The sequence below is a fragment of the Actinomadura nitritigenes genome (genome assembly GCF_017573545.1).
Taxonomy (GTDB): Bacteria; Actinomycetota; Actinomycetes; order Streptosporangiales; family Streptosporangiaceae; genus Spirillospora; species Spirillospora nitritigenes.
Genome location: NZ_JAGEOK010000028.1, coordinates 1 through 112,445, shown reverse-complemented (window position 1 = coordinate 112,445; position 112,445 = coordinate 1). Strand labels below are relative to the sequence as shown.

107 protein-coding genes and 2 tRNA genes (1 of these 109 running past the window's edge) are annotated in these 112,445 nt (G+C 73.7%); 64 read left to right on the top strand and 45 right to left on the bottom strand.

Annotation, left to right across the window (positions count from 1 at the left end; translation table 11 throughout):
• The 6 genes from J4557_RS35635 to J4557_RS35610 form a co-directional block, all read left to right on the top strand.
• Positions 1-1,196, top strand: the 3' end of a protein-coding gene (locus tag J4557_RS35635; RefSeq protein WP_208271185.1) for an FtsX-like permease family protein. Its footprint begins 1,456 nt before the window's first position; 1,196 of the gene's 2,652 nt are visible here — the last part of the coding sequence; the start codon falls outside the window, past its left edge; the stop codon is at positions 1,194-1,196.
• Positions 1,197-1,265: 69 nt separating this feature from the next.
• Complete coding sequence (locus J4557_RS35630) at positions 1,266-2,201, top strand: ABC transporter ATP-binding protein (protein WP_307800400.1); 936 nt, start codon at positions 1,266-1,268, stop codon at positions 2,199-2,201.
• Complete coding sequence (locus J4557_RS35625) at positions 2,198-2,896, top strand: ABC transporter ATP-binding protein (RefSeq protein WP_243776865.1); 699 nt, start codon at positions 2,198-2,200, stop codon at positions 2,894-2,896. Before J4557_RS35630 ends, J4557_RS35625 begins: the two co-directional genes overlap by 4 nt.
• A 117-nt stretch (positions 2,897-3,013) precedes the next feature.
• Entirely contained in the window at positions 3,014-4,303 is a 1,290-nt protein-coding gene (locus tag J4557_RS35620; RefSeq protein WP_208271184.1) for a Tm-1-like ATP-binding domain-containing protein, read from the top strand.
• Positions 4,300-5,121 carry a phosphoenolpyruvate hydrolase family protein gene (locus J4557_RS35615; RefSeq protein WP_208271183.1) on the top strand — a complete coding sequence of 274 codons (822 nt, stop codon included), beginning with the start codon at positions 4,300-4,302 and terminating at the stop codon, positions 5,119-5,121. The genes J4557_RS35620 and J4557_RS35615 overlap by 4 nt, the downstream gene beginning before the upstream one ends.
• Complete coding sequence (locus J4557_RS35610; RefSeq protein WP_208271182.1) at positions 5,122-5,529, top strand: cupin domain-containing protein; 408 nt, start codon at positions 5,122-5,124, stop codon at positions 5,527-5,529.
• A gap of 28 nt (positions 5,530-5,557) precedes the next feature.
• Here J4557_RS35610 and J4557_RS35605 read toward each other — a convergent pair whose 3' ends face one another.
• Complete coding sequence (locus J4557_RS35605) at positions 5,558-6,208, bottom strand: hypothetical protein (protein ID WP_208271181.1); 651 nt, start codon at positions 6,206-6,208, stop codon at positions 5,558-5,560.
• A 131-nt stretch (positions 6,209-6,339) separates the two neighbouring features.
• A complete protein-coding gene (locus J4557_RS35600; RefSeq protein WP_208271180.1) occupies positions 6,340-6,720 on the bottom strand; it encodes a YchJ family protein in 381 nt (126 codons plus the stop codon).
• An 80-nt stretch (positions 6,721-6,800) separates the two neighbouring features.
• Between J4557_RS35600 and J4557_RS35595 the strand changes: the two genes are divergently transcribed.
• Positions 6,801-7,016, top strand: coding sequence for a hypothetical protein (locus tag J4557_RS35595; protein WP_208271179.1), 216 nt, complete (start codon positions 6,801-6,803; stop codon positions 7,014-7,016).
• 95 nt (positions 7,017-7,111) lie between these two features.
• Here the strand turns inward: J4557_RS35595 and J4557_RS35590 are convergent, their stop codons facing one another.
• Complete coding sequence (locus tag J4557_RS35590; protein ID WP_208271178.1) at positions 7,112-8,632, bottom strand: alpha/beta hydrolase domain-containing protein; 1,521 nt, start codon at positions 8,630-8,632, stop codon at positions 7,112-7,114.
• A 191-nt stretch (positions 8,633-8,823) separates the two neighbouring features.
• Between J4557_RS35590 and J4557_RS35585 the strand changes: the two genes are divergently transcribed.
• Entirely contained in the window at positions 8,824-9,483 is a 660-nt protein-coding gene (locus J4557_RS35585; RefSeq protein WP_208271177.1) for a cutinase family protein, read from the top strand.
• A gap of 75 nt (positions 9,484-9,558) precedes the next feature.
• Here J4557_RS35585 and J4557_RS35580 read toward each other — a convergent pair whose 3' ends face one another.
• A complete protein-coding gene (locus J4557_RS35580) occupies positions 9,559-10,101 on the bottom strand; it encodes a GNAT family N-acetyltransferase (RefSeq protein ID WP_208271176.1) in 543 nt (180 codons plus the stop codon).
• Positions 10,102-10,169: 68 nt separating this feature from the next.
• Positions 10,170-10,772, bottom strand: coding sequence for a CGNR zinc finger domain-containing protein (locus J4557_RS50090; RefSeq protein ID WP_243776864.1), 603 nt, complete (start codon positions 10,770-10,772; stop codon positions 10,170-10,172).
• Positions 10,773-10,870: 98 nt separating this feature from the next.
• On the opposite strand from J4557_RS50090, the gene J4557_RS51860 reads away from it, so the two are divergent.
• Both J4557_RS51860 and J4557_RS35560 read left to right on the top strand, forming a co-directional pair.
• On the top strand, positions 10,871-11,848 hold the full coding sequence (locus J4557_RS51860) for a YbhB/YbcL family Raf kinase inhibitor-like protein (protein WP_307800399.1): 978 nt from the start codon (positions 10,871-10,873) through the stop codon (positions 11,846-11,848).
• Between the two features lie 36 nt (positions 11,849-11,884).
• Entirely contained in the window at positions 11,885-12,802 is a 918-nt protein-coding gene (locus J4557_RS35560; protein ID WP_208271175.1) for a ketopantoate reductase family protein, read from the top strand.
• A gap of 679 nt (positions 12,803-13,481) precedes the next feature.
• Here the strand turns inward: J4557_RS35560 and J4557_RS35555 are convergent.
• Positions 13,482-13,554 (bottom strand) — tRNA-Arg (locus tag J4557_RS35555).
• 177 nt (positions 13,555-13,731) lie between these two features.
• Between J4557_RS35555 and J4557_RS35550 the strand changes: the two genes are divergently transcribed.
• Together J4557_RS35550 and J4557_RS35545 are read left to right on the top strand one after the other, a co-directional pair.
• Positions 13,732-14,163, top strand: a complete 432-nt coding sequence (locus tag J4557_RS35550; RefSeq protein ID WP_208271174.1) for a hypothetical protein — start codon at positions 13,732-13,734, stop codon at positions 14,161-14,163.
• Positions 14,164-14,244: 81 nt separating this feature from the next.
• Entirely contained in the window at positions 14,245-15,276 is a 1,032-nt protein-coding gene (locus J4557_RS35545; RefSeq protein ID WP_208271173.1) for a D-alanyl-D-alanine carboxypeptidase family protein, read from the top strand.
• A gap of 3 nt (positions 15,277-15,279) precedes the next feature.
• Here the strand turns inward: J4557_RS35545 and mscL are convergent, their stop codons facing one another.
• The 8 genes from mscL to J4557_RS35505 form a co-directional block, all read right to left on the bottom strand.
• Positions 15,280-15,690 carry a large conductance mechanosensitive channel protein MscL gene (gene mscL, locus J4557_RS35540; protein ID WP_208271172.1) on the bottom strand — a complete coding sequence of 137 codons (411 nt, stop codon included), beginning with the start codon at positions 15,688-15,690 and terminating at the stop codon, positions 15,280-15,282.
• Positions 15,691-15,977: 287 nt separating this feature from the next.
• A complete protein-coding gene (locus tag J4557_RS35535) occupies positions 15,978-16,598 on the bottom strand; it encodes an SAF domain-containing protein (protein WP_208271171.1) in 621 nt (206 codons plus the stop codon).
• Positions 16,595-17,413 carry an S-methyl-5'-thioadenosine phosphorylase gene (locus tag J4557_RS35530; protein WP_208271170.1) on the bottom strand — a complete coding sequence of 273 codons (819 nt, stop codon included), beginning with the start codon at positions 17,411-17,413 and terminating at the stop codon, positions 16,595-16,597. Before J4557_RS35530 ends, J4557_RS35535 begins: the two co-directional genes overlap by 4 nt.
• A 157-nt stretch (positions 17,414-17,570) precedes the next feature.
• Positions 17,571-19,700, bottom strand: a complete 2,130-nt coding sequence (locus J4557_RS35525) for an MMPL family transporter (protein ID WP_208271169.1) — start codon at positions 19,698-19,700, stop codon at positions 17,571-17,573.
• A 251-nt stretch (positions 19,701-19,951) separates the two neighbouring features.
• A complete protein-coding gene (locus J4557_RS35520) occupies positions 19,952-20,305 on the bottom strand; it encodes an FmdB family zinc ribbon protein (protein ID WP_208271168.1) in 354 nt (117 codons plus the stop codon).
• A gap of 162 nt (positions 20,306-20,467) precedes the next feature.
• Positions 20,468-21,955, bottom strand: a complete 1,488-nt coding sequence (locus tag J4557_RS35515; RefSeq protein ID WP_208271167.1) for a potassium/proton antiporter — start codon at positions 21,953-21,955, stop codon at positions 20,468-20,470.
• 103 nt (positions 21,956-22,058) lie between these two features.
• On the bottom strand, positions 22,059-23,048 hold the full coding sequence (locus tag J4557_RS35510; RefSeq protein ID WP_208271166.1) for an NAD(P)-dependent oxidoreductase: 990 nt from the start codon (positions 23,046-23,048) through the stop codon (positions 22,059-22,061).
• 263 nt (positions 23,049-23,311) lie between these two features.
• Positions 23,312-23,893: a 5-formyltetrahydrofolate cyclo-ligase gene (locus J4557_RS35505; protein WP_208271165.1), complete on the bottom strand. Its 582-nt coding sequence runs from the start codon at positions 23,891-23,893 to the stop codon at positions 23,312-23,314.
• Positions 23,894-23,926: 33 nt separating this feature from the next.
• On the opposite strand from J4557_RS35505, the gene galU reads away from it, so the two are divergent.
• Genes galU through J4557_RS35485 form a run of 4 tightly spaced genes read left to right on the top strand, consistent with a single transcriptional unit; the run spans position 23,927 to position 27,055 of the window.
• A complete protein-coding gene (gene galU / locus J4557_RS35500; protein WP_208271164.1) occupies positions 23,927-24,862 on the top strand; it encodes a UTP--glucose-1-phosphate uridylyltransferase GalU in 936 nt (311 codons plus the stop codon).
• 26 nt (positions 24,863-24,888) lie between these two features.
• A complete protein-coding gene (gene glp / locus J4557_RS35495) occupies positions 24,889-26,094 on the top strand; it encodes a molybdotransferase-like divisome protein Glp (protein ID WP_208271163.1) in 1,206 nt (401 codons plus the stop codon).
• Positions 26,091-26,570 (top strand): cyclic pyranopterin monophosphate synthase MoaC, encoded by a 480-nt coding sequence (moaC, locus tag J4557_RS35490; RefSeq protein ID WP_208271162.1) that lies wholly within the window; start codon positions 26,091-26,093, stop codon positions 26,568-26,570. The genes glp and moaC overlap by 4 nt, the downstream gene beginning before the upstream one ends.
• Positions 26,567-27,055 carry a MogA/MoaB family molybdenum cofactor biosynthesis protein gene (locus J4557_RS35485; protein WP_208271215.1) on the top strand — a complete coding sequence of 163 codons (489 nt, stop codon included), beginning with the start codon at positions 26,567-26,569 and terminating at the stop codon, positions 27,053-27,055. The genes moaC and J4557_RS35485 overlap by 4 nt, the downstream gene beginning before the upstream one ends.
• Positions 27,056-27,092: 37 nt before the next feature.
• Here J4557_RS35485 and J4557_RS35480 read toward each other — a convergent pair whose 3' ends face one another.
• Positions 27,093-27,497: a DeoR/GlpR family DNA-binding transcription regulator gene (locus tag J4557_RS35480; protein ID WP_307800398.1), complete on the bottom strand. Its 405-nt coding sequence runs from the start codon at positions 27,495-27,497 to the stop codon at positions 27,093-27,095.
• Between the two features lie 164 nt (positions 27,498-27,661).
• On the opposite strand from J4557_RS35480, the gene J4557_RS35475 reads away from it, so the two are divergent.
• The 5 genes from J4557_RS35475 (at position 27,662) to J4557_RS35455 (ending at position 31,293) form a co-directional block, all read left to right on the top strand.
• Positions 27,662-28,561, top strand: a complete 900-nt coding sequence (locus J4557_RS35475; protein WP_208271161.1) for an SIS domain-containing protein — start codon at positions 27,662-27,664, stop codon at positions 28,559-28,561.
• Positions 28,558-29,670 (top strand): N-acetylglucosamine-6-phosphate deacetylase, encoded by a 1,113-nt coding sequence (gene nagA, locus J4557_RS35470; RefSeq protein ID WP_208271160.1) that lies wholly within the window; start codon positions 28,558-28,560, stop codon positions 29,668-29,670. The genes J4557_RS35475 and nagA overlap by 4 nt, the downstream gene beginning before the upstream one ends.
• A 74-nt stretch (positions 29,671-29,744) precedes the next feature.
• Complete coding sequence (locus J4557_RS35465) at positions 29,745-30,374, top strand: GNAT family N-acetyltransferase (RefSeq protein ID WP_173096515.1); 630 nt, start codon at positions 29,745-29,747, stop codon at positions 30,372-30,374.
• A gap of 224 nt (positions 30,375-30,598) precedes the next feature.
• Positions 30,599-31,168 (top strand): divisome protein SepX/GlpR, encoded by a 570-nt coding sequence (gene sepX, locus J4557_RS35460; RefSeq protein WP_208271159.1) that lies wholly within the window; start codon positions 30,599-30,601, stop codon positions 31,166-31,168.
• A 51-nt stretch (positions 31,169-31,219) separates the two neighbouring features.
• Positions 31,220-31,293 (top strand) — tRNA-Ala (locus J4557_RS35455).
• A 239-nt stretch (positions 31,294-31,532) separates the two neighbouring features.
• Here the strand turns inward: J4557_RS35455 and J4557_RS35450 are convergent.
• A complete protein-coding gene (locus J4557_RS35450) occupies positions 31,533-32,483 on the bottom strand; it encodes a helix-turn-helix transcriptional regulator (protein ID WP_208271158.1) in 951 nt (316 codons plus the stop codon).
• Between the two features lie 171 nt (positions 32,484-32,654).
• Here J4557_RS35450 and J4557_RS35445 point away from each other — a divergent pair, with 171 nt between their 5' ends.
• Complete coding sequence (locus J4557_RS35445) at positions 32,655-33,104, top strand: carboxymuconolactone decarboxylase family protein (RefSeq protein ID WP_208271157.1); 450 nt, start codon at positions 32,655-32,657, stop codon at positions 33,102-33,104.
• A 91-nt stretch (positions 33,105-33,195) separates the two neighbouring features.
• Positions 33,196-33,795 (top strand): YdeI/OmpD-associated family protein, encoded by a 600-nt coding sequence (locus J4557_RS35440; RefSeq protein WP_208271156.1) that lies wholly within the window; start codon positions 33,196-33,198, stop codon positions 33,793-33,795.
• A 475-nt stretch (positions 33,796-34,270) separates the two neighbouring features.
• Here J4557_RS35440 and J4557_RS35435 read toward each other — a convergent pair whose 3' ends face one another.
• The 3 genes from J4557_RS35435 to J4557_RS35425 are packed head-to-tail and all read right to left on the bottom strand — an operon-like array spanning position 34,271 to position 37,484.
• Positions 34,271-35,029: an ABC transporter permease subunit gene (locus J4557_RS35435; protein WP_208271155.1), complete on the bottom strand. Its 759-nt coding sequence runs from the start codon at positions 35,027-35,029 to the stop codon at positions 34,271-34,273.
• Entirely contained in the window at positions 35,026-36,555 is a 1,530-nt protein-coding gene (locus J4557_RS35430; RefSeq protein WP_307800397.1) for an ABC transporter permease subunit, read from the bottom strand. The genes J4557_RS35435 and J4557_RS35430 overlap by 4 nt, the downstream gene beginning before the upstream one ends.
• Complete coding sequence (locus J4557_RS35425) at positions 36,552-37,484, bottom strand: ATP-binding cassette domain-containing protein (RefSeq protein WP_208271154.1); 933 nt, start codon at positions 37,482-37,484, stop codon at positions 36,552-36,554. Before J4557_RS35425 ends, J4557_RS35430 begins: the two co-directional genes overlap by 4 nt.
• 174 nt (positions 37,485-37,658) lie before the next feature.
• On the opposite strand from J4557_RS35425, the gene J4557_RS35420 reads away from it, so the two are divergent.
• The gene (locus J4557_RS35420; protein WP_208271153.1) at positions 37,659-38,321 is read left to right on the top strand and encodes a response regulator transcription factor; all 663 of its coding nucleotides are present in this window, start codon (positions 37,659-37,661) and stop codon (positions 38,319-38,321) included.
• The gene (locus J4557_RS35415; protein WP_208271152.1) at positions 38,318-39,421 is read left to right on the top strand and encodes a sensor histidine kinase; all 1,104 of its coding nucleotides are present in this window, start codon (positions 38,318-38,320) and stop codon (positions 39,419-39,421) included. The genes J4557_RS35420 and J4557_RS35415 overlap by 4 nt, the downstream gene beginning before the upstream one ends.
• Positions 39,422-39,514: 93 nt before the next feature.
• Here J4557_RS35415 and J4557_RS35410 read toward each other — a convergent pair whose 3' ends face one another.
• Positions 39,515-43,327 carry an NACHT domain-containing protein gene (locus J4557_RS35410; RefSeq protein WP_208271151.1) on the bottom strand — a complete coding sequence of 1,271 codons (3,813 nt, stop codon included), beginning with the start codon at positions 43,325-43,327 and terminating at the stop codon, positions 39,515-39,517.
• 360 nt (positions 43,328-43,687) lie between these two features.
• Complete coding sequence (locus J4557_RS35405; RefSeq protein WP_208271150.1) at positions 43,688-44,752, bottom strand: FUSC family protein; 1,065 nt, start codon at positions 44,750-44,752, stop codon at positions 43,688-43,690.
• 185 nt (positions 44,753-44,937) lie between these two features.
• Here J4557_RS35405 and J4557_RS51855 point away from each other — a divergent pair, with 185 nt between their 5' ends.
• The 4 genes from J4557_RS51855 (at position 44,938) to J4557_RS35385 (ending at position 48,512) form a co-directional block, all read left to right on the top strand.
• Positions 44,938-45,783, top strand: a complete 846-nt coding sequence (locus tag J4557_RS51855; protein WP_208271149.1) for a helix-turn-helix domain-containing protein — start codon at positions 44,938-44,940, stop codon at positions 45,781-45,783.
• Between the two features lie 73 nt (positions 45,784-45,856).
• The gene (locus J4557_RS35395) at positions 45,857-46,450 is read left to right on the top strand and encodes a dihydrofolate reductase family protein (protein ID WP_208271148.1); all 594 of its coding nucleotides are present in this window, start codon (positions 45,857-45,859) and stop codon (positions 46,448-46,450) included.
• Positions 46,451-46,481: 31 nt separating this feature from the next.
• Positions 46,482-47,432: an NAD-dependent epimerase/dehydratase family protein gene (locus J4557_RS35390; RefSeq protein WP_208271147.1), complete on the top strand. Its 951-nt coding sequence runs from the start codon at positions 46,482-46,484 to the stop codon at positions 47,430-47,432.
• 60 nt (positions 47,433-47,492) lie between these two features.
• Positions 47,493-48,512, top strand: a complete 1,020-nt coding sequence (locus J4557_RS35385) for an aminotransferase class V-fold PLP-dependent enzyme (protein WP_307800396.1) — start codon at positions 47,493-47,495, stop codon at positions 48,510-48,512.
• 30 nt (positions 48,513-48,542) lie between these two features.
• Here the strand turns inward: J4557_RS35385 and J4557_RS35380 are convergent, their stop codons facing one another.
• Together J4557_RS35380 and J4557_RS35375 are read right to left on the bottom strand one after the other, a co-directional pair.
• Positions 48,543-49,238 (bottom strand): pentapeptide repeat-containing protein, encoded by a 696-nt coding sequence (locus tag J4557_RS35380; RefSeq protein ID WP_208271146.1) that lies wholly within the window; start codon positions 49,236-49,238, stop codon positions 48,543-48,545.
• Between the two features lie 45 nt (positions 49,239-49,283).
• Positions 49,284-50,141 carry a LysR family transcriptional regulator gene (locus J4557_RS35375; RefSeq protein ID WP_208271145.1) on the bottom strand — a complete coding sequence of 286 codons (858 nt, stop codon included), beginning with the start codon at positions 50,139-50,141 and terminating at the stop codon, positions 49,284-49,286.
• Between the two features lie 70 nt (positions 50,142-50,211).
• Between J4557_RS35375 and J4557_RS35370 the strand changes: the two genes are divergently transcribed.
• Together J4557_RS35370 and J4557_RS35365 are read left to right on the top strand one after the other, a co-directional pair.
• Positions 50,212-50,529 (top strand): hypothetical protein, encoded by a 318-nt coding sequence (locus J4557_RS35370; RefSeq protein ID WP_208271144.1) that lies wholly within the window; start codon positions 50,212-50,214, stop codon positions 50,527-50,529.
• Between the two features lie 32 nt (positions 50,530-50,561).
• On the top strand, positions 50,562-51,467 hold the full coding sequence (locus J4557_RS35365) for an arginase family protein (RefSeq protein WP_243776862.1): 906 nt from the start codon (positions 50,562-50,564) through the stop codon (positions 51,465-51,467).
• 82 nt (positions 51,468-51,549) lie between these two features.
• Here the strand turns inward: J4557_RS35365 and J4557_RS35360 are convergent, their stop codons facing one another.
• Positions 51,550-53,100, bottom strand: a complete 1,551-nt coding sequence (locus tag J4557_RS35360; protein WP_208271143.1) for a N,N-dimethylformamidase beta subunit family domain-containing protein — start codon at positions 53,098-53,100, stop codon at positions 51,550-51,552.
• A gap of 169 nt (positions 53,101-53,269) precedes the next feature.
• Here J4557_RS35360 and J4557_RS35355 point away from each other — a divergent pair, with 169 nt between their 5' ends.
• From J4557_RS35355 to J4557_RS35340, 4 genes are all read left to right on the top strand, one after another.
• On the top strand, positions 53,270-53,974 hold the full coding sequence (locus J4557_RS35355) for a GNAT family N-acetyltransferase (RefSeq protein ID WP_208271142.1): 705 nt from the start codon (positions 53,270-53,272) through the stop codon (positions 53,972-53,974).
• Positions 53,975-54,063: 89 nt separating this feature from the next.
• Complete coding sequence (locus J4557_RS35350) at positions 54,064-56,007, top strand: potassium transporter Kup (RefSeq protein WP_208271141.1); 1,944 nt, start codon at positions 54,064-54,066, stop codon at positions 56,005-56,007.
• Positions 56,008-56,121: 114 nt separating this feature from the next.
• Positions 56,122-57,774: a protein kinase domain-containing protein gene (locus tag J4557_RS35345; RefSeq protein WP_208271140.1), complete on the top strand. Its 1,653-nt coding sequence runs from the start codon at positions 56,122-56,124 to the stop codon at positions 57,772-57,774.
• Between the two features lie 113 nt (positions 57,775-57,887).
• Positions 57,888-59,057 (top strand): hypothetical protein, encoded by a 1,170-nt coding sequence (locus tag J4557_RS35340; RefSeq protein ID WP_208271139.1) that lies wholly within the window; start codon positions 57,888-57,890, stop codon positions 59,055-59,057.
• Positions 59,058-59,073: 16 nt separating this feature from the next.
• Here J4557_RS35340 and J4557_RS35335 read toward each other — a convergent pair whose 3' ends face one another.
• The gene (locus tag J4557_RS35335; RefSeq protein ID WP_208271138.1) at positions 59,074-60,057 is read right to left on the bottom strand and encodes a helix-turn-helix transcriptional regulator; all 984 of its coding nucleotides are present in this window, start codon (positions 60,055-60,057) and stop codon (positions 59,074-59,076) included.
• 95 nt (positions 60,058-60,152) lie between these two features.
• Here J4557_RS35335 and J4557_RS35330 point away from each other — a divergent pair, with 95 nt between their 5' ends.
• The gene (locus J4557_RS35330) at positions 60,153-60,710 is read left to right on the top strand and encodes a DinB family protein (RefSeq protein WP_208271137.1); all 558 of its coding nucleotides are present in this window, start codon (positions 60,153-60,155) and stop codon (positions 60,708-60,710) included.
• An 18-nt stretch (positions 60,711-60,728) separates the two neighbouring features.
• On the opposite strand, the gene J4557_RS51850 is transcribed toward J4557_RS35330, so the two are convergent.
• The 3 genes from J4557_RS51850 to J4557_RS35315 all read right to left on the bottom strand — a co-directional run bounded on the left by J4557_RS51850 (position 60,729) and on the right by J4557_RS35315 (position 67,049).
• Entirely contained in the window at positions 60,729-65,342 is a 4,614-nt protein-coding gene (locus tag J4557_RS51850) for a cation-translocating P-type ATPase (RefSeq protein ID WP_208271136.1), read from the bottom strand.
• 98 nt (positions 65,343-65,440) lie between these two features.
• Positions 65,441-65,755, bottom strand: coding sequence for an isoprenylcysteine carboxylmethyltransferase family protein (locus J4557_RS50075; RefSeq protein WP_243776861.1), 315 nt, complete (start codon positions 65,753-65,755; stop codon positions 65,441-65,443).
• 226 nt (positions 65,756-65,981) lie between these two features.
• Positions 65,982-67,049, bottom strand: a complete 1,068-nt coding sequence (locus J4557_RS35315) for a type III polyketide synthase (protein WP_208271135.1) — start codon at positions 67,047-67,049, stop codon at positions 65,982-65,984.
• Between the two features lie 129 nt (positions 67,050-67,178).
• On the opposite strand from J4557_RS35315, the gene J4557_RS35310 reads away from it, so the two are divergent.
• The 5 genes from J4557_RS35310 to J4557_RS35290 all read left to right on the top strand — a co-directional run bounded on the left by J4557_RS35310 (position 67,179) and on the right by J4557_RS35290 (position 70,459).
• Entirely contained in the window at positions 67,179-67,820 is a 642-nt protein-coding gene (locus J4557_RS35310; protein WP_208271134.1) for a LuxR C-terminal-related transcriptional regulator, read from the top strand.
• Positions 67,795-69,063: a sensor histidine kinase gene (locus J4557_RS51845; protein WP_208271133.1), complete on the top strand. Its 1,269-nt coding sequence runs from the start codon at positions 67,795-67,797 to the stop codon at positions 69,061-69,063. The genes J4557_RS35310 and J4557_RS51845 overlap by 26 nt, the downstream gene beginning before the upstream one ends.
• 72 nt (positions 69,064-69,135) lie before the next feature.
• The gene (locus tag J4557_RS35300; protein ID WP_208271132.1) at positions 69,136-69,801 is read left to right on the top strand and encodes a hypothetical protein; all 666 of its coding nucleotides are present in this window, start codon (positions 69,136-69,138) and stop codon (positions 69,799-69,801) included.
• Positions 69,802-69,889: 88 nt separating this feature from the next.
• Positions 69,890-70,243: a PRC-barrel domain-containing protein gene (locus J4557_RS35295; RefSeq protein WP_208271131.1), complete on the top strand. Its 354-nt coding sequence runs from the start codon at positions 69,890-69,892 to the stop codon at positions 70,241-70,243.
• 45 nt (positions 70,244-70,288) lie between these two features.
• On the top strand, positions 70,289-70,459 hold the full coding sequence (locus tag J4557_RS35290) for a hypothetical protein (RefSeq protein WP_208271130.1): 171 nt from the start codon (positions 70,289-70,291) through the stop codon (positions 70,457-70,459).
• A gap of 24 nt (positions 70,460-70,483) precedes the next feature.
• Here J4557_RS35290 and J4557_RS35285 read toward each other — a convergent pair whose 3' ends face one another.
• The 3 genes from J4557_RS35285 to J4557_RS35275 form a co-directional block, all read right to left on the bottom strand.
• Complete coding sequence (locus tag J4557_RS35285) at positions 70,484-71,149, bottom strand: DedA family protein (RefSeq protein WP_208271129.1); 666 nt, start codon at positions 71,147-71,149, stop codon at positions 70,484-70,486.
• Between the two features lie 80 nt (positions 71,150-71,229).
• The gene (locus J4557_RS35280; protein ID WP_208271128.1) at positions 71,230-71,871 is read right to left on the bottom strand and encodes a response regulator transcription factor; all 642 of its coding nucleotides are present in this window, start codon (positions 71,869-71,871) and stop codon (positions 71,230-71,232) included.
• Positions 71,868-73,049 carry a sensor histidine kinase gene (locus J4557_RS35275; RefSeq protein WP_208271127.1) on the bottom strand — a complete coding sequence of 394 codons (1,182 nt, stop codon included), beginning with the start codon at positions 73,047-73,049 and terminating at the stop codon, positions 71,868-71,870. Before J4557_RS35275 ends, J4557_RS35280 begins: the two co-directional genes overlap by 4 nt.
• Positions 73,050-73,182: 133 nt before the next feature.
• On the opposite strand from J4557_RS35275, the gene J4557_RS35270 reads away from it, so the two are divergent.
• From J4557_RS35270 to J4557_RS35260, 3 genes are all read left to right on the top strand, one after another.
• The gene (locus tag J4557_RS35270) at positions 73,183-74,499 is read left to right on the top strand and encodes an ABC1 kinase family protein (protein ID WP_243776860.1); all 1,317 of its coding nucleotides are present in this window, start codon (positions 73,183-73,185) and stop codon (positions 74,497-74,499) included.
• 124 nt (positions 74,500-74,623) lie between these two features.
• Positions 74,624-75,421 carry a hypothetical protein gene (locus J4557_RS35265; protein ID WP_208271126.1) on the top strand — a complete coding sequence of 266 codons (798 nt, stop codon included), beginning with the start codon at positions 74,624-74,626 and terminating at the stop codon, positions 75,419-75,421.
• Positions 75,418-76,062 carry a class F sortase gene (locus J4557_RS35260; protein ID WP_208271125.1) on the top strand — a complete coding sequence of 215 codons (645 nt, stop codon included), beginning with the start codon at positions 75,418-75,420 and terminating at the stop codon, positions 76,060-76,062. Before J4557_RS35265 ends, J4557_RS35260 begins: the two co-directional genes overlap by 4 nt.
• Before the next feature lie 71 nt (positions 76,063-76,133).
• On the opposite strand, the gene J4557_RS35255 is transcribed toward J4557_RS35260, so the two are convergent.
• Positions 76,134-77,936 (bottom strand): thiamine pyrophosphate-requiring protein, encoded by a 1,803-nt coding sequence (locus J4557_RS35255; protein WP_208271124.1) that lies wholly within the window; start codon positions 77,934-77,936, stop codon positions 76,134-76,136.
• A 154-nt stretch (positions 77,937-78,090) separates the two neighbouring features.
• Between J4557_RS35255 and J4557_RS35250 the strand changes: the two genes are divergently transcribed.
• A complete protein-coding gene (locus tag J4557_RS35250) occupies positions 78,091-79,215 on the top strand; it encodes an enolase C-terminal domain-like protein (RefSeq protein ID WP_208271123.1) in 1,125 nt (374 codons plus the stop codon).
• A 44-nt stretch (positions 79,216-79,259) separates the two neighbouring features.
• Here the strand turns inward: J4557_RS35250 and J4557_RS35245 are convergent, their stop codons facing one another.
• Both J4557_RS35245 and J4557_RS35240 read right to left on the bottom strand, forming a co-directional pair.
• Positions 79,260-79,898 (bottom strand): response regulator, encoded by a 639-nt coding sequence (locus J4557_RS35245; RefSeq protein ID WP_208271122.1) that lies wholly within the window; start codon positions 79,896-79,898, stop codon positions 79,260-79,262.
• Positions 79,895-81,130, bottom strand: a complete 1,236-nt coding sequence (locus tag J4557_RS35240) for a sensor histidine kinase (protein ID WP_208271121.1) — start codon at positions 81,128-81,130, stop codon at positions 79,895-79,897. Before J4557_RS35240 ends, J4557_RS35245 begins: the two co-directional genes overlap by 4 nt.
• A gap of 165 nt (positions 81,131-81,295) precedes the next feature.
• Between J4557_RS35240 and J4557_RS35235 the strand changes: the two genes are divergently transcribed.
• Both J4557_RS35235 and J4557_RS35230 read left to right on the top strand, forming a co-directional pair.
• Entirely contained in the window at positions 81,296-82,375 is a 1,080-nt protein-coding gene (locus J4557_RS35235) for an FtsX-like permease family protein (RefSeq protein ID WP_208271120.1), read from the top strand.
• Positions 82,372-83,145 carry an ABC transporter ATP-binding protein gene (locus J4557_RS35230; RefSeq protein ID WP_208271119.1) on the top strand — a complete coding sequence of 258 codons (774 nt, stop codon included), beginning with the start codon at positions 82,372-82,374 and terminating at the stop codon, positions 83,143-83,145. The genes J4557_RS35235 and J4557_RS35230 overlap by 4 nt, the downstream gene beginning before the upstream one ends.
• A 193-nt stretch (positions 83,146-83,338) precedes the next feature.
• On the opposite strand, the gene J4557_RS35225 is transcribed toward J4557_RS35230, so the two are convergent.
• Entirely contained in the window at positions 83,339-84,829 is a 1,491-nt protein-coding gene (locus tag J4557_RS35225) for an MFS transporter (protein ID WP_307800395.1), read from the bottom strand.
• A gap of 114 nt (positions 84,830-84,943) precedes the next feature.
• Between J4557_RS35225 and J4557_RS35220 the strand changes: the two genes are divergently transcribed.
• Complete coding sequence (locus tag J4557_RS35220) at positions 84,944-85,555, top strand: TetR/AcrR family transcriptional regulator (RefSeq protein WP_208271118.1); 612 nt, start codon at positions 84,944-84,946, stop codon at positions 85,553-85,555.
• 101 nt (positions 85,556-85,656) lie between these two features.
• Here the strand turns inward: J4557_RS35220 and J4557_RS35215 are convergent, their stop codons facing one another.
• Entirely contained in the window at positions 85,657-86,946 is a 1,290-nt protein-coding gene (locus J4557_RS35215; RefSeq protein ID WP_208271117.1) for an HD-GYP domain-containing protein, read from the bottom strand.
• 261 nt (positions 86,947-87,207) lie between these two features.
• Here J4557_RS35215 and J4557_RS35210 point away from each other — a divergent pair, with 261 nt between their 5' ends.
• Positions 87,208-88,581 carry a glycosyltransferase family 4 protein gene (locus tag J4557_RS35210; protein ID WP_307800394.1) on the top strand — a complete coding sequence of 458 codons (1,374 nt, stop codon included), beginning with the start codon at positions 87,208-87,210 and terminating at the stop codon, positions 88,579-88,581.
• Between the two features lie 46 nt (positions 88,582-88,627).
• Here J4557_RS35210 and J4557_RS35205 read toward each other — a convergent pair whose 3' ends face one another.
• From J4557_RS35205 to J4557_RS50065, 3 genes are all read right to left on the bottom strand, one after another.
• Positions 88,628-89,011 (bottom strand): BlaI/MecI/CopY family transcriptional regulator, encoded by a 384-nt coding sequence (locus tag J4557_RS35205; protein ID WP_208271116.1) that lies wholly within the window; start codon positions 89,009-89,011, stop codon positions 88,628-88,630.
• Positions 89,012-89,091: 80 nt separating this feature from the next.
• On the bottom strand, positions 89,092-89,880 hold the full coding sequence (locus J4557_RS35200; RefSeq protein WP_208271115.1) for an FAD:protein FMN transferase: 789 nt from the start codon (positions 89,878-89,880) through the stop codon (positions 89,092-89,094).
• The gene (locus tag J4557_RS50065) at positions 89,873-90,103 is read right to left on the bottom strand and encodes an FMN-binding protein (protein ID WP_307800393.1); all 231 of its coding nucleotides are present in this window, start codon (positions 90,101-90,103) and stop codon (positions 89,873-89,875) included. Before J4557_RS50065 ends, J4557_RS35200 begins: the two co-directional genes overlap by 8 nt.
• 19 nt (positions 90,104-90,122) lie before the next feature.
• Here J4557_RS50065 and J4557_RS50060 point away from each other — a divergent pair, with 19 nt between their 5' ends.
• Positions 90,123-90,308, top strand: a complete 186-nt coding sequence (locus J4557_RS50060) for a hypothetical protein (protein ID WP_243776859.1) — start codon at positions 90,123-90,125, stop codon at positions 90,306-90,308.
• An 84-nt stretch (positions 90,309-90,392) separates the two neighbouring features.
• Here J4557_RS50060 and J4557_RS35190 read toward each other — a convergent pair whose 3' ends face one another.
• A complete protein-coding gene (locus J4557_RS35190; RefSeq protein WP_307800392.1) occupies positions 90,393-91,667 on the bottom strand; it encodes a ferredoxin reductase family protein in 1,275 nt (424 codons plus the stop codon).
• 207 nt (positions 91,668-91,874) lie between these two features.
• Here J4557_RS35190 and J4557_RS35185 point away from each other — a divergent pair, with 207 nt between their 5' ends.
• On the top strand, positions 91,875-92,618 hold the full coding sequence (locus J4557_RS35185) for a response regulator transcription factor (RefSeq protein ID WP_208271112.1): 744 nt from the start codon (positions 91,875-91,877) through the stop codon (positions 92,616-92,618).
• A complete protein-coding gene (locus J4557_RS35180) occupies positions 92,615-94,039 on the top strand; it encodes a HAMP domain-containing sensor histidine kinase (protein ID WP_208271111.1) in 1,425 nt (474 codons plus the stop codon). Before J4557_RS35185 ends, J4557_RS35180 begins: the two co-directional genes overlap by 4 nt.
• On the opposite strand, the gene J4557_RS35175 is transcribed toward J4557_RS35180, so the two are convergent.
• Positions 94,040-95,467: an LCP family protein gene (locus J4557_RS35175; RefSeq protein WP_208271110.1), complete on the bottom strand. Its 1,428-nt coding sequence runs from the start codon at positions 95,465-95,467 to the stop codon at positions 94,040-94,042. It lies immediately after the preceding gene.
• Positions 95,468-95,716: 249 nt separating this feature from the next.
• Positions 95,717-96,334: a helix-turn-helix transcriptional regulator gene (locus tag J4557_RS35170; RefSeq protein WP_208271109.1), complete on the bottom strand. Its 618-nt coding sequence runs from the start codon at positions 96,332-96,334 to the stop codon at positions 95,717-95,719.
• Positions 96,335-96,614: 280 nt separating this feature from the next.
• Here J4557_RS35170 and J4557_RS35165 point away from each other — a divergent pair, with 280 nt between their 5' ends.
• Positions 96,615-97,388, top strand: a complete 774-nt coding sequence (locus tag J4557_RS35165; protein ID WP_208271108.1) for an AfsR/SARP family transcriptional regulator — start codon at positions 96,615-96,617, stop codon at positions 97,386-97,388.
• Positions 97,389-97,412: 24 nt separating this feature from the next.
• Here J4557_RS35165 and J4557_RS35160 read toward each other — a convergent pair whose 3' ends face one another.
• On the bottom strand, positions 97,413-98,411 hold the full coding sequence (locus J4557_RS35160; RefSeq protein WP_208271107.1) for an LLM class flavin-dependent oxidoreductase: 999 nt from the start codon (positions 98,409-98,411) through the stop codon (positions 97,413-97,415).
• A 183-nt stretch (positions 98,412-98,594) separates the two neighbouring features.
• Here J4557_RS35160 and J4557_RS35155 point away from each other — a divergent pair, with 183 nt between their 5' ends.
• From J4557_RS35155 to J4557_RS35110, 10 genes are all read left to right on the top strand, one after another.
• Complete coding sequence (locus J4557_RS35155; protein WP_208271106.1) at positions 98,595-98,720, top strand: lasso RiPP family leader peptide-containing protein; 126 nt, start codon at positions 98,595-98,597, stop codon at positions 98,718-98,720.
• Positions 98,721-98,806: 86 nt separating this feature from the next.
• Positions 98,807-100,630: an asparagine synthase-related protein gene (locus J4557_RS35150; RefSeq protein WP_208271105.1), complete on the top strand. Its 1,824-nt coding sequence runs from the start codon at positions 98,807-98,809 to the stop codon at positions 100,628-100,630.
• Positions 100,631-100,644: 14 nt separating this feature from the next.
• Positions 100,645-100,914 (top strand): lasso peptide biosynthesis PqqD family chaperone, encoded by a 270-nt coding sequence (locus tag J4557_RS35145; RefSeq protein ID WP_190854771.1) that lies wholly within the window; start codon positions 100,645-100,647, stop codon positions 100,912-100,914.
• A gap of 2 nt (positions 100,915-100,916) precedes the next feature.
• Positions 100,917-101,345: a lasso peptide biosynthesis B2 protein gene (locus J4557_RS35140; RefSeq protein ID WP_208271206.1), complete on the top strand. Its 429-nt coding sequence runs from the start codon at positions 100,917-100,919 to the stop codon at positions 101,343-101,345.
• Positions 101,342-101,893 (top strand): MauE/DoxX family redox-associated membrane protein, encoded by a 552-nt coding sequence (locus J4557_RS35135; protein WP_208271104.1) that lies wholly within the window; start codon positions 101,342-101,344, stop codon positions 101,891-101,893. Before J4557_RS35140 ends, J4557_RS35135 begins: the two co-directional genes overlap by 4 nt.
• Positions 101,890-102,915, top strand: coding sequence for an ATP-binding cassette domain-containing protein (locus J4557_RS35130; RefSeq protein ID WP_307800391.1), 1,026 nt, complete (start codon positions 101,890-101,892; stop codon positions 102,913-102,915). Before J4557_RS35135 ends, J4557_RS35130 begins: the two co-directional genes overlap by 4 nt.
• A complete protein-coding gene (locus tag J4557_RS35125; protein WP_208271103.1) occupies positions 102,912-103,736 on the top strand; it encodes an ABC transporter permease in 825 nt (274 codons plus the stop codon). Before J4557_RS35130 ends, J4557_RS35125 begins: the two co-directional genes overlap by 4 nt.
• A 66-nt stretch (positions 103,737-103,802) precedes the next feature.
• Complete coding sequence (locus J4557_RS35120) at positions 103,803-105,038, top strand: AI-2E family transporter (protein WP_208271102.1); 1,236 nt, start codon at positions 103,803-103,805, stop codon at positions 105,036-105,038.
• 61 nt (positions 105,039-105,099) lie between these two features.
• Positions 105,100-105,786 (top strand): YoaK family protein, encoded by a 687-nt coding sequence (locus J4557_RS35115; RefSeq protein ID WP_208271101.1) that lies wholly within the window; start codon positions 105,100-105,102, stop codon positions 105,784-105,786.
• A 571-nt stretch (positions 105,787-106,357) separates the two neighbouring features.
• Positions 106,358-108,508, top strand: coding sequence for an acyl-CoA dehydrogenase family protein (locus J4557_RS35110; RefSeq protein WP_208271100.1), 2,151 nt, complete (start codon positions 106,358-106,360; stop codon positions 108,506-108,508).
• Between the two features lie 82 nt (positions 108,509-108,590).
• On the opposite strand, the gene J4557_RS35105 is transcribed toward J4557_RS35110, so the two are convergent.
• Positions 108,591-109,307: a TetR/AcrR family transcriptional regulator gene (locus J4557_RS35105; RefSeq protein ID WP_208271099.1), complete on the bottom strand. Its 717-nt coding sequence runs from the start codon at positions 109,305-109,307 to the stop codon at positions 108,591-108,593.
• An 87-nt stretch (positions 109,308-109,394) separates the two neighbouring features.
• Between J4557_RS35105 and J4557_RS35100 the strand changes: the two genes are divergently transcribed.
• Complete coding sequence (locus J4557_RS35100; protein WP_208271098.1) at positions 109,395-110,252, top strand: NmrA family NAD(P)-binding protein; 858 nt, start codon at positions 109,395-109,397, stop codon at positions 110,250-110,252.
• Positions 110,253-110,330: 78 nt separating this feature from the next.
• Here the strand turns inward: J4557_RS35100 and J4557_RS35095 are convergent, their stop codons facing one another.
• Positions 110,331-111,941, bottom strand: coding sequence for a CehA/McbA family metallohydrolase (locus tag J4557_RS35095; RefSeq protein WP_208271097.1), 1,611 nt, complete (start codon positions 111,939-111,941; stop codon positions 110,331-110,333).
• Positions 111,942-112,445: the final 504 nt, after the last annotated feature.

Genomic DNA, 112,445 nt, shown 5'->3' with positions numbered 1-112,445 from the left:
TCGGCATGCTCGTCCTGCGCGCCTACCCGTACCTGCTGCGCGCCGCCGCGCCGCTGCTGCGCCGGGGCCGCGGCGCCGTCTGGTTCGTCGGCCTCGCGCGCGCCTCCCGGCAGAGCGTGATCGGCGCGCTGCCACTGGTCATCCTGCTGCTCGCCGCCGCCGTCGCCGGATTCAGCGCGACCGTGGACGCGGCGCTGCGGCACGGGCAGGTCCGCGCCTCCTACAGCGTCGTCGGCGGCGACGTCCGCGCCGGCTCCACCGGTCTCGACCCTGGCGTCGTCGCCAAGGCCCGCGCGGTCAAGGGCGTCACCGCCGTCGTCCCGGCCCGGGTCGTCCAGCAGGTCACCGGGCCCGGCGAGCCGGCCCCCATCACCGTCGTCGGCATCGACCTCGACGCCTACCGCGCGGCCTTCCCCGGCGTCCCCGGCATCCCCGACGCGCCGCACGGGCAGCTCGTCTCGCCCGGCGCCGCAGGGATCCTCGATTCCGGGTCCAAGGCGGTCACCCTCAGCAGCCACTACATCGACCCGTTCCGGTTCAAACCGGACGCGACGATCGAGCGGTTCCCCTCCATGGACACCGGATCCGCCTTCGTGGTCGTCCCGTACAAGACGTTCGGCTCCGGCAACTACCCCACGGAGCTCTTCGTCCGCGGGGACCACGTCGACGTCGCTGCGCTGCGCAAGGTCCTCGACGCCGCCGCCCCTAAGGGCGCCCCCAGGGACGTGCAGCTGCGCCGCGACGTCCTGCACGGCATGACCGCCGTCCCGATGGTCGACCTTGTGCACCGCACGTTCCGGAACGCGGCCCTGATCGGCGGCGGGTACGGGCTGCTCGCCGTCCTGCTCGTCCTGGTGGTCGGCGCGCGCGCCCGCGGACGGACCGTCGCGCACCTGCGCGTCCTCGGCCTGAACCGGCGGCAGAGCCGCGCTCTCGCTCTCGTTGAGATCGCCCCGGTGCTGCTGTGCGCGGTCGCCGCCGGCTGGATCCTCGGGCTGCTGCTGCCGGAGATCACCGGTCCGGTCGTCGACCTGCGCTCCTACACGTCCGGGTTCACCGCGACCGGCCACACGCCCGGCACCGCCGCGCTGCTGGGGCTGCTGGCCGCGCTGCTGCTCGCCGCCGCGGCGGCCCTCGCCGTCGACCGCGCCTTCGACCGCCCGGCCCTGGGCGACGTCCTGAGAACGGGGGACTGAGATGAGCGAAGCGAACCGGGGAGCGCGGGGGCCGTGCCCCCGCAGGTATCCCCGCAGGGAGGCGGAGCCGTGGTAGACGCACCGGATCTGGCCGAACTCGAACGCCGCGCCGTCGAACGCGGCCCCGCCTACGGCGAGGGCGCGCACATCGTCTGCGACAACCTCGTGCGCATCTACAAGAGCGAGGGCATCGAGGTCGTCGCGCTGCAGGGCCTGGACCTCCTCGTCGACCCGGGCGAGCTGATCGCCCTCGTCGGCGCGTCCGGGTCCGGCAAGTCCACGCTGCTGAACATCCTGTCCGGGCTGGACGTGCCGACCGCCGGCGTCGCCCGCGTCGCCGGGTCCGACCTGCTCACCATGTCGGCGAAGGAGCGGCTCGCCTTCCGCCGCGAGCAGGTCGGGTTCATCTGGCAGCAGACCGCCCGCAACCTCCTGCCGTACCTGACCGCCGTGCAGAACGTCGAGCTGCCGATGCGGTTCGCCGGCCGGTCCCGGCGCGAGCGGGCCACCCGGGCCGCCGACCTGCTCGGCATGCTCGGCGTCGGCGACTGCGCGGGCCGCCGCCCCGCGGAGCTGTCCGGCGGCCAGCAGCAGCGGATCGCGATCGCCGTCGCGGTCGCCAACGAGCCGCACGTCGTGCTCGCCGACGAGCCGACCGGCGAACTCGACACCGGCACCGCCGCCGAGGTGTTCGCCGCGTTCCGCCGGGTCAACCAGGAGTTCGGCACCACCACGGTGATCGTCACGCACGACGCCGGCGTCTCCGAGCGCGTGGACCGCACCGTCGGCATCCGCGACGGCCGCACCAGCAGCGAGGTCCGCCGCCGCGACGCGTCCGACGGCACCCGCACCGCGGAGGAGTACGCCGTCCTCGACCGGGCCGGGCGCGTCCAGCTCCCGCGCGGCTTCACCGAGGCCCTGGACATGCGCGAGCGCGTGCGGCTGGCGCTGGAGGACGACCACGTCGGCGTCTGGCCCGACCTGCCCCGAGAGGAGGGCGAATGACCGAGCCGATGGTCGCCGTCGACGGCCTGGTCCGCACCTACCGCGCCGGGAAGGTCGAGGTCCCCGCGCTGCGCGGCGCCTCGTTCCGGGTCGAGCCCGGCGAGCTCGTCGCGATCCGGGGCCGGTCCGGGTCCGGCAAGACCACGCTGCTGAACCTGATCGGCGGCCTCGACACCGCCGACGGCGGCACCGTCCGCGTGGACGGCCGGGAGATCGGCGCCCTGTCCGAGGACGACCTGCTCGCGCTGCGCCGCGACGACATCGGCTTCGTGTTCCAGTCGCACGGCCTGATCCCCGTGCTGTCCGCCGCCGAGAACGTCGAGGTCCCGCTGCGGCTGACCCGGACCGCGCCGGCCGAGCGCGACGAGCGCGTCCGGGTGCTGCTCGCGCTCGTCGGTCTCGCCGACCACGCCGCGCAGCGCCCTTACGAGCTGTCGGGCGGGCAGCAGCAGCGCGTCGCGATCGCCCGCGCCCTCGCCAACAGGCCGCGCCTGCTGCTCGCCGACGAGCCGACCGGCCAGCTCGACTCCGAGACCGCCGCCGCGCTCATGCCGCTGCTGCGCGCGATCGTCGCGGGCGAGGGCGTCACCGTGCTGGTCGCCACGCACGACCAGGCGCTGCTGTCGGAGGCCGACCGCGTCCTGAACCTGGAGGACGGCAAGATCACCGAAGCGCCGGTGCCCGCGGCGGGCTGACCCCTCTCTGGGCCGGCGCGTCCGGAGCGGGGCGTGCGTCCGGGCGGCGCGTGCGGCCGGTTGCCGGGCCCGGCGCGAGGGCATGATCTCCAGGGAAGTCAGGGACGGAGGTGCGGTGTGGCGACCGTGGTGCTGGTGGGGACGCTCGATACCAAGGGCGCGGAGTACGCCTGGCTGCGGGACCGGCTCCGCGAGCTGGGCTGCGAGGTCGTCCTCGTGGACGCCGGGGTCGGCGAGCCCGCGGCGGGCGTCGTGGCCGACGTGCTCGCGGAACGGGTCGCGGAGGCGGGCGGCACGACGATCGCGGCGCTGCGCGGCGCGGGCGACCGGGGCGCGGCCGTCACGGCGATGGGCGAGGGCGCGGCCGTCGTCCTCGCCCGGCTGGTCGCGGAGGGACGGGCCGACGCGGTCCTCGCGGTGGGCGGGAGCGGCGGGTCCTCGATCGCGGCGCGCGCCGTCCGGGACCTGCCGATCGGGCTGCCGAAGCTGATCGTGTCGACGATGGCGTCCGGGGACGTGGCGCCGTACGTCGGCGCGAAGGACGTGACGATGACCTACAGCGTCGTCGACATCGCGGGCGTGAACCGGGTGTCGCGGCTGATCCTCGGGAACGCGGCGGCAGCGGCGGCGGGCATGGCGAAGGCCCGCGCGGACGCGCCCCCGGAGCCCGCGGACGAGCGGCCCCTCGTCGCGGCGTCGATGTTCGGCGTGACGACCCCGGCGGTCGACGCGGCGCGCGAGCGGCTCGGCGACCTCGGCTACGAGGTGCTGGTCTTCCACGCGACCGGTGCCGGAGGGCGCGCGCTGGAGGGCCTCGTCGACAGCGGCCTCATCGCGGGCGTCCTCGACCTGACGACGACGGAGCTCGCGGACGACCTGGTCGGCGGCGTCCTGTCGGCCGGCCCGGACCGGCTCACCGCGGCGGGACGGCACGGGATCCCGCAGGTCGTGGCGCCGGGCGCGCTGGACATGGTGAACTTCGGCCCGCGCGACACCGTCCCGGAGAGGTTCGCCGGCCGCAACCTGTACGTCCACAACCCGACCGTGACGCTGATGCGGACGACGCGGGACGAGATGGCGGAACTCGGGCGGCGGGTCGCGGCCAAGCTCGCCGCCGCCACCGGGCCGACCGTGCTGTTCGTCCCGCTCGGCGGCGTGTCGGCGCTCGACGTGCCCGGCATGCCGTTCCACGACCCGGACGCCGACGCCGCCTGCTTCGCCGCGCTGGACGGCGCCGTCGCGACCGAGAGGCTGGACGTCGACATCAACGACCCGTCGTTCGGCCGCGCGATGGCCGACCGGCTGCACGAGCTGATCACGGAGCACGCGCGGAGCGCGGAGCACGGGCCGGAGGCGGGGCACGAGACGAACGCGGGGCAGGAGCCGAGCGCGGGAGGAGCGCAGTGAACCGTCAGACCGTCCTGGAACGCCTGCGGGCGGCGGTCGCGCAGGGCAAGCCGGTGATCGGCGCCGGAGCGGGCACGGGCCTGTCCGCGAAGTGCGCGGAGGCCGGCGGCGTCGACCTGATCATCATCTACAACTCGGGCCGCTACCGGATGGCGGGCCGCGGTTCCCTCGCGGGCCTGCTCCCGTACGGGGACGCGAACCAGATCGTCGTCGAGATGGCGTCCGAGGTGCTGCCGGTCGTCCGGGACACCCCCGTCCTCGCGGGCGTGTGCGGCACCGACCCGTTCCGGGTGATGCCCGTCTTCCTCGACCAGCTGAAGGCGATGGGGTTCTCCGGGGTGCAGAACTTCCCGACCGTCGGCCTCTACGACGGGGTGTTCCGGCAGAACCTCGAGGAGACCGGTATGGGCTACGACCTCGAAGTGGAGATGGTGCGGCTCGCCCGCGAACGCGACCTCGTCACCGCCCCCTACGTCTTCGACGAGGACTCGGCGCGGGCGATGGCGGAGGCCGGCGCGGACGTCCTCGTCCCGCACGTCGGGCTCACCACCAAGGGCAGCATCGGCGCCGGCACCGCCCTGACGCTGGACGAGGCGGTCGCGAAGGTGCAGGCCATGCGGGACGCGGCGGCCGAGGTCCGCGACGACGTGCTCGTCCTGTGCCACGGCGGCCCCATCGCCGAACCGGACGACGCCGCCTACGTCCTGTCCCGCACCGAGGGCGTCGTGGGCTTCTTCGGGGCCTCCTCGGTCGAACGGCTGCCGACCGAGCGGGCCATCACCGAGCAGGTGGCCGCCTTCAAGAATCTGGAGATCTGAATGCACGTGACGCCCGGCGACGTGTCCACGATGACGTTCGACTGGGGTTCGATCAAGTGGTTCGTCACCCCGTCCACCGTCGAGGGCGCGGGCAGCACCCTCGGCGAGGTGATCGTCAACCCGGGCAAGGGGCACGCGCGGCACAACCACCCGAACGCCGAGGAGGTCATCTACGTCGTCTCCGGCGAGGCGGAGCAGATGGTGGACGACGGCGCGCCGTTCACGATCCGCGAGGGCGACGCCGTCCACATCCCGAAGGGCGCGTGGCACTCCACCTACAACGCCACGTGGCGCCCGCTCCGCCTGATCGTCACGTACACGCCGGGCGGTGAGGAGAAGGCCCTCGAAGGCGCGCCCGACTTCTGCCTCCACGAGGCCGGGGCCGTCCCGGAATGGCGCCGGGCCTGAGCCGCCGTTCCGGGACGCCGCGGGAGCGCTACTCGTCGGTGAAGGAGCAGTCCGGCGGGTTGTCCGGCGGCTGGATCGTGCCGGTGGGGATCTCCAGTGGCGCCGCCTTGACCGTGTAGCCCTTCAACCACCGGCCGTCCGGACCCGCGCCGGCCGGGCTGAACGGCACGGGTCCGCTCCCCATCTGCTGGCACTGCGGGTACACCAGGCCCCAGGAGAAGCCCATCCGGTCGAACCGGTGGCCGCGCGGTGACTGGTAGAAGGTCAGGTTGGCGCGCTTCTCGTTCGGCGGGATGCCGTGCTCGTCGTCCTGCCGGATGCCCGACACGACCGCCACCGGCCCGGACGCCATCACGTAGTCGACCTTGATCGTCCCCCAGTGGTGCGTGGACGGCCCGCCCGGTACGTCCGGCGCGAAGTGGTCGAACCGGACCGTCCCGCGGGCGGCGCCCATGACCATCTTGCCGTCGACGAACTTCCACGGCCCGCCGTGCGCGTCCACGACGAACCGCCGGTACGGGTACTGCGGATCGCCCGGGTACTTCAGCCAGGCGTCGCCGGTGACGTGCGACTCGCGCGGGGCCGGCGCGCCGGTCTCCTGCGCCATGGCCGTCCCGCCGCCGACCGCGCCGGCCGCCGCGAGAGCGGCCGCCGCGACCGCGATCCTCCGGTGCGACATGTGGGTCTCCCTTCGCCGCGGGCGACCGCCGCCCGCGTCCCCAACGTCGCAGCCGCCGCGGGCGCCGGACCTCCCCCGCGCGGCCGAAGCCGCTGCCCCTCAGGGGCCGGCCTGCCTCCCCCGCGCGGGGGTCACGCGACCTTGCCCCGGACGTAGACCCACGCGCCGTCGTGCCGGACGAACCGGCTGATCTCGTGCATGACCCCGTCCTGCCCGCCGGCCGTGTAGTGCGCCCGGAACTCCACGATGCCCCTGTCGTCGCCGGGACCGCCGTCCTCGGTCCGGACGATCTCCAGCCGCGTCCACCGCGTCCCGGGATCGGTGTCGACGTGCTCGGGCCGAGTCGCCGGATGCCAGCTCTTCAGCAGGTACGCCTCGTCCCGGACGGCGAACGCGCTGAACCGCGACCGCATCAGCTCCTCGGCCGTCCGCGCCGCGGCCTCCCCCCGGTGCAGCCGTCCGCAGCACTCCCCGTACGAGGTCCCGGTCCCGCAAGGGCACTTCTTCGCCATGCGGCGATTCTTCCGCAGCCGCGCGGCGGCCCCGGCCTGACGTCCGGCTATTCCGCTTCCTGGGGGGTAAAGGGACGAACATGCACAAAGAGCATGAGGACGACCTGGTCGAGTCGCAGGGGGTGAACGCGGGCGGACCCGTGGACGCCCCGCCGTCCGGCGCGAAGCCGGAGGGCCCCGCCTCCGAGCCGCCGGACGAGCCGCTCACCGCCGGAACGCTCGACGACGAGATGGTCGGGCTCCCCGCCCAGAAACCCGGCTACCCGGGTCAGCAACGCTCGGTCGACACGAGCTGAGCGGAGCGCCGCGCCGGACCTGATCGCGGGCGAGCGCCGGCCGGCGGGGCGCCCGGTCGCCGGGCGCCCGCGCCGGCCGGCGCCGTCCCTCGGGGTCAGCCGCCGACGCCGGAGTCCTGCGCGGCCTTCACGATGGCCGCCGCGTCCTCCGGCAGCAGGTACCCGCCGTCGACGGACTGCTGCGCCGCCGCCTGCACCTTGGCCACGTACCCGGCGTGCGTCGGGTACAGCCGGCTCAGCACCGGCTCGGCGACCGGCGGGAACGAGGGGTTGGACGGGTCGCCGGAGTCGTGCCGGTCCCACCCGTCCGCGTCGCCGTTCCACGGGTCCCGGGCGCCGTAGAGGCCGCAGAAGACCCCGTCGCCGAGGCCGAGGTTCCGCAGCCCGGTGAGCGTGCGCGTCGGCACCGTGACGTCCGGCAGCCGGACGCCGCCCGTCGCGAGCCCGGTGCGCGGGTCGCGCAGCACCGTGTCCAGCGGCGCGCCGCTCGGCGGCCGCGCCCCGCCCCGCGCCCATGACGCCAGGTGGCGCAGCGCCGCGTTCATCGAGTAGTGGCCGGGACCGTCGTTGAACGGCGCCGTTCCCGCGCGGCAGTCCGGCTGCGGCGCCGCCGACCCGACCGACTTCTTCAACGTCGGATCACCCAGGTCGTACGCCCACTGGTCGCCGTGCGACGTGCCGGCCAGCTCCCAGTGCACGACGCTGCCGGTGTCCGGCTGCCGCGCCACCGACGCCAGCGGCACGTCCGTCTCGGTGAGCACCACGAACGCCGGCACCGGCAGGTCCGTCCGGATCCGGGACGGGTTCGGCATCGTCAGCGTGTCCGCCAGCTGGCCGCTGATCGGCGCGCCCACCGCGCTGTTGCTGTGGATCATGAGGCCGTCGTAGACCTTCGCGACCGGCTGGACCGCGTCGGCGTACGTCGTCATGAATCCGGCCGACTGCGACTCGCCGTCCGCCAGCAGCGTCCTCACCTTCAGCCCGCCGAGCGGGTCCGGGCCGTCCGGCGCCCGCAGCGCCCGCCCGGCCTGCGAGAAGATGTCGTAGGAGTACGCGTCGCCCGGGTGGACGAGCGTCCCGTACCGTTCGGGATCCCAGCCCTTCAGGCCGTGGACCTCGCCGAGCCCGCCGTTGACGCCGACCGCCTGCGCCGAGACGCCGACCCACGCGTAGCCCTCGCGGAGCAGCTCGTCCCGCTCGAACCAGTAGTCCGGCGACAGCTCGAGCTGGCCGCTGACGTTCAGCCACTCGACGACGACCGTCCCGTTGAACTTCGCCGGGTCCGTGGGCCGCCGGACGAGCAGCCGGGTCTTGTACGCGGCGCTGCCGGACTCGCGCACGCTCCACCGCCCGTCCGAGCCCCACGGTCCCGCCTTCGCGTACGAGTGGGCGGTGCCCGAGATGAAGTACTCGTTCTCGGTGTAGCCGTACGAGCCGAGGTTCTCGGCGGCGGCGAGGAACGGGAAGCCGTGGCTCCCCGCGGGCGGGACGCTGACGGCCGGGTCGTCCGCCTCCGCGCGGGCGGACGGCGCCGCGCCGATGAAGGCGCCGAAGAGCACCGCCCCCAGAGCCGCGGCGGTGGCCCGCCGTCTCGGGGAGCGCAGGGGTAGTCGCACGGTTGCCTCCTTGAAGCGCTGGCAGGGGGAAGCACAGTGTCGGCCGCCGCCCCGCTCCCGGCATCGGGGAAATCGCCGGTCCGGCGGACCGGCCGGTGATTCTGCCGATGCCGGGGCGGCACCCGGGCCCCTACGTTCCTGCGCTGACCGGTCCCGGATCAGCCGGGGCCGGCGAGCAGAAAGAGGCCCGCATGTCCCTCTCCCCGTCCCTCCGGCGGCTCGCCGCCGTCGCGTTCGCCGGCGCCGTGAGCGCCGCCGGACTGGCCACCCTGTCCGCCGCCCCCGCGTCCGCCGCGAGCTGCTCGGACGTCGACGTCGTCTTCGCCCGCGGCAGCGGCGAGCTGCCCGGCCTCGGCATCGTGGGCACGCCGTTCGTCAGCGCGCTGAAGGGCGACCTGCCGGGCAGGACGGTGAGCTCCTACGCGGTGAACTACGCGGCCGACCTCGCGCAGACCAGCGCCGGTCCCGGCGCCACCGACATGAGCAACCACGTCAAGTCCGTCGCCGCGTCCTGCCCGGGCACCTCGTTCGTCCTCGGCGGCTACTCGCAGGGCGCCAGCGTCACCGACATCGCGATCGGCATCCCGACCCTCCTCGGCACCGGCGGGACCATCCCGACGAGCCTCGCCCCCCGCGTGAAGGCCGTCGTCGTCTACGGCAACCCGCTGCGCCTGTACGGCCAGACCATCAACACCGCCAGCTCCCTCTACGGCCCGAAGGCGAAGGAGTTCTGCAACACCGGCGACCCCGTCTGCGCGAACGGCGTCGACATCGCCGCCCACCTCACCTACGCCACGAACGGCACCGTCCCGCAGGGCGCCCAGTTCGCCGCCGCCAAGATCAACGGCTGACCCCGCCCCGAACACGAGCCCCCGGCCCGCCACCAGAGCGGCCCGGGGGCTCGACCAGCGTCTCGAACGCGAGAATCATCCGGGGCGATCCAGCCCCCAGGTCTGCAGGGCGTAGGGCCGCCCTTTCTCCTCGCCGGTGATGAGCGGCACGTCGAGCAGCCGGAAACCCGACCGCACGGCCACGGCGACGCTGGCCGCGTTCTCGGCCTCCAACTCAAGGATCACCCGTTCGGCCCCCAGATGCTCGAAGGCGTACGAGGCCATGACCCGGACCGCACGCGCCGCCAGGCCCCGGCCGCGGAAGGCCGGGCCGATGGCGTAGCCGAGCTCGATCCCCTCCGGAGCGCGCCGCAGCATCACCTCGCCCATCGGCGCGCCTCCGTCGGCGGTGATGGCCAGGAGGGCGCCGCCCTCCCTGCGCAACCGCCTGGCCCGGTCCAGCCGGGCACGCGCGGCCGCCGCGTCGAAAGGGGAGACGATGGGCGTCCAGTACGCAATGTCAGGGTGATCGAACAGGAACGGCATCGCGGGCAGATCCGCCTCAGTCCAGTCGCGCAGGACTAGATCCTCCCCCGAGAGCTCGATGTGCTCGGGCAAGGGGGACGGGCTGTTGGCCATGGCAGGAGGCTCCTCGAGGTTGACCGGCTTCGTCGAGACCGGGGTCCGCCATGCGGGGGGACCACAGGTCAGGAATCGTGCTCGGCTTTTCGCCGGCGGTACGCAGCGGATCGGTCCTTGCTTCCGCAGGCGGCGCTGGAGCACCAGCGGCGGCGTCCCGGGCGGCTGGTGTCGACGAACAGCAGGGCGCACTCAGGGCTCGCGCATTCGCGGATGCGGCCGGCGGCGGTGCCGGTGAACAGGTCGATGGCGTCGCGTGCGACGGTGCTCAGCGCCGCCTCTTCGCCGCCGCCGACCGGCAGTGCCAGCCGGCCGGTCCCCTCATGGAGGACAGGGATCAGAGGCGGGGCGGCGGCCGCGACGGTGATGGTGGACTCGTCTTGGACGGCGGCCGGCCGGCCGGCCATGACCGCGTGGGCGACGCGGTGGATCGCCTCGCGGAGCGCACGGGCTGTGTCCAGTCCGGTCGGCGTGACCGCGACCGGTTCGTCGAGCAGCCCGTACTCGCGGTACCACCGCTTCAGGTCGGCCGGTTCCCGCAGGCGCTCGTAGTTGCCGCGCCACCGTTCGCCGACCGTGGCGACGAAGGCCAGGCACAGGCGGTCGGAACGGAAGTTGAACCGCAGTTCCTCGGTGGGGACGTCTCTGCTCCTGGTTGCACCGGCTTCCATGTCACGAGTATAACGTGTGACGTGATCAGTTGGCGGGGGCGCGCATCGATGGACTCGGCTCCCAGATGGCCGTGCGGCCACGTTCGGAGAAGGAACCCATGCGCATCGTCCGCGCCGACCACCTCGTACTGACCGTTCGCGACATCCCGGCCGCCGTCGAGTGGTACAGCACCGTGCTGGGGATGACACCCGTGACCTTCGGCCAGGGCAGGCGGGCTCTCACCTTCGGCGGACAGAAGCTCAACCTCCACCAGGCCGGACGGGAACTGGAGCCCAAGGCCGCGCACCCGGCCCCCGGCTCGGCCGACCTGTGCCTGATCAGCGCCATCGCCCTCGCCGACGTCCAGGAACACCTGCGCGACCTGGCCGTGCCGATCGAGCTGGGGCCGGTCGCCCGTACGGGAGCCACCGGACCCATCACCAGCATCTATCTCCGGGACCCGGACGGGAACCTCGTCGAGATCAGCACATACGACTCGGGCCGCCCCCAGGCACCCGACCCGTACGACCTCCTCCCGCCGGTCACCGCCCTGGCTGTGCACAGCCCTGACATCGCGGACGGGCAGCCCCTCGCCAAACCGCACGTTCACGACAGCGTCGGCGGCGGGAACAAGAGCCCGGAGTTGAGCTGGACCGGCGCACCGGAAGGCGTGCACGGCTACGCGGTCACCTGCTACGACCCGGACGCCCCCACCGGCAGCGGCTTCTGGCACTGGATCCTGCTCGGGCTCCCCGCCACGTGCACCCGGCTGCCCGGCAACGCCGGACGGGGTGACGGCGGGCACCTTCCTGCCGGCGCACGGCATCTGCGCAACGACTTCGGCGCCCACGCCTACGGAGGCGCCGCCCCGCCGAGCGCGGACCCCGCCCACCGGTACGTGTTCGCGGTTCATGCCCTGGACACCGGCGACCTTGGGCTGACGGCCGACGCCAGCGCCGGATATGCCGGTTTCGTCCTGGGCGCCCATACCGTCGCCCGTGGCGTCCTCCGACCCACGTACCGACGCGACCGGCCAGGCACGGGATCGAGCGTGACCGACGGCTCACAGATGGACCCGCGACGAAATCGCGTCTGAACACCCGGATTCTCTCCGATCGCAGCAAGGAGCACGATGACCGACTCAGCACCCTTCACCGTGGCAGTACTCGGCCCCGGTGGCGTGGGCGGCCTGCTCGCCGCCCTGCTCGCCCGCGCCGGACACCGAGTGATCTGCCTGGCCGGCGAGCCGACCGCTGCCACGCTGCTCCGCACGGGGATCAGTGTGCGCAGTGCCCAGTTCGGTGACTTCACCGCGAAGGTCGAGGCCGATACCGAGCTCACCGAACCCGTCGACCTGTGCCTGATCACCTGCAAGCAGACCGCGCTGGAGGCCGCCTTGCGGCGCGTCCCGCCGGCAGCCGTCGACGACGGTCTCATCGTTCCGCTCCTCAACGGTGTCGAGCATCCGGACCTGCTGTGCCGGCGGTTCCGCCCGGAACTGGTGGCGCCGGCCGTCATCCGCGTCGAATCCACCCGGGTCGCTCCCGGACTCATCGAACACGGCAGCCCGTTCACCGACATCGACCTGGCCGGTGATGCCGTGCCTCCCGAGCGCCTCGACGCCGTGGCCGCGATGCTCAACGCAGCCGGGGTGCGCACCAAAGTGCAGCCCGACCAGACCGCCACGCTATGGCGCAAGATGAGCTTCCTCGCCCCGATGGCACTGCTGACCACACGACACGGACTGTCCATAGGCGAGCTGCGCTCCGCGCGGAGACAAGAACTGCTCGAGCTCGTCGAAGAGACCACAACGGTCGGTCGCGCCTTCGCGCCCGAGATCAACGCCGATGCGGTGATGCGGGCGTACGACGACTTCCTGCCGGAGACCAAGTCCTCCATGCAGCGCGACGCCGAAGCTGCTCGGCCGCTGGAGCTGGACGCCATCGGCGGGGCATTGCTTCGCGCCGCGGACCGGCAGTCCGTCCAGGCGCCGATCACTCGCAGGCTGGTCACGGAGCTGACAGCGCTCGCGCGTTCGACAGCGCCCTGACCAACCGCCGAATAGCGAAGGCGGCGGTGTCCGGGAGAGCAGGCCGCCGGGTGCCCGAGCCTCAGCGCTCCTCTCGCGGTCCTGCTCCGCGGCTCCGGTGTCCTACGGCGCGCCGCCACATCCGGCATTCCAGTGGACATGTGGATGGCCGCGGTGCTCTCGCCTCGGAGCGTCGGCAGGCAGACCGCGCCCGTCGGCCTCCCTCGCTCCCTGGCGCATCCGACGTCTTTCACGGGACGGCCCCACGCGTCCTGGACGATCGCCGGCTCGGCACGTTGATCGCGATTCGGCGCCCCGGCCAGGACAGGCACGCCGCCGGCCACCCGCGCGGCGCCGCGCTCCGGAGGGGCGCGCCGCCACGGTGCGCCGCCACGGTGCGCATCGCTTCAGGCGATCGACGACATCGAGGTGCGAAGGGCTCGCCTGGTCCGCGAACTCGGACTCCTGGAAAACGGCGACGGCGACCTGATGCGCGACATCCGTCACCACTCGGCGGCGCTCTCGCCTGAGCGGAACGCGAACCTCGACGAGATGGCGGCGCACGAGAGGCACTTCCGGTCCGCGCCCGCCCGAACTGCTGGACCTGATCCTTGTAGGCGAGGTGGACCTGACCAGCGCCCACGGGCCGGTGTTCCGAGGCGGGGGGCGGCGGGGCCGCCCCTGTTTCCCGCCTGTTCGGCGCCCCCGGCAGGATTCGAACCTGCGACACCCGCTTTAGGAGAGCGGTGCTCTATCCCCTGAGCTACGGAGGCATGTCGTCGCTTGCCGGAAGAGCGTAGCGGACGGCACCTACAGGGTAGGGGAAGGGGCGGGCTGGGCGCTCCCCGTTATGGGGGTGGCGGAGGCTCAAGAGAGCGCCAAAGCGTGGCGGGAGACGGCTTACGCGCGCTCTAGGCCGGATGGGGTCGGTGTGGGTACGCTTCGGTGCCGTGACGGGTCGGCATCGCGGGCAGCCGAAGGACCGGGAGCCCGGGGAGGCGGCGGAGACGCGTGCGCCTCGGCGGAGGCGGGTCGCGATGGTCGCGGGGGCGTTCCTGGTGCCCGTCGCGCTGGCGACCGTGGTGGCGCTCTCGCTGCGCGAGGAGCCCTCGGGACGGGCGGACGGCGCGCCCACGCCGACGCCGCGGGCCGCGCAGGCGGCGCCCTCGGCGGAGCCGACGATCGGGAAGTACGTCCCGCCGGAGAGCGAGCCGCAGGCGGAGACCAAGGCACCGCGGCGCGTCGCGACGACGCAGGCGGAGCCGACGAAGAAGGGGACGCCGAAGCCCTCGCAGCCGCCGGACGTGCGGCCGTCGTGCCCGTGGGCGGGCGTGCCGTACCTCGACCAGTGGTGCCATCGCCATCGTCACCCGGGCCGCTGATGCGGTTGCGCCCTGTTCAACTGTGAACCTGTAGTAGCGTTCTGCCGCTGTTCGTATTCGGGCATCAGGAGGAAAACCACCGTGCCGAACCCCCGGTCGGCTGCGTTGGCCGCGGCCGTCCTGGTGATGGCGACGCTCGTGCCGCAGGGTGCCGGCAGGGCGGCCGATGGCGGGGACGACGTCAAGTCGCTGCGCGAGGCCGCCGCGAAGGCTCGCGACGAACTCGAGTCGGCCACCAAGGACATGGAGGGCCGCAGGAAGGACCTGGCGGCCTCGCAGAGCAAGCTGAAGGCGACGCTGCAGGACCTCGCGGACGCCGAGGCGCAGCTGAACGAGATCCGGCAGCCGCTGGCCCGGCTCGCGAACTCCTCCTACCAGCAGCCCGGCGCGGCCGGGTCGATGGCGGTGTTCGGCGGCGGCGATCCGGAGGAGGCGCTGCGCGCCACCGCGGACGTGACCCTGCTCGCCCGGTCGCAGCAGGCGCTTGTGGACCGTGCCGACGCGCTGCAGAAGCGCAAGCAGCAGCTGGCGTCCACCGCGCAGGACCTGCAGTCCCGCAGCGCGATCGCGCAGACGCGCGTGCAGCAGGACATCGACGGGCTGAAGCAGCGGTCCGCGCAGCTCACCGACCAGCTGAACGCGATGCTCAAGAAGCTGCCCGCGAGCAAGCGGCTGGAACTCGGCTGTGACAAGAGCCTCGCCGCCGACGCCAAGAAGTTCCCCAACGGGCTGATCCCGCAGAAGTACCTGTGCCCGCTGCCGCAGAAGGGGCGCGAGCTGCGCGCCGACGCGGCGCTCGCCTTCTACAAGCTGAACGCGGCGTACAAGGCGCACTTCGGCCGCGACATGTGCCTGACGGACTCCTACCGGAGCCTGGCCGAGCAGCAGTCCGTCTACGTGCGGCGGCCCGGCTTCGCGGCCGTGCCCGGCACCAGCAACCACGGCAAGGGCCAGGCCATCGACGTCTGCGGCGGGGTGCAGAACCAGGGCTCGGTGCAGTTCAACTGGCTGAAGGCCAACTCCAGGAAGTACGGGTGGTTCCACCCGGCGTGGGCCTACAGCAACCCGTTCGAGCCCTGGCACTGGGAGTACGGCACCGAGAGCCAGTACTGAACGTCAGGGGGTCTTCGCCAGCGGGACGATCTCGGAGGTGCAGAACCGGCAGCGCCGCGCCCTGATGGGGATCTCGGCGAGGCACTCGGGGCACTCCCGCTCGGTGGCCTCCTTCCCGCGGTCCATGCGCTCGATCAGCTTCGTGGTCGGCAGCACGACCAGGAAGTAGACGATCACCGAGGTGATGAAGAAGGCGATCGCCGAGGTGACGAAGATGCCGTAGGGGAACTTCGTGCCCTCGATCGTCAGGGAGAGCCGGGTGTAGTCGGGCTTGCCGCCGATCAGCGCGATCAGCGGGGTGATGAAGGAGTTCGCGAAGTCCTTGACCAGCGAGGCGAACGCGGCTCCGACGACGAACGCGACGGCGAGGTCGACGAGGTTTCCGCGGAAGAGGAATTTCTTGAATCCGCCCATGTGCGTGCTCCTGGGGGTCGGTGGGGCGCGTCCCGTCGGACGCCCTCCCGGCGGGGATCGGCTGTGGGTGCGGGCGAGGGGCATGGCCGATCAGTGTCTGGTCTGCCCTGACCGGAGGGGGTTCTCGCTCCCGCGTGCGTCATATCACTGATGTTCGGTCCGGCCCGAGCCGGGCGGAACGGCTACGGATGGTAATGAAGGTTCACCCCTTGCGCCAAGTTGACGGCTGGCCGCGGCGGCGGTGAGCTGCCCGCCGACGCTTGATCCCCCGCCCGTCCACGAGGCGGTCAGGGGCCGGTGATGGTGATCGAGAGGGCGGGGCCCGCGCCGGCGAGGGCCTGGGCCTGCGCCCGGTCGGTCGCGAGGACCACCAGGGCCCCCTCCCGGCCGCCCTCGTCGCCGCGCCGCGGCACGGTCACCACCGGCACGCCGGACACGATCACGCGGGCCGCGCCCCACCGGCCGTCTCCGCCGGGGAGGCCGTCGGGACCGGAGGAGGGCGGGCCGGCCAGCACGTCGACCCGGTCGCCGGAGTGCAGCAGCCGGACGGTGTCGGCGTCGGCGATGCGGACGGGCGCGGCGACCGTCCCGGGGCCGTAGCCGCGCAGGAGCCCCTCGCCGACCAGGCGGGCGTCGGTGAGCGGCTCGCCGCGCCGCACGGGGCCCGCGAGGACCCGCCCGGCCGCGCCGGAGCGGAGCGCGCCCGCCGGGACGGCCGGGGGCGGCAGGTCGAGGGCGCGGAGGTCGGACGTGCCGAGCGTGGCGCCGGCGGGCAGGTCGCGGGCCGCGGCCAGGACGCGGGCCGAGGGCGGCGGCCCCGGCCGCAGCGCGGTGAGGGCCAAGCCCGCGGCGGCCGCGGCGGACAGCGCCGCCAGCGGCCGCCGGAGCCGGGCCGCGCGTGCCCTCACGGCAGCTCCAGCGGGAGGGCCATGCCGTCCAGGACCGAGGGGCAGGCGCAGCCGCGTTCGGCGGGCAGCGCCTTCACCACGTCCGCGACGAGGCCGCGCAGCCGCCCGATGTTCTCGCCGAACACCCGCAGCACCTCGTCCATGGTGACACCGTCACCCTCCTCGATGCCGGCGTCGAGGTCGGTGACCAGGCACAGCGGGGTGTAGCAGAGCGCCAGCTCGCGGGCGAGGACGGCCTCGGGGTGGCCGGTCATCCCGACGAGCGTCCAGCCCTGGCCGGCGAACCAGCGGGACTCGGCCCGGGTGGAGAACCGGGGGCCCTCGATGACGACGAGGGTGCCGCCGTCGACGGGCGCCCATCCGGCGGCGTCGGCGGCGTCGACGGCGGCGCGCCGGCCGACCGGGCAGTACGGGTCGGAGAAGGAGACGTGGATCGCGGCGCCGTCGTCGTAGTAGGTCTGCCGGCGGCCGGACGTCCGGTCGACGAACTGGTCGGGGACGGCCAGCGTGCCGGGCCCGAGGTCGGGGGTCAGCGAGCCGACCGCGCTCGGCGCGAGGACCTGCCGGACGCCCAGCGCCCTCAGGGCCCACAGGTTGGCCCGGTAGGGGATCTTGTGGGGCGGGAAGCGGTGGTCGCGGCCGTGCCGGGGGATGAACGCGACGCGCCGCCCGGCGAGCTCGCCGACGTGGACGCTGTCGCTCGGCGGGCCGTAGGGGGTGTCGACGCGCACCTCCTCGACGTCGTCGAGGAAGGAGTAGAAGCCGGAACCGCCGATGACCGCGATCTCGGCCGTGGGCTGCGAGTTGGTGGACATGCCGCCGACACTAACCAGCCCGCCGGACCCGTGCGGATCCGCCGTGAAATGTGGATAACTTCATGATCGGCGGACGCGGCGGACGCGGCGGACGCGGCGGAGGGGCCCGGCGCCCCGCCGGACCCCTCCGCGTCCCCAGGACCGGGCGGATATCGCGTCAGCCGACCCGGTCGAGGACCCGGGACCTGCCGGTGCCCGCCTCGCGCGCGGCGAGCCGCCCCGGCGCCCAGATCCGCCGTCCGAGGTCGTGCGACAGGGCGGGCAGGAGCAGCGACCGGACGACCAGCGTGTCGAACAGGACGCCGAACGCGACGACGAAGCCCATCTCCACCATGGACACCAGCGGCAGCGTCGCCATCGCGCCGAACGTCGCCGCCAGCACCACCCCGGCCGAGGTGATGACCCCGCCGGTGACGGTGAGGCCGCGCCGGATGCCGCGCCGCGTGCCGAGCGCCTGGGACTCCTCGCGTACGCGGTGCATGAGGAAGATGTTGTAGTCGACCCCGAGCGCCACCAGGAAGGTGAACGCCTGCAGGGGGAACCCCGTGTCCGTGCCCTCGAAGCCGAAGCCGTGCCTGAAGATGAGCGCGCACGCGCCCAGCGAGGCGAGGAACGACAGGACGACGGTGCCCATCATCAGCAGCGGCGCGACGAGCGCGCGCAGCAGCAGGACGAGGATGACGAAGACCACGCCGAGCACGATCGGCATGATGACCTTGTTGTCGCGCACGGAGGCCCGCTTGGTGTCCAGGGACGTGGCGGTGGTGCCGCCCACCTTCGCGTCGGCGGACGGGACGGCGTGCACCGCGTCCCGGAGCCGGTCGATGGTCCGCTCGGCCGCCTTGCTGTCGGCGGGGTCGCGCAGGGTCGCCTCGTACATGACCAGCCCGCCGGCGGTGGCGGGTGGACCGACCTGGGCGACGCCCTCCGTGCGCCCGGCCGCGGCGGCGATCTGCGCCGACGCCGGCGCCTTGCCGATGACGACGGCGGGGGAGCCGGATCCGGCGGGGTAGTGCCGCGCCACGGCCTCCTGCCCGGCGATCGAGTCGGGGCGTCCGGTGAACTGCCCCGCGTTGGAGAGCCCGTCGGCCTTGAGCGAGCCGAGGCCGAAGGTGAGGCCGACCAGGACGATGCCGGTGGTGAGCCAGAGCACACGCGAGCGCCTGCCCACGAGGCCCGCCACGCGGGACCAGATGCCGTGCTCGGCCTCGTACGCCTCGGGTTCGAGGTACTTGGCGTCGTAGCGGGGGACGAGCGGCCAGAACACCCAGCGGCCGAAGATGACGAGCAGGGCGGGCAGCAGCGTGACCATCGCGGCCAGCGCGGTGAGGACGCCCGCCGCGGCGACCGGGCCGAGCCCGGCGGTGGAGTTCAGGTCGGCGAGCAGCAGGCACAGCAGGCCGACGGCGACGGTGGCGGCGGACGCGATCACGGCGGGCGCGGCGCGGCGCAGGGCGAACGCCATGGCCTCGTGCCGGTCCTCGTGCCGGTGGAGCTCCTCTCGGTAGCGGGCGACGAGCAGGAGGGCGTAGTCGGTGGCGACGCCGAACACCAGCACGGTCATGATGCCGGAGCTCATCCCGTTGACGGTCAGGTCGGCGTACTTGGCCAGCAGGTAGACGACCGACTGGGCGAGCCCGAGGGCGAAGACGGCGCTGAGCACCGGGATGAACCACAGCATGGGGCTGCGGTAGATGATCAGCAGCAGGACGATCACCACGATGCCGGCCGCCATGAGCAGGAAGCCGTCGAGGCTCTGGAACACGCCGAACTGGTCGGAGCCGGCGCCCGCGGGCCCGGTGACGTGCGCGGACAGGCCGGGCGGTCCCCGCTTGACGAGGTCGCGGGCCTGGTCGACGGCGTCGGTCACGTCGTCGCTCTTGATCGGGACGAGGGTCTCCAGGGCCCTGCCGTCCTTGGACGGGAACGGCCCCTGCGCCTTCTCGGCACCCGGGAGGCGCTCGAAGGCGGGCCTGTCGGCGGCGGCCTTGGCGCGGTCGGCCGCGGTGATGCCGGAAGGGCGCTCGTAGACGATGACGGCGAGCATCGTCTCGTCCTTCTGGAAGGCGTCCTGCTGCTTGACGACCTGCGTGGACTCGGCGCTCGCCGGCAGCCATGACGCCGCGTCGTTGTCCTCGGCGTCGGCCAGCCGCCCGGCGAGCGGGCCGAGAGCGGCCAGCAGGACGATCCAGACGGCGAGGACCGCCCACTTGCCGCGGCGTCCGGCGATCAGCCCGGCGAGCCTGCGGGCCGGTGTTCTGGGGGGAGCCTGGCTCTGTGCGCGCATGGTCGATCTCCTGAGAAGTCCGTGAATCTCGCGATATGACGCGAAACTTGCTCAGAGCCAGAGTCTCTCGGAAGGCGAGAGAAAGCAAGTTATATCGCGAAATCTCGGGGTGGCCTCAGGGGCGGGGTAGGGGTGCCCTCAGGGATGTCCCCCAGAGCACGACGAAGGCCGGAGGAACCCGGGCGGGTTCCTCCGGCCTTCGAGAAGAACGGTGGTGAGGCGTAGTCCCAGATGCGGGCGCGACCCCTGGGTCAGGCCACCTTCTCGGACGAAGACGACTTCGGCGAAGAGGTGGAAGACGAGGACGACGACGAGTCGCTCGACGAGCTCGACGAGGACGCCGAGTCGGACTTGCCGGAGTCACCGCTCGACGACGAGCCGTTCGAGCCGTTGGACGAGCTCCCCACGGTGGAGGACGACTTGCCGGAGCCGCGGCTGTCGGTGCGGTAGAAGCCCGACCCCTTGAAGATGATCCCCGCGGCGGAGAAGACCTTGCGGAGCTTTCCGCTGCATGCCGGGCATTCGGTCAGCGCGTCGTCGCTGAACTTCTGCACGACCTCCAGAGGCTCGCCGCACTCGGTGCAAACGTACTGATACGTCGGCACGGTTCCTCCTCGCTGACTCAGTCCGGCGCCGTCCCGGACTGGCACTCACTCTAGATGACTGCTAATGGTACCCACCCGTGGAACACGATTCGCCGCGGGTCTGTTCCCAGCCGCCCCGAGGCCCGAGCCGGGTCGGGCCCCGGTGCCCCTGCAGCGGAACGCTCATGCGCCGGTCTCGCCGAACCAGCCGGCCAGCTTCCCGCGGCGGCTGATGGCGCGCAGCCTGCGTTCCGTGCTCTCGCGTACGGCCTCGGTGGTCACGACCAGCAGCGTGTCGCCGCTTTCCAAGGGCGTGGTGGGTTCCGGTACGAAGCTCTCCCCGTCCCGTACGACGAGGGTAATGGACGCTCCGGCGGGCAACCGCAGCTCGAAGATCTCCACCCCGCTCAAGAGGGAGTCCGGCGGGATGCGGACTTCGAGCAGGTCCGCATGGAGCTCCTCCAGGGGTGCGGCCTCCACGTCCAGTTCGCGCGTCTGCTCGTCGCTCTCGAGGCGGCACCAGCGTGCGACCAGGGGCAGCGTGGGCCCCTGCAAGAGCGTGAACACCACGACGATGTTGAAGACGATGGAGAAGAGCCGGTCGGCGTCCGGCACGTCCTTCACCATCGGGATGGTGGCCAGCACGATCGGGACGGCGCCGCGGAGCCCCGCCCATGAGGCGAACACCTTCTCGCCCCACGACAGCTTGAACCCGATCGAGGAGAGGACGACCGACACCGGGCGCGCGACGAGCAGCAGGACGAACCCGATGACGAGCGCCGGGACGATCTGGCCGGGGAGCGCGCCCGGCGAGGCCAGCAGGCCCAGCATCACGAACAGGCCGATCTGGGAGAGCCAGCCGATGCCTTCGGCGAAGCCCCTCGTGGCCGGACGGTGCGGCAGGCGCGCGTTGCCGAGCACCAGCGCGCTGACGTAGACGGCCAGGAAGCCGCTCGCGTGCAGCAGCGTGGCGGCGCCGTAGGAGCCGATGGACAGTGACAGTACGGCGATGGGGTACAGACCGGATGCGGGCAGGGCGACGCGGCGCAGCGCCTGCGCGCCGAGCCAGCCGATCGCGAACCCGAGCACGCCGCCGGCGACCAGCTCGTACACCATCACACCGGCGAGCTCGGCGAGGTTGGGGACGCCGCCGTGCTTGACGCTGAGCGTCGCCACGATGATCACGACGGGTGCGTCGTTGAAGCCGGACTCGGCTTCGAGCAGGCCGGTCAGCCGGGAGGGCAGGGGCAGCCGGCGCAGCACCGAGAACACGGCCGCGGCGTCGGTGGGGGCGAGCACGGCGGCCAGCAGGAACGCCGGGCGCCAGTCCATCCCGATCAGCCACATGGCGGCGAGCGCCACCACGACGATGCTGATCAGGGTGCCGATGGTGGACACGCTGAGCGCGACGGGCACGGACGGCCGCACGTGCCGCCAGCTGGTGGTGAGACCGCCCTCGGCGAGGATCAGGACGAGCGCGCCGAGGCCGAGCGTCTCGGCCAGCTCGGCGTTGTCGAAGTTGATGTGGAGGGGACCGGACTCGCCGATGAGAAGGCCGAGGCCCATGTACGCCAGGAGGGTCGGCAGGCCGGCCTGGTGCGACAGCCGGACCGCGACGATGGCGGTGAGTACGAGCACGGCCCCGAGGAGTAGCCAGATGTCGAGATGCACATCCCACCCTTCGGGGTCGTCAAAGTTGAACTTTTAGCAATACTACAGAATCGTGTGTCAAATGCATACTTGCGGTTGATGAACGGAATGCCTAGAACGTCCGTTATCTCCTTCTGACCTGGGGATCCACCCCGTTCACAACGTTCTGCACCGCGTGTCCCTGGACGGCCCTGGTGACGTTGTCGAGCAGCATCGTCACGATGTTCCGTTGCGACTCCGTCGTCCCTCCCGCCGCATGCGGGGACAGCAGGACGTTCTCGTGCGTGCGCAGGGGATGGTCGACCGGAGGCGGCTCCTCGTCGAAGACGTCCAGAGCGGCCCCTGCGAGCCGTCCTGACTCCAGTGCGGCGAGGACGGCATCGTCGGGCGCTATGCCCCCGCGCGCCACGTTCACCAGCAGCGCCTTGTCGGGGAGCAGCGCGAGACGTTCCGGCCCTATGAGTCCGCGCGTCTCGTCGGTGAGCGGAAGGGCGAGCACCACGATGTCGGACGTGGCGAGCAGATCGTCGAGCTCCCTGTAGGTGACCGGTGCCGAAGCACGCGGACGCCTCGTCCAGTAGGAGACCTCACAGCCGAGGGCCTGGAACAGCCGCGCCGCTTCCGCGCCGATGGCCCCGTAGCCGACGACTCCCACGCGCTGCGCATGGACCTCCCGGGTGCCCCGGGCGAGAAGCTCCGCCTGCGGCCATTCGCCCGCGCGCACATGCCGGTCGCCCCAGACGAAGTGGCGGCACAGGGCGAAGGCGGCGCCGACCGCCCACTCGGCCACCCCGCGCGCGTTGGCGCCCGCGGTGTTGGCCAGAGGCACGCCGGCCTCCGCCAGCGCGGCGCCGTCGATGCTGTCGGTCCCCACCGCGGGCATCTGCACGAACGCCAGGTGCGGCGCGGCGGCGACCGCCTCGGCGTCGAGTCTCAGTTGGGCGCTGAAGTCGCCGATGACCAGTTCGGCGTCCGGGAGCGCCGCGAGGAGCCCGGCGCGGTCCCTGGTCTGCGGGAACGCCACCTCCACGGTGTCGCCGAACGATCCGAACAGGCCCCGCACGATGTCCTCCCCGAGCGGGGGGAGGGAAAGGATCCGCCACGGCGCCGTCATCTGGAACCTCCCGGTGAGCCTCGCGTCCGACCGCGGTCCCCGATCCGCGATCTTGCAGTTCTCACCCTATGCGCCCGTCCGGTACTGGCCACAGGGCCAGGTACTGCTAACTGCCAGGCCACACCTATGCCACCCGGCGGCCGCCCACGGGACGCCGGTCGGCCGCCCGCACGACGCCGGTCGTCCGCTTGCTGGGCGCCGCCGGACGCGCCCTTCCGGACGCCGCCCGCGCCTTCGCCGCCGTCCGGACGACGGCCGGTGCCTCAGCCGAACCGCACCAGGCCCCCGGACGGCGTCGCCGCGGCCCGCACCCGCTGGTCGTGCGGCTCCGCGGGAAGCTCGTCCACCAGTTCGGAGTCGTACACCAGCCCGACGGTCAGGATCGCGGGCCCCACCCGGGCGAGCGCCCGGTCGTACGACCCGCCCCCGCGGCCCAGCCGCATGCCCGTCCGGTCGATCGCGACCGCCGGTGCCAGGACCACGTCCGCGCTGGCCACGGCTCCCGTGCCGCGCGGCGGCTCGGTCGGCTCCGGGCATCCGCGCGGGCCCGGCGTGAGCGAGTCGGGGCCCTCGTAGGACGCCCAGTCGAGGTCGCCGTCCGGCAGCAGGCGGGGGAGGAGCACGTACGCGCCGCGCTTCCACAGCGCGAACAGCAGGCTTCCGGTGTCCGGTTCGGTGCCGATGGAGACGTAGGCGGCGATCGTCCCCGCCATCTCGATCTCGGGCACGGACAGCAGCGCGTCGCGCAGCGACCGGCCCGCCGTGGCGCGCTCCTCAGGAGTCATGATCGCACGCCTTTCCAGCATTCCGGTGCGGAGGTCGGTCTTCGAAACGATGTCGTGCACGCTGTTGTCCTCGCGGATGGCTAGGGTCTTTTCATGGTCGACATTGCACCCGTGCTCAAGGCCGTCGTCCCGGCGGCGGGCCTCGGTACCCGATTCTTGCCCGCCACCAAGGCGACGCCCAAGGAAATGCTTCCCGTCGTCGACAAACCGGCGATCCAGTACGTCGTCGAAGAGGCCGTCGACGCCGGCCTCAGCGACGTGCTCATGATCACCGGGCGCAGCAAGCGGTCCATCGAGGACCACTTCGACCGCGCCTACGAGCTGGAGGAGGCGCTCAACGCCAAGGGCGACAGCGAGCGCCTCGCGGCCATCCGCGAGTCCGCCGACCTCGCGATCATGCACTACGTCCGGCAGGGCGAGCCGCGCGGGCTCGGCCACGCGGTGCACTGCGCCCGCCAGCACGTCGGCCACGAGCCCTTCGCGGTGCTGCTCGGCGACGACATGATCGACGCGCGCGACAAGCTCCTGCAGCGGATGATCGAGGTCCGCGGCCAGTACGGCGGCAGCGTCGTGGCGCTGATGGAGGTCGAGCCCGACCAGGTGTCCGCCTACGGCTGCGCGGCCATCGAGGCGACCGGCGAGGACGACGTCGTGCGCATCTCCGACCTGGTCGAGAAGCCCGCGCCCGAGGAGGCGCCGAGCAACTGGATCATCATCGGCCGGTACGTCTGCGACCCCGCGGTGTTCGACGTGCTGGAGAAGACCCCGCCCGGCCGCGGCGGCGAGATCCAGCTGACCGACGCGCTGCGCACCCTCGCCGACATGCCGGCCGAGAACGGCGGCGGCGTGTACGGCGTGAAGTTCCGCGGCCGCCGCTACGACACCGGCAACAAGCTGGAGTACCTGCGCACGGTGGTGCAGTTCGCCGCGGAACGCCCCGATCTGGCGCCCGAGTTCATCCCGTGGCTGCGCGAGTTCGTCCAGGCCCATGACGCCGCGGACGGCGTGGGCGGCTCCGGCGACGCGTGACGACCCGTCACACTGGGACCGTGGGCATGAGAACGGTCGATGAGCACCTGACGGAGATCCTCGGCAGCGTCGCGGCGCTGCCGCCGCTCGACCTCGCGCTGCTGGAGGCGCAGGGGACGGTGCTCGCCGAGCCCGTCACCGCGCCGGTCCCGCTGCCGCCGTTCGACAACTCCGCGATGGACGGCTACGCCGTCGTCGCGGCGGACATCGCGGGGGCCACCGAGGCGGAACCGGTCGTGCTGCCCGTGGTCGGCGACATCGTGGCCGGCGATCAGGGCGTCTCCGCGATCCGGACGGGGCTGACCGCCCGCATCATGACGGGCGCCCCGCTGCCCGCCGGAGCCGACGCGGTCATCCCGGTCGAGTGGACGGACGGCGGCGCCGCGACCGTCCGCATCAGCCGTCCCGCACCGGCGGGGAACTACATCCGGCGGTCCGGCGAGGACGTCCTCGCGGGCCAGACCGTCGTCGAGGCCGGGACGCGGCTCGGCGCGACGCAGATCGGCATGGTCGCGGCGGTAGGGCGCTCCCACGTCGTCGTAAGACCGAAACCGCGCGTCGTCGTCGTCTCCACAGGGGACGAGCTCCAGGAACCCGGCACGCCGCTCGCTCCCGGGCAGATCTGGGAGTCCAACAGCTACATGCTCACCGCCGCCGTCGTGGAGGCGGGCGGGATGGGCTTCCGCCAGGCGACCGTCCATGACGAGCCCGCCAAGGTCATGGAGATGCTGGAGGACCAGCTCGTCCGTGCCGACGCCATCATCACGTCGGGCGGCGTGTCCATGGGCACCAGAGACGTGGTGAAGGAGGTGCTGTCCGGCACCGACACCGTGCGGTTCCACAAGGTGCGCATGCGCCCGGGCAAGCCGCAGGGGTTCGGCCTGCTGGAAGGCACGCCCGTCTTCACGCTGCCGGGGAATCCCGTTAGCGCGTACGTCTCGTTCCAGGTTTTCGTACGTCCCGCCTTGCGCGCCATGCAGGGACTGCCGCCCGAACCGATGCCCACCGTGAGCGCCGTCCTGGCCGAGGACATCAAGTCGCCCGCCGGGCTGCGGCACTTCGTGCGCGGCCGGCTGTCGTCCAACCGCGGCCACTACACCGTCACCCCGGCGGAGACGCAGGGCTCCCACCAGCTCGGCTCGCTCGCCATGGCGAACGCGCTGATCGCGCTGCCGGAGGACACCGAGGCCCTGCCCGCCGGTTCGCACGTCGACGTCATGAGGTTGCCATGAGTGCCACAGGCACCGAGTTCTCGCATCTGGACGACAAGGGCGCGGCCCGCATGGTCGACGTGTCCGCCAAGGACGTGTCGGCCCGGACCGCCACCGCGACCGGGTTCGTCCGGCTTTCCGCCGAATGCGTCGGGCTGCTGCGCGCCGGGGACATGCCGAAGGGCGACGCGCTGTCGGTCGCCCGCATCGCCGGGATCATGGGGGCCAAGCGCGTTCCCGACCTGGTCCCGCTCTGCCACCCGATCGCCCTGCACGGCGTCACCGTCGAGCTGGAGATCCGCGACGAGGGCGTGGCGATCCGGGCCGTGACGCGCACCGCCGACCGCACCGGCGTGGAGATGGAGGCGCTCACCTCCGTCTCCGTCGCCGCGCTCGCCCTGGTCGACATGGTCAAGGCGGTCGACCCGGCCGCCGTGATCACCGACGTGCGGGTCGAGGAGAAGACCGGCGGCAAGACCGGCGTGTGGCGCCGATGATCCGGGCGATGGCGGTCACCGTGTCCAACCGCGCCGCCGCCGGGGTCTACGCGGACAAGTCCGGCCCGGTGCTGGTCGAACTGCTGGAGGACCTCGGCTGCCAGGTGGACGGCCCCGTCGTCGTGCCGGACGGCGAGCCGGTCGCCGGGGTGCTGCGGGACGCCGTCGCGCAGGGCTACGACGTCGTCGTGACGTCCGGCGGCACCGGCCTCACCCCGACCGACCGGACGCCCGAGATGACCCGGCTCGTCATCGAGCGGGAGGTCCCCGGGATCGCCGAGGCGATCCGGCTGGAGGGCCGCGACAAGGTGCCCGCCGCGATCCTGTCCCGCGGCCTCGCCGGGCTCGCCGGGCGGACGCTGATCGTCAACCTGCCCGGCTCGACCGGCGGCGTGCGCGACGGCATGGCCGTCCTCGGCCGCGTCCTGGCGCACGCCGTCGACCAGATCGGCGGCGGCGACCACCCCCGCCCCGCCGGCGGATAGCCCGCGGGCGGGACGGTCCGGACGCGGACTGCTCGGACTAGACCTGGACGACCCGGACGCCGGCCTCGGTGAAGGCGGCGACGTCGGCGTCCCCGACGGCGCCGTCGGTGACCAGCACGTCGATCCGGCTCGTGTCGCAGATCCGGGCGAACGCGCGGCGCCCCACCTTCGAGCCGTCCGCGACCACGACCACCTGGTCGGCGCGCTCGGCCATCAGCCGGTCGACGTCCGCCTCGCCCTCGTTGTGGCAGGTCGCGCCGTGCTCGACGGCGACCCCGTTGACGCCGAGGACCGCCACGTCCAGCGTCACGTGATCGAAGATCCCGGTGGCCAGCGGGCCGGTCAGCTCGTAGGACTGCGGACGGGGCACGCCGCCGGTCAGCACGATCTTCACGTGCGGGCGGACGGCGAGCTCGGTGCCGATGTTCAGCGCGTTCGTCACGATCGTGATCGCCGGGGAGCCGCCCTCGGCCCCTTTCCGGTACGCGGGCGGCCCTGCGGGACGGCTCCGGACCGGATTCTAGCGATGCACCACTATGGTCTTTTCTGCTCAGACTTGGTATTGAACAAGCAAGAACACGCAGACGGCTGCAGAGGGAGAGGTCCATGGCGGAGCGCGGCGGCGGGCACACCGAGGCCGAGATCGCGTCCCAGCCCGACCGCTGGCGGCGGGCCGCCGCGACGGCCGCGGACCTCGCGCCGGTGCTGCCCCGCCGCGGCGAGCGGGTCGCGGTGATCGGCTGCGGGACGTCCTGGTTCGTCGCGCAGGCGTACGCGGCGCTCCGCGAGTCGGCCGGACACGGCGAGACCGACGCGTTCGCCGCGTCCGAGTTCCCGGACGGCCGCCGCTACGACCGGCTGCTGGCGCTGACCAGGTCCGGCACGACCACCGAGGTCCTGGACGCGCTGGCACGCGTGCGCGGCACGACCCCGACCGTCGCGATCACCGCCGACGCCGCGACGCCGGTGATGAACGCGGCCGACGAGATCATCGTCCTCGACTACGCCGACGAGCGCTCGGTGGTGCAGACCCGCTACGCCACCACGCAGCTCGTCCTGCTCCGCGCCCACCTCGGCGAGGACGTCTCCGGAGTGATCACCGACGCCGAGCGGGCCGCCGCCGAGCCGCTGCCCGCCGCGGCCGTCGCCGCGGACCAGTTCACCTTCCTCGGCCGCGGCTGGACGATCGGCCTCGCGCACGAGGCGGCCCTCAAGATGCGCGAGGCGGCGGGCGCGTGGGCCGAGTCGTACCCCGCGATGGAGTACCGGCACGGCCCGATCGCGATCGCCGGGCCCGGCCGCGTCGCCTGGATGTTCGGCGAACCGCCGGAGGGCCTCGCCGACCAGGTCGCGGGCGCCGGCGGCACGATGGTCACGACCTCGCTGGACCCGCTCGCCGACCTCGTCCGGGCGCAGCGGCTGGCCGTCGAGATCGCCCGCGCGCGCGGGGACGATCCCGACCGTCCACGGAACCTCACCCGCTCGGTCATCCTGGACGTCCGATGACGAACCTCACGAACGCCCGGATCGTCCTGCCCGGAGGCGTCGCGACCGGGACGCTGCACGTCGACGGCGACCGCCTCGCCGCGCCGCCGGCCGGCCCCGGCGAGACCGTCGACCTCGGCGGCCGGTACGTCGTCCCCGGCTTCGTGGACATGCACGTCCACGGCGGCGCGGGCGCGTCCTACCAGACCGGACGTCCCGAAGAGGCCGAAAGGGCCGCCCGTTTCCACCTCGCCCACGGGACGACCACGACGGTCGCGAGCCTCGTCACCGGCACGCCCGACGAGCTCGCCGACGCGGTGACGGGCCTCGCCGACCTCGCCGCCGACGGCATCATCGCCGGCGTCCACCTCGAAGGCCCCTACCTCGCCCGGGACCGCTGCGGCGCCCACGACCCCGATCTCCTGCGCCACCCCGACCGCGCCGAGTTCGCCCGCCTCGTCCGCCTCGGCCGCGGCCGCCTCCGGATGATCACCCTGGCGCCCGAGCTCCCCGGCGCGCTCGACCTCGTCCGGGACGCCGTGGACGTCGGCGTGCTCGCGGCCGTCGGGCACACCGACGCGCCCGGCGCGACCGCCCGCGCCGCCTTCGACGCCGGCGCCACCGTCGCGACCCACCTGTTCAACGCCATGCGCCCGCTGCACCACCGCGAGGGCGGCCCGGTCGCCGCCGCCCTCAACGACCCCCGCGTCACCGCGGAACTGATCAACGACGGCGTGCACGTCGAGGGCGCCGTCGGCCGGCTGGCGTTCCGCGCCGCCCCCGGCCGGGTCGCGCTCATCACCGACGCGATGGCCGCCGCCGGCATGGGCGACGGCGACTACCGGCTCGGCGTCATGGACGTCCGCGTCCGCGACGGCCGCGCCACCCTCGCCGGAGGGACGTCCATCGCCGGAAGCACGATCACGATGGCGGACGCGTTCCGCCGCGCCGTCGCCGTCCTCGGCCTGCCCATCGAAGAGGCCGCCGTAGCGGCGTCCCTCATCCCGGCGCGCGCGCTGGGCATCGACTCGCGTGTCGGCTCCCTGGAACCCGGAAAGGACGCCGACCTTGTGGTCCTGAACGACGACATGTCCGTCCACCGCGTCATGAAGGCCGGCCGCTGGGTGTGACCCGCGCGCCCCCGGACGATTTTCAGGGCCACAATGGATGGCGTTCGCAGGTCCTACCAGGGAATCATGGAACCGTGGAACGATTGCGGGGATGGCCGGTCACCCTCACCGAGGGACCCGTCGGGCTGCGACCGCTGCGGCACCGCGACGCCGCCACCTGGCGCGAGCTGCGGGTCCGCAACGCCGACTGGCTGCGCCCCTGGGAGCCCACCAACCCCGAGACGCCGCTGTTCCGCAGCGGCCTCGGCCCCTATGTCAGCATGGTGCACACCATGCGCCGCGAAGCCCGCCAGGGCCTCGCCCTGCCCTGGGTCGTCACCTACGAGGACCGCTTCGCCGGCCAGCTCACCATCGGCGCGATCGTCTGGGGCTCGGCCCGCTCCGCGCAGATCGGCTACTGGGTCGACAAGCAGGTCGCCGGACGCGGCGTCATTCCGACCGCGGTCGCCCTCGCCGTCGACCACTGTTTCTTCACCGTCGGCCTGCACCGGCTCGAAGCGAATATCCGCCCCGAGAACGCCGCCAGCCGGCGCGTGGTCGAAAAGCTCGGATTCCGGGAAGAAGGAATTCGCCGCCGCCATCTGCACATCGACGGCGCCTGGCGCGACCACATCTGCTACGCCCTGACCGTCGAGGACGTCCCCGGTGGCCTGCGGGCCCGCTGGCTGGCCGAACGCAAACAGGCATTTCCCCGGCGCACTTGAGTCCGGAGTGACTTTCGCCGCGTAAGAATCCTGCGATCGAGAAGACTCGGCAAACGGAGAGTAACGGCGGCATCGATCTCGCGACACACCGCCCCTTATGCTCGTCAACCTCTGACACCGGCTCGTACCGTGCGGGGCGTGACCCTGCTCCCATTGCACGCCCGCGCGCCGAAAGTCGGCCCGCCGATTCCGCGTGCCCTGGGACGGCCCGAGGCGGTGACCGCGTGAGCAGCGCCGTCCTCTACCTCGCCATAGTCGCGGTCTGGGCCATCGTCCTGGTACCCATGTGGCTGCGCCGCGACACCGAGAACGCCGGCATCACCCGGCTCCTCCACAAGCGCGCCGACGAACTCGACGGCGACGAGGAGGCCGCCGAGGCGCCCCGGACCGCCGAGGAGGAGCCGCAGGAGGCCGACGAGCCCGAGGAGGCCCCGCGGCCCCGCCGCCCGGTGACCCGCGCCGCCGTCATCGCGCGGCGCCGCCGCCGCACGTCGGGCCTCGCGGCCCTCGCCGTCACCGCGGTGGCTCTCGTCGCGTCCGGCCTGCTGCCGTGGTGGGCCACGCTGCCGCCGACCCTGCTGCTGGCCGGCCACCTCACCCTGCTGCGCGTCGCCGTCGGCATGGACGCAGCCCGCCGCCGCGCCGCCGCCGAGGCCCGCGCCGCCGCCCGCGCCCGCGCGATCGAGGCCCGCCGCGCCGAGCAGGAGACCGAACCCGCCGAGGTCATCGAACTGGTGACGCCGGAGGAGGTCTTCGACCAGTACGCCGACGACCGCCGCGCCGTGGGCGAATGACGCGGCCGTGCGCGAGCACCCCTCGAAGTGCGCTAACCTTACAGAGTCCTCGGGGCTGTAGCGCAGTCCGGTAGCGCACCTCGTTCGCATCGAGGGGGTCAGGGGTTCAAATCCCCTCAGCTCCACCCAGGATTCGCAGGTCAAGGGCCTGATCGGAGCATACTCCGGTCGGGCCCTTAATCGTTGTCATCACGACCTCCCGGCACCAGATGGCGCGGCCCGGCGACCAGCACCTGACCACGCGCCACCTGCCGTGCTCGCATGGCCCGCACGCGCCCGGGCAGGCTCGCATCAAGCTTCGATGGTGGTGCGGTCGGTATTTGGTGTGGCCGATCAGTTCTCCCGCTTTCGGCGAGCGGTTTCGTTACTGGTTGTCCTTGAGGAGCTGTTGTGTGCGGGTGAGGAATGCCTGGCGGACCTCTTCTGGGTGCAGTATCCGGAGTGGTCGGCCGAGGCTGAGCAGGTAGCGGGCCAGGCCGTCGGCGTCCGGCCCGCCGATGTCGATGATCGTGGCGTCGTCGCCGTCCGGGTGGTGGACGCCGACCGTCGGCGGCACCAGCCTGCGGGCCTCATCGGCCGGTACGGCCAGGCGGATGGTCACCCGCACCGGGTAGGGCATCAGCGCGATGCCCGTGCTGACCATCTGTGCCGGATCCGGCGGGTCGGGCAGGGCGGCGGCCTGCCCGGTGGCTGCGGCGTCGATGATGCGATCGGTACGGAAGGTGCGCCAGTCCTGCCGCGTCAGGTCGTAGGCGAGGAGGTACCAGCGGCGGCCCGTGTAGATGAGCCGGTAGGGGTCCACTCGGCGGGTGGACGTCGTTCCCTCCCGGTCGCGGTAGGTCAACTCGGTGCGTTCGCCTCGTCGGCACGCGGTGGCCAGGTCGAGCAGCAGCGCGGGGGAGATCTGGTCGTCGTCGGGTCGTGCGGTGTGGGTGAACGCGGCGTCCAGCTCGCCAAGCCGGTCGGCGATCCTGGCCGGCAGGACCTGGCGTAGTTTCAGCAGCGCCGACAGGGCCGCCTGGTCGCTGCCGGAGACTCCGCTGAAGGCGGCGGTGCGCAGCCCGACGGCGACCGCGAGGGCCTCCTCCTCGTCGAGGATCAGCGGCGGAATGCTGGTTCCGGGCCCGAGGTGGTAACCGCCCCATGGGCCCATCTCCGATTCGATGCCGTAGCCGAGTTCACGTAGCCGGGCGATGTCACGGCGAACCGTCCGTTCGGTGATCTCGAGCTGGGCGGCCAGATCAGCGCACGTCCAGGACCGCCGCACCGACAGCAGGGACAGCAGCCGCAGCAGCCGCGCTGAGGTGTTGAGCACGGGCAACAGTCTGCTCGATGACCAGGACCGTTTCTGACCGGGTCATCCCGTAGCGTCGCCGGCACGACCGAGAACCCCCGGCCGAGAAGTCCATGACGACGATGGCCTCCGCCAGGGCGCGTTAGATGACGGGCCTGGGTGGACGCACGTGACCGACGAGGAGCAGGGCCCATGGAAGCACGCATGAAGAGCGTGGCGAGTCCCGACCTGATCACTGCGATCCAGCATCTCCACAAGGCGATTCACGCCGGTGGCGTCGACCCGCTCGTGCTCGAGCTGGTCCATCTGCGGGCCAGCCAGATCAACGGCTGCAGCCCGTGCGTGTTCGCCGGCGTCCAGACGGCGAAGAAGCACGGAGAGACCGACGAGCGGCTGCACAGCGTGGTCACCTGGCGCGAGACCCCGTTCTTCACCGAGGAGGAGCGGGCGGCGCTCGCGCTGGCCGAGGCGGCCACCCGGATCCAGGACGGCGCGCCGGGCGTGACCGATGAGATCTGGGACGCTGCGACCACCTACTTCGACGAGAAGCAGATGTCCGCGATCATCCTGAACATCGCGCTCACCAACTTCTTCAACCGGATCAACCACACGATCCGGGAGCCGGCCGGCAAGACCTGGTGAAGGCGCTGACGATCTGTAATGACGCGTCCGGTGCGCGTATGCGGCGAGATCCCGGGCGACCCCAATTGGTGATCATCAGGGGCACGTGACGATGAGCGACGAACTACCGGAACTGACCGTTACCGATGCCCGGGCCTGGCGGGAGTGGCTCGGCGAGCACCACGACGGCTCGGCAGGAGTGTGGCTGGTCCTCGCCAAGCAGAACACGACCCGGCCCACCAGCCTGACCTATGACCAGGCGCTCGACGAAGCCCTGTGCCACGGCTGGATCGATGGTCGGCTGCGGCGGCGGGATGAGAGCACCTTCTGCCGGCGCTTCACCCCTCGCGGAAGGCAGAGTCCCTGGTCGGCGCGGAACATTTCCATCGTCACCCGTCTGATCGGCGAGGGCCGGATGCATCCCGCCGGGATGGCCGAGGTCGAACGCGCCAAGGCCGACGGCCGCTGGGAGGCGGCCTACGCGGGACAGGCCGGCATCGAGGTGCCGGCCGACCTGTCCGCCGCATTGGCCGCGAATTCCCGGGCACAAGCGATGTTCGACATTCTCACCTCCCAGAACCGCTACGCCGTTCTTTATCGGATCACGAACGCCAAACGCGCCGAGACCCGAGCCCGCCGTATCACCCAGTTCGTTGACATGCTCGCCCGCGGCGAGACGATCCACCCGCAAAAGCGCACCCTCGGCAGTTGAATGCCCGCCCGCATCGCCTGCTCGTAGAGCGTTCGGTGCCGTGGGTGTGCGGCGCCGGACGTACGGGCGGAGGCGTTCGGCGGGCCGGCCGGTCATGAGCGCGGGTTTCCCCGCATAATCGGCGCGTGGCAGTTCACACGATCTTGATGTCGCCTCCCTTCCTCCTCGGTGTCGGCCCCGCCGGCAGGGAACCGGGCGACGCTGTGCTCAAGGAGTAGAGCCGCCCTGGACGCCTACACGCGGGCCGCGCAGGCGGTGTCGGAGAGCACCGCGCTTGTGGCACTGGACCACGGCCGAAAGGCGCTGATCAGGCTGGACGCCCGGGTCAACGGCCGCGCCGTGGCCGATCGACGCCCAGCCGCCCGCTGTGTTCGCCAGCGGCGTCGGAGAAGCCCCACCAGGATGTGGCTCCCGGGCCCCGGCCTGATCAGGCTGGATGGAACCCCCGCGCTTGGTCCCTGCACGTGCCGCGGCTCTAGGCGTCGCGCGTGCGCAGCAGCAGACCGCCGACCACGAGCGCCGCGGCGGCCCACGCGGCGGTCACGCCGAGCCCGGCCCAGGGGCTGATGGGCAGGCTTCCGAGATCGGTGGTGGCCTGGATGGCGAGTCCGGAGCTCATCGGCGCGATCTTCTCCAGCAGCCGCTGCCAGCCGGGGTCGCTGACGGTCTGGGAGACGATCGGGACGATGTAGAGCAGGCCGAGGACGGCGCCGATGCCGGTGGCGGAGTCCCGGACCGCGGTCGCGACGCCGAGGCTGAGAAGGCCGATCAGGATCAGGTAGAGGACCGTCCCGACGACCGCGCGCAGCGTCGGGCCGCTGGACGGTGACAGGGCCCGGTCGGCGAGGTCGGGCAGGACGAGCCGCCCGGCGAGCACCGCCCCGAGGACGGCGACGGTCCCGCCGACGGCCACGGCGCCGGTGAGAGCGACGGCCTTGGCCGCCAGGACCGTCATCCGCCTCGGCACCGCCGTCAGGGTCGCGCGGATCGTGCCGGAGCCGTACTCCCCGCTGATGATCAGGACCGCCAGGACGGCGACCGGCGCCTGGCCGAGGTAGACGCCCGTGAGGGTCAGCCTGGTCGTGTCACCGCCGCAGCCGCCGGCCGTGCAGTTCGCCACCGACGTCGCGCCGGCGCTGAGGGCCACCGTCGCCGCGACGGTGCCGAGCAGCAGCCACAGCGGGGCGGCGACGGTCCGCATCTTCGTCCATTCCGCGCGCAGCGCGAGCTTCATGCGTCCCTCCTGCCGAGCAGGACGGCGGCCGCGACCAGGCTCGCGACCGCGTAAGCGGCCAGGACGGCGAACCCGGCCCACGGCGCCAGCGGGTAATAGCCGTTGTAGGGCGTGTAGTGGCCTGCCACCTGGTGGTACTCCACGAGCGTCTGCTGGACGGCGAAGGCCGCCGCCGGTGTCACCCGGGTCAGCCAGTTCGCCGCGCTCGCGGGCATGAACGGGATGGCGGTCAGGATGTAGGGCAGCACGATGGCCAGGATGACGGCAGTGACCGCGCCGGCGCCGTGCCGGACGATCGCGCCGACCGAGAGGGCCAGGACCGAGGCGGTCGCGAGCAGCGCCGCGGTCTCGAACGCCACCCGCAGTTCCGTTGAGAGCGGCACCGGGAAGATGTAGACGCCGTTGTGGCGGGCGAGCCGCTCACCGAGCGGAGCCGCGACGACCGTCCCGAGCAGCCCGGTGACGAAGGTGGCGACCCACAACACGATCGCCTTGGCGGCCAGCACCCGGCTCCGCCCCGGGCTCGCGGCCAGGGTGAGGCGGATCATCTTGTTCCGGTATTCCGTGGTGATGAACAGCGCCCCCACGACGATCACCGCGATCAGTGCGGCGAACGTGCCGGTGAGGAGGTCCCGAAGGGTGCCGCCGGTCGGCAGGGTCTCCCGGTCGGCGGGTGCCATGTCGCCGGCGCCGGTCACCGCGAGCCGTCCGTCAGATCCCGTGACCGAACCCGACGTGTTCTCCGGGTAGCCGGCGAAGCTGGGGGATTCGGGCCCCACCTGGTCGCCGGTCCACCTGCCGCCAGCCCAGCCTCCGCGGAAGCGAAGGTCCCCGAAGACGGCCGTCGACACGCTGCCGGCCGTCCCCATGCCTTGCACGGCGGGCGGGGACGCGACGAACAGCCCGACTTGCGCGGTCGGTCCGAGCCCGCTCACCCGCGCGGTGCCCACCCTGGTCCAGTGCGCACCGTCGGTGGAGGCATAGCCGGTGATCGTGTCGCCCGAACGGTCCAGCCGGAGCCGGCGGGGGGACTCGGCGGAGACGGGGCCGGGCGGGCCGGCCCTGTCGTTGACGTAGGCGTCCTGCATGCGAACACCGTGGCCGCCGGTGACCATGATCGCCGCGTAGGGCGATCCCTGGTGAGTGCTCTGCTTGATGACGAGGCCGGCCTTCGCCCACGGCACGGTGCCGTGCCGCAGATCCCCGGGGCCCTGGGGAATGCTGCTTTCGAGCGCGGAGACCGAGACGGTGATGCCGCCGTCTCCGGAAAGCGGCTGGTGCACGAAGTAGAAGCTGTCGGTCACCGGCTCGCCGCCCGGCCCGATCGGAACGGGCGGCGAACCCTTCTGATCGCTGCTGACCCCGGTGAGCACGGCGAACAGCAGCAACAGCAGTGCCGCGGCCACCATGCCGATCAGCCGGCTGCGGACGGTTCGGAACTTGGTCCATTCCGCGTGCAGCACCTGGAGGAAACCGTCCCGTCCGACGCGCCGGCCGGGACGAGGAGACGTCACGGCAGGAGTCACCGTGTCACCTCCGTGGACGTGGCACGGAACTCGACGGCCTCGCGGGTGAGGTCCAGGTAGACGTCCTCAAGGGTGGCTCGGTGGGCCGACACCTCGGAGAACGGCACCGCGCCCTGGCTGAGCAGCGTCACGATCCGATCCGCGGGCAACCCCGAGACGGTGACGGTGTCGCGTCCGGTGGCCGCAACGGTCGCACCGGCATGCGCGAGGACCCTCGTCGCGTGCGCCCCGGCCGTGGTCCGAACGACCACCCGGTCACCGGAGGCGGCTGCGATCAGGTCGGCCACGGCGGCGTCGGCGATGGCCTTCCCGCGCCCGACCACGACGAGGTGATCGGCCGTGTCCTGCACTTCGCTCATCAGGTGGCTGGAGACCAGCACGGCGCGGCCCTGAGCGGCCAGTGACCGCAGGAAGCCGCGCATCCAGACGATGCCGTCGGGATCCATGCCGTTGAACGGCTCGTCGAGCATGATGATCGGCGGGTCGCCCAGCAGGGCCGCGGCGATCCCGAGCCGCTGCCGCATCCCCAGCGAGTAGCCTCCGGCCCTGCGCCGGGCGGCCGAGGCCAGCCCGACCTGCTCGATCACCTGCGTCACCCGCCGCGCGTCCAGGCCCTGCGAGTGCGCCAGCCACAGCAGGTGGTCGCGTCCGCTGCGGCCGGCGTGCAGCGCCCCCGCGTCCAGCAGCGAACCGACATGCTTCAGCGGATGCCGAAGTCCGCGGTACGGCCTCCCGTCGATGAGCGCGGTGCCCTCATCGACCGAATCCAGGCCGAGGATCACCCGCATCGTGGTGGACTTCCCGGCCCCGTTCGGCCCGATCAATCCGGTCACCGCACCCGGACGGACGGCGAAGGACATGCCGTCGAGAGCAAGGGCCCGCCCGTACCTCTTGCGCAGTCCGGCGACGACGATCCCCTGGGCGCTCATCGCGGCGCGCTTACGGTTCGTGATGCGATCATGCCGACGGTTGTACGCGGCACCGGGTTCCAGCCCGGTCGCAGCGGCTGCGACCGGGCTGAGACCGGGGATCTGGCATCGTCGGAGCATGACCCCTCGACCCGGCAGCCGCCCAGCGGGCACGACGGCCGGCGGTGCGCGGCAGTGAGGATCCTCGTCGTCGAGGACTTCGAGGTCCTCGCCCGTTCCATCGGAACCGGACTGCGCCACGAGGGCATGGCCGTCGACGTCGTCCTCGACGGAACCGCCGCCCTCGACCGCCTGGCCGTCACCCGCTACGACGTGGTGATCCTCGACCGGGACCTGCCCGGCGTCCACGGGGACGAGATCTGCCGGCGCCTCGCCCGCGCCCGCTGCGAGACCCGCGTCCTGATGCTCACCGCCTCCGGCACGATCGAGGACCGCGTCGACGGGCTCGGCCTCGGCGCCGACGACTACCTGCCCAAACCGTTCGCGTTCGCCGAACTGGTCGCCCGCGTCCGCGCTCTGGGCCGCCGGGCCGCACCGCCGCTCCCGCCCACCCTGGAAAGCGGGGACATCACTCTCGATCCGGCCCGCCGCACCGCGTTCCGGGCCGGCCGGCGCCTCGAGCTGAGCCCCAAGGAGTTCGCCCTGCTCGAGTGCCTGCTCGCCGCGCCCGGCCTGGTCATCTCCGCTGAGGAACTGCTCGAACGCGTCTGGGACGAGGCCGCCGACCCCTTCAGCAGCGCCGTCAAGCACACCATGCACCGGCTGCGGGCCAAGCTCGGCGAGCCGCCCGTGATCGAGACCATCCGCGAAGGCGGCTACCGCATCGGATCGCCATGACCTCCCAGCAGCTCGCCAGAAGGTCCCTGCAGACGCGGCTCGCGCTCGCGTACGCGGCGGGAATCTACGCCGCCGGGGTCTTCGTCCTCGTCCTCGTGCTCGTCCCGCTCGTCAGCGTCGACGGGGCCACACCCAAAGGCCGGCCCTCGTCGGGCGTGACCACCGGAGCCGGGCGCGGGATCGGCCTGTCCCAGCTCCTCACGGGTTCCGCCGTCGCCTTGATCATCTTGGTTCCCGTCGCCCTGGCCCTCGGCTGGTTCGTCGCCGGCCGGTTCCTGCACCCGCTGCGCACCATCACCGCCACCGCCAGGATCATCTCCGCCGGTGACCTCCACCGGCGCCTCGACCTCGGTGAGCCGACGGACGAGCTGACCGAACTCGGCCGCACCCTCGACGACCTGTTCGCCCGCCTCCAAGCCTCCTTCGACGCCCACCGCCGCTTCGTCGCCAACGCCTCCCACGAACTGCGCACCCCCCTGACCGGCCAGCGCACCCTCCTCGAAGTCGCCCTCGCCGCCCCCGATACCGACTCCGGCACCCTGCGCTCGGCCTGCCAGGAGGCCCTCGCCCTCGGCGAACACCAGGAGCGGCTCGTCCAAGCACTGCTCGCCCTGGCCACCAGCGAGCGCGGCGTCGCCCGCTGGGATCGCTTCGACCTCGCCCACGTCGTCGAAGAAGTGCTCGCCATCCGCCGCGACCAGGCAACGGAGAGAGGCATCGACATCGTCGAGCACCTGACGCCCGCGGTGACGGCCGGGGACCCGAAACTGATCGAAAGCCTCGTCGCCAACCTCGTCGACAACGCCATCCGCCACAACCACGCAGGCGGCCACCTGGAGATCACGACGCGGACCTCCGGCGCGCAGGTGGTCCTCGAAGTCACCAACAGCGGGCCGGTCATCCCCGGCGACCAGGTCCAGCGCCTCCTGCAACCTTTCCAGAGGCTTGCGCCTGATCGCCACGGGCGCCGCGACGGCTACGGCCTCGGGCTTGCCATCGTCGACGCCGTCGCCCAAGCCCACAGCGCCACTCTCACCGCCACCGTACGCGCCGAGGGCGGCCTGAACGTCTCCATCCGTTTCGGCTCCAGGCGCGCCTGAGCGCCCCGTAGGTGCGCAGGTCCTCGACGGCGCGGATCGAGGCGTTCTCCGAGCCGCTGCGGACCATGCCGCACAGGCGCCTTGACGGATTGCTCAAGCCTGGTCGCGGGCGCGTTGCCGCATCTCGCTCCAGAAGAAGCGCAACTCGGTGATCGACACCCTTCGCTGCCAGCGGCCTCTACGGCGGAACCGGAAGTGCAGCCATGCCGCGGGCTGCCACCTGTTCAGCAGACTGCGCTGGTAACTGCAGAACAGCTCGCTCAGTTCCACACGGCATTCCGGCCCCTTCGGCGGGTACGGGCACAGCCTGAACGGACACCCGTCCGCGCAGTTGTCGCCGGCATGCTGGGATTGCTTCAGAGCGACCGTCCGCTGAGGTGAAAGCGGGGCGCGATCCTTGGCCAGGCACACCGGGAGAAAGGGCTCGCCGTACCTGTCCGCCTGCCGCAGCAGCGCTTCGCAATTCGAATCATCTCCACGGTCCTGGGTAAGGACCGTCATCACCAGGACGTCAGCGAGCAGTTGGAGCGACCGGGCGTCCAGCGTGCTCCATCCCGCCGAAGGCGCGATCCACCGGTTGTGGATGCGGGGCTCGTTGAGGGACGGGTTCGTCGAACCGATTCGTGAGACGACATCGACTTCGTCCATCCACATGAACAGGTCGGGTCGCCCGGATTGGAGCGTTCTGCGGGCGAGCCTTCCGGCCTCGAGGACCAGGGGGTGCCGTTCGGCTTCCCGCCCGACGTCGCCGTATGGCCCGATACGCTCCTCAAGCCAGCTCTTCACCTGCTTGGAGGGCTGGGAGCCGCGGCCGCGCATCGGTTGCTCCTGGAGCGGATCGCTCCGCAGATCCCACAGCGTCAGCGCCTGCAGCAGCGTCATTCGCGCGAACCAGAAGTGGGTGCCCCGAAGCAACTCGAGCGTCCGCTCACGGAGAAAAGTACGCGCCGCTGTGGAATGACCCCGTCGCGGCCGGTTGTTGGCCGCCTGTTTGAATCCTTGCGCAAGGGCCAACTGTAGCCGTTGGATGGGCAGTTCATCTTCCTCCCCTGCCGGATCTTTCTCCTTATGAACGGCGCGTCTCACCCACTCGGTGAGATATCGCTGCGGGGAGTCGTTGTGATCCATCATGTCGGAGTGGAGTACCAACATGGGCAGAATCCAGGCGACCATCACCCGGCGATTGATGCTGACCTCCCTCTCTTTTTGCTCATTGCGTGCTCGGTACACTTCCCAGCGTCGATTCTCCCGGAACTCATCCCTCTCCAACTTTCGGTGCACCCGCTCACCCCAGGGTGGTGGCGGAACCCTCGAGACGCTTCTTTTGTCAGGTTTCGCCCTACCCTCGCCGGGTGGGGGTGTAAAATTATATTCGGACTCCCGGAAGTCAGCCGTTGGAGACAGTAGAGACTGCGACTCCTGGTCGCCGTCAGAGTCGAGTGGCCTCGGGGTGAGATCAGTGTAGGCCGCATTGCCGCCCCGGCCTATCTCCTGGGCGATTGCAAGACGCACGGCCCGTGCACGATCATCGGCTCCCATCTCCAGCATCAGGTCGTAGGCGGTTGCGTATTTGTTGTGGCTTTTCAGCCATGTCCGATGCCTGTCCGCGAGCCTGGCGGACGCTCCCATCCTCTCGATGAGCGCCATTTTGGCGGCGTCGAGCTCCTGCTCGGGTTCAGACTCCCTTCCAACAAGACGCCATTTTTCATTGATGTGCTCGGCGCATTTCCTGTGCTGGGACCATTCGTCGAAGCTGTCGATGTCGAGCGCGGCGGCGTACATCTCCAGCGCCTTCACCCGCTGGTCGTGCTGGCCACTGAAGGACAGCGGAGGGCGGTCGGGGCCGGCACCATCGCCTCCCGCGGCCGGTTTGATCCTCTGGAGTTGATCGACGGCGGTCCGGTGGAGAGGCCATTGACCCGTGCGGTCGACCTTGAGCGTTGTGGTGTACGTCACCACCTCTGCTCCACCCTCGCGCCGAGCCGCCTTCGGCACAGCTCGACCGCCTGCGGCCTCACCCAACCCCATAGCATCTCGGAACGTCTCTTCCGTGCCCTTCAAAAGATCATTCGCCGCTTCCATCAGTCGATCCCTCATTGCGGCGATCGGGCAGATCGGGTTGGTTTCATCGTCACATTTACACTCGAGTGTGTGGGAGCGTGAATAGAAGATCAGGGCCATGATCAGCTCGCGTCCCGGGTTCTGCAGGGCGGAATCGAAGAAGTCGCTGTTGAGCTGTGTCGGGTGCACGCCGTCCTCTTCGATGAACGCTTCCAGGAAGCGTGAGCCCAGGAAGGCCTGCATCACCGTGTGGTGAAACCGGACGCGATTGCCCAGATTTTCTACCAATCCCATCCGGGCGCCCCATGCGACGGCGAGCCCCTCATTCATCTGGAGTGCCTGCATGTCCACGTGGCCCTGTCTAATTTGCCAGCTATCCTCGCCCTCGAGGCTGTCACCTTCTCTTTTGTCGAACGAGACGATCTTTCTACGTCGACTTTTCATGATCGGTTCGATGCGCAGGTACGGGTCCGAGCCGTCGAGGATGGCGTCCCCGGCCTGGGCGGCGTACGACGATCTCGGCCGCTCCGTCGCTTCTTGCGGTTTGTCCTCGTCTGAGTCCGCATCGGTGTGCAGCGGCACGATCGCGTTGTTGCTCCTGAGCCCGATGCACGCGAGAGCCGACAGATTCTCGATGACCATGGCGCGGCTTTCCGGCGTCAGCGTTATCTCGTCGTATATCTCACCGTCGATGAGGGCGTCGACCCAGGCGTCCAGAAGGTCGGTGCGCAGTGCCCACTCGTCCGTGTCGTGAGGGTCCGACAGTTCGTCGCCAGCCTCCGTCACCTGTGCCAGGAGGCTCTTCTCCTCGAGTTCCCTTGCGATCTCCAAATATATGGGGGCCTCTGCCACGTTGGCGGCCTCGATCACCCAGTCCAGGCGCCTCGGGTCGGATCGCCAGTCGCTGCTGCCGCTGACATATTGGAGTGCCGCCTCCTCGTTGAGCGGTTCGAGGTAGGTGAGGGCCGCGCTCACGGCATGCAGGGAACCATGCGGGCGCGCGGTGATGACCAGGGGAAGGCGGTCGTCATCGGCCTTCGCTATCGCCCGCCGGATCTTGTTGTCCCGATCCGGGTCGTTCTTCAACGCCTCCTCCAGTCCATCGGCCAGGACGACCACCCTGTCCTGAACCTGCCGCAACCGGCGCCAGACCCTGTCTGCTTCGTCTTTATGAAAAAGAATCTCGTCGATCTCGCGGGAGAACGTTTCCTGTGCCAACTCGCAGAAGTCCAGGTCTTCTATGTCCTGGCAATCCCGGAGTTGGATGACGATGGGCACGGCCCCCTTCTTGGCCAAGCGTTCCACCAACCTGACCAACAGCGCCGTCTTCCCGCTTCCGATAGAGCCGATAATGAGATGCGGGCGTCTGTTGCCGGGGTCGCGCAGATCGCCCATGAGGACGTCACAGAGCCGATCGCGGCCTACCACCCGATTAATGATCTCTCCTGCGCGCACCAGCTCCTTGGCGTTGCGCCTGGCCTTCTTCTTGTAGAAGCGGTAAACCCGGTTAAATCGCCGGCCGAACCACGCGGCCGTGGCCAGGGCCACGCCGCCGACCGTGATCGCCGTGTTCAGGCCCAGGGAGGCGAAGAAGGAGATATCATTCAGATTCGGGGTGATGTTCCAAATCTTGAGAAAGAGGCCGTTCTGGTCGAAAATGATCACCAAGAATGACCAGATGATTGCGAGCAGGTAGCACAGCGCGAGTAGCGTGACGGCGGCGGTGAGAAAGAAGGGCTTGAAGCGGAACCATGTCATCGGGCTTCGGACGACGCGGTCGGCCAGCCAGGCCGAGCGCATTCTGCTCGACGTCATCTTGAACGGCCAGGCGACGGTGGCGCCCACTCGTCCGGCCCATCCTGCGTGCGGGGACTCGGGTGGTCCTTTCATCGCCGATTTCGCCCAGGACTCCCTGCGGACGGAACTCATCTTCACCTCCACTGCTCGAACGCCCGCGTGTGGCCTGTCTTGGTCGGAGGTTTCGGGCGCGAGGCCGTCCTCAGTGCCGCTCAGGACCGGGGCTTTCGACTGAGGGCGCGGGGATGGGTAACTCATATCCCGCGCTTTGCCGCTCGTAGACTTTCGTTTTTCCTTGGCGTTCTGCGAGGCAAGTGCCACTCGACCCGTCTCATTCCCGGGCAGATGACCGATAACCGCAGGTCGTGGAGTGCGGCCGCGAACACGCTCGCGATGCCCGGTACCGGGCTATGGCTCTGTGCGTGTGGGGCTGCGTTTGGCCAGGAGCATGACGAGCAGGCTGATGCCCACACCGCACAGCGTCCACAGCACTCGGAAGCCTTCGGCCGAGTAGTGGGAGGGCCGCGGGAGGTCCACCAGGATGAGCACTCCCGCGGCGATGCACGCGCTGTAGAACGTGTAGCTCCAGAAGCGGATCCCCGCTCCGTGCACGAACAGGACGAGCGCCACCATCTGGAGTCCGTGTTCTACCGCGAACAGGCGGAGTCCGTGCTCGCTCGCGGGCACCAGCAGGAGCAGTGCGGCGGCGACGGCGCCGACCAGCGCGCCGGTGAGGCGCTGCGCGGCCACGAGCGTCGCCTGCTCCAGGTTCGGCTTCATCGCGGTCATGGCCGCGATCGGGATCCAGTAGCCGTAGGGCAGGTCCAGTCCGAACGCGAGCGCGACGGTCACGGCGATGACGAGCGCGCGGATCAGGGCGAAGGCGACCAGCGGTCGGGTCAGCTTCTTCCGCGCGGTGTCGCCCGGGATCTCCGCGAACGGCTGAGGTGCGTCGCCTCCGCGCACCAGCCACCAGATGGACATCGCCGCGATCCACAGCGCCGCCCCGCCGGTCCAGGCGAGAACCTGCGCCCAGGTGTGGCTGCTGATGTGACTGTGCCGATGGAGGGTGAACCCCACGCCGATGGTGACGATGAACCAGATGTTGAGAAGCAGGGCGGTGACGAAGCGGTGCGCCCCGAAAGCGATCGTCAGCCCGGCCGCCAGCGTGACCGCGAAGGCGGCGAGGACCGGCCAGCCCCAAGGGGCCGCCCCGAGTCCGAACCCCAGAGCGGTCACGCCCGCACCGATCAGCGCGAAGACGCAGATGTGCGACAGGCGGCGCCGGTAGCGGCCCCCCGGATCGCACAGCACGCTGAACAGCAGGCCGAACAGCGTACTGAGAAGGTACTGCTCATGGCCGATCGCCCAGAAGACGAACAGCGGCACCAGGCCCACGTCCAGGAACACCACCGCTCGCGGCCAGTTGAGGCCCGCTGGTTCGACCTCGAACACCTTCGCCAGCCGGCTCATGGTCCACTCCTGCTGTCAGGCCGTCCTGCTCCCGGCCATCGACGTCCAGCGGATCGCAGACGCCGGGCCTGGTCAAACACCTGGGACCCCGCCTGAGCGTGTCCACCTCATGCCTTTGCCCCGGGGCGACGGTCGATCATCGGAAGTTCGACGGCACGGGGCGGGTTCTTCGGCAGGATGGCCGGGTGGCCGGAGAATCGTCGTACGTGGAGCGGGCGCCGGCGCCGGCGCTCGCGGCGGTGGTGTCGTTGGTATGGATCCAGCAGGTCGGGGACCAACCGGTTGCGCAGCGGATCGTGCCGCACGGCGGTGCCGAGCTGCGGTGCGTCCTCGGTGAGACGCCGCGGCTGCTCGGTCCCCTCACCACGGCGACCTACCATGACATCCCGGCAGGGGGCACGGTCGTGGGGGTGCGTCTGCGACCGGGTGTGCTCAGTGGTCTTGCCGGTATGCCTGCGGACGAACTGGTCGACCAGGACATCGCGGGTACCGACATCTGGCGCGGGCTGAGCCGCCTGACGGATCTGCTCGGGGACGCCGCGACGCCGCAGGTGGCGCTCGGCCATCTCCAGTCGTTCGCCGCGAGGTCCGCCAGTGCGGACGACCCGCTGGTAGGCGAGGCCGTCCGGCACCTCATGCCGTGGCGGGGCGGGAGGCCGGCGGCCCTGCCCGCGCTGCTGTCCATCTCCGAGCGCCAGCTGCGGCGCCGATGCCGGGCCGCGGTCGGCGTCGGGGTGAAGGAGCTGCACCGCATCCTGCGGCTGCAGGGCTTCATCGCCCGTGTGCAGGCGTCGGTGGATCAGGACGCGGTGGACGTCGACCTCGCGCGGTGGGCGGTCGAGACGGGCTACACCGACCAGGCGCACCTCGGCCGCGAGTGCCGCCGGCTCGTCGGCGTGACGCCGGGCGTGCTCCTCGCGCAGACGGGCGCGGCGTGCGGAAGCGGGCACGATCACGCCGCGTCCTACCTCCCGATGCTCCGGCCGGGGGATGGCCGTTTTGTACAAGAGCGGCGATCGGTGCCCGCCTAACGTCGGTCAGGGGAGAACGCCCAGGTCGCGTGCGGATCGCGATCTCCAGCGGATGAGCCGAGGAGCAGGTGGAATGGCCAGGGTTGTCATGCAGGCCGTGGTTTCGGTGGACGGCTACATCGCCTATCCCGACGACACGGTGGGGCCGCTGTTCGACTGGTACGGCAACGGTGACGTGGTGGTGCGCGCCAACGACGATTGGCAGTTCAGCGTCAGCCGCGCGTCCGCGGACTACGTCCAGCCCTTCTGGGACGCCGTCAAGGTCACGGTGATCGGACGGCACCTGTTCGACACCACCGACGGCTGGTCGGGCGTGCCGGCCGCCGGCGAGCAGCTCGTCGTCGTCACCCACCGGCCGCTGCCCGAGGAGTGGCGCGCGAGGTTCCCCGACGCGCCGTTCCATACGGCCGACTCGGTCGAGGCGGCCATCACGCGCGCCAAGGAACTCGCCGGGGACGGTCTCGTCTGTGTGTGCGCGGGCGACGTCGGCGGCCAGGCGTTCTCGGCGGGGCTCGTCGACGAGGTGGCGATGGACGTCGTCCCGGTGGTCCTGGGGGAAGGGGTGCGCTTCTTCGGCGGCCACGCCGGGACGGTCCTGCTCGGGGATCCCGACGCGGTGGTCCAGGGCGACCGCGTGCTGCACCTGCACTACACCGTCACGCGCTGACCGGCTCCCTCCAGAGGCAACAGGGGTACGAATGATCCTCGTAACAGGCGGCCTGGGTTCCATCGGGTCGCACACGGCACGGGCACTGCTCGATCTGGGCGAGTCCGTCGTGCTCACCGCGCACCGGTCCACCCGGGTGCCGGGGCACCTCGCCGGCGAGCCCGGCGGCCGGGTCGTCGTCGAACCGCTGGACACCACGGACGAGACCGCGTTCCTCGACATCGGGAAGCGGCACGAGATCACCGGCATCGTGCACCTCGCGGCGGGCCCGTTCGACCTGCCCGATCCGGTCGAGTACCTGCGCGCCGAAACCGCCGCCCTGCTCAACGCGCTGAAGGCGGCAAGGGAGTGGGGCGTGCGGCGGTTCTCCGTCGCCAGTTCCATCGGCGTGTACGCGGGGGTGGAGGAGTCCCCCTGGCACGAGGACGTCCCGCTTCCGGCGGTGGCACCGCACCAGATCCACGCGTTCAAGAAGACCGCCGAGCTGTTCACCGCGCTGGCCGGCGACAGTGCCGGGTTCGAGACGGTGAGCCTGCGGATCGGCACGATCTGGGGGCCGCTCGGCCTGCCCGACTCGCCGTTCTTCCCGCTTCCCCGCCTGCTCAGCGCGGCGGTCCGGGGCGAGGACCCCGATCTCACCCCGCCCCGTCCGCCCGCGTACGCCGAGGACGCGACTGACCTCTGCTACGTGAAGGACTGCGGCCGGGCGATCGCGCTGCTCATGCTCGCCGAGCGGCTGAACCACCGCGTCTACAACGTCTCGACCGGACGGCTGGTGCGCTTCAGCGAGGTGGTCGCCGCGATCAACGCGGCCGTTCCGGAGGCGAACATCGTCCTCCCGGAGGGGCGCGATCCCGACCGGCCCCGGCCCAACTACCTCGACATCACCCGGCTGCACGAGGACACCGGATTCCGGCCGGAGTACGACGTCGAGAACGCCGTGCCCGACTACGTCGACTGGCTCAGGAGGCACGACCGCTGAAGGGCCCGCTCGGGCACGCCGGTAGGCCGCTGACTCGGTCGCTCCTCTAGGGTCGGCAGCGTGAATCTGGACGAAGCGGTACGTATGTGGGACCCGGAACCGGGGCGGCTGAACACCGCGAGCTACGGCGTCCCGCCGGAGCCGGCGTTCGAGGCGCTGCAGGACGCGCTGGCCGAATGGCGCCGCGGCGCCACCGGCTGGGACAAGTGGGACCGGTCCACCGGCCGTGCCCGCGACGCGTTCGCGCGGCTGGTCGGCGTCGCGTCCGACGACGTCGCCGTGGGCGCCTCCGCCTCGCAGGTCCTGGCCCCGGTCGCGGCCTCGCTGCCGCCCGGCTCGCGCGTCCTCGTCCCCGACATCGAGCAGACGTCGAACCTGTTCCCATGGCTGGTGCACGACCTCGACGTGCGCACGGTCCCGCCCGCCGACCTGCCCGGCGCGATCGACGAGCGCACCGACGCGGTCGCCTTCAGCCTGGTCCAGTCCGCGACGGGCGAGGTCGCCGACGCCGGCGCGGTCGTCGCGGCGGCGCGGGCGCACGGCGCGCTCGTCGTCGCCGACGCCACCCAGGCCGTCGGCTGGCTGCCGGTCGACGCGGCGCCCTTCGACGTCCTGGCCGTCTCGGCGTACAAGTGGCTGATGTGCCCGCGCGGCACCGCCTTCTGCTACGTGAGCCCCGCCGTGCGCGACCGGATCCGCCCGATCGCCGCCAACTGGTACGCCGGTGACGGCGACGCCTCCTACGGCCCGCCGCTGCGGCTGGCCGAGGACGCCCGCCGCTTCGACATCGCCGCCCCCTGGTTCTCCTACGTCGCGGCCGCGCCCACGCTGGAGCTGCTCCTGGAGATCGGCGTCGGCGCGATCCACGAGCACGACCTGCGGATGGCCGACCGGTTCCGCGCCGGCCTCGGCATGCCGTCCGGCGACAGCGCGATCGTCACCGTCACCCGGGCGGGGGCGGCCGAGCGGCTCGCGGAGGCCGGTGTCCGGGCGTCGGTCCGCAAGGGTGCGGTGCGCCTGGCCTTCCACCTCTACACGACCGAGGCCGACGTCGACACAGCCGTCGCGGCGCTGAGCTGAGCCCGGCGCGGGAGACCGCGCCGGCCGCGGTCAGGCTTCGATCGTGATGCCCGCGTCGGCGGCCAGGACGTCCAGCAGGCTCGTCGCGTCCCGGGCGGCGACGATCGCCCCGTCGAACGACCTGATGCCCGCGACCCCGGACAGGTCGCAGTCCCGGAAGCGGGTACCGCTCATGGTCGCGCCCGAGAACTGGGTGCCGCTCAGCCTGCAGCCCTCGAACCGCACGTCGTGCAGCTCGGCGGACTGGAAGCTGGCCTCGCTCAGGTTGCAGTCCGCGAACACGACCGTCCGCAGGCGGGCGAACCGGAAGCCCGCCATGTCCGCCCGGCACCCGTCGAACCGCACGTCGCGCAGGCCGCCCTCGGTGAGCTGGAGGCCGGTCATGCGGCAGTTGCGGACCTCGGCGTTGAACATCCGCGCGTTGAACATCCGCAGGTTGGCCAGGTCGCAGCCCTCGAAGACGACGTCGGCGAACCCGGCGCGCTGGAGCCGCATCCCGGCCATGCTGCTGCGGGCGAACCGGCACCGCTCGAATTCCACGTCCTCGACGTCCTCGGCGTCCCCCGTGGTGAGGCGGACCTCGCCGTAGGCCAGCGACAGGTACTTCCCGTCGTCGCCCAGCTCGACGTCGTCGAATCCGGCCGCCGTCAGGTTCTCGGGGACCGCCGGGGAGCGCGGTTCGCGCGGCGGACGCGCGCGGTGCGCGGCGTGTGGGGTCGCGGACATGACGGCGACCCTACTGCGCCCGCCCCGCGCATCCGGCCGGGCGGCTCAGCCCGCCCGGCCGTCCCGGGCCTCGGGGGCGAGGGCGGCGGCGACGAAGGACGCGACCAGCGGGCGGCGGTCCTGCTCGTTCCAGGCGAGGACGAGGCGGCTGGGCGGCGCATCGGTCACGGGGACGCCGACCAGGCCGGGCGGGAGCGGTTCGACCATGGACCGGGGCAGCACCCCGATCATCCGGCCCACCGTGACCATGTGGAGCAGCTGGACGGCGTCGGCGACCTCCGGGCCGGTGCCGTCGCCTCCGGGGACGCCCTTCCAGCGCGGCAGCGTCTCTCCGTCCAGATCCGACGTCCGGACGGAGGCGCGCCCGGCCAGGCGGTGCCCGGACGGGACGACGGCGACGCGGTCCTCGGCGTGCAGCGTCTCGTGGGCCAGGCCGTCGAGGTCGTCGAACGGCGCGTAGAGCAGGCCGACGTCGGCGCGGCCGTCCCGCAGGAAGTCGGTGCGGTCGGCGGGGCCGCTGAACAGGACGTCCACCCGGCGGGCGTCGGGCTGCCGGGCGTACGCGGCGAGGATGCCCGACAGCAGGCCCGCGTCGCCGCCGGGCTTGAGCACGAGCCGCAGGTGGGCGCCGGGATCGGCGGCGCGGCGGGCACTGCGGGCGGCGGCGGCGACCGCGTTGAGCGCGTGCCGCCCGTGCTCCTGGAGCGCCTTCCCGGGCTCGGTGAGCTCGACGTGCCGGCTGGAGCGGACGAACAGCGGGACGCCGAGCCGGTGCTCGATCCGCCGGATCGCCTTCGACAGCGCCGGCTGCGCGATCGACAGGCGGACGGCGGCCCGGCCGAAGTGCAGCTCGTCGGCGACGGCTAGGAAGTACTCGAGGTCGCGGGTCTCCAGCTCGGCCATGCCTCCAGGTTATCGCCGGAGGCCGAACGGGTCTTGGACTCCGGAGGCGGTCCCCGTCGAGAATCGACGCATGATCCAGCACACAATGATCGTTTCCTTCGACGAGCCCCTGTCCGACGCCGAGCTCGACCAATACCTCGCGGACATCGAACGCGCCATGCGCGACACCGGTTCCGCCGAGTCGGTCGAGGCCCGGCGCCACATTCCCGTGCCCGGCGAGGAGGCCGTCCCGGCGCTGGTCGCGACCGCGATCGTGCAGGTCGGCGTGGCCGATGCCGGCGCGCTGGCGAAGGCGTTCGCGGCGCCCGGCGTCCACGAGGTCATCGGCCGCTGGCAGTCGCGGCACCCGTACAAGGTCGCCTGGGCGAACCACGAGCCGCTGGCCTGAGCGGCGCCGCCCGGCTGCTGTAGCTTCGGCTGATGACGATCGGCCTGATCTCCGCCCCCACCAACCTCGGGTTGCGCCCGCCCGCGCCGGCGAGCGTGCCCGGTACCGCCAAGGCGCCCGAGGCGCTGCGTGAAGCCGGCCTGTACCGGCGCCTCGCCGAGCGCGGCGCGCACGAGCGGGGCGTGGTGCTCCCCGGACGGTACGCCGACGACGCCGCACCGGGCAGGCTCCGCAACCAGGATCTGATCGTGGAGCACGCCCGGCGGCTCGCCGAGCGCATCGCGACCGCGCGCGCCGACGGCCTCGTGCCGCTGGTGATCGGCGGGGACTGCAGCCTGCTGGTGGGGGCGGGGGTCGCGCTGCGGCGGGCGCCGGGACGCCACGGCCTGGTGCACCTCGACGGGCACACCGACTTCCGGCATCCCGGCAACTCGGACCGATGCGCAAGCCTGGCGGGGGAGGACCTCGCCGCCGCGGTCGGTTTGCACTGGCCCGCCGTCGCCGACATCGACGGTCTGAGCCCCTACTTCGCCCCTGCCGACACCGCCCATGCGGGCTGCCGGGACGACGACGACGCGCTTGACGAGACCACCGCGCTCCTGGGGGCGGTCGTCCCCGCGGCGCGGATCCGGCGGGAGGGCGTGGCGGCGGCCGCGCGCCGGATCCTGGAGGTCGTCGACCGCGACGGCCTCGACGGCTACTGGCTCCACCTGGACGTCGACATCCTCGACGCGAGCGTGATGCCCGCCGTCGACTCCCCGGACCCCGGCGGCCTCGACGCCGCCGAACTGACCGACCTCCTCGCGGCCCTCGCACCGCGGGCGATCGGGGCGCAGGTGACCGTCTTCGACCCCGATCTCGACCCGGACGGCGGCCGCGCCCGCCTGCTCGCCGACGTCCTCGTCGCCGGTCTCGAAGCGCTGGGCGAGCGCCGCTGAGCCCGCCGGGCCCGCTGAGCCCGCTGAGCCCGCGGGGCCCGCCCGTTCTGCTGAGCCCGCCGGTTCCGGCCCGAGCAGGCGGCTATCCGGGCGCGCTGGCCAGCTGCTTGGAGTTGGGGCGGGACGGGTGGGTGCGCCCGAGCGGCCCGGCGGCCATGGCGCGGACGAGCGTCCCCGTGACCTGGGTGGTGAACGCGCGGCCGGCGTCGTTGACGCCGTGCCCGCAGGCGCGCCCGCGCATCGCGCACACCCAGCGCATGGTGCCGGTGGCGAACACGCCCGCGCCGCTGCGGGTGGTGTAGTAGGACGCGTTCGCCGTCGCCGGGCCGTTCCCGCAGGTGATGGGCGAGCGCGCGACGACCTCCAGGGTGGACGGCGTCGGGCCGGCGCGGTTCACCGCGTCCGCCTCGGGGCCGACCACGCCGGGAAAGCGCGTCCCCGCGCGGACGCCGGTGCCGCGGAACAGCCAGAAGTCGGGCTCGTAGACGGTGAACGCCCCCTCGGCCGGAAAGCACATGTACTGGATGCCGATGATGTCGCTCTCCGGCCGCGGCTTCGGCGGGAGCCGCCAGTCCTGCGTCGTCTCGGCCGGGTTCGTCCGGGACATGGGGTCGGCCGTGGAGTCCTTGTAGCAGATGACGAGCCGGTCGGCGCCGAGCGGCGTGCCGCCGAACCGTATGTGGCGGTTGACGGCGTTGGCGCCGAGGAAGGCGATGTTGACGCCGCGGTCGCGGGCCTGCGTCGCGCGCTGCCGCATGGCGGACGACCAGTACTCGTCATGCCCGAGGGTGAGCAGGCCGCGCGCCCCGTCCAGCAGGCGGGGGTCGGCGTGCAGGTCGTTGTCCGTCGCGTACGCCAGCGGGACGCCGAGCTTCTCGGCGAGCGCGATGGCGGGCTGCTCGTAGAGCATGAACTTGCTGGCGCCGGTGCCGTCGTAGGGGCGGTCGAAGCTGACCGCGTGCGCGCGGTCGGTTTCGCCGCCGGACGGCCCCTTGTACAGGTCGTAGCCGCCCCACATGTTGTACGCCTGCCAGGTGGTGGTCGCGTTGAGCACCACGACGCGCCCGGAGGCGTCCGGCGAGCGGACGGTCACCGGCACGTACCGCTGGGCGCCCGACGCGGCGGTCAGCCGGATCAGGTAGCTGCCGGCGGGCCAGCCGGACGTGGGGACGGTCAGGGACGGCCGCCACGGCGCCGACACGGTGCGGGTCGTCCGGTCGATCCGCGGCGCGGCCTGCCGGGTGCCGGCGACCTGCCCGGACCGCCACACGCGCCGCGCCTCCGCGCCGCCGTACCAGCCCATCCGGAACGCCTCGGCGGTGAACCCGGACGTCGTGGTCGAGACGAACAGCCGGAACGAGCCCCCGGGCTGCACGCTCACGTGATCGGCGTATCCCTCGATCTCGTGCTCGGCTCCCTTGTGCCGGATCTGCCAGTCCGGCGTGCCGGACCTGGCGTTCTCGGCCTTCACCGCGGTCGCCGCCGTGCCGGGCCGTCCGGTGGACGAGTGGCGGGACGACGTGCATCCGCCGACCAGCACGACCATCGCGAGCATCACCACCACGACCGGAGCCCCGAGCGCGCGCGGGACCGACCCTTCACGCGGGGGCCGCCCCTTCTCCCCATCGGACACGCCGCACCCACCCCTCCCTGCATTCCTTGCGGGTGTCCCGTCCGCCGCCACGCACCAATGATCGCTTCCCCCGCCGAGCGGGCTTGTAACCGCCGGTGGCATTCCGGGTAACCTCCGGTGGCGTCCAGGTCGCCTGGAGTGTCGCGTACGCCCCCGGAGGTGCGGAAACATGCTGGTGGAGGACGGTGCCGTCGCGCTCGACGACCCCGTGGGCGAGTCGCTGCGCGGCGCTCACGCGCACCTCGCCCGCCGGCTCGGCCGGGCCGCCACCTACCTGCCGGGAGTCGCGACCTTCTCCGCGGTGTCCGCCGACCCCGACGCGGCGGAATGGGGTGATCTCGCCCGGCTGCTGGGCCGGGGCGAACTCGCCGACATGTTCAGCGCCCCGGCGGCCCCGCCGCCGGACTGGGAGCCGGTCTTCGTCCTCGACGGCCTCCAGATGCTCTGGCCCGGAGGCAGCGACCTCGGCGATCCTCACGACCGCGACGGCGGCGTGGTCGAACTCGGCGCGGACGGCGTCCCCGAGATGCTCGACCTCGTCGCGCGCGCCCGGCCGGGGCCGTTCCGGCCGCGCACCCGCGAGATGGGGACCTACCTCGGCATCCGCGAGAACGGCCGGCTGGTGGCGATGGCGGGCGAGCGGCTCCGCCCGCCGGGCTGGACGGAGATCAGCGCCGTCTGCACCGCGCCCGAGGCCTGCGGACGCGGCCACGCCGCCCGCCTGGTGCGGGCGCTGGCGGCGCGCATCGAGGCCCGCGGCGAGCGGCCGTTCCTGCACGTGGCCGAGGAGAACGCCGGGGCGATCGCCCTCTATGAGCGGCTCGGCTTCGAGGTCCGCAAGCGGGTGACCTTCCGCGGATTCCGCACGCCGTAGCGGCCCGGGTCCGCCTGGTCCGGCGGGCGCGCCCGTCCTGCCGTCCCCGGTGATGCCTATACGGGGCCGATCCGGATAGGTATCGCCCCATGGGCGACCCGGAGAAGTCGACGGGCCCGGCGGCGGCCGGGCACGGCACCTCCGCGCCCGGGACGAAAGGACGCGCGGCGCTCATGCTGGGCGCCCTGGGCGTCGTCTACGGGGACATCGGCACCAGCCCGCTGTACTCCCTCCAGACGGTGTTCTCGATCGACCACGGGACCGTCCACCCCACTCACAGCGACGTCCACGGCGTCATCTCGCTGGTGTTCTGGACGATCACGGTGATCGTGTCGCTCAAGTACGTGACCCTCATCCTGCGGGCCGACAACGACGGCGAGGGCGGCGTGATGGCGCTGGCCGCCCTGGTCCGGAGGGTGCTGGGCGACGTGCGGGGCAGGGCCGCGGTGGCGATGGGGGTGGGGGTGCTGGGCGCCTCGCTGTTCTACGGCGACAGCGTGATCACCCCGGCGATCTCGGTGCTGTCGGCCGTGGAGGGCCTGAAGGTGAGCACGCCGGGCCTGTCGCACGTGGTGGTGCCGGTCGCGGCGACGATCCTGGCGCTGCTGTTCCTCGTCCAGCGCTGGGGCACGCACCGGGTCGGCAGCCTGTTCGGCCCGGTCATGCTGGTGTGGTTCGCGTCGCTGGCGGCGGCCGGCCTGGCGGAGGTGGTCGAGCGGCCGGCCATCGTCCGGGCCCTGCTGCCGTCCTACGCCGTCGAGTTCGCGGCCGACCGCCCCTACACCGCGTTCATCGCGATGGGCGCGATCGTCCTCGTGATCACCGGCGCGGAGGCGCTGTACGCCGACATGGGCCACTTCGGGAAGGGCCCCATCCGCCGGGTCTGGTTCGCGGTCGTGTTCCCGGCGCTGACGCTGAACTACCTCGGCCAGGGCGCGCTGATCCTCGACGACCCGCGCAGCGTAAGGAGCCCGTTCTTCCTGCTGTACCCGCACTGGGCGCGGCTGCCGATGGTGGTGCTGGCGACCGCCGCGACCGTGATCGCCTCCCAGGCGGTGATCTCCGGCGCGTTCTCGGTGTCGCGCCAGGCCGTCCGGCTCGGCTACCTGCCGCCGCTGCGGATCAAGCACACCTCGCCGCGCGAGATCGGCCAGGTCTACCTGCCGGCGATCAACGGGATCCTGTTCGCCGGCGTGCTGATCCTGATGCTCGGCTTCCGCTCGTCCAGCCGCCTGGCGACCGCGTACGGCATGGCGGTCACCGGAACCTTCCTCATCACCACCGCGCTGTTCCTGGTCATCGCGCGGGTGGCCTGGCGGTGGGCGGCCTGGAAGCTCGCGCTGACCGGGATCGTCGTCGGCGGCGCGGAGATCACCTACTTCTCCGCGAACCTCACCAAGGTCACGCACGGCGGCTGGCTGCCGCTGCTCATCGGGCTCACGGTGTTCACGCTGATGACGACCTGGGAGCGCGGGCGGGAGATCGTCACCGCCCACCGGACGGCCAAGGAGGGCCCGCTGCCGGAGTTCATCGAGAAGCTGCACCGGGACGGCGTCCGGCGGGTGCCCGGCACGGCGGTCTTCCCCCATCCGACCAAGATGACGACGCCGATCGCGCTGCGCGCCAACTTCGAGCACAACCACGTCGTGCACGAGCACGTCGTGATCGTCTCGATGGTGTCGGAGAACGTCCCGTACATCCCGGTCGACCAGCGGCTGAGCATCGACGACCTCGGGTACAGCGACGACGGGATCGTCCACGTCACCGTCCGGCACGGCTTCCAGGACCACCAGGACCTGCCGGCGGAGCTGCGCCGGGCGGCCCGGTTGCCCGGCGCCGAACTGCGCTTCGACCCCGACCGGGCCTCCTACTTCCTGTCGTACGGGGCGCTGCGGCTCACCCGCGCGCCCGGCATGCGCCGGTGGCGCAAGCGGCTCTTCCTGGCGCTGGCCCGCAACGCCGCGAATCGCGCCGAGTCCTTCGCCTTGCCGGAGACCCGCACCGTCCTGATGGGCTCCCGGATCGACCTCTGACGCCGCCGGCGGTGACCGCGTTCGGTCGGGTGCCGTGGCGTGGCGCCGGGGACCACCGGCCCCAGCGGGTTTACCGTGTCCGCACATGTCCTGGCATATGAGGCGGGGGGCCGGATGTACCCACGACGGTTCGGGCGCTACGAGCTGCTGGCCGAACTCGGTGCCGGCGGGATGGGCACCGTCCATCTGGGGCGCGCGCCGGACGGGCGGATCGTCGCGCTGAAGACGATGAACGGAGTCACCGTCGGCAGCGAGAGCGGGCACCGCCGGTTCGAGCGGGAGGCGGCCGCCCTGCGGAAGGTCGACGATCCGCACGTCGCCGCGTTCGTCGAGGCCGACCTCGCGGGCCCGGAGCCGTACCTGGTCACCGAGTACGTCCAGGGACTGCCCCTGGAAGCGCTCATCGCGGAAGGGCCGCTGGCGGCGGAGGACCTCGACCGCCTCGGGCTCGGTCTCGCGCGCGCTCTGGAGGCCGTTCACGGGGCGGGTCTCGTCCACCGGGACGTCAAGCCGGCCAACATCATCATGCCGGGCGGCAGGCCGGTCCTCATCGACCTCGGCGTCGCCCACCACCTCGACCGGACCCGGATCACGACGATGCCGATCGGCACGCTGCGCTACATGGCGCCGGAGCTGCTGGCCGAGCAGCGGCCGACCGGGAAGGCGGACGTGTTCGGCTGGGGCGCCGTGATGGCCCACGCGGCGACCGGCCGGCCCTGCTTCCCGGCGGACACGATCCCGGCGCTCGTCCACCAGATCCTCACGATGGAGCCGGACCTGTCCGGCCTGCCCGGCCGGCTGCGGGACATCGTCGCGCGGGCGCTCGCCAAGGAGCCGGCGGACCGCCCGTCCGTCCGGTCGCTGCAGGAGGCGATGATCCGCCGGCCGCAGGTCGAGCTGCTCCAGGCCGCGTACGCCGGCGCGCGAGCGGAGCACGACCACGCCCGCGCCGAAGGGATCGCCTTCGGCCTGCACGCCGTCGCGGTCGCCGCGGAGGACCGGGTGCTGGCCGCGAGCAGCCTGCTCGACCAGGCGCACGCCGCGCGGCACGCGGGCGCGTTCGACCGCGCGGAGACCCTGTTCGAGCAGGCCAGGGAGGCGTCCGCCGCCGTCGGCGCCCGCCGCGACGAGGGCTGGGCGTGGGACGGCCTCGGTGTGTGCCGCCGCCGCCGCGACGACGACGATCGCGCGCGGACGGCCTTCGCGGAGGCCCTCGCCATCGCCGAGGAGGTCGGTGACCCCGAGCTGCGCGCCTGGAACCTGTGCAACCTCGGTGACATGGCACTGCGGCGGGGAGACTTCGACGCCGCCGTGGCCCGGTACGACGAGGCGATCGAGGCGTCCCAGGGGCACCCGGGCATCGAGCTCGACGCCCTGCAGGGCAGGGCGCGATGCGCGCGCAAGCAGAAGGAGTACGGGACGGCGGAGGAGTTCCTCGAACGCGCGGCCCGCCGCGCGGAGGAGGTCGAGGACCTGCGGGCGGCGGGCTGGGCCTGGTACGACCTGGGCGAGGTGGCGCGCGAGCACCGCGACCACGAGCGGGCCAGGACGGCGCTGGAGACCGCTCTGGGCATCGCGACCCGGCTCGGCGACCGCCTCATGGAGGGCTGGACGCTGTGCAAGCTCGCCGGCTCCCTCCGCGACGCGGGTGCCGCCGGCGAAGCCGCCGCCGCGTACGAGCGGGGGCGCGACGTCGCCGACTCCCTGAACGACAAGGAAATGAGGAAGTACGCCGAGAGCCGCCTGGCCGCGCTGACCCGGCACTGACCACCCGCCACCCCCGGCCACCGTCGCCGCCCCTCTGCCGCCCCTCCGCCGGCTGGTCGCGCGGTGAGCGCGGTCGCCGCCGCCCTGCGGCGCCGGTGCGGTAGACGTGGTGCATGAGGCTGCGCGACGAGACCGAACGCGTCCTGCGGGCGTGGAACGCCCACGAGACGGCCCGCGGCGGGTCCCCGATCATCGACTTCGACTGCCGTCCGGAGGGGCCCGAGCCCGAACCGGCCTCCGACCGGCTGGCCGTCCACCGCCGGCTCGCGGAGCTGCGCGCGGACGCCGCCGGGCCGGTGGCGGCGCGCCTGGACGCCGACCTCGCCTACCTCGGCGCCCTGCTCGGTGAGCGGCCGCCCCTCGGCGACTACGTCCGCAGGACGCAGGGGTGCGGCACCGCCGGATGGCCCGAGGAGTACGTGGCGGAGCGCCGCGACCGGGCCCGCGCGGCGCTGGCCGACCTCGGCATCGGCTGGGGGCCGGGCGCCAACGCCGAACTCCGGCGGTTGGAAGGGCCCCTGGACGTCCGCGACGCCCCGGACGCCATCCGGCAGGCCGCCGCCGAGCTGGAGCCCGCCGTCCGGGAGGCGACGGGCAGCACCGCCCGCTACACGCTGACCATCGAGACCGCCGAGGTGGACGCGTACTGGGCCTACTGGCTGGACGGCGCGGGCCATGACGTCCGGCTGCGGCTCAACCTTCCGAACGTCGCGTTCACCGAGTCCGGCGCCCGGCAGTTCGCGCTGCACGAGGTGCTCGGCCACGGCCTGCAGAGCGCGAGCCTCACCGAGCGGGCCTCCGCCGAGGACGTCCCGTGGGTGCGGCTGCTCAGCGTCCACGCACCGCAGCAGGTGATGCTCGAAGGGCTCGCCCAGGCGTGGCCGCTGTTCCTGCTGCCGGGCGACCAGGTGCTGGCGGCGCGGATCCGGCTCGGCCACTACGTGCAGCTCGTCCTCGCGCAGGTCCATCGCGCGATCAACGACGGGACGCCCGCCGCCGAGTGCGCCGCCCATCTGCGCGCGGCCGTCCCGTGGATGACGGGCAAGGCCGTCGCGGGCGCCCTCGCCGACCGGGGGACGAACCCGGAGCACCGCTCCTACATGTGGGCGTACCCGGCCGGAATGGACTGGTTCGCGGCCCTCGCCGAGGCCGGCGGCGAGACGTCCCAGGAGGTGCTCCGGGCCGCGTACCGGGCCCCACTCACCCCGTCGGACCTCGCCGCGCTCTGGCCGGACGGCCCGGCCATCGGCGGTCCGGGCGCCCCGGCCGCCCTGCGGAGGTGAACGTCCGCGACCGCGGCTAGCCGTCGCGGGGTTCGCGGGGGACGGACGAGGCGCGGTGGAAGCGGCCGGCCCAGTCGCGGAGCAGGTCGACGAGCTCGGGCGGGTGCAGGACCCGGAAATCGGCGCCGATCGTGCCGAGGGCCAGGGCCGCCCAGTCCAGCGAGTCGGACGTGATGCCGACGCGGCAGTGGTCCGCGCCGTCCTCGTCGACGGCGGCCCAGCGCCCGATCCGTCCGCGGACCGTCGCGGCGGGCGCGTCCACCAGCACCTCGACGTGGTAGGGGCGGAACGCGGTGTCCAGCCGGGTGCGGACGAACTCGGCGGCGTCGGCGGCGGGGAGCTCGCGGGGGCGGAAGCGGGCGCCGGTGCCCGCGGGGTCCGCGATCCGGTCGACGCGGAGGTTGCGCCAGTCGGCGCGGTCGAGGTCGTAGGCGACGAGGTACCAGCGGCGGCCCAGCGACACGAGCCGGAGCGGCTCGACGTGCCGGTGGGTGCGCCGCCCGTCGGCGGCGGTGTAGGCGAACCGGAGCCGCTCGGTGTCGCGGCAGGCCAGCGCCACGGTCGTGAGGACGTCGGGGTCCACCTCGGTCCGGGCGGGCCCGCCCCAGCCGCCGGTCACCGTCATGGCGCGCAGCGCCTCGACGCGGCGGCGCAGCCGGCCCGGCATCACCTGCACGATCTTGGCGAGGACCCGCAGGGACGGCTCGGCGATCCCGTCCACCGGGCCCTGCGCGGCGGCCTGCAGGCCGACGGCGAGCGCGACGGCCTCCTCGTCGTCGATCACGAGCGGTGGCAGGGCCGCGCCCGCGGCGAGCTGGTAGCCGCCGTCGACGCCGCGTCGGGCCTCGACCGGGTAGCCGAGCTCGCGCAGCCGGTCGACGTCGCGGCGCAGCGTGCGTTGCGAGACGCCGAGGCGCTCGGCCAGCTCGCCGCCGGGCCAGAAGCGGTGGCTCTGCAGCAGCGAGAGGAGCCGCAGGGTGCGGGTGCTGGTGTTCGCCATGGTTCCGAGTCTCCCGCAATTCAGGTCAGAAAGTGGCCGCTATCGCCCGTAGCGTGGTCATCGTCCAGGGGAAAGACGAACCGGAGGTACGGACCATGACCGAGCACGCGATCGTCGGCGGAACGCGCGAGGACGCTCCGGCGGTGACCGGCGAGCGCGCCGACCTGCTGGCGCTGCTGGCCAAGGCCAGGCACTTCCTGCGGTTCCCCGCCCGCGACCTCACCGACGAGCAGGCCGGGCTGCGGACGACCGCGAGCGAGCTGTGCCTGGGCGGCCTGATCAAGCACGTCACCTCGTGCGAGAGGGGCTGGGTGGACTTCATCCTGGAGGGGCCGTCCGCGATGCCCGACTTCACGGCTATGACGGAGGCGGACTTCCAGCGCCGCGCCGACGAGTTCCGGATGCTGCCCGGCGAGACCCTGGCCGGCGTCCTCGCGGACTACGAGGAGGTCGCGCGCCGGACCGACGAGCTGGTCGTCTCGCTGCCCGACCTGGACGCCACGCAGCCGCTGCCGAAGGCGCCGTGGTTCCAGGCCGACGCGCACTGGTCGGCCCGCCTGGTGCTGATGCACATCGCCGCCGAGACGCTCCAGCACGCGGGGCACGCCGACATCATCCGCGAGGCCATGGACGGCGCCAAGAGCATGGGCTGACCGGCGGCGCGGCCGTCCTCAGGCCGGCTCGGGGGCCGGCTCGGGGGCGGGGGACGGCAGTAGGCGCGGCGCCAGGGCCGCGGCCAGCGTCGCCGCCACCGCCGACGCCGTGACGATCGCCCAGGCGCCCGGCCCGAGCGGCGTGCAGCCGAAGAACCGGCTGACGCCCGGCGTCTCGATCACCCCGACCAGCGCGGCGGCCGAGACGGCGCAGGTCGCCATGACGAGCGGGCTGCGCCAGCGGGAGATCAGCGTCTGCCCGAGCTGCGCGCCGACCAGCGCGGCGAGCGCCATCGTCGAGGCCCGGCGGCGGCCCCCCGGGACGAGCCGGGTCAGCCGCCCGAGCTGCCAGGACACCAGGGCCGCCGCGGCGGTCGCGGTGCCGCGGACGGCGAGCGCCCGCCGCATCTCCTGGCCGGTGAAGCCGCCGACCGGTTCGCCGCCGAGCGTCGCCGCCGCGTCCCCGCCGGGGTCGGCCGGCGTGATCGCGACGGCGAGCGCCGGGAGCATGTCGGTGAGCATGTTCACCACGAGCAGCTGCCGGGTGCTGAGCGGCGCGTCCCCGCTGAGCGCGGTGCCGAGGACGGTGAAGGAGACCTCGCCGGCGTTGCCGCCGACGAGGATCGCGACGGCGTCGCGGACGCTGTTCCACAGCGCGCGGCCCTCGCGCAGCGCGTCGAGGATGAGCGCGGTGTCGGGGGCGGTGAGGACGAGGTCGGCGGCGATGCGGGCGGCGCCGGAGCCGCGGCCGACGACCGCGATGCCGACGTCGGCGCGGCGGATGGCGGCGGCGTCGTTGGCGCCGTCGCCGGTCATCGCGACGACCCGGCCGGCCCGCCGCAGGTCCTTGACGATCCGGACCTTCTGCGCGGGGGACACGCGGGCGAACACCGCGGCCCGCTGGACGGCCGCGATCCGGTCGGCGGCGGGCATCGCGTCGAGCTCCGCGCCGGTGAGGACCCGGTCCGCGTCGGGGATGCCGAGCTCGGCGGCGACGGCCGCGGCGGTGTCCGGATGGTCGCCGGTGATCATGGTGGTCCGGACGCCCGCGGCGCCGAGCCGCCGCACGGCCTCCTGCGCGGTGGGGCGCGGGGTGTCGGCGATGCCGATGAAGCCGAGCAGCGCGAGGTCCTCGACGTGGTCGGCGATCCGGCCGCGCACCGCCCCCGGCTCGGCGACGGGCCGCTCGGCGATGGCGAGCACGCGCAGCCCCTGCCCCGCGAGCCGCCGCACGGTCCCGGCGGCGGCGCGGCGCCGGGACGCGGTGAGCGGCTCGTCGCGGTTGGCGGAGGTGTGGACGCGGGTGCAGCGGGCCAGCAGCACCTCGGGCGCGCCCTTGACCGCGAGGACCGTCCGGTAGCCGTCGTGGCCGAGCGACGCCGAGAAGCCGCGGGTGGTCTCGAACGGCAGCTCCTCCGCGAGGGACCAGCGGGTGTCGGGCGGCAGCTCGCCGACCCGGTCCAGGACGGCCCGGTCGGTGGCGTGCGGGACCTGCCGGCTCCCCGGCGGCGGGCAGGCGCGCGCCGCGACGCGCAGGACGCGCCGCTCGCCCTCGCCGGTGAGCGGGTGCGGGCGGGACGGGCCCGTCGCGCGGACGAGCCGGAGCCGCCCCTCGGTGAGCGTGCCGGTCTTGTCGAAGCACAGGATGTCGACGCGGCCGAGCGCTTCGAGCGCCCGCGTCGAGCGGACCAGCACGCCGAGCCGCGACAGCCGCCGGGCCGCCGCGAGCTGCGAGAGGGTCGCGACCAGCGGCAGCCCCTCGGGCACGGCCGCGACCGCGACCGCGACGCCGGAGCCGAGCGCGCGCCGCAGCGGCAGGCCGCGCAGCATGCCGAGCACGGTGACCGCCGCGCCGCCGAGCAGGGTGGCGGGCAGCGCCTGGTGGGTCAGCTCCGCCAGCCGCGCCTGCATGCTGGACGAGGCGTCGGCCGTCCCGGCGAGCGCGGCGGCGCGCCCGCTCTCGGTGGCCTCGGCGGTGGCGACGACCAGGGCGACCGCGCTGCCCGCGACGACCGTGGTGCCCTCGTACAGCATGCAGTGCCGGTCGGCGGGGTCGGCGCCGGGCGACGGCTCGACGTTCTTGTCGACGGGCACGGACTCGCCGGTGAGCGTGGCCTCGTCCACCTCCAGGGACTCGGCCCACAGCAGCCGGGCGTCCGCCGGGACGAGGTCCTCCGAGCGGAGCTGGATCACGTCGCCGACGCGCAGCCGGCCGGCCGTGATCTGCTCGACGGCGGCGGTCCGCAGGTGCGCGAACGGGTCGGCGGCCGTCCGGTCCGGCTCGGCGCCGGCCCGGACCCGGCGGGCGCGGGTCTGCTGGCCGAGCATCAGCTCGCCGAGCGCCTTCTCCGCGCGCATCCGCTGCGCGCCGCCGATCAGCGCGTTGCCCGCCATGACGCTGCTGACCAGCAGCGCGTCCACGCTGGAGCCGACCACGGCGGACGCGGCGGCGCCGAGCGCGAGCACCGGGGTCAGCGGGTCGTCGAGCTCCTGCCGCACCGCGGCGGCGAGCCGCAGGACGGCCTTCAGCGGCCGTATGGCGGTCCGCTGCGCCAGCGGGCCGGCCGTCCGCGGCTCCCGGTCCTCGCCGGGGCGGCCGGCGGCGCGGGCGAGCCGCCGGGCGGCCTCCTCGGCGGTGAGGGCGTGCCAGGCGTCCCGGACGACCGGCGGCGGCAGCGGCCGGTGCTCCAGCCGCCGCGCGCTCAGCCCGTTGGCGAGCATCGCCATCAGGGACGCCGCGTGCACCGGCGGCAGGTCCGACCAGGACGCGGCGGCCCGGCGCAGCAGCGACCCGCCGGCGCGCCGCCGGGGCCGGCGTCCCGCGATGAGGAGCGCGCCGAGCGCCGACGCGCTCAGCGACAGCTCCGCGGCCCGGTCGCTGGCGCGCCGGGCGGGCCGGACGGCGGTCAGCAGCCGCCACGCGCCGGCGAGCCCGGGCCCGGTCACCAGGTCCGCGCGCCAGTCGGTGAGCCCGCGGCCGCGCAGCACGCTCACGCCGACGTCGGCGGCGTCCAGCGCCTCGTCCTGCCCGCTGGAGATCGCCAGCACGACGTGGCCGTCGCGCTGCAGGGAGCGCACGGAGTCCGCCAGGCCGCCCACGTCGACGGGGGAGTCGTCGCCCCAGGCGACCAGCTCCTGGATGCTGGCGTGCTCGGTCAGGACGACCACGTCGGCCGCCTCGTGCGCCGCCGACAGCAGCGCCTCCGCCAGGGGGTCGAGCGAGGAGCCCACCCGCACCCGGCCGCAGCGCCGGCCCCGCCCGTCCAGCAGGTCGAGGGTGACGCCCTGCGGGTCGGCGGGGGCGCCGGACGGGGCGTCCGCCGCCCGCGCGAGGCGCCACGCGTCCCCGCGGCCGTCCGCGGGCCAGGGGCCCGTCCCCTCCAGGTCGTCCGGGTCGCAGCCGGCCAGGACCGTGCCGGCGGCGCGCCAGACGTCCGCGTCGTCCATGCGGTCGGTGAGGGCGACGGCCGACAGCAGCCGCAGCTCCCCGTCGCACAGCACTCCCGAGTCGATGACGACGGCGCCGACCCGGTCGAGTCGGCGCAGCGCGGTGGGATCGAGCACGACCGTGCCGCGGGCCGCGAGGTCGTGCCCCAGCACCGCGGCGAACGCCTCCCGGCCGTGCCGCGCCGCCTTCGGGACGGTCGCCAGCAGCAGGTCGGCGGCGGCGGACGCGTCCCGCGTGCCCGCGAGGACCCCGGCGCCGCCGAGCAGGTGCCCGAGCGCCGTCCGCTTCCCGGCTCTCTCGACCGGGCCGTCCGGCAGCGGGCAGGGCCGCTCGGCGCGGCCGGCGCCGGCGTGCGGCAGCTCCCCGGCGACCGCGAGGTCAGGTTCGCGGCGCCGCAACGCGTCGCGGCGCGCCGCGATCTCGTAGAGCTGGAAGGCGCGGTGCGCGGCGTCGGCGGCCAGCGGGGCGAGGCCCTGACCGGCGCCCTGGACGACGGCGTTGGCGGTGCCGAGCAGCGCGTCGGCGCGGAGTCGGCCGAGCCGCTGCTCCAGCACCGACCGGATATGCGGCAGCGCGTCCGCGACGGACACCGCGGCCCGCACGGGGCTCGGCATCGGCGGGAGCCTCAGCAGCCGTCCGGCGACGGCGCCGACGGCCCCGGCGCAGTCGGCGACGAGCGCGGACGTGGCGGCCGCCCAGGCCGCGTCGTCGTCGGGCGGCATCGCGTGCGCGCTGTGGTCGAACTCGGCCGCTTCGTGCGCCTCTTCGACGTCCTCTATGGTCGCGACGAGGTCGTCGGGGTCCACCGAGCCTTCCGCGTAGGTCACCATGACGCGGCCGGTGACCGCGTTGACCTCCGCCCAGTCCACGCCTTCGAGGCCGCGCAGCGCCTCCGTCAGCGCCCGCACGTACCGGCGATGGCGCTCCCCGCCGCCTCCCAGCCCGTTCGTCTGTATGTGGGCCCGGCCGCCGTGCGCCCAGACCAGCCGCCTGCGCCCGCCCGAGGCCAGGGACGCGAAGGCCCCGAGGACGTGGGACGTGTGGCGCACACCCGTCCGCACGCCGGTGGCGGTGGTCCGCGCGCCCAGTTCCGCGCCCTTGGCGGCCAGGCTCGACGCCGCGTCCGCGGCGGCCGCCGGCACGTGCAGCGCCGCCCTGGCCAGGGACGCTCCAGGAAACGCCACTGCCAGCCCTCCCGCCCGCGCAGTTCGACCTTGCCATCGACGATCGGCGGGTACCCGCGACCACGCTCAGTAAACAGGTGGTGAACGCAGTGGAGTCGTCAGCGCGCGCTCTGCGCCGCCTCCGCGGGCGGTGCCTGCCGGAGCGCCGCGTTCTCGACGCGGAGCCGCACAGCGAGCATCCCGAGGTTCGCGACGGTGAAGACCGACGCCGTGAGCCACGCGGTGTGGACGAGCGGCAGCGCGACGCCCTCCGCGACCACGGCGACGTAGTTCGGATGGCGCAGGAGGCGGTACGGGCCGCGGTCGACGAGCGGGAGCCCCGGGACGGTGACGACCCGGGTGTTCCACTGCTCGCGCAGGGACGCGATGCACCACCAGCGCAGCGCCTGGGCGAGGACGGCGACGGTCAGCATCGGCCATCCGAGCGCCGGGACGAACGGCCGGTGCAGCAGCCAGACCTCCAGCGGCGCCCCCGTTAGCAGGACGGCCTGGACGGCGACGAACCCCGGGTAGTGCCGCCGCCCGTACTCGACGCCGCCGCGCCGCCTGGCCCACGCGAGGTGGCGCCGCGACAGGGCGACCTCGGCGAGCCGCTCGGCGGCGACGAGCAGGATCAGCAGCGTGTAGGCGATCAGAGGGTCACCACCGCAGCAGCGCCATCTCGGCGGAGAACCCCGGGCCGAGCGCCATGAGCAGGCCGGGCGCGCCGGGCGGGCGCGGCCGCCGCGCGATCGTCTCCTCCAGCACGTTGAGCACCGACACCGACGACAGGTTCCCGGCCTTGCGCAGCGACTCCCAGGTCAGGTCCAGCTCGCCGGAGTCGAGCCCGAACGCCTCGGCGATCGTCTCGATCACCTTGGGGCCGCCCGGATGGCAGACCCACGAGGCGATCTCGCCGGGCGACAGGCCGTGCCCCTGGAGGAACGCGGCGACGTCGTCGGCCAGGGTGGCCTTCACGTGGTCGACGAGGTCGGCGGCCAGCACGATGCGGAAGCCGTGCTCGCCGACGTTCCAGCCCATCAGCCGGGACGTGCCCGGGTAGAGGCGGCTGGCGGTCGCGACGACGCGCGGGCCCCGGCCCGGGCCGTCCGGCCGCCGCACGCGGGCCCGCCGCCGGTCGCCGGCCGCGACCACGGCCGCGGCGCCGTCGCCGAACAGGCCGCTGCCCACCAGGTTCGCCACCGACGCGTCGTCGCGCTGGACCGTCAGGGAGCACAGCTCGACGCAGACCAGCACCGCGACCTGCTCGGGCCAGGCGCGCAGGTAGTCGTGGATACGGGACAGCCCGGCCGCGCCGGCCGCGCACCCCAGCCCGAACACCGGCAGCCGCCTGATGTCCTCGCGCAGCCCCACCCGCTGCGCCAGCGCGGCGTCCAGCGACGGGGTCGCCACCCCGGTCGACGAGCAGAACACCAGGTGGTCGACGTCCCCGGGAGCGAGGCCGGCGCCGTCCAGGGCCTTCCGCACGGCGCGTTCGGCCAGCTCCAGCGCGGTGGCGATGTAGGTGTCGTTGGCGGCGGTGAAGTCGGTGAGCCGGTCGTAGTCCTCGATCGGCAGCGCGAGGTTGCGGCCGCTCACCTGCGTCGCGGAGTGGAGCCGCTCGAGGAGCCGCTGGTCGGTCCGCACCGTCCCGGCGACGGCCTCGGTGATCTGGCGCTGGTCATAGCGATGTTCCGGAAGAACGGTCCGTACCGTCAGCAGACGCATGACACCTCCAGCTCTCCCGCCTCCCATGCCCACCTTGACGGCGTCGATGCCGGTCAGACGGCGGCGAGGTGACTCCGGCGCCGCGCCGGACCGCTTCCGCCGGGTGATCGTCACCGCGACAATGGGGCCGTGCTGCGGCTGGCGATCGTCGATGACCATCCGGTGGCCCGGCGGGGCCTGGCGGCGATCGTCGCCGAGGACGGGGGGATGCGGGTCGTCGCCTCGGTCGCGGCGCCCGCCGCGCTGCCCGACCCCGCCGGCTGCGACGTGGTGCTGTGCGACCTGTACCTGGACGGGGACCGCCCGTCCGTCGCGGCGGTCCGGGAGCTGAGCCGGGTCACGCGGGTGCTGGTGGTGTCGGCGGCGAGCCGCCCGGCGGACGTGCTGGCCTGCGTGGCGGCGGGCGCGGCCGGCTACGCCACCAAGGACATGGAGGAGGACGCGCTGCGGGCGGCGGTCCGCGAGGTGGCGGCCGGCGGGTTCCACCTGTCGCCGCAGCTCGCCGCGATCGTCGGGGCGGCGGAGCGGAGCAGGCCGGGCGGCGCCGGGACGGCGCTGACGGCCCGCGAGCGGGAGGCGCTCGACTGGATCGCCCGCGGCATGACGCACGCGCAGGCCGCGCGGCGGATGGGCGTCGCGCCGTCCACGGTCGACACCTACGTGAAGCGGATCCGCGCCAGGCTCCGGCTGGGCAACAAGGCGGAGCTGGCCTGGTTCGCCCGCAACCTCGCCGAAGGGGACGTCGGTGGACGCGGCGGCCCGCCCGGCTGACGCGGCGCCCGCGCGTCGCGCCGCCGCGGCCGTGCCCGCCGCGAAGGCAGCGGCGCGCCCCGGCGAGGCGGCGGCGCGGGTGGTGCGGATGGAGGCGTGGTCGCTGCTCGCCACCCGGCTGGCGGCGCTGCTCAACGTCGCGGTGGCGCTCGGCACCGGAGCGGGCGGCGGGCAGCTGTTCGGCTTGGCCGTCCTGCTGGCGGCCGCGATGTTCGCGGAGTCGATGCTGCTGGCCGGTCGGGCGCTGCGGCGGGGCGGCCCCGATCCGCGGGCGGGCTGGGCGGACCTGGCGGCGGGCTGTGCCGCGCTCGCGGCCAACGCGGCGCTGGTCGCCGGCGCCGACGTCCACACCTGGGGGTTCTTCGCCTACCCGTACACGCTCGTCGGGTCGTGCGCCCTCGGCCTGCTGCTCCCGCGCGCCTGGCAGGTCGCGGCGGGCGCCGCGGCGCTGGCGCTGGTCTACGGGGCCGCCGACCACCTGTCCAGCGGGCAGCCGCTGTGGAACGCCGTGCCGAACGGCGCCAGCTATCTCGGCATCGCGCCCGTCGTGTGGTTCGTCGCGCGGCAGCTGCGCCGGATGGCGGCGGAGCTGGACGCCTCCCGCGCGGAGGCGCTGGAGCTGGTGCGGCGGCGGGCCGTCGAGGCGGAACGGGAGCGGCAGTCGCGGATGCTGCACGACCGCGTCCTGCAGACGCTGGAGACCCTCGGCGGCGGGACGTGGGTCGCCGATGCCTGGATGCGCGACCAGGTGCGGGCCGAGGCGGCCTGGCTGCGCTGGCTCGTGGAGCGGGGCGGCGCCGTGCCGGACGGCGACGTCCCCGACCTGGCGTCGGGCCTGCAGGCGCTCGCGCGCGACCGCGCCCGCGACGGGCTGCGGGTGGAGGTGCGGTTCCCGCCGCCTCCCCAGGGCGACCTGTCGGGCGTGCCGGACGCGGTGGCGGGCGCGCTTCTCGGCGCCTGCCACGAGGCCCTGACCAACGTGATCAAGCATGCCGGGACGGACCGGGCCGTGCTCGGGGCCGCCATGGAGGACGGCGCGGTCGTGGTGACCGTCGTCGACCAGGGCCGCGGGTTCGACCCCGCCGCCCGGCCCCGGGGCCTCGGGCTGTCCCGCTCGGTCGAGGGGCGCGTGGCGGACGTCGGCGGTTCCGTCCGGGTGGACGCGGCGCCCGGCGCGGGCACCTGCGTGGAGCTGCGCGTCCCGCTTCCGGAGCCCGGCCGGGACGCCGCTGAGCAGCGCTGACCGTCCCTGTCCCCGGAACTGGGGACGGCGCGGGCCTGGCCCGATGATCGTCCCGGACCGTACAACGTGACCATGCACAACGTGAACCTCCCGCCCGGTACGGGCGGCGCGGGGCAGGGCGGGACGCGGCTCCGCCTGGGCCTGCTCGCCGGAGCCGCGGTGCTCGTGACGGCGGCGGCCGGGCTGGGCGCCGCCGCCCTGGCGTCCTCCGGCGGCGACGGCGCCAGGAGCGCCTCCCACGCGTTCGCGCTGCCCGCCGAGGGCGAGAACGACGCCGTGCACGCCCGCATGACGATGACCATCGGCGAGCCGGCCCGGCGCACCGGCTGCGGCCGGATGCGGACCGCCACCGTGTACCCGATCACGCTGACCGTCCGCAACGACGACCCGACCGGCTGGACCGAGGACTCCGGCCGGAGCACGACCCCGGGCCTGGAACTCGGCCTCGGCCGGGCCGACGGCGGGCAGGACCCGAGCGCGACGCCCGAGGACCCGTTCGTCGTGGCGGACTACGGCTGCCGGGCCTTCGAGGACGTCTCCGACAAGATCATGGAGATCCCGGCGCGCCGGTCCGCGACCGTCCACCTGGAGCTGCAGGCGTCGGCCGCGCCGGCCCACGACCAGGTCGTGCTCGCCGCCCTGCGCGCCGACGCGCTCACCAACGGTCTCGCCACGACGAAGGCCGCCTGGGCGATCCGGCTCGACGGCGCCCCCTTCCCGCTGCCGAGCCCGTCCTGACCCGATCGCCGCGCATCGCCGGGATATCCGCTCTGAACTGGGTAGACGTGAATTAAGGGGAAAACAACCTGATGGCTGGGTGTGTGACATGTTCGCCATAGAGGACATACGGGAGTGGCGGGGCCACGACGTGGTCGACGCCTCGGGGAGCCGGATCGGGGCGCTGGAGGCGGTGTACGTCGACACCGCCACCGACCAGCCCTCCTTCGCCACCGTCAAGGTGGGGCTGCCGACCCGGCAGCGGCTGGTGTTCGCGCCGCTCGCCGGAGCCGCCGTGGGACCGGGGCATCTGCGGCTCGCCCACGACAAGAAGGAAGTGAAGGGCGCGCCCTCGATCGGCACCGACGGCGAGCTGCCCGCGAGCGAGGAGCAGGCCGTCTTCGAGTACTACGACCTGCCGTACGGGGCGGCGCCGACCGAGCGCCGGCTGGGCCGCCGCTGACCGCCTCCGAGCCGGGGGCGCACGGGGCGAGGAGGGGAAGGCGCCATGGTCCTGTTCCTGCTGCTGCTCATCGTCGCGATCGCGCTCGGCATCGTCGGGGTGGTCGTGAAGGGCCTGTTCTACCTGCTGATCATCGGCGTGGTGGTGTTCCTCATCAGCCTGCTGGTGAGCGGAGTCCGGATGGGGCGCCGGCACGGGCCGCGCTCCCCCCGCTGACGCGCCCGCCCGCCCGGGGCGGCGTCAGCGGGTCCGGCGGTCCGCCGCCTCGTCCGCGTCCTGCCGGGGCCCGCCGTCATGCCCGGACGGCCGGAACCGCCCCCACAGCCAGCGCCCGCCCTCGACCAGGACCGACACGCCGATGGCGATCCCGAGACCGAGCAGCAGGCCCTTGAACGGGTCGTTCTGGAACGCCGCCCCGCCCAGGTAGCCGATCATCGTGGAGTACGTGGCCCACAGGCCGGTGGCGAGCGCGTCGAACGGCGAGAACGAGCGCAGCGGATAGTCGACGGCGCCCATCACGAGGGTCGCGGCCGTCCGCCCGCCGGGGATGTAGCGGGCGATGAGCAGGACGAGGCCGCCGCGCTTCTCGAGGAGCCGCCCGGCCTGGTCGTAGGCCTTGCGCCGGCGGCTGCCCGGACGCAGCCAGACCCGCTCCAGCCAGTCGCCCGCGTAGCGGCCGATGAAGTAGGAGACGTGGTCGCCGCAGAACGCGCCCGCCCACGCCGTCACGATCACCAGCGGCAGCCACGGCCGGCCGTGGTGGGCGAAGACGCCCGCGGTCACCACGAGGGACTCGCTGGGGAAGACCGGGATGAACGCGTCGACCATCGACAGCCCGAACAGCGCCACGTAGATCCACGGCGACGACATCAGGCCGCGCAGGTACTCCAGGATGGCGTTGCTCACGACCGGGAACCGTTCCCGGTGCCGCGCGACTGATGCACCGCGCGCGGGACCGCCATGATCCGGATCCTGGGAAGCGCAGGTCAGGGCGGTCCGTGGCGGAGGGCGAAGATCACAGCGGCGGCGCGGTCGCGGAGGCCGAGCTTGGCGAACACGCTGCCGACGTGCGTCTTGACGGTGCCCTCCGCGATCCTGAGCCGCACCGCGATCTCGGGGTTGGTGGCGCCCTCGCCGATCAGCGCGAGGACCTCGCGCTCGCGCGGCGACAGGCCGTCCAGCGCGGCGGGCGGCGGCGTGCGCCCGAGCCGTGACCGGTAGACGGCGAGCACCTGCGGCGCGACCGCCGGGTCCAGCCAGCCCCGGCCCGCCGCGACCGCCCGGGTGGCCTGGATGATCTCCTCGCAGGGCGCCTCCTTGAGCACGAACCCGGCGGCGCCGGCACCGAGCGCGGCGGCGACGACCTGCGGGTCGTCGAACATCGTGAGCACGAGCACGGGCGGCGCGCCCGGCACCTCGCGCAGCCGCCGGGTGGCCTCGGCGCCGTCCGTCCGCCTCATCCGGACGTCCATCAGCACGACGTCGGCCCGCACGCGGGCGAGCGCGGCCGGCACCTCGTCGCCGTCCGCGCACTCCCCGGCGACCTCCAGACCGGGCTCGCCCTCGAAGATCCGGACGAGCCCGGCGCGGACGAGGGGCTGGTCGTCCACCAGCAGCAGCCGGATCACCGGGCGCCGCCGGCCGGGATCGCGGCCTCGACCCGCCAGCCGGTCCCGTCCGGCCCGGCGCGCAGGGTGCCGCCCAGGGCGGTGACGCGCTCGCGCATCCCGGCGAGCCCGAGCCCGCCTCCCGCCGGGCGGCCCGAGCCGGGCCGGGCGCCGCGGTCGGCGACGGTGACGAGGGCGAGCGGGCCGTCCACGCTGACGGCGACGGTGGCGGGGGAGCCGGGCGCATGCCGGGCGATGTTCGACAGCGCCTCCTGCACGACGCGGTACAGCACCAGTCCGACCGACGGGTCGACGGACGCCAGGTCGCCGCGCGTGTCGAGGTCCACCCGCAGGCCGCCGGCCCGCAGCTCGCCGACGAGCGCGCCGATGTCGCCGGCGGAGGGCGGCGCCGGCGCGATCGGCGGGGCCCCGGGCGCGGGGTCGCGCAGCAGGACGAGGCCCTGGTGGACGTCCCGGACGCCGCGCCGCCCGACCCGTTCGGCCTCCTCCAGCGCGGCGATCACGGCGGGCCCGTCGCCGCGCGCGCTCGCGCGCCGGGCCGCGCCGATGTTCAGCAGCACGACCCCGAGACCGTGCCCGACCAGGTCGTGGACCTCGCGGGCGATCTTGCGGCGCTCCTCGGCGACGGCCTCCCGGTCGAGCCGCAGCCGCGCCTCGTACAGCGCGGCGTGCAGCCGGAAGGCCAGGCCGAGCAGCAGGAAGCCCGCGCCCCACAGGAGCCAGGTGGGCCAGAGCGGCAGGCCGCCGGCGGCGAGGTGGCGGGCCGGCGCGAGCGCCAGCGCGGCCGGGACGGACCACGCCAGATCGCGCGTCCGCGCGAGGATCGCCAGGTGCGCCCACGCGGGGGCGGTCGCGACGGCGAGGGCGCCGTCGGCGTAGGAGCCCCCGGCGGACGGGAACGGCCGGAACCCGCCGGCACCGGCCGCGGACGGCGCCGCCGCGAGCAGCACCAGGACGCCCAGGACCGCCCACGGCACCAGGGCGGCCGGGACCCGCCACGGGCGCGCCGCCTGCCAGGCCCAGAGCCCGGCGTAGCCGGCGACGAGGACGGCCCGGGCGGCCGGGGACGGCGACAGCGCCACCGCGAGGGCCGCCCACGCGATGCCGACGCAGCCGAAGAGGCGGAGCACGGGCCACGGCGGCGGGGTGCGGAGGAGGAACGCCCTGACCCGTCGCATGGCGCCGATCCTAGGGAGCGCGGGCCGGTCCGTCATCGGCCCGCGGTCGCAGCGCCGCCACGACCGCGGTCATAGCCGCATCGGGGACCGCGGGGCGATGCGGCGGCGGGCACCGTGCGGCGACGCTGGCGCCATGAGGATGCGATCTCTTCCCCGGATGGCGCGCCTGTCGGCGGTGCCGCTCGGCGCGGCGCGGCGGCTCGCCTGGGCGGGCGGGCTGCGGGCGCTCGGCCGGCTGACCGACGAGTCCGCGCTCGACCTGCACGAACGCACCGCCGACCAGCTCGTGGAGGTGCTCGGCGGGCTGCGCGGCGGTGCGCTGAAGTTCGGCCAGGTGCTGTCGGTGTACGAGGCGGTGATGCCGCCGAGGGTGTCGGCGGTGTACCGGGGGCGGCTGGCGGCGCTGCAGGAGGCCGTCCGGCCGGAGCCCGCCGGGACGGCGGAACGGGTGATGGGGGACGACCTCGGCCCGGACTGGCGCGGCCTGTTCGCCTCGTTCGACACCGGCGCGGCCGCCGCCGCGTCGCTGGGCCAGGTGCACCGGGCCCGGTGGGCCGCTGACGGCCGGGAGGTCGCCGTGAAGATCCAGTATCCGGACGCGCGCGACGAGCTGCTCGCCGACCGCGACGCGGTCGTCCTCGCGATGCGGGTGTTCACCTCGCTGCTGGCGCCGGGGCTGGACGGCCGGGCGCTCGCCACCGAGCTGATGGACCGGCTGGCCGAGGAGCTCGACTACGCCCGCGAGGCGGAGGCGCAGCGGGCCTTCCGCGCCGCGTACCTGGACGATCCCGACATCCTCGTCCCGGACGTCCTGCTGCACCGGGGCCGGGTGCTGGTCTCCGAGTGGGTCGGCGGGACGCCCCTGGCCCGCGTCATCGAGACCGGCGCCCAGCGGGAACGCGACCGCGCCGGGCTGCTGCTGACCCGGCTGATGCTCTCCGCCGTCGCCCGCTGCGGGATGATGCACGGCGACCCGCACCCGGGCAACTTCCGGCTCCTCGACGGCGGGCGCCTCGGCGTCCTCGACTTCGGCGCCGTGTACCGGCACCACCCCGGCACCCCGGCGCCGCTGGAGCGCTGGATGGACGTCCACCTCGCCGCCCTCGACCCCGGCGCCGGCATGGCCGAGGCCCTGCGCGGCGCGGGCTTCCTGCGCCCGGGCGTCCGGGTCGACGAGGCGCGGCTGCGGGAGCTGTTCCTGCGCTCGGGCGCGCCCGCGTTCACCGAGACGTTCCGGTTCGACGGCGCCTACCTGCGGGACGCGCTGGCGGGCATCACCGCGTCGATGCCGGTCGGGCTCAGCATGGCGTTCCCGCCCGGTGCCGTCCACGCCCAGCGCGCCCTCGGGGTCGGGATCGGCGTGCTGTGCCGGCTCGAAGCCGAGGTGCCCTTCCAGGCCGAGGCCCTGCGCTGGCTCGCGGACCGGCCGGAGGCTTTGCCTTTCCTGTGATCACGGCGCGCATTAGCGGGCTTTGTGGCGGGGCAATTCCCCTGCGATCACCAAGCGAGGGGCGACGCCGGGGGAAAGGGCAGGAATGCGGATAAAAGGAGCAATTCGGTCGCGGGGTGGGCGGGTGGCACTGGCGCTCGGCGGTGCGGCCGGCCTGGCGCTGACGGCGGCGGCCCCGGCGGCGTCCGCCCCGGCGGCGTCGGCCGGAGGGGGCCCGGCCGACGCGCGCACCGTCACCTACCAGGCCCGGCTGCGGCCCCTGAACCACCAGACCGGCTCGGGACGGCTGACCCTGCGGCTGCGCGAGAGCACCGCGACGATCACCGAGCAGTACTCCGGGCTCGCGGCGACGCTCGACGGCAGGCCGTACCCGCACCTGCAGCACATCCACGGCGGCGCCCGCGGCATGTGCCCGCCCGCGTCCGCCGACCGGAACCGCGACGGCGTCGTCAGCACCGCGGAGGGCACGCCGTACTACGGCCGGATCCAGGCGACCCTCTCGGTGAAGGGCGACATCACGCCGCAGGGGGGCACCGACCTGAGGAACGCGCCGAAGGGGCCGAGCGTGCGCTACCAGCGGACCATCACGCTGAGCCCGGCGGCCGTCGCCTCCCTGCACAAGGGCATCGCGGTCGTCGTCGTCCACGGCGACGACCCGAGGACCCTCGGCCGGAAGGCGCGGAACGAGAAGAGCGAGCTGGTGCCGTCGCTACCGCTCGCCGTGACGTCGCCCGCGCTCTGCGGCGTGCTCAGGGCGATCCCGGCCGGCGGCGCCGTCACCGGCACCGGATCCACCGCCGGTACCGGCAGGTCCACGGGCGCGTGGCTGCTCGGCGCGGGCGCCGGGCTGGCCGGCGCCGGGGCGCTCGCGCGCGTCCTGTTCGTCCGGCGGCGGAACCGCGCGGCGTTCCGGCCCGCATGAGGATCGCCCTGCCGCGCGGCGACCGCCGGGCCCTCGCCCTGTGCCTGGCGGCGGTCGCCTGCGGGGCCGCCGCCGTCGCGACGTCGGTCGCCGGGCAGCGGGACCCGGCGCCGCAGGCACCGCCCGCACCGCCCACCTGGGCGCCGCCGCGGCAGCCGGAGGCGGCGGGCGGTCTCGCGCTGCCCGCCGCGGAGCCGACCCGGCTCACGATCCCCGCGCTCGGCGTCCGCGCCCGCGTCGGGCGGGCCGGGCTGCTGCCGGACGGCACGCTGCGACCGCCCCGCCCCCCGCACGAGGACGAGCCCGCCTGGTACACCGGCTCCGTCACGCCGGGGGAGGCGGGCACCGCCGTCATCGAAGGGCATCTCGACGCGTCCGCGGGGCCGTCGGTGTTCTTCCGGCTGGGACGGCTGCGCCCCGGCCAGACCGTCCGGGTGCGGCGCGCCGACCGGACGACGGCGGTGTTCACCGTCGACGCCGTCCGGCGCTTCCCGAAGGACGCCTTCCCGACGCGGGCGGTGTACGCCGACACGGCGGGGCCGTCCCTCAGGCTCATCACCTGCGGCGGGCGGTTCGACCCCACCGCCCGCCACTACCGCGACAACACCGTCGCCTTCGCGCACCTCACGTCCGCACGTTGAGGCGCGGCGGGTCGCCGCCATGGCACCGCTCATGACGGCGACCCGCCGCAGGCCGAAGCGTCGTGGGGCCGTCAGTGCTTGCGGCCGGGGAGGCTCTCGTAGAGGTCGGTGAGCTTCTGGCGGAAGCCCCGCTCGGCGATGCCGAACTTCTGCGGATCCTTGATGCCGGCCTTGACCGTCTTCTTGGCCTGGTCGCTCATGATGTGGGGCGGGATCGGCGGGATCTCGTTGTCCACCACGAACTCCAGCACCACGGGGCGCTCGCTGGACAGCGCCTGCTTCCAGGCGTCGGTGACCTTCTTCGGCTCGTCGCAGTAGATGCCCTTCAGCCCCGCCAGCTCGGCGTACTTGGCGTACGGGAAGTCGGGGATCGTCTGCGAGCCCGGGTACTTCGGGTCGCCGCCCATCGCGCGCTGCTCCCAGGTGACCTGGTTGAGGTCCTGGTTGTTGAACACGCAGAAGATCAGCGGCGGGGAGCCGCCCAGCCGGTCCGCGTACCGCTTGACGGTCAGCATCTCGTTCATGCCGTTCATCTGGAACGCGCCGTCCCCGACGAAGCAGATCACCGGGCGGTCCGGGAACGCGAACCGCGCCGCGATCGCGTACGGCACGCCGGGCCCCATCGTCGCGAGCGTCCCGGACAGCGAGGCCTTCATGCCGTCGCGGAGCTTGATGTGCCGGGCCCACCAGTTGGTGGCCGAGCCGGAGTCGGCGGTGAGGATCGCGCCGTCCGGCAGCAGCGGCGACAGCTCGTGCGCGACCGCCTGCGGGTTGATCTTGCCGTCGAACGACTGCCCGGCGCGCTTGTCCATGACCGTGTTCCAGGCGCGGACGTTCTCCTCGATCTCCTCCCGCCAGGACCGGTCCTTCTTGCGCTTCAGGAGCGGGATCAGCTCCTTGAGCGTCTCCTTCGCGTCGCCGACGACGTGCGCGTCCATGGGGTAGCGGATGCCGATCATCCGGCCGTCGATGTCGATCTCGACGCCCTTGCAGCTGCCCTCGTCGGGCAGCCACTCGGCGTACGGGAAGCTGGACCCGATCATGAACAGCACGTCGCAGTTCATGATCATCTCATCGCTGGCCTTGGAGCCGAGCAGCCCGATCGGGCCGGTGACGAAAGGCAGGTCGTCCGGGACGACCTCCCGGCCGAGCAGCGCCTTGGCGATCCCGGCACCGAGCAGCTCGGCGGTCTCGATCACCTCCGCCTCGGCGTTGGCCGCGCCCTGCCCGATCAGCATCGCGACCTTCTTGCCCTCATTGAGGATGTCGGCGGCCTTGCGCAGCTCCTCGGGGTTCGGCAGGACCCGCGGCTGACTCCAGCCGACACTGGAGTACACCGATCCGTGCTCCTTCGGCGGCGACGGCACGGCCTCGCTCTCCTGGACGTCCTCCGGGATGATGATCGTCGCCACGCCCCGGGTGGTGAGCGCGGTCTTGAACGCCCGGTCGATGATGTGCCGCATCTGCCCCGGGGCCATGCAGATCTGCACGAACTCCGACACGTCCGCGAACAGGTTCTCCAGGGCCACTTCCTGCTGGTAGTGGGTGCCCTGCGACAGCCGCTTCTGCTGCCCGATGATCGCGACGACCGGCTGGTGGTCCAGCTTGGCGTCGTAGAGCCCGTTCAGCAGGTGGATCGCACCGGGCCCGGACGTGGCGGTGCACACTCCGACCTCGCCGGTGAACTTGGCGTGGGCGCAGGCCATGAACGCGGCCATCTCCTCGTGCCGGGTCTGGATGAACTCCGGCCGGCCCTTCGCCCGATCGAACGCACCGAGCATGCCGTTGATGCCGTCGCCCGGATATCCGTAGACCCGCTCGATGCCCCATTCACGCAGACGCTCGAGCACGTAGTCGGCTACCTGCTGCCCCATGATCTCTCCAGACGTCGGTCGGTGCGCGTGTGCCGTCCTTCGCCACGTTTCCGAGAAAGGGCAAGGCAAACAGGGAGCCGCGTTGCGGCGGCCCGGATCGTTTCACCGCCGTTCCCGGCGGTACTTAGAGGCCGAACCGAGAGGGGAGCGGCCGATGGGCACGGGCAGCGGCATACCCGTCGACGGGATCACGATCCACGCGTTCACGGTGCCGACGGACGGCCCGGACGGCGCGGAGGAGGACGGCACCCTGCGCTGGGAGTCGACGACGATGGTCCTCGTCGAGGCGAGGGCGGGCGGCCGGACCGGCATCGGCTACACCTACGGCAGCACCGCCGTGGCGAACCTGATCGAGTCGACGTTCGCCTCCCTGGTGAAGGGGGCGGACGCGCTCGCCCCGGCCGCGACCTGGCACCGGATGTTCGCCGCGATCCGCAACGCGGGCCGTCCCGGCGCCGGGGCCATGGCGGTGTCGGCCGTCGACATCGCCCTCTGGGACCTGAAGGCCCGGCTGCTCGACCGCCCCCTCTTCCAGGTGCTGCCGAGCTTCCACGACCGCGTCCCCGTCTACGGCAGCGGCGGCTTCACCAACTACCCGCTCGACCGGCTCGCCGGGCAGCTCGCCGGCTGGGTCGAGCAGGGCATCCCGCGCGTCAAGCTGAAGATCTCCCGGTCGCCGGACGACGACCCGCGCCGGCTGACCGCCGTCCGCGAGGCGATCGGCCCGGACCCCGACCTGTTCGTCGACTCCAACGGCGCGCTGACCCGCAAGGCGGCGCTGTACTGGGCGCGCCGCCTCGCGGGCGAGTGGGACGTGCGCTGGTTCGAGGAGCCGGTCAGCTCCGACGACACCGAGGGGCTGCGGCTCGTCCGCGAGCACGGCCCGGGGCGGCTCGAGGTGGCCGCCGGCGAGTACGGGTTCGTGCTGAAGGACTTCGCGGACCTGCTGGACGGCCCGTCCGTGGACTGCCTGCAGGCCGACGTGACCCGCTGCGGCGGCGTCACCGGGCTGCTGCAGGTCGCGGGCCTGTCGGCCGCCCGGCAGATCGGGCTGTCCGCGCACTGCGCCCCGGCCGTGTCGGCGCACGCGTTCTGCGCCGTCGAACGGCTGCGGCACCTGGAGTACTTCCACGACCACGTCCGCTTCGAGGACCTCCTCTTCGACGGCACGCTCAGCCCGGAGGGCGGCGCGCTGCGGCCCGATCCCGACCGTCCCGGCCTCGGCCTGGACGTCAAGTGGGCGGACGCCGGCAGGTACCGGGTCCACGGCCCCACCTGAGCCGAGCGGACGGGCGTGCCGGGCGGACCGGGCGTGCCGGGCGGTCAGCGGGGGCGGATCAGGCCGCTGCGGGTGGCGGCCGCCACCGCGGCGGTGCGGGAGTCGACCTCCAGCTTCGCGTAGATGTGCACCAGGTGCGTCTTCACGGTCGTCTCGCTGAGGAAGAGCCGCTTGCTGATCTGCCGGTTCGACAGGCCCTCGGCGACCAGGCCCAGCACCTCCAGCTCCCGCCCGGTCAGCGTCGCCGACGGTGCCCGCATCCGGCCCAGCAGCCGGGACGCGACCGACGGCGCGAGCGTGCTGTCCCCGGCGGCGGCCGACCGGATGGCGGCGTGCAGCTTCTCCGGCGGCGCGTCCTTGAGCAGGTAGCCGGTCGCGCCCGCCTCGATCGCCGCGAGGATGTCGGAGTCGGAGTCGAACGTCGTCAGCACCAGCACGTGCGGCGGGCGCGGTCCGGCCGAGGTGATCCGCCGGGTCGCCTCGGCGCCGTGGAGACCGGCGCCGAGCTGGAGGTCCATGAGGACGACGTCGGGGTGCAGCCGGGCGGCCTCCGCGACGCCCTCCTCGCCGGTCGCGGCCTCGCCGACCAGCGCGAAGTCGGGCTGGTCGAGCAGCATGGCGCGGATGCCGGAGCGGACCACGGGATGGTCGTCGACCAGCAGGATGCGGATCGGGGCGCTCATCGGTGCTCGCCCCTTTCCGGGTCGTCGGGCCCGGCGGGCAGCGGCAGGCTCGCCACGACGGCCGTCCCCTCGCCCGGCGACGACTCGACGGTCAGCGTCCCGCCGAGCGCGCGCGCCCGGTCCCGCATGGCGCGCAACCCGTAACCGGTGCCCCCGTCCGGTCCGGACGGCCCGGCCGGTTCGGAGAGGGCGGCGGCGGACGGGTCGAAGCCGCGGCCGTCGTCGAACACGTCCAGCACCACCATGTCGTCAAGGTAGGTCAGCGTCACGCCGACGTTCCGGGCGGCCGCGTGGCGGCTCGCGTTGCCGAGCGCGCCCTGCGCGATCCGCAGCAGCGCGACCTCGTACTCGGTCGGGAGGTCCGTGGGCGTCCCGGACACCTCGAACCGCATCCGGGCGGCGGACCGCGCGCCCGCCGACTCGGTGACGCGGCGCAGCGCGTCCCTCAGCGACGAGCGCTGCAGGACGGGCGGGGCGAGCGCCCGCACGAAGGTGCGGGCCTCCTCCAGGTTCTCGGCGGCGGCCTTCTCCGCCTCGTCCAGCCGTCCGCGCGCCGCGCCGGGGGCGTGGTCGAGGTCGCGGCGCGCCGCCCTCAGCAGCAGGATGATGCTCGACATGCCCTGCGCGAGCGTGTCGTGGATCTCCCGGGCGAGCCGCTCGCGCTCGGCGAGCCGGGCGGCGCCCGCCTCCGCGCGGACGAGCCGCTCCCGGGTGCGCACCAGCTCCTCGATCAGCAGCCGGCGCCGCTCGCTCTCCCGGTAGAGCGCCCCGTACGCCAGCGCCATCATCGTCGCCACGGCCGCGCCGATGCAGGGGCCGAGCACCTCGGCGAGCGTCGGCCCGCCGCCGTGCAGCGCGGGCGCGGCGATCGCCGCGCCCGTCAGCACGGCCACCCCGGGCAGCGCGGCCGGGAGCGGCAGCAGGTGCAGGCAGGCGAAGAACAGCGGGAACGCCAGCCACACGAAGTCCGGGGACGACAGCGCCAGCGCGACCCATCCCGCGCTGATCAGCCCCAGCCACGCGCGCGCGAGCGCCGGGCGGGTGCGGTGCTCGCGCAGCCGCGGGACGACCGCGGCCGCGTACATGACGCCGAGCAGCACGCCGCCCGCGGTGGCCGCGGCCATGCCGGCGTGCGCCACGCGGACCAGGGCGATCGCGAGCAGCGCCAGGAAGGTGCCGTGCACGGCCCAGCCGAGCAGCCGCACCGCCGGCGAGAACGGATCGTCCCTCATTTCTCACCCAGCGTAGGCGACCGCCCGGTCCCCGGAATCGATCGAAAGGTGGATCCGGGGCCGTCCGGAGTAAGGCGGTCCGGCGGTGCGCGGGAACGATGCGCCGGGGGCGCGCGCGGCGGAGGCTGGAAGCGTCCGGATCACCGAGGAACGGGGGGACGCACGGTGTTCGTGGCGCTCAGGGACCTGCGCTTCGCCAAGGGGCGGTTCGCGCTCATGGGCGCGGTCGTGCTGCTCATCACGCTGCTGGTGACGATGCTGTCCGGGCTCACCGCAGGGCTCGCCAGGGACAGCGGCTCCGCCGTCGAGGGCCTGCCCGCCGACCGCGTCGCGTTCGGCACCGGCGCGTCCGCGGACGGGAAGCCGTCGTTCTCTGACAGCCGGATCGACCAGCGGACGCTCCGCGGCTGGCGGGACGTCCCCGGCGTGACGGCCGAGCCGCTCGGCGTCGCCATGGGCCGCCTGTCCTACGGCCCGGGCGGGGAGCGCGGCGTGCCCGCCGCCTTCTTCGGCGTGGCGCCCGGCGGGAAGGCCGGCGGCGGCGCCCCGGCCGCCGGGCAGGTCGTCCTGTCGAAGGGGCTGGCGGACCGGACCGGCCTCGCGGCGGGCGCGAGGATCCAGGTCGCCGGGCATCCCCTCACGGTCGGCGAGGTCCGGGGCGACGCGTCCTACGGCCACACCCCGGTCGCCTGGCTGGCGCTCGCCGACTGGCGGGCGATGGACCCGCAGGGCGGCGGCGAGGCCGCGACGGTCCTGCTGCTGCGCACGCACGGGAGCCCGGACCTGCGGGCCGCCGACGCGCGGCTCGGCACCACCGCCGTCGCGCTGGGGGACGCGAGGTCGGCCATCCCGTCGTTCAGCGCCGAGAACGGGTCGCTGCAACTGATGCGCGGTTTCCTGTTCGCCATCTCAGCGCTGGTCATCGGCGCGTTCTTCACCGTCTGGACGATCCAGCGCCGCGGTGACGTCGCCGTGCTGAAGGCGCTCGGCGCGAGCACCGGCTACCTGCTGCGCGACGCGCTCGCGCAGGCCGTGCTGGTGCTGCTGGCCGGGGCCGGGCTCGGCGGCCTGGCCGGCGGGCTGGCCGGGGCCGTGGTCGCGGGACGCGTCCCGTTCGTGGTGTCGGCCGCCACCACCGTCCTGCCGGTCGCCGTCATGATCGTGCTCGGCGCCGCCGGGGCCGCCCTCGCCGTCCGGAAGATCACCTCCGTCGACCCGCTGACCGCCCTCGGAGCCGCCCGATGAACCACCCGACGAGCACCGCGCCGGCCGGACTCGCCCTGACCGGCGTCGTGCTGACCTACCCCGACGGGGACCGAACGCTGACCGCCCTCGACCACGTGACGATGGAGGTCGCGGCGGGCGAGTTCGCGGCCGTTGCCGGCCCGTCCGGGTCCGGCAAGTCGAGCCTGCTCGCGGTCGCCGCGCTGCTGATCGCCCCGGCGTCCGGCACGGTCGCCGTCGCGGGACGGGACGCCGCCGGGCTGAGCCCCGCCGAGCGCACCCGGCTGCGCCGCGACCACATCGGCGTCGTGTTCCAGCAGCCCAACCTGCTGCCCGCGCTGACCGCGCTCGACCAGCTGACCGTGATGGCGAACATGGCGGGCCGCTCCGCCCGCGCCGCCGCCGACCGCGCCCGCGAGCTGCTCGCGGCGGTGGGGCTGGCCGGGCTGGAGCACAAGCGGCCGCACCAGCTGTCCGGCGGCGAGCGGCAGCGCGTCAACATCGCCCGCGCGCTGATGAACGACCCGCGCGTGCTGCTGGTGGACGAGCCCACCAGCGCGCTCGACCACGAGCGGGGCGCCTCGGTCGTCGGCCTGCTCGCCCGGCTCACCCGCGAGCGCGGCGTGGCCACCGTCATGGTCACCCACGACCTCGCCCAGCTGGACGCGGTGGACCGGGTCTGGTCGATGCTGGACGGCCGGCTGTCGGAGACCCCCGGCCCGGTGACCGGGCCCGGTCACCGGGGCGGCCACGGCGGGCCGCCCTGCGTGGCCGCCCACACCCATACGTAGATGAGGAAACCGGTCGCGATCAGTCCCAGCAGCAGCGGCCAGTTCGGCCCGCCGGTCCTCTGTCCGTGCCTGGCGCGCACGTTCACCACCCGTTCCGTCCGATGATGCGTCAAGGGCGATGTCTCCGGACGAGCGCGCCCTATGCTCCAGGACGGGCAAACTCGGCGAGCGGACTCGGTACGGGAATCCCAGGTCAGGCGGCATCGCGGCGGGCGGGCGGGGTCCCGCCCCGCGCGGCGGCCGCGTCGCGGCGGGCCGGCAGGGCCAGGGCCAGCGCGGCCACGGCCACCAGCGCCCCGGCCATGATCAGGAACGCGTGCCCGCAGGTGGTGGCGAGGGCCCGACCGGTGCCGCCGCGGCCGGCGGTGGCGGCGGTGAGGGCGGCGAGGCCGAGCGCGCCGCCCGCCTGCTTCGCGGTGTTCATCAGACCGGCCGCCGCGCCCGCGTCCGCGGCGGCGACGCCCGAGGTCACGGTCGTGGTCAGCGGCGTGTTGAGCAGCCCGCCGCCGGCCGAGACCAGCACGGCCGGGCCGAGCACGCCGGTCGCGTAGCCGCTGGCGGCGGTGGCGGTGCCCTGCCAGAGGAACCCGGCCGCGGCGGCCAGCGCGCCCGCGACGATCAGCGTCCGGTCGTCCGTCCGGCGCATGAGCGCCGGTGTGACGCGCAATCCGACGATCATCATGAGCAGGGTGTGCGGCAGGAACCCGAGCCCGGTCGCCAGCGCCGAGAAGTGCAGGACGTCCTGCATGTAGAGGGTCAGGAAGTACCACATCGGCACCTGGAAGCACGCGCCGGTGAGCAGCATGACCGCGTTCCCCGCGGTGACGGCGCGCAGCCGCAGCAGGTGCGGCGGCAGCAGCGGGACGGCGGCCGACCGCGTCTCGACCAGCGCGAACGCCGCGAGCAGCAGCGCGGCGGCGGCGAGCGCGCCGGCGGTCACCGGGTCGCCCCAGCCGTGCGGGGCGGCCCGCGTCAGCCCGTACGCGAGCAGTGCCAGCCCGGCGGTCGCGGTCGCGGCGCCGGGCAGGTCGAGCCGCCCCTCCCGCCGCTCCCCGGCGGGCAGCCGCCGCGCGAGGACGATCGCCGCAGCGCCGACCGGCACGTTGACCAGCAGGATCGACCGCCACGACAGCAGTTCGGCGAGGGCGCCGCCGACGAGGTTCCCGGCCGCGCCGCCCGCCAGGCTCACCGCCGTCCAGATGGCCAGGGCGCGGGTACGGCGGGGCCCTTCGGGGAAGCGCGCGGTGAGGATCGTCAGGGTGGCGGGGGCGAGCACGGCGGCGCCGAGGCCCTGACCGGCCCGGGCGGCGATCAGGAGGCCGGGGTCCGCCGCGAGCCCGCCGGCCAGGCTCGCCACCGTGAACAGCGCGAGCCCCGCGGTGAAGACCCGGCCGGACCCGCGCAGGTCGGCGAGCCGCCCGCCGAGCAGCAGGAACCCCGCGAAGGCCAGCGTGTAGGCGCCCGCGACCCACGGCAGATCCGCGTCGCCGAAGCCGAGTGCGGAGCGGATCGCGGGCAGCGCGACGTTCACCACCGACACGTCCAGCACGACCATGAACTGCGCGGCGCAGGCGAGCGCGAGGACGAGCCCGGCAGGCGCAGCCCTCCCGAGCGCGCCCGCCGGCCCCGCCGCGCCTGCCGTGCCGGGTGCGTCCGGCGCACCGGCCGGTTCTCGCTCCGCCACGGCACCCCCTCGGCAAATCAATGTGCTCGACTTGGTTTGCTGGGTGCCACGCTACTGGCGCTAGACTTCCGAGGTCAATTCAATGTGATCGCATCGGAAAGCAAGGAGCGGCCGATGGACCGGCGCACCCGCGGCCCCGGAGCGCGGCACGAGCAGCGGCGGCAGGAGATCGCCGACGCGGTGCTCGCGGTGGTCGCCGACGGCGGCGTGCAGGCGGTGTCGCTGGCGGAGGTCGCGGCGCGCGCCGGGGTCTCGGCGGGCCGCGTCCAGCACTACTTCCCGGCGAAACGGCAGCTCATCGAGGCCGCGTTCGAGCGCGGCAACGAGCTGAGCAGCGCCCGGATCCGGGCGGCCGCCGGCGCCGACCTCGACGCCGCGCCGCCGCGCACCGTGCTCACCGCCGTGCTGACCGAACTGATCGCGCATGACGCCGACACCGAGGCGCACCTGCGGGTCCGGCAGTCGTTCACCGCGCTCGCCCTCGCCGACGAGGCCATCGCCGCCCGGCTGCGCGCCGACTACGCCCGCTTCCACGGCCAGATCGCCGACCTGCTGCGCCGGGACCGGCGGAGCGGCGCGCTCCGCGCGGACGTCGACCCCGGCGAGACCGCGCCCGCGCTCGTCGCGCTCGCCGAAGGTCTCGCCTACTACGTCCTGATCGGTGTCACATCGTCGTCCGCCGCCCGCGCGGGCGTCACGGACGCCATAGCCGCCCTCTACACCTGACACCCCCGCCAGGGCGCGGTGGTCGGCGCACGTCCCGGCCAAGCACGTCCCGGCCCAAACGCGTCCCCGGCGCAAACGCGTCCCGGCCGGAGCCCCGGGGGTCAGCGGCCGGCGCGTTGCTCGTGGCCGGTGTCGATGCGCTGCTCGTGCTGCGGCTGCCAGCCGTGCGTCTCCAGGGCGCGCAGGAACGCCTCCACCATCACCGGGTCGAAGTGCTTGCCCGCGCAGCGCAGCAGCTCGCGCCGGGCGTCGCCGACCGGCATCGGCTCCTTGTAGGGGCGGGCGGACGTCATCACGTCGAAGGCGTCCGCCACGCCGATCACCCGGGCGAACTCGGGGATCTCGTCGCCGACCAGGCCCATCGGGTAGCCGCCGCCGTCCATCCTCTCGTGGTGGTGCATGATCCCGGCGAGCGCCTCGTCCAGGAACCCGATCTCCCGGACGATCTCCAGCCCGCGCATCGGGTGCAGCTGGATCGCGGCGTACTCCTCGTCGGTGAGGCCGCCGCCCTTGCGCAGGATCTTCGTCGGCACGCCGATCTTCCCGATGTCGTGCAGCATGCCCGCGTACCGGATCGCCTCGACCCGCTCCGGGCGCATCCCGATCTGCCGCGCGATCATCACGGCGCCGCGCGACACCCGCTCGGAGTGCCCGCGGGTCGCCGGGTCCTTGGTCTCGACGGCCTGGCACAGCGCGGCGAGCGTCGCGTCGTAGGCGCGGCGCTGCCCGAACGTCTGCTCCAGCGCCCACCGGGTGACGAACAGCGGCAGCAGTACCAGCACCGCGACCAGCGGCCCGAGGGCCGGCCACAGGCCCGCGATCAGCAGCCCGTACATGCCGTACCCGACGCACACCCCGGCGAGCTGGCCGCTGTCGCGCACCATCTCGCCGGGCTCGGACTCGCCGCTGAGCAGCAGCGCCCCCGAGGTCAGGACGAGGTTGACCAGCACGAACGTGAGCAGCGCGCCGACGAACGGGCCGAGCGCGTCCCACACCCAGCCGGCCTGGCCGGGCTCGAACCGGGCGCCGCCGAGCGCGCGGAACACCACCCCGGCCGCGTAGCCGCCGACCGCGAACTGCGCGCCGTTGAACAGCCGCTTGACGAGGGCGACCCGGCGCTGCCCGGTCGCCACCGCGCTCAGCCCGACGAGCGCGGCGCCGGCGGGGCCGAGGAGCACCACCGACGCCAGGCTCACCGCGAAGCCGAGCGACATCCGGACCCGCTCGACGGTCAGCCGGGCCGGCAGCGAGTCGCAGAGGACGAACAGTGCGACCAGCGCGACCAGTACGCGCGGGTCGACGTCCCCGGGGGACGACGCGCCGATCAGGACCGCCGCCAGGGCGATGACCACGCAGACGTAGAGCCAGGCGGCGCGGGGCAGTCCAGGCATGCCGTCCCCCGGGGAGTCGACTTGCGATCACTCTAGGTGTCCGAGCGATCACCAAGAGCATACGCCACCTTGGGTTCGCCATGGGGCGATACGCCGAAAGGGGGTCGCGCTCCGGCCCCCGATGTTCACGGCACGTTCGCGAGCGATCGGGGTGATGCCGGGATGCGGCCCCGGTCGCCGGGGCATGTAGTACTACGTATCCGGTAGTAGGTCGATCGGGGTGAGGCCCTGGGCGCTTCGCCCCGTTGGGGGGCGGATGTCGTGATCGGGGCGGGTGGCCGCGAGCGCGGGACGGTGCTGCGGCGCGCGGTGCGATGGGGCGGCCGGACGGCCGTGCGGGCGCTGTCCGCGATGCTGGAGCCGCTCGCGCTCCTGCTGCTGCGCCCGGCGAACCGGCGGCGGGCGCGGCGCGCGCCCGCCGCGACGGCCCGGAAGGTGGTCTTCCTGGTCCAGCACGCCTACGGGGCGGGCGGCACGGTCCGGTCCGTGCTGAACTGCGCGGGGCAGCTCGCGCGGCAGCGCGAGGTCGAGGTCGTCGGCCTGATCCGGGAGCTGCGCCGGCCGAGCTTCCCGATCCCGGAGGGCGTCCGGGTGTCCAGCCTCGACGACCGGGTGGAGCCGCCCGGCGGGGCGCGCGGCCTCGCCCGCCGGGTGCTGTCGCGGCTGCCGAGCCTGCTCGTCCCGGTCGGCGAGCCGTCCTACCGCCGCTGCTCGCTCTGGACGGACCTGCTGCTCATCCGGTTCCTGCGGTCGCTGCGCACCGGCCTGCTGATCACCACCCGGCCGAGCCTGAACCTCGCGGCGGCGGTGTTCGCGCCGCCGGAGGTGCGCACGGTCGGGCAGGAGCACATGAACCTCGGCAGCCACCGGCCCGCCGTCCGCGACCGCGTGCTGCGCCGGTACGGGCGGCTCGACGCGGTCGTCACGCTGACCGCGACCGACCTGGCCGGGTACCGCCGCGAGCTGCCGGACGCGCGGCGGCTGGTGTGCATCCCGAACGCGCTGCCCGAGCTGGCCGGCGGGCCCGCCGATCCCGCCGCGCGGACGGTGCTCGCGGCCGGGCGGCTCGTCCGGCAGAAGGGCTTCGACCTGCTGCTGGACGCCTGGGAGCGGGTCGCGGCGGACCATCCGGGCTGGACGCTGCGGATCTACGGCGGCGGCCCGTGGCGGCAGCGCCTGCAGCGCCGGATCGACCGCCGGGGGCTGTCGTCCAGCGCGTTCCTGATGGGCCGGACGGGCGACATCGGCACGGCGATGGCGAAGGCGTCGATCTTCGTGCTCAGCTCGCGGTACGAGGGGCTGCCGCTGGTGCTGCTGGAGGCGATGAGCAAGGGCCTCGGGGTGGTGTCGTTCGACTGCCCGACCGGTCCCCGGGAGCTGCTCACCGACGGCGTCGACGGGCTGCTCGTCAAGGACGGGGACGTGCCGGCGCTCGCGTCGGCGATCGGCCGGATGATGGACGACCGGGGGCTGCGCGCCCGTCTCGGGGAGCAGGCCGCCGGCGCGATGGCGCGCTACACGCCGGAGGCGGTCGGCGCCGAATGGGACGCGCTGCTCGACGACCTGGTCAGGCCCGCCCCGGCGCGGCGCCCAGCGAGGCCGCGCGTCCCGGAGCAGGAGGCCGGGCTCCTCTAGCGGGACGCCCCGCCGCCCGGCCGCCGCGCCGCGCGCAGCCGCGCCGTCAGGACGGCTGGTCGCGAGGGTCGCCGCCGAGCAGCCGGAGCAGGACGCTCTCGTCCTCGGGGGACAGCTCGCCGACGAAGTGCGCGAGGACGTCGGCGCGCTGGTCCTCGCCGCCGAGGAGCCGCTTCATCTGCGCGGCCCTGCGGCCCGCCTCGTCGTGCCGGTACGTGTACGCGTAGCCGCGGCCCGCGCGTTCCCGTCCGGCCTGGCCCTTCTCGTGCAGCCGCGCCAGGACGGTCATCACCGTCGTGTAGGCCAGCGGGCGGGCCAGCCGCTCCCCGACCTGGCGGGGGGTGAGCGGTTCGCCGGACCCCTTCAGGACCGCAAGCACCTCGGCCTCCAGGCCGCCCTTCGCGCGCCGGTCGCCTGCGGGGCTGGGCATGGGCTGGCCCCTTTCTCGCGGATCGCGGCGGTGCGGCACGGGCGCCTCCAACCTACCCGTACGCGACCTCTGCCCGCAGATCAGGGCGCTCCGGACGCTCCGGGCGCGGCGGGCAGCAGCGCGAGGCGCTCGAAGCCGGGCGTCCACCAGCGGGTCCCGCCGGGCGCGACGGCGAACGCCTCGACGCCGGGGCGGGTCGACACCCACTCGCGCGCGGCGCCGCCCATCACGAACGCGGCGGTGGCGAGCGCGTCGATCTCGGTGAGGTGCCGCCCGACGAGGGTGAGGGAGGCCAGTGCGGCGGCGGGCCGCCCGGTGCGCGGGTCGACGATGTGGTGGCCGCGCTCGGCCGTGCCGGACGTCGCGATGGCGAGGTCGGTCCCGGACACCACGGCGGCCAGGGCGGCGGGGTCCGCCGGGTCGGCGAGGCCGATCCGCCAGGGTTCCCCGGGGGCGGCCTCGCCGCGCAGCTGGATGTCGCCGCCGCCGTTCAGGCAGTGGTCGCGGGCTCCGGCGTCGTGGAGGATCGTGGACGCCCGCTCGATCGCCCAGCCCTTCACCAGGCCGCTCGGGTCGAGCCGCCCGGCCGCCCGGGCGCTGAACGCCCCGCCGGTCCCGCGCTCCAGCTCGTCGCAGCGCCGCAGCACGTCGGCCACGTCGGGGTCGCAATCGGCCAGGCCGATCTCACCCCGCGCCAGGCGGGAGACGTCGCTGTCCTCGCGGTAGGTGGAGAACACGCGGTCGACGCGGTGCAGCCACGCGACGGCCTCCGCGAGCGCCACGGTGATCTCCGGGGTGCGGGGGGAGCGGACGTCGAACGAGAACACGGTCCCCATGACGTGCTCGACGTGCCGGATCGACTCAGACATGGGCGGCGTCCAATGCGCTCTGCAGCGACCGGATGTAGCCCTCGCTGGTGTAGGTGGCGCCGGACACCGCGTCGATGTGGGCGTTGCCCGCCTTGAGCGCCTCCTGCGTCAGCTGCGGCACCGCGAAGCCGGCGATCTCCCGGTCGCGCCCGTTCTCCGAAGGCACCTGCAGGACGCGGACGGCCTTCAGCTTCCCCCCGGACGTGGTGATCTCGACCTGCACGGGGCCGTACCGGGTGTCGATGACGTCGCCCTTGAACGTGCCGCCGGTCTTCGCGGACGATCCCCCGGACGACCCGGACGACCCGGACGACCCGGACGACCCGGACGACCCGGACGAGCCCGAGGACCCCGACGAGGACCCGCCGGCGGTGCCGGGCGCGCTGCTCTGCGGCGCGGACGAGGACACCCCCGTCACGTCGCTGTGATGCGGCTTGAGGCCCAGGAGAAGGGCGATGCCGGCGACGGTCGACCCGGTGGCGATCAATGCTCTGCGCATGGGACGGCCCCTCTCAGAACTCGAACGACTCGTTGCGGATGTGGCGGCGGCGCACGCCCGCCTGCTTCAGCGCCCGGAACGCGGCGTTGGTCATGCCGGGCGGCCCGCACAGGTACACGTCCCGGTGCCGGATGTCGGGGACCAGGCCGCGCAGCGCTCGCCCGTGCAGCGGCAGCGAGTAGCCGGCGGGCTCGTCCACGAAGTACAGGACGCGGGAGCCGCGCGCGGCGGCGATCGCGTCGAGCTCGCCGCGCAGCGCCAGGTCCTCGGGCCTGCGGGCCAGGTAGACGAGGACGACGTCGCCGGGGAGGGTCTCGAACAGCGTCCGCAGCGGCGTGATGCCGACACCGCCCGCGAGCAGCAGCGCGCGTTCGTGGTGCGGGCGCGCGCCGGTGAACCCGCCGTACGGGCCCTCGGCCCACACCCGGGTGCCGGGACGCAGCCGTGCGAGGGCCCGGCTGTGGTCGCCGGCCTCCTTCACGGTGATCCTGAGCCGCCCGCCCCGGGCGGTCTCCGACAGCGAGTACGGGTTGGCCGCCCACCAGAGGCCCCGGGTGAGGAACCGCCACCGGAAGAACTGGCCGGGCTCGACCCGCAGCTCCTCCAGATGCCGTCCCGTCATGTAGACGGAGACGACGCCCGGCGCCTCGGGCCGGACGGCGGCGACCCGCAGGTCGTGCCGGAGGCCCCGCACGAGCGGCATCAGGAACCGGAACCACGCCAGCACGACCGCGACGCCGATGTACAGCGTGTACCAGGCGGCCCTGGCCAGCGGGCTCGAGACGAACTGGGCGCCGTTGGCGAGCTGGTGCCCGAACGACAGGAAGATCGCCAGGTAGGTGGCGAAGTGCAGGTAGTGCCAGGTCTCGTAGCGCATCCGGCGGCGCGCGGCCCGCGCCGAGGTGATCGCGACGCCGAGGAACAGCAGGAACCCGAGGGTGCCCTTGAGCATCTCGGGGTAGTCGAACACGATCGAGGTGGTCTGGTGGACGACGTCGGTGTGCGACGTCACCGCGTAACCCCAGATGATGAACAGGACATGCGCGCACACCAAGGAGACCGTGTAGCGGCCTCCCATCGCGTGCCAGCGCGCCAGCCGGTCGGTCCCCACTCCCCGTTCCAGTGCCGGGATCCGCGCCATCAGCGCGAGCAGCACGGCGCAGCCGTAGCCCGCCAGCAGCCCGGTGACCCGGCCCGCCTCGGTCAGCCAGCCGTCGAGGCCGGTGACCGACCGGGTGCCGTGCCACCACAGCAGCAGAACGGCCACCGCGCCGGCGTAGATCAGCACTTGCGGCCACGAGGACGGGACGCGCCACGTCGCGCGGGGCGCAGGCGGCGCAGGCCGCGCAGGCCGCCTGATGTCTTGCCTGGTCGTGGTCATGCGGGCCACCCTGCCAACCGAGTTTCTGAGTTCCTTCTGATCCGCGGGGAAAAACACCGGTTGAGAGGCTTCTCTGAGGAAACGCAGAAGTTGGAGAGGGAGGCTGTTCCCATCATGAGCACTCCCGAACCCGCAGGCGCCGGACTGCGCCGTGCGGACGGCACGCCCGTCCGCGTCCTGGTCGTCGACGACGAGCCCGATCTCGCCGAGGTGCTGTCGCGCGTGCTGGCGTCCGAGGGCTGGGCGGTCCGCACCGCCGGGGACGGCGCGGGCGCCCTCGCGGCGGCCCGCGAGTTCCGCCCGGACGCCGTCGTGCTGGACGTGATGCTCCCCGACATCGGCGGCCTGGAGGTGCTGCGGCGGCTGCGCACCGACGCCCCCGACGTCTGCGTGCTCTTCCTGACCGCGCGGGACGCCGTCGAGGACCGCATCGCCGGGATCACCGCGGGCGGCGACGACTACGTCACCAAGCCGTTCAGCCTGGAGGAGGTCCTCGCCCGGCTGCGCGGGCTGCTGCGCCGCGCCGGGATGACCCGGCAGGCCGGGACGGCGGGGCTGCTGACCGTCGGGGCCCTGGCGATGGACGAGGAGGCCCGCGAGGTCACCCGGGACGGCGAGATCGTCGAGCTCACCCCGACCGAGTTCGAGCTGCTGCGGTTCCTGATGCGCAACCCGCGCCGGGTGCTGTCGAAGGCGCAGATCCTCGACCGCGTGTGGGACTACGACTTCGGCGGCCAGGCGCACGTCGTCGAGCTGTACATCAGCTACCTGCGCAAGAAGATCGACGCGGGCCGGCCGCCGATGATCCACACGGTCCGGGGCGTCGGGTACGTGCTGAAGCCGCCGGAGGCCCCGTGAAGCCGCCGTACGTCCGGACCCTCCGGGCCCGGCTGACGCTGGGCCTCGTCGTCCTGCTGGCGCTCAGCTGCCTCGCGGTCGGCGTCGCCACCACCACGGCGCTGCAGCGGTTCCTGGTGAGCCGGATCGACCAGCAGCTCACGGTGGTCGGCGGGCGCTTCCCGGCCAGCCTCCTGGAGCACGAGCACCGCCCCGACGAGGACAACCGCCCCGACTCGCGCGGCCAGGCGTCCGGCACGTTCGGGGCCCGCCTGTTCGGGGGGCGGGTCACCCGGGCCGCCGTCGTCCGCGGCCAGGCGGTCGAGTCCGTGCCGATCGCCGCGGCGGACGTCCGCGCCCTGTCGGCGCTTCCGGCCGACGGCCACGGCCATGACGTCGAGCTGACGGCGCTCGGCGACTACCGGGTGAGCGCCTCCCGGGGCGACGACGGGGACGTGCTGGTCAGCGGCCTGCCGCTGTGGCCCGTCGAGGACACCGTGCACCGGCTGGAACTGGTCGAGCTCACCGTGTTCGGCGGCGTGCTGATCGCGGCCGGGATCGCCGCGGCGGCGTGGGTGCGGCTCACGCTGCGGCCGCTGCGCCGCGTCGCGGCGACCGCGTCCCGCGTCACCGAGCTGCCGCTGGCGAGCGGCGAGGTCGCGATGCCCGAGCGGGTCCCCGACACCGACCCGCGCACCGAGGTCGGGCAGGTCGGCGCCGCGCTCAACCGGATGCTCGGGCACGTCGAGAACGCGCTCGCCCGCCGGCACGCGAGCGAGGAGCGGCTGCGCCGGTTCGCCGCCGACGCCAGCCACGAGCTGCGCACCCCGGTCGCCGCGATCCGCGGCCACGCCGAGCTGGCGCTGCGCACCCGCGAGGACGTCCCGCCGGACGTCCGGCACGCGCTCGGCCGGATCGAGGCCGAGTCCGTCCGGATGACCGACCTGGTCGACGACCTGCTGCTCCTCGCGCGGCTGGACGCGGGCCGCCCGCTGGAGTCCGAACCGGTCGACCTGACCCGGCTCGTCCTCGACGCCACGAGCGACGCCCGCGCCGCCGGACCGGACCACCGCTGGGAGATGGTGCTGCCGGAGGAGCCCGTCACGATCACCGGGGACGCCCGCCGCCTGCACCAGCTGCTGGCCAACCTGCTCGCCAACGCCCGCACGCACACCCCGCCCGGCACCCACGTCACGGTCCGGCTCACCCAGCCGCTGCCCCCGGCCGTCGTGCTGGAGGTGGAGGACGACGGGCCGGGCGTCCCGGCGGAGGTCCGCGACGAGATCTTCCAGCGGTTCGTGCGGGCCGACCACGGCAGGTCCCGCACGGCCGGGGGCACCGGCCTCGGCCTCTCCATCGTCCAGGCCGTCGCCGCCGCGCACGGCGGCACGGCGAGGCTGGTGGGCCGGTCGACCTTCCGCATCACCCTGCCGGGCCGATGATCAGGTCCCCGTCGCGCCGTTCGCGCAGATGTCGCCGTCGGCGTGGATCTCGCCCTCCAGCGTGGGGATGCCGGCCTTCTTCTTCGCCTTCACCCCGGTGAAGGAGGTGCCGAGCACCAGGTTCACGACCCCCGGGCCCGCCTTCGGGTACAGGGCCTTCCTGGCGCCCGGGATCACGGCGGCCAGCGCGGCGGCCTGCGCCTGCGAGCCCTGCGCGTAGTAGACGCCGGTCGTCGGCCGGGCCTTCATCGTGTCCGTTCCGACGATCACGAAGCCCTGCGCCTTGAGCTGCTTCGCGACGGTCGCCGCCGTGCTCGCGCGGCCGGTCGCGTTGTAGAGCCGCACCTGCACCGGCCCGGTGGTCCTCTTCGCGGCGGCCTCGACGGACTGGTCCTGGCGGATCGCGGTGAAGAACTGCCCGGCGGCCGGCTGGCTGAGCGCCACCCGGTTCGGGTCGGGCGCGTAGGCCGTGACGGGCACGGTGACGAAGTCGAGCTTGCCGGCGGTCAGCCCGTGCATGCTCCGCGCGATCTTCACCATCGTGCCGAGGTCCAGGCCCTTGTCGGTGGTCAGCGACTTCGTGCCGGCCTCGGCCAGGTCGTACACCTTCTTCGGGTCGGTCAGCGTCCCGGCGCTCAGCACCTTGTTCGCCAGCGACCCCATGAACTGCTGCTGCCGCTTGATCCGCTGCAGGTCGGACTCGTCGCCGAGGCCGTGCCGGTCGCGGACGTAGGCCAGCGCCGTCTCGCCCTTGATGGTGTGCTTGCCCTTGGTCAGGCGGAGCTTGGAGTCCTTGTCGTTCACGTCCTGCGGCAGGCAGACCTCCACGCCGCCGACCGCCTCGGTCACGCTCTTGAAGCTGGTGAAGTCGACCTGCATGAAGTGGTCGATCTTGATGTGGGTGAGGTCCTCGATCGTCTTGACCGTGCAGGACGCGCCGCCGTTGGTGAACGAGCTGTTGATCATCCCGATCGTCACGGCGGGCGAGGCGGTGCCGTCCGCCCGCCGGCACGCCGGGATCGGCACCATCAGGTCGCGCGGGAAGCTGATGCCCGTCGCCTGCTTCCCGCCCGGCGACAGGTGCAGCAGGATCATCGTGTCCGAGCGCGGCGGGTCGTTCTTCATGCGCCGCCCGTACTTGGCGTTGGCGCCCGCGCGGCTGTCGGTGCCGAGCATCAGGATGTTCAGCGCGTTGTTCAGCTTCGGCGGCCGGTTCCCGCCGATCAGCTTGTCGGTGTCCTCGTGGTCGATGTTGTGCTGGAGCTGCCAGTAGAACCCGTAGCCGGTGGCGCCGGCCGCGACGACCAGCACGGCGGTGACGATCGCGACCCACTTCAGGACCCGCCGCCCGCGCCGCCGCGGCGGCGCGGGATCGGGGTCGGGCTCCACCCCGTCCGCGTAGTCGATGTAGGTCGGCTTGCTGCTCATCGGCTCCAGCGGCTCCGTCTGAATCGTGAGCACCGGTCAGCGGCCACCGCGCTCAGTCGAACCTTGGTCAAACACGTGACTCAGACGACAGTATCCACTAGCCTCCCCTCTCCAGAAACGGTGGTCACAGGGTCGGCTGGAACGACTCCAGCGGGTCACCGGACGGGCCGCCGGGCGCGATCCGCCTTCTCGGCGGCGGCGTCACGGGCCGGCGCGCGCGGGCCCCTGCCCTCGGTGCCGGCCGTGCGGCTAGTCGTCGAGCAGGCCGTCGCGGCGGGCTTCGCGGTACAGCGCGATGCGGTTGGAGGCGTCGCGGCCGGCCCTGGCGTACTTCTCCCGGGCGCGCGCGAGGTACTGCTTGACCGTGTGCTCGCTGATGCCCATCTTGCGGGCGACGGCGGCGCGGGTGAGGCCGCCCAGCCACAGCCGCATCGTCCGCAGCTCCTGCTCGGAGAACTGCGGGCGGCAGGGGTCCGGCTCGCGGGGGGCGGGGGCGTCGTCGGCCACGGCGAGGATGGCCTCCACCAGGCGGCGCTGCCCCTCGGCGGACTCCTTGCGGACGAACGCGCGGGCGCCCGCCAGCTCGGCCCGGCGGGCGAGGTCGCAGTCGGCCTGCTGGGAGAAGACGACGATGCGGCGCCCGGCCGCGGCGAGCGCGGCGATCCGCTCGAACGCCGGCTCGCCGCCCGTCCGCGGGTCGATGACCAGGACGTCGGCGGTGACGCGCGGGTCGAGCCCGTCGATGCTGGTGGCGGTGTCCACGATCTCGATGGGGCGGGGGTCGCCGTCGATCCAGGCGCGGACGCCGGACAGCACCACGTCGTGGTCGTCGACGACGGCGACGGTGACTCGGCGGGTGGGAGCCATCGGGGAGCGGGTCAGACCTTCGTTCAGGGCGGGGAGCGTGCGTGCAGGCGGGGGCGGACAGGCGAAGGCGGGCGGGACGGTGCGGGGAGCGACAACCCCTCGATCTTACTGAGCGAGACCGTCCCGTCATAGAGAGTTTTGATTGGCCCGCCGGTGACGCCGGGCGGCCCCGGCGGCGCGGGGTCCATGACCCCCGAACGACCGTCATGACAGGCGACCCGACTCTGCGCAAACTGAGCCGTACGGCCGAAGCAGCCGTACCGACGCAGGGGGGAACCACATGAACGGGGTCGGTCTCAAGGTGCTCGGGCCGCTGGAGGCGGCCGTGGAGGGCCGGCGCGTGGAGCTGCCGAAGGGCGGGCAGCGGGTGCTGCTCGCCGTGCTGGCGCTGAACGCTGGGGAGGTCGTCCAGCTCGAGCAGCTGCTGGACCACCTGTGGGGGGACCGGCTGCCGGACCGGCCGCGCGGCGCGCTGTACTCCTGCGTGTCCCGGCTGCGGCAGTGGCTCGACCGGCACGCGCCCGGCTCAGCGGGGCTGCTCGCCACCTCCTCCGGCGGCTACGTCCTGGATCTCGGACCCGGCGGGCTGGACCTGCTGCGCTTCCGCGCGCTGATGCGCGAGGCCGCCGCCGCGGGGGAGCGGCGCGACCTCGCCGTCCAGTCGGCGCGGCTGCGGGAGGCGCTGGCGCTGTGGCGCGGGCCCGTCCTGGCGAACGTCCGGTCCGACGCCCTCCAGCAGACGGAGGTGCCGCGGCTGACGGAGGAGTACCTGCGGGCGGTGGAGTGGCGGTGCGAGGTGGGGCTGGCGCTCGGCGAGCACGACGAGATGGTCGGGGAGCTGCGCGCGCTGACCGACCGGTACCCGTTCCGGGAGCGGCTCTGGTGGCAGCTGATGCTGGCGCTGTCCCGGTCGGGCCGCCGCGTGGAGGCGCTGGCGGCGTACCGGAAGGTCAGCTCGCAGCTGCGCACCGAGTTCGGCGTCGACCCCGATCTCGAACTCCGCCGCCTCCAGACGGCGATCCTGCGCGACGACCATTCGGTCCTTTCACTCTGAACCGTCAGGGATCTCCGGGGACCGTCAGGGATTTCCGGCGGACATCGCCTTGGCGAGCAGTTCGTAGGAGCGCAGCCGCTCGTCGAAATCGTGGACGAGCGTCAGCACCATGAGTTCGTCGGAACCCGTCCGGGCGAGCAGTTCGGTGAGGCGTTCCCGGACGGTTTCCGGATCGCCGATCACATGGTGCGCCATGCGTTCGCGGAGAACCGCGTCCTCGTCGGCCGTCCAATGGAGTTTCGCGGCGTCCTCGGGGGTGACGTTCGGTCCGTTCCGGATGCCCCGCAAGGACTGCGCCACGATCACTTTGGACGGCCCGGAGAGCCATTCCGCGCGCTCGGTGGAATCGGCGACGATGACCGACGCGGCGAGGAGCGTTCGCGGTTCCGGGAACGCGGCCGACGGCCGGAAGGCGTCGCGGTAGGCGCGGAGCGCGGGCTCGGCGTTCTGCGGGCGGATGTGGTGCGCGAACGCGAACGGCAGCCCCAGCTCCCCGGCGAAACGGCCGTTCTCGACGCTCGACCCGAGCAGCCACACGTCCGGCGCGCCGCCCGCCGCCGGGACCGCGACGACCGGGTCGCCGGGCCGCGGCGACAGGAGCCCGACCAGCTCGCGGACCTGCTCCCGGTACGCCTCCGACCCGGGCGGGCTGCTGACCCGGCGCAGCGCCCTCGCCGTGGTCATGTCCGTGCCGGGGGACCGGCCGACGCCGAGGTCGACGCGGTCCGGGTGCAGCGCCACCAGCGTCCCGAACTGCTCGGCGACGACCAGCGGCGGATGGTTCGGCAGCATCACGCCGCCGGAGCCGACCCGCATCCGGGACGTGGCGGCCGCGAGCAGCGCGACGAGCACCGGCGGCGCGCAGCTGGCGATGAACGGGGCGTTGTGGTGCTCGGCGACCCAGTACCGGTGGTACCCCATCCGCTCGGCCTCCGGCGCCGTCCGCAGGGTCTCCCGCAGCGCCCGCGACGGCGACGAGCCCTGCCACACGGGCGCGGTGTCGAGGATGGAGAGAATCGTCATCGCCGGCTCCTTCGATCGGTTCTTTCTCCCTGCCGATGGTCGCGCCGGGAACAGGCGATCTCAATACCGCCCGGCTCCGCTGAGAGCCAACTGCAAGGTAAGTGAAATGACCTTCCTCCTAATGTGGTAGCGCAACGGGGAGGCCCATCCGGGGCCGCTCCGGTTCGCAGGGAGGGTGTTTCCATGCAGCAGAAGGTGGCGGCTTACGAGCCGCCCGCCCTGATGGAGGTCGGTGGCTTCGCCGAGCTGACCCTCGGCCGGCCGAGCTGGGGATTCGAGGCCGACTGGTCGTGCGTCATGCTCTGCTGACGGATCGCGCGGCCCGTCGGCTCGGAACGGAAGTGCCGGCGCCGGTTCGCCCCGGCGCCGGCACGCCCGGTGAAAGGGAAGAGGGAATGGTGGAGTTCCGCGTCCTTCCGGACACGGCCGCGGCCGCCGCGATGGCGGGCCCGGCCGCTTCGCGGTTCGAGCACGCGTCGGGCCGCCCCTGGATCGTCGGACGCTGGGAGAGGGAGAGCGTCGTGTCCGCCGCGTGCGGGCGCGATCGCGTCGTGCTGTTCGGGCCCGCCGACACGGCGCCGGACGAGCTGGAACGCGTGCTCGCCCGCGTCCGCTCCGTACGGGACCTGGACGCGCTGTGCGGGCGGCTCGCGGGGAGCTTCCACCTCGTCGCGTCCGTCGACGGGCGCATCCGGGTGCAGGGCAGCGTGTCGACCGTGCGGCAGGTCTTCCACACCTCGCTCGGCGGGGTGACCGTCGCCGCGTCCGCGCCAACGTCCCTGCCGGGCGACCACCGGGTGGACGAGGAATTGCTCGCGGCCCGGCTCGTCGCGCCGTGGCCGCCGTGGCCGATCAGCGAGACGCCGCTGTGGACGGGCATCGAGGCCGTCCCCGCCGGCTGCTACCTCGAGATCGGCGCCGACGGCCGGGGCCGCCCGGTCCGGTGGTGGACGCCGCCGGAGCCGCACCTGCCGCTCGCCGACGGGGCGCGCCGCGTCCGGCGGGCGCTGCGCGACGCGGTCGCCGTGCGCGCGCGGGGCGTCAAGACGATCAGCGCGGACCTGTCCGGCGGGATGGACTCCACCAGCCTGTGCTTCCTCGCCGCCGCCGACGCGGACCGGCTCGTCACGACCCGCTGGGAGGCCGTCGACCACGCCGACGAGGACCGGCACTGGGCGCGGCTCGCCGCCGCGGACCTGCCGTCCGCCGAGCACCTGGTGCTGGCCCGCGACACCGCCCCCACCTGGTTCGACGGGATCGCCGCACCCGATCCGGAGCCGGACGTCGAGGGGCCCTTCGCCTGGATCCGGACCCGGGCCCGGCTGACCCACCTGGCCCGCCGCGTCGCCGCCGCCGGCTCCGCGTCCCACCTGACCGGCCACGGCGGCGACGAGCTGTTCCTCGGCAACCCGCTCAACCTGCACACGCTCGCGCGGACGCGGGGCGGCGGCGCCGTCCGGCACCTGCGCGCCTACCGGGCGATGTACCGGTGGCGGCTGCTGCCCGCGGTGCGGGCGCTGCTGAACGGCGACACGTTCGGCGGGTGGCTCGCCGCGTCCGCCGGCACGCTCACCGACCCGGTCCGCGAGGTCGGCGGCGCGCCCGCGTTCGGCTGGGGGATCGCCTACCGGCTGCCGCCGTGGGCGACCGCGGACGCCGCCGGCGCGGCGCAGACCCTGTTCCGGCGGATCGGCGCCTCCGGCGTCGAACCGCTCGCGCCGCTGCGCGGGCAGCACGCCGCGCTGCAGGACGCCCGGCTCTGCGGCGACACGATCCGCCGCGTCGACCGGCTCACCTCCCGGGAGGGCGTGGCCTGGCACGCGCCGTTCGTCGACGACCGGGTCATCGAGGCGGCGCTCGCCGTCCGCCTGCGGGACACGACGATGCCCGACCGCTACAAGCCCGTCCTGTCCGCCGCGATGGCCGGCATCGTCCCGGCCCGGATCCTCGGGCGGGCGACGAAGTCGGAGTACAGCGCGGAGGCCTACGACAGCCTGCGCCGGCACCGCGCCGACCTGCTCGGCCTGTGCGGCGACGACATGCGCCTCGCGCGGCTCGGGCTCGTCGACCCCGCGGCGCTGCGCGCCGTGCTGGAGGCGCCGCCGCCCTCGTCCCTGACCCTGATGCCGCTGATCAGCACGTTCGCCTGCGAGACGTGGCTGCGCGCCGTCGAGCGCGACCGCGTCCCGCACCCATCGAACCGCGTCCCGCACTCATGAACCGGAGGCCCGAGATGCCCGTGACTCCCGGGGCGTCGCTGTCGCCCCATGTGACGATGACCGAGACCGAGCACGGCACGGTGCTGCTGGACGAGCGCACCGGCCGCTACTGGGCGCTGAACGCGACCGGCACCACCGTGATCCGGCTGCTGCTGGACGGCGGGACCGTCGACGACGCCGTCCGCGAGCTGCGGGCCCGGCACCCGGACGCGGCGGAGCGGGTCACCGCGGACGTCGCCGCGTTCGTCCGGACGCTCCGCGACGCCGAGGTGATGGCGCCGTGACGATGCCGGTCGCGCTGGAGCCGCCCGTCCGGCTGACGCGGCGGCGGCGGGCCGGGGCCCGCGCCGCGGTGGGCGCCGCCCGGCTGATCGCGGCGCTGCCGCCGCGCCGGCTGCGCCGCGTCCTCGCCTTCCTGCGGCGGGGCGCGCGTCCCGCGTCGGGGGAGGAGGCGCTCGCGGCACGGCAGGCGGTGGTGACGGTGAGCGTCCAGTGCGCCGGGCAGGGCTGCCTGCAGCGGTCCCTCGCGACGGTGCTGCTGTGCCGCGCGGGCGGGACGTGGCCGGACTGGTGCACGGGCGTCCGCATGGAGCCGTTCCGCGCGCACGCCTGGGTGGAGGCGGACGGGGTGCCGGTCGGCGAGCGCGCCGAGGTGCCGGCGTTCGCCAAGACGATGGTGGTCGCGGCGCCCGGCAGCGCGCAGGCGGACCGATGACGGACCTGGTGCTGCTCGGCTGCCGGGCGCTGATCCTCACGGTTTTCGCCGCCGCGTTCGTCGGGAAGGCGCGCGGCGCGGCGCGGTTCCGCGGGTTCACCGGGTCGATCCGGCAGCTCGCGATCCTGCCGGAGCGGGTCGCGGTCCCGGCGGGCGCGCTGGTCGTCGCGGGCGAGGGGACGGCGGCCGTGCTGCTGGCGCTGCCGCCCGCGGTCCGCGCCGGGTTCGCGCTGGCGTCCGCCCTGCTCGTCCTGTTCATCGGCATCGTGGTGCGCGCCGTCCGCGGCGGCGTCTTCGCCGAATGCCGCTGCTTCGGCTCGAAGGGCTCGGTGATGGGGCAGGCGATGATCGTCCGGAACCTGCTGCTGCTCGCCGCCGCGCTGCCCGGCGCCGTCGCGGGCGCGCCCGTCCCGGTCGGGCGGCCCGCCGGAGCGGCGGTGGCGGTCGCCGCCGGCGCGGTCGGCGCGTGGGCCTTCACCCGCTGGTACGACCGGATCGTCTCGGCGCTGATGAAGCGGCTGGTCGCCCCGACCCGGAGCGCGGGGTGACCGCCGCGCCCGGCCGGGCGGAGTACGCGATCGAGGCCGTGGGCGTCAGCACGTGGTTCGGGCCGGTCCAGGCGCTGGACGGGGTGAGCGTCGCCGCGCGGCCCGGCGCGGTGCTCGGGCTGCTCGGCCACAACGGCGCCGGCAAGACCACGCTGGTCAACGTGCTCGCGACGCTGTGCCGGCCGGCCGCCGGCACCGCCCGCGTCGCCGGGTACGACGTCGTCCGGCAGTCCCGGGAGGTGCGCCGCCGGATCGCGCTGACCGGGCAGTTCGCGGCCGTCGACGAGCAGATCTCCGGCCGCGACAACCTGGTGCTGGTCGCCCGGCTGCGCGGGACGGGGCGGCGCGCCGCGCTCCGCCGCGCCGCCGAGCTGCTGGAGATGTTCGACCTGACCGGCGCGGCCGACCGGCCGGTGCGCGGCTACTCCGGCGGGATGCGGCGCCGCCTCGACCTCGCGGCCAGCCTGACGGGCCGTCCCGAGGTGCTGTTCCTCGACGAGCCCACCACCGGACTGGACCCGGCCGCCCGCCTCGCGACCTGGGCGATCGTCGAGGACCTGGTCCGGGACGGGACGACCGTCGTGCTCACCACCCAGTACCTCGACGAGGCGGACCGGCTCGCCGACACCATCGCCGTGCTCGCCGGCGGGCGGGTCGTCGCGACCGGTGCGCCCGCCGACCTGAAGGCCCGCGTCGGCGGGCGCACCGCCACCGCGCGGCTCTCCGGCCGGGACGCCGTGCGGGCCGCCGCCCGCGCGCTCCGCCTGGAGGGACTCGGCCCGGAGTACGACCCGCGCCGCGACGTCCTCGCCGTCCCGCTGACGGGCCCGCGCGATCTCGCGGTCGTCGCGCGGACGCTGGACGCCGAGGTCGCGGGCGACTACGAGCTGGCCGTGACGGCGCCGACCCTCGACGACGTGTACCTGTCGCTGATCGGGCCCCGCCGCCCGGACGCGTCGGCGGGAGCCGTGTCGGCGCCGGACGCGTCGGCGCGGGACGCGGCGGTGGGGAACGCGTCGTGACGGTCGGCGCGCCCGCCCGGGACACCGCGCGCACGGCGCCCCCGCAGGACGCCGGGGTCTGGACGCAGCTGCGGGTCCTCACCGGGCGGTCGCTGCGCGCGCTCGTCCTCGACCCGCGGCTCGTCGTCGCGAGCATGCTCGGGCCGCTGCTGATGCTCGGCACGTTCAGCCAGCTGTTCGGCAGCGTCGCGCGGGCGCCCGGCTTCCCGCCCGGCGTCCGCTACGTCGACTTCCTGGTCCCGGCGATCATGGTGACGTCGGCGATGCAGGCGGCGCTGAACACCGCGGTCGGGCTCACCCAGGAGATGCGGAACGGGATCATCGCCCGGTTCCGGTCGATGCCGATCTGGCCCGGGTCGGTGCTGCTCGCCCGCAGCGCCGCCGACACCGTCCGCTGCGCGCTCCAGCAGCTGCTGCTGCTCGTCCTCGCGGCGGCGCTGCTGGGGTTCCGCCCGGCCGGCGGGCCGTTCGGCGCGCTCGGCGCCGCGGCGCTCGCGCTCGCGGTCGGCTGCTGCCTCGGCTGGATCTTCATCGCCATCGCCTGCTGGATCCGGAACACCGAGCTGGTGCAGAGCGTCGCGGGGCTGGCGACGTTCCCGCTGATCTTCGCGTCCGAGGCGTTCGTCCCGGCGAGCGCGCTGCCCGGCTGGCTGCGCGCGGTCGCCGGCGCCAACCCCGCCACCTACGGGATCCGGGCGGCGCGCGCCCTCGCGCTCGGCGGCCCGGCGCTCGCCGACGCGGCCACCGCCCTCGCGGTCAGCGCGGCCGTCGGCGCCGCCGCCGCCGCGCTCGCGATCCGGGGTTTCCGGCGCGGCATCTGAGCCGCGCCGGACGCATAGAGTTTCCGGAGTGGGGGAGAAGACCGGCGTCCCGACGGAGGGGCGCGGATGAGCGACGAGCGTCACCGCAGGTCCGCGGCGTCGGCATCGCCGCCGGCGCCGCCCCTGCTCAGAGCGGCGGCCGCGTGGTCCTGGCGGCTGATCGCCGTCGGCGCGGTCGGCTACGGCCTCGTGTGGGTCATCGGCACGCTGAAGATCGTCTTCCTGCCGTGCGCGATCGCGCTGTTCCTGTGCGCGCTGCTGCGCCCCTTCACCGCCCGGCTCGAACGGGCCGGGCTGCCGTCCCTCGCCGCCACCTGGATCACCATGCTGATCGCCCTCGCGGTGCTCGGCGGGATCGGCACGTTCGTCGGGGTCCAGGCGAACCAGGAGTTCCCCAAGCTCGCCACCGAGGTGCAGGCCACCGCCCGCTCCCTGCAGCACTGGCTGGAGACCGGCCCGCTGCACGTCAAGCACTCCCAGATCCAGAACTCGATCGACCAGGGCATCGCCTACCTGGAGAAGCGGCGCGGCAAGCTCGCGAACACGGCGGTGCAGGCGGGCGCCGTCACCGTCGAGGTGCTCGCCGCCCTCGTGCTGATGCTGTTCATCACGTTCTTCCTGCTCAAGGACGGCGCCCGGATCTGGGACTGGACGATCAGCGGGACGGGCCGCTACCGGCCCCGCATCGACCGGGCCGGCCGCGCCGCCTGGGAGACGCTGTCGCAGTACGTGCACGGCACCGTCATGGTCGCGGCGATCCACGCCGTCGTGCTGGCGATCGTGCTGGCCGTGCTCGGCGTCCCGCTGGTCGCGCCGCTCGCCGTGGTGATCTTCCTGGGGAGCTTCATCCCGATCGTCGGGATCCTGGTCGGCGGCGCGCTCGCGGTCGCGGTCGCGTTCGCCGCCAAGGGCGGCGTCATCGCGCTGATCTTCCTCGGCGTGCTGATCGTCGAGCACCAGGCCGAGAGCCACCTGCTCCAGCCGCTGCTGGTCGGGCGGCTCGTCCGGCTGCACCCGCTCGCCATCATCCTGGCGATCAGCATCGGCGGGATCGTCGGCGGCATCCCCGGCGCGGCCGTCGCGGTGCCGGTCGCCGCGGTCGTGTACCGGTCCTGGCCCGCCCTGCGCGACCCGCCCGAGGAGTTGCCTCCCGACGTCGCCGCCGCCACCGAACCCCCGGGCGGCGACGGGCCGGAGGGAGACGATGGCCGTGCCGCGGGCGACGAGCGCGACGAGCGCGACGAGCGCGACGAGCGCGGCGGGTCCGGCGGAAAGGCGGACCGCGAGGGCCCGGGCGACTGACGCCCGCCCGTTCCGCCCGCCCGTTCCGAATGCCGCGGCGGCGGCCGGGTAGTGCGGCTCCATGGCATTTCCCACGCCCAGGCGGGCCGTCATCCTCCCCGGCCTGGCCGTGGTCGCCGCCGCGACCGACGTCGTCAGCTACCTCGGGCTCGGACACGTCTTCACGGGGAACATGACGGGGAACACCGCGCTGCTCGGCATCGGCATCGCCACCGGCAGGGCCGGCGCCGCGCTGCGGTCGCTCTGCGCGCTCGGCGCCTTCGTCCTCGGCGCGTCCGCGAGCGGGCTCCTCCCCTCCGGGCGGCGGCTCCTCGCGTCCTGCCTGGCGATCGAGCTCGTGCCGCTGGCCGCCTGGTTCGTCTGGTGGGAGACGCTCGGCGGGCCGGCGCACGGCGCGCCGAGGCTCGGCTTCATCGCGCTCGCCGGCGTGGCGATGGGCCTCCAGGCCGGGGCGGTGACGCGGCTGGGGGTGTCCGGCGTGACGACCGTCTTCATCACGGGCACCATGACGTCGCTCGTCGTCGATCTGAGCAGCCGCCTGCACGGGGCCCGGCTGCGGCGCCAGAGCCGCCTCGGGCACGTCCTCCAGGCGCTCGTCCTCGCCTTCTTCCTGGCCGGTGCGGTGGCCGCCGGGTTCACGTCCAAGGGCGCGGGGCCCGGGGCGGTGCTCATCCCGCTGGCCATGCTCGCGGTCGTGGTCCCGGCGGCGTACATCCTTCCGCCGGAGGACGAGTCCGCCGCGGGCTGAACCGGCGGACGCGATGATTTCCGGCGCCGCCGTACGTCATCACCATCATGGAATGGAAACTGGAAGTCGTGCCGGTGCCCGTCTCCGACGTGGACCGGGCCAAGGAGTTCTACGCCGAGCAGGTCGGTTTCGCGGTCGACCTCGACCGGACCGTTCCCGGCGGCATGCGGATCGTCCAGCTCACCCCCGCCCGGCTCCGGCTGCTCGATCCACTTGGTCACCGGCGGCGCGCCGGGGAGCCTCAGCGGGCTGACGCTGCCGGGAGGTCGGTCGGGTGTCGGTTGGTCGGGGAAGCAGAGTCTTCGACGTGTTGCGGCGCGGGAGGAGCTGGCCGGACGGGGCGTCCCGGTCGGCGACGTCGTGCACTTCGACAACGGCGTGCAGGTCAAGGGGCCGGGGCCGGGGCCGTGGAGCACGATGGCGTTCTTCGCCGACCCGGACGGGAACGCATGGGTGGTTCAGGAGCGTCCACGGGGGGCCGGTGGACAGGACGGGGTGTAAGCGAGCAATTATTAGCTGAGCGGCACACCACCCGACATGCGCCGCAGGCGCGGAACACCTGGGAGGATCCATGGCGATCGCCATCGGCGAGGAGCATCGCGAACTGGCGCGGACGGCGCGCGCTTTCCTGCGCGACCATGACGCGCGCGCCGCGAACCGGGCGCTGCTGGAGGCCGGCGAGGAGACGCTCCCGGCGTTCTGGAAGGAGTTCGCCGGTCTCGGGCTCCTCGGCCTGCACCTGCCCGAGGAGCACGGCGGCGGCGGGTACGGGCTCCCGGAACTCGTGGTCGTCGCGGAGGAGATCGGCAGGGCCGTCGCCCCGGGGCCGCTCGTCCCGACCATGGCGGCGTCGGCGGTGATCGCCGCGCGCGGGACCGGCGAGCAGCGCGCCCGGCTGCTGCCGGACCTGGCGTCCGGCGAGGTCCCCGCCGCCCTCGGCCTGGACGGCTCGGTGACCGTGGACGGCGGCATCGCGTCCGGCGAGGCCGTGGTGCTCGGCGGCGGCCTCGCGGGTCTGCTGCTGCTGACCAGCGGCGACGACGTGGTGATCGTCCGGCCGGACGCGGCGGGCGTGGGCGTCGAGGTGCCCGCGAACCTCGACCCGTCCCGCCGCGCCGCCCGCGTCCGGCTCGACGGGGCGTCCGTGGAGGTCATCGCGGGCGCCGCCGCCCACGCGACCGCGATCGCCCGCACCCTCTACGCGGCCGAGGCCGTCGGCGGCGCGCTGGAGTGCGTCGAGTCGGCCACCGAGTACGCGAAGGTCCGGCAGCAGTTCGGCCGCACGATCGGCACGTTCCAAGCCGTCAAGCACCACTGCGCGAACATGCTGGTGGCCGCCGAGCTGGGCACCGCCGCCGCGTGGGACGCGGCGCGCGCCGCGTCCGGGCCGTCCGACCAGTTCGAGCTCGCCGCCGCGATCGCCGCCGCGCTCGCCGTCCCGGCCTTCCTCGACGACTCCGGGCTGAACATCCAGGTGCACGGCGGCATCGGCTTCACCTGGGAGCACGACGCGCACCTGCTGATGCGCCGCGCCGCCGCGATCGAGGCCGTCGTCGACCCGGAGGCGGCCGCCCGCGACGTCACCCGGCTGCTCGCCGCCGGCGTCGTCCGCGCCACCGCCCTCGACCTGCCGCCGGAGGCGGAGGCCAGGCGCGCCGAGGTCCGCGAGCTGGCCCGCGAGATCGCCGCGCTGCCCAAGGAGGAGCAGCGGGTCCGCCTCATCGAGACCGGCTACGTCCAGCCGCACTGGCCGAAGCCGTGGGGCCTGGAGGCCCCGGCCGGGCTCCAGCTCGTCATCGACGAGGAGTTCAGGGCCGCCGGCGTGAAGCGCCCGCAGTACGGCATCACCAGCTGGAACATCCTCACCATCATCCAGCACGGCTCCCAGGAGCAGATCGACCGCTGGGTGCGGCCCGCGCTGCTCGGCGAGGAGATCTGGTGCCAGCTGTTCAGCGAGCCCGAGGCCGGGTCGGACGCCGCGTCGGTGAAGACCCGCGCCGTGAAGACCGACGGCGGCTGGATCGTCAACGGCCAGAAGGTGTGGACGAGCGGCGCCCACTACTGCCGGTGGGGCTTCGCGACCGTCCGCACCGACCCCGACGCCCCCAAGCACGCCGGCGTCACCATGATGGTGATCGACATGGAGCACCCGGGCGTCGAGGTCCGCCCGCTCCGCCAGATCACCGGCGACTCCGAGTTCAACGAGGTGTTCCTCTCCGACGTCTTCGTGCCCGACTCCGACGTCGTCGGCACCCCCAACCAGGGCTGGACGGTCGCCCGCGCCACGCTCGGCAACGAGCGGGTCAGCATCGGCGGCGGCGCCGGCGGCTCCTACGAGCTGCCGGACCTGGTGAAGCTGTGCACCGAGCACCCGGACCGCGTCCCGGCGGGCGCCGAGCGCGTCGGCGCCCACGAGGCCGAGGCGCAGGCGCTGCGCCTGCTCAACCTGCGCAGCGCCGAGCGCGCCGTCGCGGGTGGCGAGCCCGGCCCCGAGGGCAACATCACCAAGCTCGTCCTCGCCGAGCACGGCCACGCGGCCGCCGCCCTGCTGTCAACGTTCGCCGGGCCCGAGCTGGTCTTCTCCGAGGGCCTCGGCATGGTCGCCGGCCGGATGCGGCTCGGCTCGCGCGGCATGTCCATCGCGGGCGGCACGTCCGAGATCACCCGCAACCAGATCGCCGAGCGGATCCTCCGCCTTCCGCGCGACCCGCTCATCAAGTGACCGCAGGCCCGGGGGTTCCGGCCAGACCGGAGCCCCCGGCCCGGAACCGTCGGCGCTGGGCTCGCGAGCACTGACGGAAGGCTCAGCCGCCGGCGATCACCCGGTCGAGCCACTCGGTCAGGAGCCGCCGCTCGCCCTCGGTCAAGGCCGTGAGGCCGGGGGCGATGGCGCGGAACGCGACCGCCGTCGCGGTCGATCCGCCCGCCGTGCCGTCGGGCGCGTCGGTGAGGATCTGCCGGAGTACGGCCTCGTACATGCTCTCGGCCAGGGCGGCGTCGCGCTGCTCGGGTGGTGTCGCCAGCAGTGTCTGGATGGTGCCGATCCCCGCGGCCTGGATGAGGTCGACGGCGCGTCGTTCGCTGACGCGCAGCCGCCCGGACTCGGCGACGCGGTGCACCCGTGACTCCAGGACGCGCCGGCCCGACCGCGCCGCCGGCGAGTGAAGCACCCGGTCGGGGTCGCTGAAAAGGCGGAAGAGGGCCGGGTTCGCGACGCCGAAGTCGATCTGCATCAGCCATCCCGAGCGCAGGTCGTCGAGGGGGTCGGCCTCTTCGGCCGCCGCCGCCCGCACGATCTCCGCTTTCGCGGAGACATAGGTCGCCATCACGTGCTCGGCCACGGCCTCCAGCAGGCCGTCCTTGTCGCCGAAGAGCCGGTAGATCGCCGGGGCCTGCACTCCCGCGGCCTCGGCGACCCCACGCGTGGTCACCGCCGCCGGCCCGTGGTCCTGGAGAAGGCGGGCGGCGGCGTCGATGATCCGCGCTCGCGTGTCGGCACGGCGGCTCGGCGCTTCGGTCATGTTCCAACGATAACGCCTCCTTGCTATCAATGATTTATCAGTGTTAGCGTCATCGTGATACCACTGATAACAAGGGAGGGACGTCGAATGATCGTCATCACCGGTGCGACCGGCGCGCTCAACGGCGCCACCGTCGACCACCTGCTCGAGCGCGTGCCGGCCGGCGAGATCGCGGTCGCGGTGCGCGACCCCGCCAAGGCCCGGCGGTACGCCGACCGCGGGGTCGAGGTGCGCCACGGCGACTACGCCGACCCGGCCTCGCTCCCGGCCGCGTTCGCCGGAGCCGACCAGCTGCTGCTCGTCTCGTCCAACGACCCCGCGGCCGACGCGGTGGCGCTGCATCGCAACGCGATCGAGGCGGCCGTCGCCGCCGGGGTGGGACGCGTCCTCTACACGAGCCACCAGGGCGCGGCTCCGAACACCCCGTTCGGCCCGGGACGCGACCACGCGGCCACCGAACGGCTCCTCGCCGGCTCCGGCGTCCCCTGGACCTCCCTGCGCAACGGCTTCTACGCGCACAGCCTCGCCTGGCTGCTGGGGCCATGGCGCCAGACCGGCCGCATCACCGTGCCGGCCGACGGACCGGTGTCCTGGACGGCACGCGAGGACGCGGCCGAGGCCGCCGCGGTCGTCCTCGCCGCCAAGGGCGGCTATGACGGGCCCGTCACCCTGACCGCGAAGGCCGCACCGACGTTCACCGAGATCGCCGCGACCGCGTCCGAGATCATCGGACGCGCCGTCCGCACCGAGGTGGTCCCCGCGGACGCGTGGGTCGCCGCCCGCGTCGCCGCCGGCCAGCCCGAGCCCATGGCCAGGTTCACCCTCGGCATGTACGAGGCCGCGTCGCAAGGCTTCTTCGCCGGAGTCGACCCCCTGCTCGGCGGCCTGCTCGGACGCGAGCCGCGAACCGTCGGCGACGTCCTCGGCGAGCTGCCCGCTCATTGAACCGGCGATACCGCATGCCCCGCGTGCCGGCGGCGAGACCCGACGCCCGAACCTGGTGGAACCCCGGCCGGGGCCCCATCAGGCGCGCTTGAGGAAGATCGGGTTGGTGAGCGCGGCCATCGGGCCCCAGACCAGGGCCGGTCCCATCGTGTTGCCCTTGCCGGGGCTGCCGTCGGCCATCGGATGGCGGACCTCCGCGCGCACGTACGCCGCGAGGCTCGTCGTCGTCCGCCAGACCACGGTGCCCTTCCCGGAGGCCGGAAGCGACTCCTGGTGCATCTGGCCCTCGTCGGTGATGAACCGGACGGTGCCGTTCGGCACGCCGGACACCTCCAGCCGCACGTCGACGGGGGCGTCCGCCTTTGCGGTGAGAGTGTCCGCGATGCCCGCCTCCCGCCCTCCGGAGGCCGCGGTGAACGCCAGGTTCACCGACGACGACTCGGCGATCCAGCTGCGGCCGGCGCGGATGCCGGCGAGGACGGCGCCGGTGCTCAGCTCGTCGGCGTGCACGACGGTGTGCGGCAGCCCGATGACCTGCGGTTCGCTGTGCGCGTCGCTGTTGCCCACCGCGGGCAGCCAGCCCTTGCCCGACCGCACCGCCTCGCCGAGCCGGGCGTCCCAGGTGTCGACCGCGGACTCGTCGTCATACGTCCACGGGCCGTTCCACACCTCGACCGCGTCGGCCTCGTCGTAGCCGAACTTCCACTGGCAGGCGACGTAGGGGCAGTACGGGTGGGCGGGCACGACGGCGCCGCCGGAACGGCGCACCTGGCGGGCGAACCGGGCGAAGCCGTCGTCCCGGGCGCGGTAGCGCCAGTCGATCCACTCGCCGGCGGGCAGGCCGAGCGCCAGCCAGTGGCCGTTGCGGGTGGTGACCTCCTCGCCGGTGATGATGAGGAGGTCGTCCCCGGCGAACTCGCCCCAGGCGCCGTGGGACGAGGAGGTGTTGTGGTCGGTGGACACCATGAAGTCCAGCCCGGCCGCCCGCGCCCCGGCCGCCACCTCGGACGGGAGCCGCCGCCCGTCGGAGTGGACGGTGTGCAGGTGGCCGTCGCCCCGGTACCAGGCGCGCCCGCGCCCCTTCGCCTTCGTGGGCGGATACTTCGGTGCGAAGGGCGCGCCGTCCCTGCCGTACGTCAGAGCGATCTTGACCCGGTAGTTCATGCCCTGCGGCGCGACCTGGTACGGGCCGAGGACGATGTTCCAGGTCCCGGCCCCGACCGGCCCGGGGAGGTAGCCGGGCGTGGCCTCGGCGGCGCTGATCTCGAACGAGGTGCGGAAGCCGCCGGACCAGCCGCGGAAGCCCTTCCCGCCCAGCTTGACGCCGCGCTGGTCGAAGACCCCGATGTCGCAGGAGTTGCCGGGCGTGCCCGCCGGGACGGCCGGCCTGTCGTAGGAGTACTCGACCGCGATCTTCTGCACGCCCTTCGGCACCTCGACGGGCAGGTACACGAAGTCGGCGGCGCCGGTCTCCAGGTGCCCGGTGACGGTGCGGCTGACCTCCGCACCGTCGCCGGGCGCGGCCGCGGGCCCGGTGGCGGCGCGCGCCTGGGGGAAGGAGACGGGGACGAGGGTCAGCGCCGCTCCGGTCGCGGCCGCCATCAGCAGCCGCCGCCGGTCCAGGGTGTGCGCACCGTCGTCGGCCGGGAGCGCGGCGGCGTGCCGCTCGCATCGTCCATCAAGGCACATGGCCATCCTCACCGAGAAGGGAAAACCCCTGCATGCTCGGCCGCCTGGCCGAAGGCCAGATGATCTTCCGATTTCCCGCAGCCATCGGCGACATGACGAATGCGCCTCGCCCGCCGTGGCTCACGCCGGGTCAAGGACCGCGAAGACGACCTCGCCCGAGGCCTCGGGCCGTCGGCCGGATCCCCGGCCGCTGGCAGGACTCCCCGGTCGCCGGCAGGATTCCCCGGCTGCTGGCAGGACGGCCAGCCGCCAGCAGGACTCTCGGTCGCGGCCGGACTGCCTGGTCGCGGCCGGACTCGGAAGCAGTCGATGCGGTGGCGGTGCGGGATAGCAAGAAGTGCGTCGGGGGTGTTCTGTGAGGGGCGCTCTAACGATACGGGGAATGGGTGTTCGGGTGGTGGGGTGGCGCTGGCGTACGGGGCCGCCCCTCCAAAGTCAAGGGCGCCTTCGGCGTCGCTTCGCGATGGACTTCGTCCACCCTTGACTTTGGAGCCTCTGCGGCCC

Excerpts from the sequence above, each read along its gene's own strand:
- J4557_RS35625 (WP_243776865.1), top strand. The coding sequence starts at position 2,198 with ATGACCGAGCCGATGGTCGCCGTCGACGGCCTGGTCCGCACCTACCGC.
- J4557_RS35610 (WP_208271182.1), top strand. The coding sequence starts at position 5,122 with ATGCACGTGACGCCCGGCGACGTGTCCACGATGACGTTCGACTGGGGT.
- J4557_RS35605 (WP_208271181.1), bottom strand. The coding sequence starts at position 6,208 with ATGTCGCACCGGAGGATCGCGGTCGCGGCGGCCGCTCTCGCGGCGGCC.
- J4557_RS35600 (WP_208271180.1), bottom strand. The coding sequence starts at position 6,720 with ATGGCGAAGAAGTGCCCTTGCGGGACCGGGACCTCGTACGGGGAGTGC.
- J4557_RS35595 (WP_208271179.1), top strand. The coding sequence starts at position 6,801 with ATGCACAAAGAGCATGAGGACGACCTGGTCGAGTCGCAGGGGGTGAAC.
- J4557_RS35585 (WP_208271177.1), top strand. The coding sequence starts at position 8,824 with ATGTCCCTCTCCCCGTCCCTCCGGCGGCTCGCCGCCGTCGCGTTCGCC.
- J4557_RS35580 (WP_208271176.1), bottom strand. The coding sequence starts at position 10,101 with ATGGCCAACAGCCCGTCCCCCTTGCCCGAGCACATCGAGCTCTCGGGG.
- J4557_RS50090 (WP_243776864.1), bottom strand. The coding sequence starts at position 10,772 with ATGGAAGCCGGTGCAACCAGGAGCAGAGACGTCCCCACCGAGGAACTG.
- J4557_RS51860 (WP_307800399.1), top strand. The coding sequence starts at position 10,871 with ATGCGCATCGTCCGCGCCGACCACCTCGTACTGACCGTTCGCGACATC.
- J4557_RS35560 (WP_208271175.1), top strand. The coding sequence starts at position 11,885 with ATGACCGACTCAGCACCCTTCACCGTGGCAGTACTCGGCCCCGGTGGC.
- mscL (WP_208271172.1), bottom strand. The coding sequence starts at position 15,690 with ATGGGCGGATTCAAGAAATTCCTCTTCCGCGGAAACCTCGTCGACCTC.
- J4557_RS35530 (WP_208271170.1), bottom strand. The coding sequence starts at position 17,413 with ATGTCCACCAACTCGCAGCCCACGGCCGAGATCGCGGTCATCGGCGGT.
- J4557_RS35525 (WP_208271169.1), bottom strand. The coding sequence starts at position 19,700 with ATGCGCGCACAGAGCCAGGCTCCCCCCAGAACACCGGCCCGCAGGCTC.
- J4557_RS35510 (WP_208271166.1), bottom strand. The coding sequence starts at position 23,048 with ATGACGGCGCCGTGGCGGATCCTTTCCCTCCCCCCGCTCGGGGAGGAC.
- galU (WP_208271164.1), top strand. The coding sequence starts at position 23,927 with ATGGTCGACATTGCACCCGTGCTCAAGGCCGTCGTCCCGGCGGCGGGC.
- glp (WP_208271163.1), top strand. The coding sequence starts at position 24,889 with ATGAGAACGGTCGATGAGCACCTGACGGAGATCCTCGGCAGCGTCGCG.
- moaC (WP_208271162.1), top strand. The coding sequence starts at position 26,091 with ATGAGTGCCACAGGCACCGAGTTCTCGCATCTGGACGACAAGGGCGCG.
- J4557_RS35485 (WP_208271215.1), top strand. The coding sequence starts at position 26,567 with ATGATCCGGGCGATGGCGGTCACCGTGTCCAACCGCGCCGCCGCCGGG.
- J4557_RS35475 (WP_208271161.1), top strand. The coding sequence starts at position 27,662 with ATGGCGGAGCGCGGCGGCGGGCACACCGAGGCCGAGATCGCGTCCCAG.
- nagA (WP_208271160.1), top strand. The coding sequence starts at position 28,558 with ATGACGAACCTCACGAACGCCCGGATCGTCCTGCCCGGAGGCGTCGCG.
- J4557_RS35445 (WP_208271157.1), top strand. The coding sequence starts at position 32,655 with ATGGAAGCACGCATGAAGAGCGTGGCGAGTCCCGACCTGATCACTGCG.
- J4557_RS35440 (WP_208271156.1), top strand. The coding sequence starts at position 33,196 with ATGAGCGACGAACTACCGGAACTGACCGTTACCGATGCCCGGGCCTGG.
- J4557_RS35435 (WP_208271155.1), bottom strand. The coding sequence starts at position 35,029 with ATGAAGCTCGCGCTGCGCGCGGAATGGACGAAGATGCGGACCGTCGCC.
- J4557_RS35425 (WP_208271154.1), bottom strand. The coding sequence starts at position 37,484 with ATGAGCGCCCAGGGGATCGTCGTCGCCGGACTGCGCAAGAGGTACGGG.
- J4557_RS35415 (WP_208271152.1), top strand. The coding sequence starts at position 38,318 with ATGACCTCCCAGCAGCTCGCCAGAAGGTCCCTGCAGACGCGGCTCGCG.
- J4557_RS35405 (WP_208271150.1), bottom strand. The coding sequence starts at position 44,752 with ATGAGCCGGCTGGCGAAGGTGTTCGAGGTCGAACCAGCGGGCCTCAAC.
- J4557_RS35395 (WP_208271148.1), top strand. The coding sequence starts at position 45,857 with ATGGCCAGGGTTGTCATGCAGGCCGTGGTTTCGGTGGACGGCTACATC.
- J4557_RS35390 (WP_208271147.1), top strand. The coding sequence starts at position 46,482 with ATGATCCTCGTAACAGGCGGCCTGGGTTCCATCGGGTCGCACACGGCA.
- J4557_RS35380 (WP_208271146.1), bottom strand. The coding sequence starts at position 49,238 with ATGTCCGCGACCCCACACGCCGCGCACCGCGCGCGTCCGCCGCGCGAA.
- J4557_RS35375 (WP_208271145.1), bottom strand. The coding sequence starts at position 50,141 with ATGGCCGAGCTGGAGACCCGCGACCTCGAGTACTTCCTAGCCGTCGCC.
- J4557_RS35370 (WP_208271144.1), top strand. The coding sequence starts at position 50,212 with ATGATCCAGCACACAATGATCGTTTCCTTCGACGAGCCCCTGTCCGAC.
- J4557_RS35365 (WP_243776862.1), top strand. The coding sequence starts at position 50,562 with ATGACGATCGGCCTGATCTCCGCCCCCACCAACCTCGGGTTGCGCCCG.
- J4557_RS35355 (WP_208271142.1), top strand. The coding sequence starts at position 53,270 with ATGCTGGTGGAGGACGGTGCCGTCGCGCTCGACGACCCCGTGGGCGAG.
- J4557_RS35350 (WP_208271141.1), top strand. The coding sequence starts at position 54,064 with ATGGGCGACCCGGAGAAGTCGACGGGCCCGGCGGCGGCCGGGCACGGC.
- J4557_RS35345 (WP_208271140.1), top strand. The coding sequence starts at position 56,122 with ATGTACCCACGACGGTTCGGGCGCTACGAGCTGCTGGCCGAACTCGGT.
- J4557_RS35340 (WP_208271139.1), top strand. The coding sequence starts at position 57,888 with ATGAGGCTGCGCGACGAGACCGAACGCGTCCTGCGGGCGTGGAACGCC.
- J4557_RS35335 (WP_208271138.1), bottom strand. The coding sequence starts at position 60,057 with ATGGCGAACACCAGCACCCGCACCCTGCGGCTCCTCTCGCTGCTGCAG.
- J4557_RS35330 (WP_208271137.1), top strand. The coding sequence starts at position 60,153 with ATGACCGAGCACGCGATCGTCGGCGGAACGCGCGAGGACGCTCCGGCG.
- J4557_RS50075 (WP_243776861.1), bottom strand. The coding sequence starts at position 65,755 with ATGCTGACCGTCGCCGTCCTCGCCCAGGCGCTGCGCTGGTGGTGCATC.
- J4557_RS35315 (WP_208271135.1), bottom strand. The coding sequence starts at position 67,049 with ATGCGTCTGCTGACGGTACGGACCGTTCTTCCGGAACATCGCTATGAC.
- J4557_RS35300 (WP_208271132.1), top strand. The coding sequence starts at position 69,136 with ATGCACAACGTGAACCTCCCGCCCGGTACGGGCGGCGCGGGGCAGGGC.
- J4557_RS35295 (WP_208271131.1), top strand. The coding sequence starts at position 69,890 with ATGTTCGCCATAGAGGACATACGGGAGTGGCGGGGCCACGACGTGGTC.
- J4557_RS35290 (WP_208271130.1), top strand. The coding sequence starts at position 70,289 with ATGGTCCTGTTCCTGCTGCTGCTCATCGTCGCGATCGCGCTCGGCATC.
- J4557_RS35275 (WP_208271127.1), bottom strand. The coding sequence starts at position 73,049 with ATGCGACGGGTCAGGGCGTTCCTCCTCCGCACCCCGCCGCCGTGGCCC.
- J4557_RS35270 (WP_243776860.1), top strand. The coding sequence starts at position 73,183 with ATGAGGATGCGATCTCTTCCCCGGATGGCGCGCCTGTCGGCGGTGCCG.
- J4557_RS35260 (WP_208271125.1), top strand. The coding sequence starts at position 75,418 with ATGAGGATCGCCCTGCCGCGCGGCGACCGCCGGGCCCTCGCCCTGTGC.
- J4557_RS35255 (WP_208271124.1), bottom strand. The coding sequence starts at position 77,936 with ATGGGGCAGCAGGTAGCCGACTACGTGCTCGAGCGTCTGCGTGAATGG.
- J4557_RS35250 (WP_208271123.1), top strand. The coding sequence starts at position 78,091 with ATGGGCACGGGCAGCGGCATACCCGTCGACGGGATCACGATCCACGCG.
- J4557_RS35245 (WP_208271122.1), bottom strand. The coding sequence starts at position 79,898 with ATGAGCGCCCCGATCCGCATCCTGCTGGTCGACGACCATCCCGTGGTC.
- J4557_RS35240 (WP_208271121.1), bottom strand. The coding sequence starts at position 81,130 with ATGAGGGACGATCCGTTCTCGCCGGCGGTGCGGCTGCTCGGCTGGGCC.
- J4557_RS35230 (WP_208271119.1), top strand. The coding sequence starts at position 82,372 with ATGAACCACCCGACGAGCACCGCGCCGGCCGGACTCGCCCTGACCGGC.
- J4557_RS35220 (WP_208271118.1), top strand. The coding sequence starts at position 84,944 with ATGGACCGGCGCACCCGCGGCCCCGGAGCGCGGCACGAGCAGCGGCGG.
- J4557_RS35215 (WP_208271117.1), bottom strand. The coding sequence starts at position 86,946 with ATGCCTGGACTGCCCCGCGCCGCCTGGCTCTACGTCTGCGTGGTCATC.
- J4557_RS35205 (WP_208271116.1), bottom strand. The coding sequence starts at position 89,011 with ATGCCCAGCCCCGCAGGCGACCGGCGCGCGAAGGGCGGCCTGGAGGCC.
- J4557_RS35200 (WP_208271115.1), bottom strand. The coding sequence starts at position 89,880 with ATGTCTGAGTCGATCCGGCACGTCGAGCACGTCATGGGGACCGTGTTC.
- J4557_RS50060 (WP_243776859.1), top strand. The coding sequence starts at position 90,123 with ATGACGTCGCCCTTGAACGTGCCGCCGGTCTTCGCGGACGATCCCCCG.
- J4557_RS35185 (WP_208271112.1), top strand. The coding sequence starts at position 91,875 with ATGAGCACTCCCGAACCCGCAGGCGCCGGACTGCGCCGTGCGGACGGC.
- J4557_RS35175 (WP_208271110.1), bottom strand. The coding sequence starts at position 95,467 with ATGAGCAGCAAGCCGACCTACATCGACTACGCGGACGGGGTGGAGCCC.
- J4557_RS35170 (WP_208271109.1), bottom strand. The coding sequence starts at position 96,334 with ATGGCTCCCACCCGCCGAGTCACCGTCGCCGTCGTCGACGACCACGAC.
- J4557_RS35165 (WP_208271108.1), top strand. The coding sequence starts at position 96,615 with ATGAACGGGGTCGGTCTCAAGGTGCTCGGGCCGCTGGAGGCGGCCGTG.
- J4557_RS35160 (WP_208271107.1), bottom strand. The coding sequence starts at position 98,411 with ATGACGATTCTCTCCATCCTCGACACCGCGCCCGTGTGGCAGGGCTCG.
- J4557_RS35155 (WP_208271106.1), top strand. The coding sequence starts at position 98,595 with ATGCAGCAGAAGGTGGCGGCTTACGAGCCGCCCGCCCTGATGGAGGTC.
- J4557_RS35150 (WP_208271105.1), top strand. The coding sequence starts at position 98,807 with ATGGTGGAGTTCCGCGTCCTTCCGGACACGGCCGCGGCCGCCGCGATG.
- J4557_RS35145 (WP_190854771.1), top strand. The coding sequence starts at position 100,645 with ATGCCCGTGACTCCCGGGGCGTCGCTGTCGCCCCATGTGACGATGACC.
- J4557_RS35140 (WP_208271206.1), top strand. The coding sequence starts at position 100,917 with ATGCCGGTCGCGCTGGAGCCGCCCGTCCGGCTGACGCGGCGGCGGCGG.
- J4557_RS35135 (WP_208271104.1), top strand. The coding sequence starts at position 101,342 with ATGACGGACCTGGTGCTGCTCGGCTGCCGGGCGCTGATCCTCACGGTT.
- J4557_RS35120 (WP_208271102.1), top strand. The coding sequence starts at position 103,803 with ATGAGCGACGAGCGTCACCGCAGGTCCGCGGCGTCGGCATCGCCGCCG.
- J4557_RS35115 (WP_208271101.1), top strand. The coding sequence starts at position 105,100 with ATGGCATTTCCCACGCCCAGGCGGGCCGTCATCCTCCCCGGCCTGGCC.
- J4557_RS35110 (WP_208271100.1), top strand. The coding sequence starts at position 106,358 with ATGGCGATCGCCATCGGCGAGGAGCATCGCGAACTGGCGCGGACGGCG.
- J4557_RS35105 (WP_208271099.1), bottom strand. The coding sequence starts at position 109,307 with ATGACCGAAGCGCCGAGCCGCCGTGCCGACACGCGAGCGCGGATCATC.
- J4557_RS35100 (WP_208271098.1), top strand. The coding sequence starts at position 109,395 with ATGATCGTCATCACCGGTGCGACCGGCGCGCTCAACGGCGCCACCGTC.
- J4557_RS35095 (WP_208271097.1), bottom strand. The coding sequence starts at position 111,941 with ATGTGCCTTGATGGACGATGCGAGCGGCACGCCGCCGCGCTCCCGGCC.